At 36.8% G+C, this 115343-nt stretch carries 91 protein-coding genes and 1 tRNA gene (2 of these 92 cut by a window edge); 51 read left to right on the top strand and 41 right to left on the bottom strand.

The features are described 5' to 3' along the window. On the bottom strand, positions 1 to 195 hold the 5' portion of the coding sequence (locus ACFILD_RS06350) for a transporter substrate-binding domain-containing protein (RefSeq protein ID WP_273790212.1). The gene continues 711 nt to the left of window position 1, outside the view; 195 of the gene's 906 nt are visible here — the first part of the coding sequence; the start codon lies at positions 193 to 195; its stop codon lies beyond the left edge, outside the window. A gap of 1304 nt (positions 196 to 1499) precedes the next feature. Between ACFILD_RS06350 and gyrB the strand changes: the two genes are divergently transcribed. The 4 genes from gyrB (at position 1500) to coaBC (ending at position 7912) form a co-directional block, all read left to right on the top strand. Further along, complete coding sequence (gene gyrB, locus ACFILD_RS06345) at positions 1500 to 3932, top strand: DNA topoisomerase (ATP-hydrolyzing) subunit B (RefSeq protein WP_273790211.1); 2433 nt, start codon at positions 1500 to 1502, stop codon at positions 3930 to 3932. A 118-nt stretch (positions 3933 to 4050) separates the two neighbouring features. Next, complete coding sequence (gene ubiE, locus ACFILD_RS06340; protein ID WP_273790210.1) at positions 4051 to 4833, top strand: bifunctional demethylmenaquinone methyltransferase/2-methoxy-6-polyprenyl-1,4-benzoquinol methylase UbiE; 783 nt, start codon at positions 4051 to 4053, stop codon at positions 4831 to 4833. Between the two features lie 2 nt (positions 4834 to 4835). Further along, positions 4836 to 6422, top strand: a complete 1587-nt coding sequence (gene ubiB / locus ACFILD_RS06335; RefSeq protein ID WP_273790209.1) for a 2-polyprenylphenol 6-hydroxylase — start codon at positions 4836 to 4838, stop codon at positions 6420 to 6422. Positions 6423 to 6490: 68 nt separating this feature from the next. Beyond that, positions 6491 to 7912 (top strand): bifunctional phosphopantothenoylcysteine decarboxylase/phosphopantothenate--cysteine ligase CoaBC, encoded by a 1422-nt coding sequence (gene coaBC / locus ACFILD_RS06330; protein WP_375630590.1) that lies wholly within the window; start codon positions 6491 to 6493, stop codon positions 7910 to 7912. A 1860-nt stretch (positions 7913 to 9772) separates the two neighbouring features. Here coaBC and ACFILD_RS06325 read toward each other — a convergent pair. Further along, positions 9773 to 10492 carry a sulfate transporter family protein gene (locus ACFILD_RS06325; protein WP_375630592.1) on the bottom strand — a complete coding sequence of 240 codons (720 nt, stop codon included), beginning with the start codon at positions 10490 to 10492 and terminating at the stop codon, positions 9773 to 9775. Between the two features lie 974 nt (positions 10493 to 11466). Between ACFILD_RS06325 and accD the strand changes: the two genes are divergently transcribed. The 6 genes from accD (at position 11467) to tsaE (ending at position 19886) form a co-directional block, all read left to right on the top strand. Continuing rightward, a complete protein-coding gene (gene accD, locus ACFILD_RS06320) occupies positions 11467 to 12387 on the top strand; it encodes an acetyl-CoA carboxylase, carboxyltransferase subunit beta (RefSeq protein WP_375664907.1) in 921 nt (306 codons plus the stop codon). A 4-nt stretch (positions 12388 to 12391) separates the two neighbouring features. Then, a complete protein-coding gene (locus ACFILD_RS06315) occupies positions 12392 to 13711 on the top strand; it encodes a folylpolyglutamate synthase/dihydrofolate synthase family protein (RefSeq protein WP_273790205.1) in 1320 nt (439 codons plus the stop codon). 43 nt (positions 13712 to 13754) lie between these two features. After that, positions 13755 to 14753, top strand: a complete 999-nt coding sequence (locus ACFILD_RS06310) for a complex I NDUFA9 subunit family protein (protein ID WP_273790204.1) — start codon at positions 13755 to 13757, stop codon at positions 14751 to 14753. Between the two features lie 713 nt (positions 14754 to 15466). Continuing rightward, the gene (ahcY, locus tag ACFILD_RS06305) at positions 15467 to 16864 is read left to right on the top strand and encodes an adenosylhomocysteinase (protein ID WP_375664906.1); all 1398 of its coding nucleotides are present in this window, start codon (positions 15467 to 15469) and stop codon (positions 16862 to 16864) included. A 34-nt stretch (positions 16865 to 16898) separates the two neighbouring features. After that, complete coding sequence (locus ACFILD_RS06300) at positions 16899 to 19364, top strand: PAS-domain containing protein (RefSeq protein ID WP_375664905.1); 2466 nt, start codon at positions 16899 to 16901, stop codon at positions 19362 to 19364. 51 nt (positions 19365 to 19415) lie between these two features. Then, positions 19416 to 19886 carry a tRNA (adenosine(37)-N6)-threonylcarbamoyltransferase complex ATPase subunit type 1 TsaE gene (tsaE, locus tag ACFILD_RS06295; RefSeq protein ID WP_273790201.1) on the top strand — a complete coding sequence of 157 codons (471 nt, stop codon included), beginning with the start codon at positions 19416 to 19418 and terminating at the stop codon, positions 19884 to 19886. Positions 19887 to 20576: 690 nt separating this feature from the next. Here the strand turns inward: tsaE and trxA are convergent. The 3 genes from trxA to addB all read right to left on the bottom strand — a co-directional run bounded on the left by trxA (position 20577) and on the right by addB (position 27676). Further along, positions 20577 to 20900 carry a thioredoxin gene (trxA, locus tag ACFILD_RS06290; RefSeq protein ID WP_273790200.1) on the bottom strand — a complete coding sequence of 108 codons (324 nt, stop codon included), beginning with the start codon at positions 20898 to 20900 and terminating at the stop codon, positions 20577 to 20579. Positions 20901 to 21077: 177 nt separating this feature from the next. Beyond that, a complete protein-coding gene (gene addA / locus ACFILD_RS06285; protein WP_375664904.1) occupies positions 21078 to 24554 on the bottom strand; it encodes a double-strand break repair helicase AddA in 3477 nt (1158 codons plus the stop codon). Positions 24555 to 24556: 2 nt separating this feature from the next. After that, a complete protein-coding gene (gene addB, locus ACFILD_RS06280; protein ID WP_375664903.1) occupies positions 24557 to 27676 on the bottom strand; it encodes a double-strand break repair protein AddB in 3120 nt (1039 codons plus the stop codon). Positions 27677 to 27994: 318 nt separating this feature from the next. Here addB and ACFILD_RS06275 point away from each other — a divergent pair, with 318 nt between their 5' ends. Continuing rightward, positions 27995 to 28111, top strand: a complete 117-nt coding sequence (locus ACFILD_RS06275; RefSeq protein ID WP_375645451.1) for a type II toxin-antitoxin system RelE/ParE family toxin — start codon at positions 27995 to 27997, stop codon at positions 28109 to 28111. Positions 28112 to 28658: 547 nt separating this feature from the next. On the opposite strand, the gene ACFILD_RS06270 is transcribed toward ACFILD_RS06275, so the two are convergent. The 3 genes from ACFILD_RS06270 to ACFILD_RS06260 form a co-directional block, all read right to left on the bottom strand. Further along, positions 28659 to 30233: a peptide chain release factor 3 gene (locus ACFILD_RS06270; protein ID WP_375643015.1), complete on the bottom strand. Its 1575-nt coding sequence runs from the start codon at positions 30231 to 30233 to the stop codon at positions 28659 to 28661. Continuing rightward, positions 30233 to 31894, bottom strand: coding sequence for a lysine--tRNA ligase (locus ACFILD_RS06265; protein ID WP_375664902.1), 1662 nt, complete (start codon positions 31892 to 31894; stop codon positions 30233 to 30235). The genes ACFILD_RS06270 and ACFILD_RS06265 overlap by 1 nt, the downstream gene beginning before the upstream one ends. Before the next feature lie 373 nt (positions 31895 to 32267). Next, positions 32268 to 33503: an argininosuccinate synthase gene (locus tag ACFILD_RS06260; protein WP_375630607.1), complete on the bottom strand. Its 1236-nt coding sequence runs from the start codon at positions 33501 to 33503 to the stop codon at positions 32268 to 32270. A 171-nt stretch (positions 33504 to 33674) separates the two neighbouring features. On the opposite strand from ACFILD_RS06260, the gene ACFILD_RS06255 reads away from it, so the two are divergent. After that, positions 33675 to 34316 carry a LysE family translocator gene (locus ACFILD_RS06255; RefSeq protein WP_375630609.1) on the top strand — a complete coding sequence of 214 codons (642 nt, stop codon included), beginning with the start codon at positions 33675 to 33677 and terminating at the stop codon, positions 34314 to 34316. Positions 34317 to 35095: 779 nt separating this feature from the next. On the opposite strand, the gene rlmN is transcribed toward ACFILD_RS06255, so the two are convergent. From rlmN to lptC, 6 genes are all read right to left on the bottom strand, one after another. Then, positions 35096 to 36322, bottom strand: coding sequence for a 23S rRNA (adenine(2503)-C(2))-methyltransferase RlmN (gene rlmN / locus ACFILD_RS06250; protein WP_375654291.1), 1227 nt, complete (start codon positions 36320 to 36322; stop codon positions 35096 to 35098). Between the two features lie 42 nt (positions 36323 to 36364). Next, entirely contained in the window at positions 36365 to 36868 is a 504-nt protein-coding gene (locus ACFILD_RS06245; RefSeq protein WP_273790192.1) for an invasion associated locus B family protein, read from the bottom strand. 1840 nt (positions 36869 to 38708) lie between these two features. Further along, entirely contained in the window at positions 38709 to 39173 is a 465-nt protein-coding gene (gene ptsN, locus ACFILD_RS06240) for a PTS IIA-like nitrogen regulatory protein PtsN (RefSeq protein ID WP_273790191.1), read from the bottom strand. Positions 39174 to 40064: 891 nt separating this feature from the next. Continuing rightward, positions 40065 to 40859, bottom strand: coding sequence for an LPS export ABC transporter ATP-binding protein (lptB, locus tag ACFILD_RS06235; RefSeq protein ID WP_273790190.1), 795 nt, complete (start codon positions 40857 to 40859; stop codon positions 40065 to 40067). A 6-nt stretch (positions 40860 to 40865) separates the two neighbouring features. Continuing rightward, positions 40866 to 41465, bottom strand: a complete 600-nt coding sequence (locus tag ACFILD_RS06230; protein WP_375630614.1) for an LptA/OstA family protein — start codon at positions 41463 to 41465, stop codon at positions 40866 to 40868. A 76-nt stretch (positions 41466 to 41541) separates the two neighbouring features. Continuing rightward, positions 41542 to 42186: an LPS export ABC transporter periplasmic protein LptC gene (gene lptC / locus ACFILD_RS06225; protein ID WP_273790187.1), complete on the bottom strand. Its 645-nt coding sequence runs from the start codon at positions 42184 to 42186 to the stop codon at positions 41542 to 41544. A 183-nt stretch (positions 42187 to 42369) separates the two neighbouring features. On the opposite strand from lptC, the gene ihfB reads away from it, so the two are divergent. The 7 genes from ihfB to ACFILD_RS06190 all read left to right on the top strand — a co-directional run bounded on the left by ihfB (position 42370) and on the right by ACFILD_RS06190 (position 48277). Continuing rightward, entirely contained in the window at positions 42370 to 42648 is a 279-nt protein-coding gene (ihfB, locus tag ACFILD_RS06220) for an integration host factor subunit beta (RefSeq protein WP_273790186.1), read from the top strand. 7 nt (positions 42649 to 42655) lie between these two features. Further along, positions 42656 to 42952, top strand: a complete 297-nt coding sequence (locus ACFILD_RS06215) for a lipopolysaccharide assembly protein LapA domain-containing protein (protein ID WP_273790185.1) — start codon at positions 42656 to 42658, stop codon at positions 42950 to 42952. A 173-nt stretch (positions 42953 to 43125) separates the two neighbouring features. After that, on the top strand, positions 43126 to 44058 hold the full coding sequence (locus ACFILD_RS06210) for a class I SAM-dependent methyltransferase (RefSeq protein ID WP_375630616.1): 933 nt from the start codon (positions 43126 to 43128) through the stop codon (positions 44056 to 44058). Between the two features lie 2 nt (positions 44059 to 44060). Beyond that, positions 44061 to 44915, top strand: a complete 855-nt coding sequence (locus ACFILD_RS06205; RefSeq protein WP_375630618.1) for a TrmH family RNA methyltransferase — start codon at positions 44061 to 44063, stop codon at positions 44913 to 44915. Further along, positions 44905 to 45408, top strand: a complete 504-nt coding sequence (lspA, locus tag ACFILD_RS06200) for a signal peptidase II (protein ID WP_375630620.1) — start codon at positions 44905 to 44907, stop codon at positions 45406 to 45408. The genes ACFILD_RS06205 and lspA overlap by 11 nt, the downstream gene beginning before the upstream one ends. A gap of 1119 nt (positions 45409 to 46527) precedes the next feature. Further along, on the top strand, positions 46528 to 47301 hold the full coding sequence (locus ACFILD_RS06195) for a Bax inhibitor-1/YccA family protein (protein ID WP_273790181.1): 774 nt from the start codon (positions 46528 to 46530) through the stop codon (positions 47299 to 47301). 112 nt (positions 47302 to 47413) lie between these two features. After that, positions 47414 to 48277: an endonuclease/exonuclease/phosphatase family protein gene (locus tag ACFILD_RS06190; RefSeq protein ID WP_375664901.1), complete on the top strand. Its 864-nt coding sequence runs from the start codon at positions 47414 to 47416 to the stop codon at positions 48275 to 48277. A 5-nt stretch (positions 48278 to 48282) separates the two neighbouring features. Here the strand turns inward: ACFILD_RS06190 and polA are convergent, their stop codons facing one another. From polA to ACFILD_RS06160, 6 genes are all read right to left on the bottom strand, one after another. Beyond that, positions 48283 to 51192, bottom strand: coding sequence for a DNA polymerase I (gene polA, locus ACFILD_RS06185; RefSeq protein WP_375664900.1), 2910 nt, complete (start codon positions 51190 to 51192; stop codon positions 48283 to 48285). Between the two features lie 299 nt (positions 51193 to 51491). Continuing rightward, a complete protein-coding gene (gene dnaQ / locus ACFILD_RS06180; RefSeq protein ID WP_273790178.1) occupies positions 51492 to 52199 on the bottom strand; it encodes a DNA polymerase III subunit epsilon in 708 nt (235 codons plus the stop codon). 4 nt (positions 52200 to 52203) lie between these two features. Next, the gene (gene coaE, locus ACFILD_RS06175; RefSeq protein ID WP_273790177.1) at positions 52204 to 52788 is read right to left on the bottom strand and encodes a dephospho-CoA kinase; all 585 of its coding nucleotides are present in this window, start codon (positions 52786 to 52788) and stop codon (positions 52204 to 52206) included. Further along, the gene (locus ACFILD_RS06170; RefSeq protein WP_375664899.1) at positions 52785 to 53657 is read right to left on the bottom strand and encodes a shikimate dehydrogenase; all 873 of its coding nucleotides are present in this window, start codon (positions 53655 to 53657) and stop codon (positions 52785 to 52787) included. Before ACFILD_RS06170 ends, coaE begins: the two co-directional genes overlap by 4 nt. Then, positions 53650 to 54246, bottom strand: coding sequence for a Maf family nucleotide pyrophosphatase (locus tag ACFILD_RS06165; RefSeq protein ID WP_375664898.1), 597 nt, complete (start codon positions 54244 to 54246; stop codon positions 53650 to 53652). The genes ACFILD_RS06170 and ACFILD_RS06165 overlap by 8 nt, the downstream gene beginning before the upstream one ends. Next, positions 54243 to 55082, bottom strand: a complete 840-nt coding sequence (locus tag ACFILD_RS06160) for a pyruvate, water dikinase regulatory protein (RefSeq protein WP_273790174.1) — start codon at positions 55080 to 55082, stop codon at positions 54243 to 54245. The genes ACFILD_RS06165 and ACFILD_RS06160 overlap by 4 nt, the downstream gene beginning before the upstream one ends. Before the next feature lie 549 nt (positions 55083 to 55631). On the opposite strand from ACFILD_RS06160, the gene rho reads away from it, so the two are divergent. The 6 genes from rho (at position 55632) to ACFILD_RS06130 (ending at position 62599) form a co-directional block, all read left to right on the top strand. Continuing rightward, on the top strand, positions 55632 to 56897 hold the full coding sequence (gene rho / locus ACFILD_RS06155; protein ID WP_015857121.1) for a transcription termination factor Rho: 1266 nt from the start codon (positions 55632 to 55634) through the stop codon (positions 56895 to 56897). Positions 56898 to 56928: 31 nt separating this feature from the next. Beyond that, positions 56929 to 58236, top strand: coding sequence for a tRNA uridine-5-carboxymethylaminomethyl(34) synthesis GTPase MnmE (gene mnmE / locus ACFILD_RS06150; RefSeq protein WP_375643028.1), 1308 nt, complete (start codon positions 56929 to 56931; stop codon positions 58234 to 58236). Between the two features lie 106 nt (positions 58237 to 58342). Next, complete coding sequence (gene mnmG / locus ACFILD_RS06145; RefSeq protein WP_375664897.1) at positions 58343 to 60211, top strand: tRNA uridine-5-carboxymethylaminomethyl(34) synthesis enzyme MnmG; 1869 nt, start codon at positions 58343 to 58345, stop codon at positions 60209 to 60211. Further along, positions 60211 to 60858, top strand: coding sequence for a 16S rRNA (guanine(527)-N(7))-methyltransferase RsmG (rsmG, locus tag ACFILD_RS06140; RefSeq protein ID WP_375630633.1), 648 nt, complete (start codon positions 60211 to 60213; stop codon positions 60856 to 60858). Before mnmG ends, rsmG begins: the two co-directional genes overlap by 1 nt. A 6-nt stretch (positions 60859 to 60864) precedes the next feature. Continuing rightward, positions 60865 to 61662 (top strand): ParA family protein, encoded by a 798-nt coding sequence (locus tag ACFILD_RS06135; protein WP_273790170.1) that lies wholly within the window; start codon positions 60865 to 60867, stop codon positions 61660 to 61662. Positions 61663 to 61702: 40 nt separating this feature from the next. Continuing rightward, positions 61703 to 62599: a ParB/RepB/Spo0J family partition protein gene (locus tag ACFILD_RS06130; protein ID WP_375664896.1), complete on the top strand. Its 897-nt coding sequence runs from the start codon at positions 61703 to 61705 to the stop codon at positions 62597 to 62599. Between the two features lie 21 nt (positions 62600 to 62620). Here the strand turns inward: ACFILD_RS06130 and ACFILD_RS06125 are convergent, their stop codons facing one another. The 7 genes from ACFILD_RS06125 to dapF form a co-directional block, all read right to left on the bottom strand. Next, the gene (locus tag ACFILD_RS06125) at positions 62621 to 63088 is read right to left on the bottom strand and encodes a hypothetical protein (RefSeq protein ID WP_375664895.1); all 468 of its coding nucleotides are present in this window, start codon (positions 63086 to 63088) and stop codon (positions 62621 to 62623) included. Positions 63089 to 63284: 196 nt separating this feature from the next. After that, complete coding sequence (locus tag ACFILD_RS06120; RefSeq protein WP_375662911.1) at positions 63285 to 63740, bottom strand: hypothetical protein; 456 nt, start codon at positions 63738 to 63740, stop codon at positions 63285 to 63287. A gap of 44 nt (positions 63741 to 63784) precedes the next feature. Next, positions 63785 to 64546, bottom strand: a complete 762-nt coding sequence (gene gloB / locus ACFILD_RS06115; RefSeq protein ID WP_375630639.1) for a hydroxyacylglutathione hydrolase — start codon at positions 64544 to 64546, stop codon at positions 63785 to 63787. A 62-nt stretch (positions 64547 to 64608) separates the two neighbouring features. Beyond that, a complete protein-coding gene (locus tag ACFILD_RS06110; protein WP_273790165.1) occupies positions 64609 to 65295 on the bottom strand; it encodes a septation protein A in 687 nt (228 codons plus the stop codon). Next, positions 65292 to 66545 (bottom strand): signal recognition particle-docking protein FtsY, encoded by a 1254-nt coding sequence (gene ftsY, locus ACFILD_RS06105; protein WP_273790164.1) that lies wholly within the window; start codon positions 66543 to 66545, stop codon positions 65292 to 65294. Before ftsY ends, ACFILD_RS06110 begins: the two co-directional genes overlap by 4 nt. A gap of 14 nt (positions 66546 to 66559) precedes the next feature. Continuing rightward, positions 66560 to 67843, bottom strand: coding sequence for a tRNA (N(6)-L-threonylcarbamoyladenosine(37)-C(2))-methylthiotransferase MtaB (gene mtaB, locus ACFILD_RS06100; protein WP_375664894.1), 1284 nt, complete (start codon positions 67841 to 67843; stop codon positions 66560 to 66562). Further along, complete coding sequence (gene dapF / locus ACFILD_RS06095) at positions 67843 to 68694, bottom strand: diaminopimelate epimerase (protein ID WP_375664893.1); 852 nt, start codon at positions 68692 to 68694, stop codon at positions 67843 to 67845. Before dapF ends, mtaB begins: the two co-directional genes overlap by 1 nt. 226 nt (positions 68695 to 68920) lie before the next feature. On the opposite strand from dapF, the gene ACFILD_RS06090 reads away from it, so the two are divergent. From ACFILD_RS06090 to lpdA, 8 genes are all read left to right on the top strand, one after another. After that, on the top strand, positions 68921 to 69466 hold the full coding sequence (locus tag ACFILD_RS06090; RefSeq protein WP_375664892.1) for an AprI/Inh family metalloprotease inhibitor: 546 nt from the start codon (positions 68921 to 68923) through the stop codon (positions 69464 to 69466). A gap of 98 nt (positions 69467 to 69564) precedes the next feature. Further along, positions 69565 to 70764, top strand: a complete 1200-nt coding sequence (gene zapE / locus ACFILD_RS06085) for a cell division protein ZapE (protein ID WP_375637355.1) — start codon at positions 69565 to 69567, stop codon at positions 70762 to 70764. A gap of 288 nt (positions 70765 to 71052) precedes the next feature. Then, complete coding sequence (gene mdh / locus ACFILD_RS06080) at positions 71053 to 72015, top strand: malate dehydrogenase (RefSeq protein WP_273790160.1); 963 nt, start codon at positions 71053 to 71055, stop codon at positions 72013 to 72015. A 95-nt stretch (positions 72016 to 72110) separates the two neighbouring features. Beyond that, positions 72111 to 73307, top strand: a complete 1197-nt coding sequence (gene sucC / locus ACFILD_RS06075) for an ADP-forming succinate--CoA ligase subunit beta (protein WP_273790159.1) — start codon at positions 72111 to 72113, stop codon at positions 73305 to 73307. Positions 73308 to 73310: 3 nt separating this feature from the next. Continuing rightward, on the top strand, positions 73311 to 74213 hold the full coding sequence (sucD, locus tag ACFILD_RS06070; protein ID WP_273790158.1) for a succinate--CoA ligase subunit alpha: 903 nt from the start codon (positions 73311 to 73313) through the stop codon (positions 74211 to 74213). A 162-nt stretch (positions 74214 to 74375) separates the two neighbouring features. Continuing rightward, entirely contained in the window at positions 74376 to 77375 is a 3000-nt protein-coding gene (locus ACFILD_RS06065; protein WP_375664891.1) for a 2-oxoglutarate dehydrogenase E1 component, read from the top strand. 32 nt (positions 77376 to 77407) lie between these two features. Continuing rightward, positions 77408 to 78619: a 2-oxoglutarate dehydrogenase complex dihydrolipoyllysine-residue succinyltransferase gene (odhB, locus tag ACFILD_RS06060; protein ID WP_375660487.1), complete on the top strand. Its 1212-nt coding sequence runs from the start codon at positions 77408 to 77410 to the stop codon at positions 78617 to 78619. A 31-nt stretch (positions 78620 to 78650) separates the two neighbouring features. After that, positions 78651 to 80057, top strand: a complete 1407-nt coding sequence (gene lpdA, locus ACFILD_RS06055) for a dihydrolipoyl dehydrogenase (protein ID WP_375662908.1) — start codon at positions 78651 to 78653, stop codon at positions 80055 to 80057. Positions 80058 to 81211: 1154 nt separating this feature from the next. On the opposite strand, the gene ACFILD_RS06050 is transcribed toward lpdA, so the two are convergent. Both ACFILD_RS06050 and ACFILD_RS06045 read right to left on the bottom strand, forming a co-directional pair. Beyond that, complete coding sequence (locus ACFILD_RS06050) at positions 81212 to 82450, bottom strand: saccharopine dehydrogenase family protein (protein ID WP_273790154.1); 1239 nt, start codon at positions 82448 to 82450, stop codon at positions 81212 to 81214. Positions 82451 to 82504: 54 nt separating this feature from the next. Then, positions 82505 to 83602, bottom strand: coding sequence for a carboxynorspermidine decarboxylase (locus tag ACFILD_RS06045; protein ID WP_273790153.1), 1098 nt, complete (start codon positions 83600 to 83602; stop codon positions 82505 to 82507). A 167-nt stretch (positions 83603 to 83769) separates the two neighbouring features. Here ACFILD_RS06045 and ACFILD_RS06040 point away from each other — a divergent pair, with 167 nt between their 5' ends. From ACFILD_RS06040 to mnhG, 7 genes are all read left to right on the top strand, one after another. Continuing rightward, positions 83770 to 84267 (top strand): BA14K family protein, encoded by a 498-nt coding sequence (locus ACFILD_RS06040; protein WP_273790152.1) that lies wholly within the window; start codon positions 83770 to 83772, stop codon positions 84265 to 84267. Between the two features lie 227 nt (positions 84268 to 84494). Further along, positions 84495 to 87416: a monovalent cation/H+ antiporter subunit A gene (locus ACFILD_RS06035; protein ID WP_273790151.1), complete on the top strand. Its 2922-nt coding sequence runs from the start codon at positions 84495 to 84497 to the stop codon at positions 87414 to 87416. Next, positions 87416 to 87757 (top strand): Na+/H+ antiporter subunit C, encoded by a 342-nt coding sequence (locus ACFILD_RS06030; protein ID WP_273790150.1) that lies wholly within the window; start codon positions 87416 to 87418, stop codon positions 87755 to 87757. The genes ACFILD_RS06035 and ACFILD_RS06030 overlap by 1 nt, the downstream gene beginning before the upstream one ends. Further along, complete coding sequence (locus tag ACFILD_RS06025) at positions 87757 to 89379, top strand: monovalent cation/H+ antiporter subunit D (RefSeq protein WP_375664890.1); 1623 nt, start codon at positions 87757 to 87759, stop codon at positions 89377 to 89379. The genes ACFILD_RS06030 and ACFILD_RS06025 overlap by 1 nt, the downstream gene beginning before the upstream one ends. Then, on the top strand, positions 89376 to 89861 hold the full coding sequence (locus ACFILD_RS06020) for a Na+/H+ antiporter subunit E (protein WP_273790148.1): 486 nt from the start codon (positions 89376 to 89378) through the stop codon (positions 89859 to 89861). Before ACFILD_RS06025 ends, ACFILD_RS06020 begins: the two co-directional genes overlap by 4 nt. After that, positions 89858 to 90139 (top strand): K+/H+ antiporter subunit F, encoded by a 282-nt coding sequence (locus tag ACFILD_RS06015; protein WP_273790147.1) that lies wholly within the window; start codon positions 89858 to 89860, stop codon positions 90137 to 90139. The genes ACFILD_RS06020 and ACFILD_RS06015 overlap by 4 nt, the downstream gene beginning before the upstream one ends. Beyond that, positions 90136 to 90546: a monovalent cation/H(+) antiporter subunit G gene (gene mnhG / locus ACFILD_RS06010; RefSeq protein ID WP_273790146.1), complete on the top strand. Its 411-nt coding sequence runs from the start codon at positions 90136 to 90138 to the stop codon at positions 90544 to 90546. The genes ACFILD_RS06015 and mnhG overlap by 4 nt, the downstream gene beginning before the upstream one ends. A gap of 16 nt (positions 90547 to 90562) precedes the next feature. Here mnhG and ACFILD_RS06005 read toward each other — a convergent pair whose 3' ends face one another. The 4 genes from ACFILD_RS06005 to ACFILD_RS05990 form a co-directional block, all read right to left on the bottom strand. Beyond that, on the bottom strand, positions 90563 to 90955 hold the full coding sequence (locus ACFILD_RS06005; protein ID WP_273790145.1) for an MliC family protein: 393 nt from the start codon (positions 90953 to 90955) through the stop codon (positions 90563 to 90565). A gap of 17 nt (positions 90956 to 90972) precedes the next feature. Continuing rightward, positions 90973 to 91368 carry an MliC family protein gene (locus ACFILD_RS06000; protein ID WP_273790144.1) on the bottom strand — a complete coding sequence of 132 codons (396 nt, stop codon included), beginning with the start codon at positions 91366 to 91368 and terminating at the stop codon, positions 90973 to 90975. A gap of 416 nt (positions 91369 to 91784) precedes the next feature. Then, positions 91785 to 92918: a 3-dehydroquinate synthase gene (gene aroB, locus ACFILD_RS05995; protein WP_273790143.1), complete on the bottom strand. Its 1134-nt coding sequence runs from the start codon at positions 92916 to 92918 to the stop codon at positions 91785 to 91787. Beyond that, positions 92893 to 93525: a shikimate kinase gene (locus ACFILD_RS05990; RefSeq protein WP_375630735.1), complete on the bottom strand. Its 633-nt coding sequence runs from the start codon at positions 93523 to 93525 to the stop codon at positions 92893 to 92895. Before ACFILD_RS05990 ends, aroB begins: the two co-directional genes overlap by 26 nt. Before the next feature lie 260 nt (positions 93526 to 93785). Between ACFILD_RS05990 and ACFILD_RS05985 the strand changes: the two genes are divergently transcribed. The 3 genes from ACFILD_RS05985 to ACFILD_RS05975 all read left to right on the top strand — a co-directional run bounded on the left by ACFILD_RS05985 (position 93786) and on the right by ACFILD_RS05975 (position 96548). Then, positions 93786 to 94724, top strand: coding sequence for a site-specific tyrosine recombinase XerD (locus ACFILD_RS05985; RefSeq protein ID WP_273790142.1), 939 nt, complete (start codon positions 93786 to 93788; stop codon positions 94722 to 94724). Between the two features lie 78 nt (positions 94725 to 94802). Continuing rightward, positions 94803 to 95759, top strand: a complete 957-nt coding sequence (locus ACFILD_RS05980; RefSeq protein WP_375664889.1) for an acetyl-CoA carboxylase carboxyltransferase subunit alpha — start codon at positions 94803 to 94805, stop codon at positions 95757 to 95759. Between the two features lie 39 nt (positions 95760 to 95798). Beyond that, positions 95799 to 96548: a murein L,D-transpeptidase family protein gene (locus ACFILD_RS05975; protein ID WP_273790140.1), complete on the top strand. Its 750-nt coding sequence runs from the start codon at positions 95799 to 95801 to the stop codon at positions 96546 to 96548. 1579 nt (positions 96549 to 98127) lie between these two features. Here the strand turns inward: ACFILD_RS05975 and ACFILD_RS05970 are convergent. The 3 genes from ACFILD_RS05970 to ACFILD_RS05960 form a co-directional block, all read right to left on the bottom strand. After that, complete coding sequence (locus tag ACFILD_RS05970; protein WP_375659807.1) at positions 98128 to 99189, bottom strand: CobW family GTP-binding protein; 1062 nt, start codon at positions 99187 to 99189, stop codon at positions 98128 to 98130. A 406-nt stretch (positions 99190 to 99595) separates the two neighbouring features. Beyond that, entirely contained in the window at positions 99596 to 100693 is a 1098-nt protein-coding gene (locus tag ACFILD_RS05965) for a D-alanyl-D-alanine carboxypeptidase family protein (RefSeq protein ID WP_375664887.1), read from the bottom strand. Positions 100694 to 101386: 693 nt separating this feature from the next. Next, entirely contained in the window at positions 101387 to 102193 is an 807-nt protein-coding gene (locus ACFILD_RS05960; RefSeq protein ID WP_273790137.1) for a 1-acyl-sn-glycerol-3-phosphate acyltransferase, read from the bottom strand. Positions 102194 to 102321: 128 nt separating this feature from the next. Between ACFILD_RS05960 and thiD the strand changes: the two genes are divergently transcribed. Beyond that, a complete protein-coding gene (thiD, locus tag ACFILD_RS05955) occupies positions 102322 to 103176 on the top strand; it encodes a bifunctional hydroxymethylpyrimidine kinase/phosphomethylpyrimidine kinase (RefSeq protein WP_375630667.1) in 855 nt (284 codons plus the stop codon). A gap of 1982 nt (positions 103177 to 105158) precedes the next feature. Here the strand turns inward: thiD and ACFILD_RS05950 are convergent. From ACFILD_RS05950 to ACFILD_RS05935, 4 genes are all read right to left on the bottom strand, one after another. Beyond that, positions 105159 to 105311: a GNAT family N-acetyltransferase gene (locus tag ACFILD_RS05950; RefSeq protein ID WP_375664886.1), complete on the bottom strand. Its 153-nt coding sequence runs from the start codon at positions 105309 to 105311 to the stop codon at positions 105159 to 105161. Positions 105312 to 105327: 16 nt separating this feature from the next. Beyond that, positions 105328 to 105510 (bottom strand): hypothetical protein, encoded by a 183-nt coding sequence (locus tag ACFILD_RS05945; protein WP_375630671.1) that lies wholly within the window; start codon positions 105508 to 105510, stop codon positions 105328 to 105330. Positions 105511 to 105619: 109 nt separating this feature from the next. Continuing rightward, positions 105620 to 105844 carry a hypothetical protein gene (locus ACFILD_RS05940; protein WP_375664885.1) on the bottom strand — a complete coding sequence of 75 codons (225 nt, stop codon included), beginning with the start codon at positions 105842 to 105844 and terminating at the stop codon, positions 105620 to 105622. A gap of 276 nt (positions 105845 to 106120) precedes the next feature. Next, positions 106121 to 106195: transfer RNA gene (locus ACFILD_RS05935), tRNA-Gly, on the bottom strand. 186 nt (positions 106196 to 106381) lie between these two features. Here ACFILD_RS05935 and ACFILD_RS05930 point away from each other — a divergent pair. The 7 genes from ACFILD_RS05930 (at position 106382) to ACFILD_RS05900 (ending at position 114809) form a co-directional block, all read left to right on the top strand. Beyond that, positions 106382 to 107359, top strand: coding sequence for an ABC transporter substrate-binding protein (locus ACFILD_RS05930; protein WP_273790096.1), 978 nt, complete (start codon positions 106382 to 106384; stop codon positions 107357 to 107359). A gap of 64 nt (positions 107360 to 107423) precedes the next feature. After that, positions 107424 to 108320, top strand: a complete 897-nt coding sequence (locus ACFILD_RS05925; protein ID WP_273790095.1) for an ABC transporter permease — start codon at positions 107424 to 107426, stop codon at positions 108318 to 108320. Then, positions 108313 to 109107: an ABC transporter ATP-binding protein gene (locus tag ACFILD_RS05920; RefSeq protein ID WP_375628574.1), complete on the top strand. Its 795-nt coding sequence runs from the start codon at positions 108313 to 108315 to the stop codon at positions 109105 to 109107. The genes ACFILD_RS05925 and ACFILD_RS05920 overlap by 8 nt, the downstream gene beginning before the upstream one ends. Before the next feature lie 4 nt (positions 109108 to 109111). Continuing rightward, positions 109112 to 110152: a DNA polymerase III subunit delta gene (gene holA / locus ACFILD_RS05915; protein WP_375664884.1), complete on the top strand. Its 1041-nt coding sequence runs from the start codon at positions 109112 to 109114 to the stop codon at positions 110150 to 110152. A 1955-nt stretch (positions 110153 to 112107) separates the two neighbouring features. Continuing rightward, positions 112108 to 113037 carry a prephenate/arogenate dehydrogenase family protein gene (locus tag ACFILD_RS05910; RefSeq protein ID WP_375618338.1) on the top strand — a complete coding sequence of 310 codons (930 nt, stop codon included), beginning with the start codon at positions 112108 to 112110 and terminating at the stop codon, positions 113035 to 113037. 410 nt (positions 113038 to 113447) lie between these two features. Further along, positions 113448 to 114302, top strand: a complete 855-nt coding sequence (locus ACFILD_RS05905; protein ID WP_375664883.1) for a YihY/virulence factor BrkB family protein — start codon at positions 113448 to 113450, stop codon at positions 114300 to 114302. A 30-nt stretch (positions 114303 to 114332) separates the two neighbouring features. Beyond that, complete coding sequence (locus tag ACFILD_RS05900; RefSeq protein WP_375664924.1) at positions 114333 to 114809, top strand: YaiI/YqxD family protein; 477 nt, start codon at positions 114333 to 114335, stop codon at positions 114807 to 114809. 2 nt (positions 114810 to 114811) lie between these two features. Here the strand turns inward: ACFILD_RS05900 and ACFILD_RS05895 are convergent, their stop codons facing one another. Next, on the bottom strand, positions 114812 to 115343 hold the 3' portion of the coding sequence (locus ACFILD_RS05895; RefSeq protein WP_273790090.1) for a TlpA disulfide reductase family protein. Its footprint extends 164 nt past the window's final position; only the last 532 of its 696 coding nucleotides appear in the window; the start codon falls outside the window, past its right edge; the stop codon is at positions 114812 to 114814.

Here is a 115343-nt window from a genome sequence, read left to right as displayed (position 1 = left end):
CGTTGTATCAGGTTGTACCAAGTGTTCATGCGAATCAAAAAAAGAAGGCAGCCTTTCAGCTTCTGCGTAAGAGGAAAATAGAACCCCCCCTGCTACAAATAAAATACGAATAAAAATATTGTATGGATTATTGAATAAAAGATACCGTAAACGCAATTGAAGATGTTTTACATATATAGATTTTTTTATTTTCAAAATCTCTCCCCCATTTTTCAAAACTAAGATGCAACTCTTCTTAACTATTATCTAACGCACTTCACCAAAATATCTGGCGTTTAATAAATAAAATTCTTGCTATTTTTTAAAACTGTTAAAAAATTTAACAGTTTTCATATATTTTTTTTGAAACCATTGAAAATGCTTAGATTTCTGATGTTAATTTTCCAAAATAAATATATAAAAGGTAATTTTAGAGAAAGGTGATTTAATTTTTTAAATATAAGAAATAAGCTGTATATACTTTAGTGGCACACTTTATTTTATCAAAATATCTCGCGTATCTTAAAATATTAAGACCATTTCCTTGCGTATCACAACTAGGGAAGTATATAGATACTATTGAAGAAAAGAGTAAAAATACCCCTCAAATGCCGAGGTTTTTCTCAACATTAAGGTTGCATCAACATTTAAGAGTTGAAAAATAAAATGATGATTCTGGTTTGTGCTTTATTGTCAAGATGGGAAAGGTGGGAGACATGAATCTTGTAGTATTCACAGGGTATTTTGCGCTATATTATTCAAACATCGTTGTAAAATGAGTTTGGAAACATTGAGAGATGTTCCTTAAAAAAGCGCGAGAATATCAGCGCAATGGTGCTTTGTTTTAAATGAGGGACGTAACCTCCATTACAGGAATGAGAAAAACATAAAGCGTAAGATAATGCGTCATCACCCTCATTATTCAAAAACATCACCGTAGACGTTTTTTAAAATTGTAAAGTTGAATATAAAAGATGATCGTGGAAACGTATTTTTATATTTACGCGTTTATATTTTCCTCAAATGAGGCTTTTTTCACATTTTAAAGATGACACAAACCAATATACACAATATTTTCGCCTCAATCTAACATACAAAAGTTTGAACTGCTTAGAGAGCTCGTAACCTTTGTTTTAAATATATGGTAGAATTAGGATTGAAAATTGATTTATGGATAAAACAAGTAAGACCTCTGTTAGAGTAACACAAAAATGCATAACTAATTTTAAAACATTACGCATATGCAAAAATAAACAAAGTAAATAGCATCGTTTTATGAAACAACTTTTTGTATAAGTCAAAAGTGTTTATTCGCCTTATATCACCGCCCTCGTGTTTTACAGCATAACAGTACACTATCATTTCATCATTCTCTCCATTATATATCGACAGATATTGAATCTAGATCTGATATACGGTAAATATTTAATGTGGTTATTCCATAAATAACTGATCAGAACATTGAGCTTTGAAAAAAGCGGATAAAATATTGTAAATTGAACACAGGAATGGACTAACTTATGAGTGATGAAATAACCTCACCAGTACAAAGCAATAACTATGATGCCGCTTCTATCAAAGTTCTCAAAGGTCTTGATGCTGTACGCAAACGTCCTGGTATGTATATCGGTGATACTGATGATGGATCGGGTTTACACCATATGGTCTATGAAGTTGTAGACAATGCTATTGATGAAACTCTAGCCGGTCATGCTACTCTTGTAAACGTCACGCTCCATGCTGATGGTTCTTGTTCTGTTCGTGATAATGGACGTGGAATTCCGACAGATATCCATCCAACAGAAGGTATTTCTGCAGCTGAAGTTATTATGACACAGCTTCATGCCGGCGGAAAGTTTGATCAAAACTCTTATAAAGTTTCAGGCGGATTACACGGTGTTGGTGTCTCTGTTGTGAATGCATTATCCGTTTGGCTTAAATTGCAAATCAAACGCAATGGTAAAATTCATGAAATATCATTTACCCACGGGGTAGCTGATGCTCCATTAAAAGTTATTGGCGATTGCGATAGAGAAAGTGGAACAGAAATCAGATTTTTACCAAGTTCTGAAACTTTTACTATGGTTGAGTTTGATTTTGAAACTTTGGAGCGCCGCTTACGGGAATTAGCCTTTCTAAATTCTGGGGTTTATATTCTTCTTGTTGACGAGCGTCATGCTGATATTAAATCAGTTGAATTGCATTATGAAGGTGGATTAACGGAGTTTGTCAAATATATTGACCAATCAAAAAAAGCCCTGCTTGATAATCCTATTTATATTGCAAGTGAAAAGGATGGTATGAGCGTTGATGTTGCCCTATGGTGGAATGATTCCTATCATGAGAAGGTCTTGTGTTTTACCAATAATATTCCTCAGCGTGACGGTGGAACTCATTTGATAGGTTTTAGAAGTGCCCTTACGCGCCAAATTAATGGCTATGCTGAATCTTCAGGTATTGCTAAAAAAGAAAAAGTGAACTTAACCGGTGATGACTGCCGTGAAGGATTAACAGCTATTCTTTCTGTCAAAGTTCCTGATCCAAAGTTTTCTTCACAAACAAAGGATAAGTTAGTCTCTTCTGAAGTGCGCCCTATTGTTGAAAATTTGGTCAATGAAGGTCTTTCAGTATGGCTGGAAGAACATCCTCATGAAGCAAAACTTCTCATTAGTAAAGTGGTAGAAGCTGCAACAGCACGTGAAGCAGCGCGCAAAGCACGTGAACTCACAAGACGAAAAGGGGCACTTGATATCACTTCTCTGCCAGGAAAGCTTGCCGATTGCCAAGAACGTGATCCTGCAAAATCAGAAATCTTTATTGTCGAGGGGGATTCGGCTGGCGGTTCAGCAAAAAGTGGGCGCTCACGTCAAAATCAAGCAATTTTACCCCTTCGTGGTAAAATCCTCAATGTTGAACGAGCACGTTTCGACCGCATGCTCTCATCTGATATGATTGGAACACTTATTACAGCTCTTGGAACGTCTATCGGTAAAGATGAATTTTCACCGGATAAATTACGTTATCATAAGATTATTATCATGACGGATGCGGACGTTGATGGAGCCCATATTCGAACTTTGCTGCTTACTTTCTTTTTTAGACAAATGCCTGAATTGATTGAACGTGGTCATCTTTATATTGCTCAGCCTCCTCTTTATAAAGTATCGCGTGGAAAATCTTCCCAATATATTAAAAATGAAGCAGCGTTTGAAGAATTCTTGATCGATACTGGATTAGAAGAAACAACGCTTGAGCTTTCAACGGGAGAAGTTCGTGCAGGGGCTGATTTGTATCAACTCGCTAAAGATGCTCGTATATTACGTCAACTTTTAAATGGTCTTCATACCCGTTATGATCGTAATATTGTTGAACAAGCAGCAATTGTTGGCGCTTTTAATCTTGAAGTCTTTGCATCACAAGAAAAAGCGCAAAAAATAGCAGATACTATAGCACACCGCCTTAATCTGATTGCTGATGATATGGAACAAGGTTGGAGTGGACAATATACAGCAGATGGAAGTTTATGTTTTGAGCGTATTTTGCGTGGTGTTAAAGATGTTGTTACGCTTGATGTGGGACTTATAAATTCAACTGATGCACGTCAAATTGATCGCATTTCCCAAAATTTTATCGACATATATCATCCTCCTGTTCTTTTACGTCGCAAAGATAAAACAGAGCGTATTTTTGGTCCTATGAGCCTCTTAGAAAGCATTTTTACAAACGGTAAAAAAGGTGTTACTCTTCAACGTTATAAAGGTCTTGGGGAAATGAATGCTGAACAACTTTGGGAAACAACGCTTGATCCCAATGCACGTTCTCTTTTACAAGTAAAAATTAATGATGCAACCGATGCAGATTCACTTTTTTCTCGTCTCATGGGTGATGAAGTTGAACCTAGACGTATTTTTATTCAAGACAATGCCTTAAACGTTGCCAATCTTGATATCTAAAGGTACTCTTCTGTTTTTGGCTGTGTAAATGTCGTAGTTTTATACGTTGTTTTTTCGTAGTTGAACATTCCCTCTCTATTTCATTTACGATAAAAGAAAAATAAGGAAGATCATATACATGGCAATTGAAACAGAACGTGTAGGAACCAAGGGTGGCATGGAGCACTCTTTTGGTTTTACAAGAGTAGATGAAACGCAAAAACAATCCATGGTGGATGGTGTGTTTCATTCTGTCGCTGAAAATTATGACAAGATGAATGATATCTTATCCTTAGGGCTACACCGTGTGTGGAAAAATTCCATGGTTGCTTGGCTTTCCCCACCAGCACTTTCTCATTGGAAAGTTCTTGATGTCGCTGGCGGTACAGGTGATATTGCTTTTCGTATTCTTAATGCTTCACGCCAAAAAGCCCATGCTACAGTACTTGATATTAATGGCTCAATGCTCAGCGTTGGCAAAAAACGCGCACAAAAAAATGGTCTTGCCCCTCTGATTGATTTTGTTGAAGCCAATGCAGAAAATCTACCTTTTGAAGATCAAAGCTTTGACGCTTACACGATTGCTTTTGGAATTCGCAATGTTCCTCATATTGATCAAGCTCTTAGAGAAGCTTTTCGTGTTTTAAAGCCCGGTGGACGTTTCTTATGTTTAGAATTTTCAAATGTCGAGATGCCTTGGCTCGATAAAATTTATGATCTTTGGTCTTTCCATGCTATCCCTACGCTGGGTCAATTTATCGCAAATGATGGCGATGCTTATCGTTATTTGGTTGAATCTATCCGCAAATTTCCTAAGCAAGATGATTTTGCCCATATGATCAAGCATGCGGGGTTTTCGCGGGTATCGTACCGCAATCTCACCGGTGCGATTGCAGCGCTGCATTCAGGTTGGAAAATTTAAAAATGGTGCAAATTTCCCCTTACTTTCAATTGATGCGTGCAGGATGGGTTTTAACACGTGAAGGTGTTTTAAGTGCTCTTCCTCATGATGATCTTCAAGGATTTCCAGCGCTATGTCATCGTATAGCGGGCGCATTAGCAAGACGCAAAACAAAAAAGAAACAGCGATCTGAAAATATTTCGTATGCCATTAATAAGCTTGGACCCTCTTACATAAAACTTGGTCAATTTCTTGCAACAAGGCCTGATATTGTCGGCCATGATATTGCGAAAGATTTGTCACAACTACAAGATCGCGTCCAAACATTTTCTTGTACCGCCGCTATTGCTCAAATTGAAAGTTCTCTTGGTCGCTCTATTGATGATTTATTCGTAAATTTTTATCCCCCCATTGCCGCCGCTTCTATTGCTCAAGTTCATCCAGCTGAATACAGTGATGAAACTGGCCATACGACAAAATGTGCTGTAAAAGTTATTCGTCCCAATATCAGAGCACGTTTTTCTAAAGATCTTAGAGGATTCTATCTCATTGCTCATTTACAAGAGCGCTATATCCCTGCCTCTCGAAGGCTTCGTCCTGTTTGTGTAGTGGATACTTTAGCACAAACAACACGGCTTGAAATGGATTTACGCCTAGAAGCAGCAGCTATATCTGAAATGGCTGAAAATATTCAACATGATACAGGCTTTCGGGTTCCACGTATTGACTGGGAACGGACAGGACGTAATGTCCTTACAATGGAATGGATTGATGGTATAAGAATATCCGAAACTTCCAAACTTAAAGAAGCAGGTTTTGATTTGAAGGCGCTCGCTATTACGCTTATTCAATCTTTTCTTCGCCATACATTGCGTGATGGTTTTTTTCACGCCGATATGCATCCTGGTAATTTATTTGTAGATGAAAAAGGATGTATTGTTGCTGTTGACCTAGGCATTACAGGAAGGCTTGGTAAAAAAGAAAAGCATTTCCTTGCTGAAATCCTTTATGGCTTTATTACCCGCGATTACCATCGGGTTGCACGCGCCCATTTTGAGGCAGGTTATGTTCCTTCACACCATAATATTGAAAGCTTTGCGCAAGCCAACCGCGCTATTGGCGAACCAATTCACGGACAATCAGCACAAAGCATTTCCATGGCTAAATTGCTCACTTTATTGTTTGAAGTCACTGAATTATTTGACATGCAAACGCGACCTGAACTTTTATTGTTGCAAAAAACGATGGTTGTTGTGGAAGGCGTTGCCCGCACATTAGACCCCACTTTTAATATGTGGAAAGCTTCTGAACCCGTTGTCAAAGAATGGATTAGTAAAAATTTAGGACCCGTAGGCGTTGCAAAAGACTTTAGTGAAGGAGCACAAGCTCTCCTTTCGCTGGCACGCAAAACACCACAATTGGTTCAAAATTTCCAACGGATAGAAGAAGATTTTAATCAAATGAGAAAAACAGGTTTTAATCTTTCTCCTACTACCCTCAAACAACTTGCTGTGGAACAAAGTCATCGAAACCGTTATGGTCGTTATAGCCTTTTCATCATTGCACTTTGTTGCACTTTTCTTACTTTTTACTTTTTTCATCTTTTCTAATCTCCTTAATATGCTAAAAATATCAACAATGAAATCATTGCAATCATTTTATTTCTTGGAGGTATTTTATGGCCAGTATTACCATTCGTAACCTGTCTCCTGAAACCAAAGAAGCTTTGCGCATACGCGCCGCGCAAAATGGTATTTCTATGGAAGAAGAAGTCCGACGCCTTTTAAGCAATCCCACTCCTCTCACCACACAACCCCTTCATGCTAGTGCTGTTGAAGTGAAATCATTGAAATCAAAATCTCTTCTTCTTATTATTGGTGGAAGTATTGCATCCTATAAAGCACTTGATTTGATTCGCCGTTTACAAGAACGTGGAGCACACTTAAAAGTTGTAATGACAAAAGCAGCGCAAAAATTTATTACGCCTTTAGCCGCTGAAGCTTTAAGCGGTGGTACTGTATATACTGATTTATTTTCACGCGAAGAAGAACATGATATTGGACATATCCGATTAGCACGTAATGCTGACCTTATTATTTTAGCCCCTGCTACAGCCAATCGCATTGCAAAAATAGCCAATGGCATAGGAGATGATCTGACTGATTGCATTCTTTTAGCGGCACGCTGTCCACTCTTAATTGCACCCGCCATGAATCCGTCCATGTGGGCGCATCCTGCCACTATTCGCAATGTTGCACAACTGCGCGCAGATGGCGTTCATATCATCGGACCAGAAATCGGAAATATGGCTGAACGTGACGAGATAGGATATGGGCGCATGAGCGAACCTTTAACTATTGTTGCTACCATAGAGGCTCTTTTGAATGGGCATGAAAAACCTCTCTCTGACCGCCATTTCATCGTTACCTCTGGCCCTACCCATGAACCAATTGATCCAGTACGTTATCTTGCTAATCGGTCTTCAGGTAAACAAGGTCATGCCATCGCAACCGCTCTTGCGCATTTGGGTGCAAAAGTAACACTTATTTGTGGACCTGTTAATCTTGCAGACCCACAAGAAGTAAAAACCATTCATGTTGAAACAGCACAACAGATGTTACAAGCCGTTCAAACCGCATTGCCTGCTGATGGCGCCATCTTTGTTGCCGCTGTTTGTGACTGGCGCAGTCAAACGCAGTCTTTACACAAAATTAAAAAGAATGCTCATAAAATACCACCATCCCTTCATATGGTCGAAAATCCTGACATTTTAGCAACGATTGGACACGCTCCAAACCGCCCCTCACTGGTCATTGGTTTTGCTGCAGAAACATGTGATATCATTGCCAATGCGCAAAAAAAATGTGTTGAAAAAGGAGCTGATTTCATTCTTGCTAATGATATTTCTCTTCAACTAGATGGTACAGGTGTCATGGGTGCTGATACAAATCAAGTTTATCTCGTAAGTAGAAAAAAAGTTGAACAATGGCCCCATATGAGTAAACAACACGTAGCGCAAAAATTAGCAAACGTGATTGTATCATTTTTTGCCCCCAAAACACCTACTCCTCATGAGGAAAATATACCCCTTTGCAAATAATAACTCTTCAAACGCGTTGATATTAAAAAAACCTATAAAATAGAACTGACAATAGGTGTCTATCCATCTCGATTGTTATACAATATTTTTGATTTATAATGATAATCTCGCATTGTTCATATTAAATTAGAACCCAAATATCGTAAGATTCTCTCATTTCCAATCTCTCTCATGTTAAAGCAATAAAAATCATTTTCTTGTACATTGCAAACAAGGATAGCTGTATGAATACAAAACGTTTAAGAAAGAACTAAAAACGCTTATAATGGGCCGTCTCGGGCAACACTGAGGATGATGGCGCCAGCGTGCTCTTTTTATTAAGCGTAAAGATAGTGATGCCCTATAAGTTTTATATTATTCACGAGAACTTTGCCCTTATACCATTCACAAGCGCTGTCGCGAAATGGGTGTGACGAGCGTTGGGAAATATTTTTTTTAAAATCCCGTATCACCTTAGCCTTCATAAAAGTAGGATCTCTTGCACCACTGTCTCCCCAGCTTATAAAAAACAAGCTATCATTTACTTTGGCTACCATCAATTTTGACAAAGCTCTTGCACTGGATAAAATTTATAAAAAGCATTTTCTTTCTTCAATGTTTTTATCCCCATATTGGTCATATTTATGATATGCAAATAAATGATTTTGATTGTTTCATGATGAGAGCAGTTAATGAGAAAATATGACAACTTTATTTGGAGCTCTTATTCACTATGAAAAATAATATATAAATCAATATATTATAATATCTCAATGCAATTTAAAGCATATCTCACATTAACGCTTATAAAGAGTATAGACAAAATTCACTGCACCACTGTCTAAACTGACGCCTTTATTATTTTCCTCAGTGATCGGTCTTTAAGATTAAATGTGTGTGTCCTCTCTCCAGAATACCAAGACCACAAAGATTAGAATTTTATCCATGATATCCTCACATTGTAATGATTCATGAAAAGCATTTTTATTCCTCTATCGAAAGCCTTGTATCCATACATTGGTCTCGTCTATAATGTGCAAGTAAATAATTTTTTGATGTTGAATAGAGACTTTGAAATTAAAGAATATTTCTATATTTTGGATTCTTATTCAAGTTGAAAATGATCAATTCTCTTCATAAATTAATGGTGTTATTATCTAAAAATTATTTGATACAGTGCACCACTTGTACGAAAAGTGCTTCAATGAATTCTTATTTCATTGCACTTATAGCTTTTAAAATCTCATCATTTTTAATCATCAGTGGTGTCTCTCATTCTTTGCTTCCTCTTAAGAAAGAGCTCTTCCATGGGATCGGACGGTCAATCGCCTAAGCTTATTTTTTCCACTTTTATCATATTAATCATTTTCTATCTGTTGCCCAAAATCAGAATATCTACGGCGCTACTACGTTACTCCTATATAACTACGTGCTTATTTTACACAGATATCTTTCAATAATTGCCAAAACACTCTTATGAAGAGTATACACTCTCCATGAATGGTATAAAATACTTTATGCTATCCATTGTTACTGAAATATAAGGTACAAAGCGGCACCATCATACTCTTTTTCAGTTTTCAATGCGACGATAATGTTTGCATTAAGAGGATTCATAAAAGATATTTCACGCCTTTTTGAAAGTACTTTTATCTGCACACCACCTCCGTTTATGACATATTAACAAACGATTTCAATTGATCTAATATGAATAGGACTAAAATAAGAAATCCTCATGATATTTAGGTTTTTCATTCATGTTGTGAAACAATAAATTATCATTATAAATCAATATATTGCTTTAATAAAAGATAAAGCATAAAATTTTATATTATGCTTTCTTTGGCTAGCAAGTTTTATTAACCTTAAAGTCAAGGAACACTATTTTTGTGTAATGCGTGCCATGGTCTTTTGGGAAAGCATTTTGTGTAAATATGTCATAAAGGCGGCTGCAAAAAGCGGTGTTGCTAAATTAAGAATTGGAATTGAAACAAAAAGCGCTATCAATAATCCTGCACCAAAAACCGTTGTGTAATGAGTATGTAAAAAAGCACGTGCATCTTGCTCTGTTCGAAAACGATAAGCAGCAAACAAGAAATATTCATGACCGAGCAAATAACCATTAATAAGATAAAAAGCAATTAAATTAATACCTGGTATGAAGAATAAAATAAAAGCAATTCCATTACCAAGAAGGCTTAAAATAACAAATTTAAAGGAAATGATAAGAGAACGCCGAAACGGCAAAGCTTGTCCAATAGGCTCGTTTGGGTAATCCTCTTTTTCAATAATTTCAGCAGCAGAGTCAATGAAAAAACCACCAATCATAGCTGCGATTGGTGCAATCAAAAAAGCCAACAAAAGAGCCAAACCAAGATTAAAAATGATAAGCATGCTAAAACCAATCCATCCTGCCCAACTAGGGAGTCCAGGAAGAAATTGTGCAATCCAGGGCCAAAAGTAAGACACAAAAAGTTGGTGCACACATAACCATAAAATGGTGAGAGTGAAAAAAGTAACCCCCAATGCTTTCAGTATCATAATACGATATTGCGAGGTCAAAAGACGTTGTAAAGCACGATAAGCAGCAGTAAAAATCATAGATTAATAAACTAAGGAAAGACGCAAAAAAAACAAGAAATATATTTAAAGAATGTACTGTATAATTTTTTCTTTCTTTGAACTACAAGATTTTTTTCAAGAACATTATAAAAAACGGCTAGGGCTTCTTTGTTTAAAATAAAGTTTTAATGAATAGAAATTTTGAATTTTAAAAACCAAGAAGAATTTAAAAAGCAGCTGTTGTAGAAGAAATTTTTAATATTTTTGTACAGAGTGTAGATTATTGCATTTGTATGATATATCTAAAAAATTAAGGAATAATAACTATTTGGGAGGAAAGTTGTTTACTTTTATTTATTCAGTAGAGTTGTTTAACTTCGTTTAGCTACGTGCTTAATTGTTTTGCACAATTCCTAATACTCTGTACTTTTCTACTATTTGGCGGCATGCTTTTTCCTCTTGTTTTTATTCAAAACAATATTGAGTTCAATGGAATAGGAGTATTTTGAGCGTATTCAATTTTAATTGTAAAAAGCATACGCTTTAAAGAAACCTTTTGAAAAAAACCTTGCTCTGATGTTAGCGTTTCGCTAATATAGCGTTGTCGTATTCATTATCTTTAATGGATTATTTTAGCCTTGTTAGCGCCTTATACTATAAGGTTTCTTTTCTTCAAAACTGTTGATACGAATGATTAATTGGATATTCATTTTTATTAAAAAATAAGGCGTTTGTTAACCACACAAGGAGTGAATTTTAATACCAAAGTAAAAAATAAAAAAATGTAAGTTCTTAAAACTTATGAGAAATTTATTATAGGAAATACTCTTCATGATGCATATGATTGTTATGATATGGGAAAAATTAGAAATTAAAAAACAAGCTATACGTACACTGATAAAAGTATTAAATAGACTCCTTTGTTCAACCGGTAAAGCAAATGTGACTGCTTAAGTTCTATATTCTTTCAAATCATGCAAAAGATGCACAATATTTAAAGGAAGGTTATAAAGATGAACTGGATTACAAATTATGTTCGTCCTAAAATTAACTCTATATTGGGGCGCCGTGAAATTCCAGAAAATCTATGGATTAAAGATCCTACCAGTGGTGAAATGATCTTCCATAAAGATCTGGAAGCTAATCAATTTGTAGCTCCCAATTCTGGCCATCATATGCGTATCAGTGCTAAAAATCGTCTCATGCATTTTTTTGATGATGGTGTTTATACAACTCTTGAAAATCCAAAAGTTGTAACAGATCCTTTAAAATTTCGTGACGAAAAACGCTATATTGACCGGTTAAAAGATTATCGTTCTAAACTTGGTGTTGATGACAATATTTTAAGTGCACGTGGTACGATTGAAGGCTTACCAATTATTGCAATCGTTCAAGATTTTGCCTTTATGGGTGGATCACTCGGTATGGCTTCAGGAGAAGCTATTATCAAAGCTTTTGATACTGCTATTGCTGAAAGGCGCCCGCTGGTTCTTTTTGCTGCTTCTGGTGGTGCACGCATGCAAGAAGGAACACTCTCGTTGATGCAAATGCCTCGTACAACAGTAGCGATTGAAATGTTGAAAGAAGAAAAACTTCCCTATATTGTTGTGCTGACCAATCCAACCACCGGTGGTGTTACTGCTTCTTACGCCATGCTTGGTGATATTCACATTGCCGAACCTGGCGCTATGATTGGTTTTGCTGGTCCACGTGTAATTCAACAAACTATACGCGAAACCCTACCAGAAGGTTTTCAAAGTAGTGAGTATCTGCTTGAACATGGTATGATTGATATGGTTGTATCGCGTTTAGACATGAAAACAACCATTGCACGTCTTTTACGCTTGATGATGAAACGCCCTGCTGTTTTTAACCCTTCCGATCCATCCCCAACAGACACTCAAACATCGCTTTCTACAACAAAAGCAGCTTAAATTTATGCAACAAAGCCAAATACAAAGGGTGGTGGATGATTTACTAAAAAATTATCCGAAAAAATTTGATCTTTCTTTAGAGCGTATTGTTCACCTTTTAGAGCGTCTTGGTAATCCACATTTAAAACTTGCACCTGTTATTCACATCGCTGGAACAAATGGCAAAGGATCTGCCTCAGCAATTTGCCGTGCTCTTTTGGAAAGTGCAGGCTACCGCGTTCATGTCTATAGCTCACCTCATCTCGTCAACTGGAATGAACGCTGCCGGTTAGGTCAAAAAGGAGGTGGTCAACTTGTTACAGAAAACCAATTAGCTGAGACAATCCATGAAATTATAAAAGTAAATCGTCAAGAGCCGATTACTATTTTTGAAATTTTTACAGCCGCTGCCTTTATGCTGTTTAGTATACATCCAGCTGATGTTGTCATTTTAGAAGTTGGATTGGGAGGACATTTTGATGCTACCAATGTCGTTAACAAACCAGCTGTATCACTTATTATGCCCATTGATTATGATCATGAGATCTTTCTTGGAAAGACAATTGCTCAAATCGCTTTTCAAAAAGGAGGGATTATCAAACCAAACGTTCCTGTAGTCATTGGAAAGCAAAATTATGAAGAAACTCTTGCTACTCTAATACCCCTTGCTAATAAAAATAAAGCATCTTATTCTCTATTTGATCAAGATTATCAAAGTTATAAAGAACATGGACGTATGGTTTTTCAAAACAATCAAGGTCTCATGGATCTTCCCCTTCCTAACCTTATTGGAGACCACCAAGTTGCTAATGCTGGCGCGTCTCTTGAAGCAGTCTTTCAAGCAGGTTTTCAACTTTCAGAACAAGCCATAAATGATGCTTTGAAAAATATTTATTGGCCCGCACGAATGCAACATCTTACCCAAGGACATTTGGTTGATCAACTGTCTCCTAATATCGATTTATGGTTAGATGGTGGTCATAATCCTGCTGCTGGAAAAGTTATTGGAGCAGAACTTGCACAATGGAGAAAAAAAACAGATCGTCCTATTATTATGATTGCTGGCATGCTCAATACCAAAGATGCTGTCGGTTATTTTCGTTCCTTAGCAAACCTTGTCGATAAAGTATATACGATACCGCTGATTAACAATAATGCAAGTATCTCTCCAATAAACTTAGCTGAATCAGCGCAAAAAGCAGGAATCCTTGCTACTCCACAAGCTCATCTACAAGATGCTTTGCATAAGATTAAGGTGGAATATAAAGAGGCAATTGTCCTTATTGGTGGTTCCCTTTATCTTGCGGGCGATATTTTGCGTGACAATAAAACACCTCCGTGCTAAAAATTAGCCATTTTTAAAACTTTGAAAGATAGACTTTTTCATCATGCAACTTGATTGTGCACTTTATCAACATCCTAAACTTATTACTGTTTTTGGCGGATCTGGTTTTGTAGGACGACATGTCGTTGAAACTTTGACTAAGCGGGGGTATCGCGTTCGTATCGCTGTTCGTTGTCCACAAAAAGCTTATTACATGCTTCAAATAGGAGAAGTAGGACAAACCCAAATGCTTAAAACAGATATCAAGCATCGTGCTTCTGTTGCACGCGCATTGCTTGGAGCTGATGCAGCAGTGTTTTTGCCTGGTAGCTTAAAACAAGCAAATCAATCGAATTTTAAAAAAACACAAATTGATGGTGTTTACAATGTTGCTGAATTAACAGCAGAAACTGGTATTCCGCTAATCTATATGTCAACACTTGTGGCTAACGAGAATGCTTCATGTCTTTATGCACGTGTTAAGTTTATGGGTGAACAAATCATTCATAACAAGCATCCTCAAGCAATTATTATCCGTCCATCCGTTATCTTTGGACCAGAGGACTGTTTCTTTAACACCTTGGCAGATTTGTCACGTTTTTTACCAATTATGCCTCTTTTTGGAGGTGGGCAAAGCAAATTGCAACCCGTGTATGTTGGTGATGTTGCTGAGTTTATCGCGCGCGCTTTAGATGGACAAGTTGCTTGGGGAAAAAATTATGATCTTGGTGGTCCCCAGATTATCACCTTCCAAAATACTCTTGAAAATATACTCAAAATTATTCACCGTAAAAAAACAATCCTATCCATGCCCCTTTCTGCTGGTCTATTGATTGGAGGAATTTTGGGAACAGTCGGTAAATTGCCTTTTGTACCAACACTCGTAACAGCCAATCAGATACGTTTTTTGCAAATGGATAACATTGTTTCTAAAGAAGCTATAGAGAATGGATATACTCTAGAAGGTGTGGGAATTACCCCCAGAGCAATGGCAGCATTCTTGCCAAGTTATCTTTGGCGATTTCGTCCACATGGTCAATTTTCCCAAAACCTATTCGTTTAGAATAAATTCTTCTAAAACTGAGTTAATTATTTGATTTATAATTCATCGCTCGTTGTTAGCAGTTTTAAAATCAGAGTGTTCAATAGAGTGATGTTTTTACATTTTAAAGACTCTATTCAGTATCACAAAAAATGTTTAATCGTATATCTATAGTCTTTTGATAAAAATCTTTGAAAACAGGAGAAAAGCACTTCTTATAAACTGTCTTTATCCAAGAGCAGATGCAATATTGGAATCCTAAAGAACCGATTCTGAATTGCCTATTCATAAACATGATAGCCTATGGCTTTGCATTATATTATTTTGCTAAAAAGCTTAATAATGAGATTAAAGTAATACTTCCTTTTTCAACAACCGCATAAGTGAGTAGAATATGGGTATACTACTTTCGATATTATCCCATAAAAAATCGATATAAAAACTGTGAAGCAATGCACCATTTTTATTATTTAAAAGGTATTCCCTCTAGAGATTTTTAAAAGCTTTAAAGTTACGTGAAAAGGATAGAGTTTTGTTTATATAATAAGACTTATCATGAAGATCTCTTATTCTGTTAGTAACATCACTACTCAGATCCGTAAATGCATATTTGTTGCACAAATTTATGGAGATTTTAAAAGAGCTTTTTCACATAGAGAAGTCCTCTTCTTGTCTTGCATTTTTTTTTAATTTCTCCTACCGTCTTGGAAAAACTTATTTTAAAGGAATGAAGAATGGCAGCTCAAGATTTTGTTGTCAAAGATATTGCACTTGCCGCTTATGGTCGTAAAGAACTTAATATTGCTGAAACTGAAATGCCTGGTTTGATGGCTTGTCGTAAGGAGTTTTCTTCCAGCCAACCTTTGCGCGGAGCGCGTATTTCTGGCTCATTGCACATGACAATTCAAACAGCTGTTTTAATTGAAACATTAAAAGCGATTGGCGCCGATATACGGTGGAGCTCTAGCAATATTTTTTCTACGCAAGACCATGCAGCAGCAGCTATCGCCGCAACTGGCATTCCTGTATTTGCCGTTAAGGGTGAAACATTGGAAGAATATTGGACTTATATAGATGCAATCTTCCAATGGCCAGATGGTAATCCTTCCAATCTTATTTTAGATGATGGAGCTGACGCCACAAACTATATTTTAATGGGAAGTCGTGCAGAACAAAATAAAGATATTTTATCGCATCCCAAAACAGAAGAAGAAGAAATTTTTTTCAAACAAATACAAAAGCGTATGTATGCAACGCCAGGTTTTTTTACACGACAGCGTGCAGCAATTAAAGGTGTAAGCGAAGAAACCACAACAGGTGTAAACCGTCTTTATCAGTTACAAAAAGAAGGACTTCTACCTTTTCCTGCTATTAATGTTAATGATAGCGTCACTAAATCAAAGTTTGATAATAAATATGGATGTAAAGAATCATTGGTCGATGGTATTCGACGTGGAACAGACGTGATGATCGCCGGTAAAATTGCCATTGTCTGTGGTTATGGTGATGTAGGTAAAGGTTCAGCAGCATCTCTTTCTGGTGCTGGGGCTCGTGTTAAAGTAACAGAAATTGATCCCATTTGCGCTCTTCAAGCCGCTATGGATGGCTATGAAGTTGTTAATTTGGATGATGCTGCTTCCAGTGCTGATATTATCATCACGACAACAGGCAATAAAGATGTTGTTCGTTTAGACCATATGCGACAAGTAAAGGATATGTGTATTCTTGGAAATATTGGTCATTTTGATAACGAAATCCAAGTCGCTGCCCTTAGAAATTTGCCATGGACAAATATAAAACCACAAGTTGATATGATCACCTTTCCCGATGGAAAACGCATCATTTTGCTCTCTGAAGGGCGTTTGTTAAACCTCGGGAATGCGACTGGGCATCCTTCTTTTGTCATGTCAGCCTCGTTTACTAATCAAGTTTTAGCGCAAATTGAACTTTTTACCCGTGCAGAACACTATACAAATGAAGTCACTGTTTTGCCTAAACATCTTGATGAAAAAGTTGCACGTCTACATCTTGATCGGTTAGGAATAAAATTAAGTGTTTTATCAGAAGAACAAGCCGCCTATATTGGAGTCTCACCACAAGGACCTTATAAACCAAACCATTACCGTTACTAATACGTTTCCTTGGGTTAAAAAAGGGAAAGATGCCGTGCCTAGCTTTGGTGACTATAACCCCAAAGAAAAAGCTCAAAAAGTGATCCGAATCTATACGTATATATTTTGCCTTTTTTTCTTTTTTTCTCCAACATGCGCTGTTGCTCAGTCATTGGAAGGTTATTTACCATTTTTCTTCACTTTTCCAAATAGTCCATGGCTGCTTTTAGCGCTGTGTGGAGGAATTTCTTGTGCTTCACTTCTCTCGTGCATAGCTGTTACCGTGCGTGCAAAAAAAACTGCACAGAAGCCTTTGAAGATACTTCAGGCAAATTTTTCTGAAAAACTTAAATATTATGAATGGCTTCTGAAAGAAACCGAGCAATTCCTTCTTATTTGGGAAAATCCAACAACCTTACCCCGTGTTGTTGGTGCTCTTTCTGCATTGCAAAAAATAGGAATCGATCAGAAAGATTTTCAGCGTTTTGAGCTCTGGGTTGAAGAAAATTCTCTGCGAGAACTTGATTATGCATTGACTCAACTACGTTGTAAATGTCACCCTTTTGATCTTTCTATCACCACCACAAACAATGTACTGCTACAAGTTACAGGAGTCATCGCAGGAACAGTCGCTATTGCTCGTTTTCAAGATATCTCAAAACAACAGAGTGAAAATGCTCGTTTAGAGAAAGATATAGCCCGCCTTCTTACTGAACTGAGAATGCAGCGTAATCTTCTTGATCTTATTCAAGAGCCCGTATGGATAAAAGATTGTGAAGGAAAAGTTTGTTTTATCAATCGCGCCTTTAGAGAAATGACAGACTTTCCTGAAGACAGTGATGACGTGGGGGATCTTTTCAATGAAAATACACAACGCAAAACAGATGAAACAGAAACAATTTTTCAAGAACATGTTCATACGGTTATTGGTGGAGAACGGCACCGTTTTCATCTCACACGTATTACAACAGCTGAAGGAATGGCAGCTTTTGCACGTGATGACAGCGCATATGAAAATCTTGCTCATGAATTAAGATATGTTCTTCAAAGCCATTGTGAAACACTTGACCAAATTTCAACAGCTGTAGCCATTTTTGATACAAACCAAAAATTAAAATTCTGTAATCATGCTTTCAAAATTTTATGGCCGTTGGAGAGTTCTTTTTTAGAAAGTGAACCAAGCCATACATTGTTTCTTGAACGTTTACGTGAAAAGGGGCTCATTGCTGAACACCCTGATTGGCGCGCATGGAAAGAAGAACTTTTAAAAGCCTATTGGCAAACAGAATCAAACCAACAAATTTGGAATCTTCCAGATGGGCGTACGGTGCGTGTTGTCTCGAACCCTCATCCACAAGGAGGTGTCACTTGGCTGTACGAAAACCTTACAGAAAAAATTGATCTTGAGCGCCGTTATAATACACTTATTAAAATACAAGGTGAAACACTTGATAAACTTTCTGAAGGCGTGGTCGTTTTTGGTACTGATGGACGCCTTCGCTTATCGAATCCTGCCTTGTCGAAATTGTGGTCTCTTCCTTATAATTTACTGGTAGAAGGAACCCATATTACACAGTTACAAAGCCATTGTTCAGCCTTAACCTTGGGGACAGAATGGGATCAGTTTACCAAGTTCATTACCGGTTTTGCTGAAAAACGTGAAACATTTTCAGGTCGTATAGATCTTAAAAATGATATGATTATTGACTATACTCTGGTCCCTCTTCCTAATGGACAAACGATGCTTACTTTTGTGAATGTTACGGATACTGTCCATGTTGCTCGTGCTCTTCAAGAAAAAAATGAAGCATTAGAAAGTGCTGATCGTTTGCGTAATGAATTTGTCCAACATGTTTCTTATGAATTGCGCACACCTCTCACAAATATTATTGGATTTTCCGATATTTTACGTGATCAAATTTTCGGCTCTATCAATGAACGTCAACAAGAATATCTTGAACACATTCATTCAGAATCAGGAACTCTTTTAAATATTGTTAACGATATTCTTGATCTTGCTACCCTTGATGCAGGCATTATGGAGTTGGACATAAAATCGGTTAACATTGCCGATGCTATGATACAAGCAGTAGCACGCGTAGAAGATCGCCTTAATGGACGTCATATTACGCTTTTACAACAAATTTCCCCTTCCTTAAATTCTATTTCTGCTGATGAAAAACGCTTGCATCAAATTTTTGTGAATGTACTGAGCAATGCTATTAATTTTGCAACGGAGGCGAGTACTATTGAATTTTGCGTCGATGAACAAGATGATAACATTGTCTTTAGCGTTCACAATCAGGGCTCTGACATCCCAGAAGACGTCCTTGATCGTATTTTTAAACGTTTTTCTTCCCATTCACACCATGGTGGGCGTGCGGGAGCAGGTCTTGGCCTTTCCCTTGTGAAAAGTTTCGTTGAACTACACGGTGGACATGTTGAAATTCTTACCGGTTCTGGAAAAGGAACAACAGTTAAATGTTTTTTCCCACTCTCCAAAGGAGATAAGATTTTTTAATTTTAACTTTTATGATAACAAAAAATTTTCATCCATTTCATGGAACTTTTAATGAATTTTAGTTTTTTTCTTGAAAATGAAGAGGCAACAAAGCTTTTTGCACAAAATTTAGCTCTTTCTTTAAAGCCAGGAGATCTTGTAACGCTGCAAGGGGATCTTGGAACTGGAAAGTCAACCATTGCACGTACAATCATCCAAACACTTGCAAACGATAACACTATGGATGTTCCAAGCCCTACTTTTACTCTTGTGCAAAGCTATCAACTTCCAAAGTTTGAAATTATTCATGCTGATCTTTATCGCCTTTCTATGGCAGAAGAAATTGATGAATTAGGGCTTCATGAAGCTCGTGAGAAAAATATTTTACTTGTTGAATGGCCAGAAAGAAATACAGCTCTTTTAGAGCTTGCCACTTTTGCACTCACCTTACACTATAAAGAACATGGGCGTCATGTAACAGTTAAATCAGCACAACATTCCATTGAATGTTTGCAACAGTCTTTTACAATTCGTACATTTTAAAAAACATAGATATAATCATGGGCATCATCATTTTTTTAGTTGGTAATATCTCAGGATATACCTATGAAATTTGAGATGATGAACAACATAAATAAGGCTTCATGGAGGCACCGACCATGGAAGATGAAACGAAGTGCTGACTCTTTCATATAACAATGACATAAATTGCAAAGGACAGCCGTTAATTTATAGGAATTCATCAATTTATTTTAGAGAATCTGATACCTACAATTTTGATTCTAGAGAATAGTATAAGAGAATTTTAAATTGAAGTGGTAACCCTTTAGAAGAGCATTCTATAACCTGTAGTGAATTGCTTGTTTCTTTCTGCTTAAAAATTGTGAGCTTCAGAAAAGTAATTTGCAAAGTTTTTGCTTAAAATCTCCTTTTATGTGTTGAAAGCACTATCTATCTCAATAGTCTTATCTAAGAAAAAATACCTTTATGAAATTATCATTCACCCAATATTTTTTAACACGCATATAAGGAAAGAATTGCCTATATTCTTCATACAAAGCAATTTTTTATAAAAATGGTCAATTGAATCATGCATAAAAGCACGAATTCTTAAATTCATTTAAAATTTTGATTTTTATTGTCTTTTCATTATAATATAATGCAAAAAAGAATATTTTAAAAAGTCAAAAGGAGAGACAAAACTTCTCTCCTTTATAGTGATTATATGTGGAATTAACTAAGCCCATCTTTTATCCATTCAGAAAGACGTCCTTTAGAGGTAGCGCCAACCATATTCGATGAAATATTTCCATTTTTAAACATTAATAATGTAGGGATAGAACGTACTCCGTATTGGGTAGCCAGTTCCGGATTTTCATCAATATTTACCTTAGCAATTTTAACTTGATTTTGCATTTCTATTGAAATCTCATCCAACATTGGAGCAATCACTTTGCAAGGGCCACACCATTCTGCCCAAAAATCAACCACAACAGGGGTGGAAGAGGTTAGAACTTCACTTTCGAAATTGTCCTTATCAACTTTTATACACGTCATTGATTTATCCTTTATATTCACTTTTTATAGATTGGTATAATAACAATTCATATCAAGTTATTGCAAAGATAAATTATTAAAGGACTTTTTTACACTAGAGATTGTGCATTGTGTTTGTTTGGGCGATTTTATGAAAGTAAATAAAGTGTAAAGATGATTTGCAAGGAAAAGAGTAGCTTATAAAGCAACTTCACTAAGAAATGCCTCAAGTTTTTCTGGAGGAAGTTTAAAAATTTTGGCTTCTTTACTGTAGATAAGCAGAGCCTGGATATCTTTATCGGGATGAATAGCTTGCAACAATTTTCGGTAAAGAGCCATTTGCAACCAGTGATGGGAAGCAATAGCAGCTTCATTTTCTGGTGGGGTTCCTGTTTTAAAATCGGCAAAGATAATGCTGTTTTGCGTGATGTAAAGACGGTCAATTTGACCAGAAATTGCTTGTTCTTTTCCACGAATTTTCACAATACCCATTAAGGAGACCTCAGCACGTGAATGCTCAGAGAAAAGGGGCTTGAGGTAAACATGATCTAATATTTTCCAAACATGGCGAAGAGCATCTTCTCTTTGGCTTTCATCCCAATGAGAGGCTTTGATATTGAGATAGTTTCGAGCATAATCTCGACGTTTTTGTGGGGGACAATCGGGTAAGTATTGTAACAATCGGTGAACGAGATTACCATATTCAATGGAAAAAGCCCTGTTGGTATTTTTTTCTCCCAAAACAGGCGAGACGCTATGATATTTTGAATTAGAAGAAATATCGGTATCAGCCTCAATGGAAAGACTAGCAACAGAGGGTCTCAACGGTTTTGGTAGCACTGGTTCTTCTGGTATTTTATGGGAGAAAAAAGCAGGTAACGGTGGTAAGGTTTGGCATTCAGCACAAGGGACTTTTGAGTTTATAGAAGCAGAAGAAGCAGGTGTAATGCAATAACGCAAAGCTGCAATATCTTCCGAAGAATCTTTTATAGCAAGGGCATGCGGTTCGAGGGCTTTTTTTACGAGTTGTAACCATGTATGAGATGGCGTTTTCGGGCCTTTATATCCACAAATAAACAAGCGATCTTCAGCACGTGTCATTCCTACATAAAGAAGACGCCTATATTCTTCTTCTGCACGCTCTTTTAAATATGAAATTGCTTGTTTAGAGAGTTTTGTATCAAACTTTTCATTGGGATGCCAAATAAAGGCTTGTTTTCCATTCCATTGTGCATTGTTTAAAGGAACTTTAAGCAAGTGAGGCGCATGCTGAGGATGCCAAATCGCACTACCTGGATCGACTAAAAACACAACAGCAGCCTCTAGTCCTTTTGCAGCATGAACAGTCATAATGCGAATTTCTTCATTACTTTGTTCAAATTCACGTTTAATTTCTGGTTCGCTTGCACTTAATGTTTCTAAAAAAGCTTGTAATCCTGGTAATCCTGTTTTTTGAATAGTGAGCGTATAATCCATAAAAGCATCGAGCACATCATTTGCTTCAGATCCTAAACGAGACAGAATTTTTTGTCTTCCCTTATCATTATTCAAAATATGGCTATAAAACTCGAAAACCGGTATTTTATCCACTAAAGCGCGATAATGGTTTAGCCTTTCAAAAGCATCTTTAAAAGATGCCTGCGATGATGCGTGCGTAAATAAGCTTTGCCAAAGAGAGCCGGTGCGGTGTGCAGCAAGCTGATAGAGTTCCTCTTCACTAAGAGCAAAAAGTGGGCTTTTTAAAACACAAGCAAGAGAAAGATCATCTTGTGGCTGTAAAACAAAACGCGCAAGCGCCATTAAATCACGGATACTAATATGTTTGGTAAGCTGTAAACGATCAGCTCCTGCTACGGGAATATTACGGTGTTTAAGAGCACGGGAAAGAGCTGAGACAAATTGATCACGTTTACGGACCAAGATCATAATATCACTTGCACGTATTAAGCGTCCTTTTGCTGGAAGCATTTCGCCTTTTTGTAACCAGTCGGCAATCGTTTCAGCAATTTTTTCTGCTAAACGCACTTCAGGTGTATCTAAATGATTAACAGTTGCATGCCAATCTTGAGGAAAGTCACTCGTTTCTTTGGAAATGGCATCCCATATAACAACTTCACCGGGACTGTGAACACGAATAGCTTCATGCACCGTTTTTGTATTTTCTGCCGAAAGTCCTTTATAGTTTTCTGGTGTTTCAAAAACAAGATCAACACTTTTAAGAACATCTGCTGTAGAGCGAAAAGAATAATGCAGTTGTATTTTTTCAAATTGCTGATTTGTTTGCTGCACTTTTTTTTGAATAATTCGTCCATTTGCAGCAAAATTTTCTGGAGCAGCGCCTTGAAAAGAATAAATAGATTGCTTTTCATCTCCAACAGCAAAAAGAGTGCGTATGTTTGTTCGTTGGCTATACCCTGAAAAAAATTCCTGTGCCAACAGTTGAATAATTTGCCATTGCTCAGGGTTGGTGTCTTGTGCTTCATCAAGTAGAATATGATCAAGTCCCTGATCAAGTTTATAGTGCACCCATTGGCTTGCACCTTTGCGCTGTAACAAATGAAGTGTACGCTCAATAAGATCATCAAAGTCTAAGAAGCCATTGGACTTTTTTAGATTCTTATAAATTTTGAGATAAATAGCACAGAGCTGAAAAGCAGCCATATTGAGAGTGGCAACCTTTGCGCATTGATATTTTTCTAAAAGAACAGAAAGCTTGTTTTGTTTATCTTCAAGCATTTGTTGAATAAAAGGCCAAATTTCGTCTGATTTTTTACGAGATAAATTTGAAAAATTACGCGGCTCACCTTTGATTGTAAAATAAATATCAGAAATAATATTGAGAATATTTTTCTCATCATGCACCTTTTCTAATTGGGAAAGTTTTTCCACCATATCCTTAAAGCTTTGACTACCATTGATTTCACAATGCTTAAGAGCATAAAGAGGAAGGCGCGCTGTTTGTTTAATTTGTTCCAGCAGATATTGATTTGTTTCATTGGGCGCTAAGTTAAAAAGCGCGCGCAATTTTTCTTCTCCATTTTCAGATAAAAGAGAAGATAAAAAATCAGACAATTTATGTTGCTTTTCAACTGCTTCATAGAGCAATTGGTTAAAAGTATGTTCGCTAATAACTTGAAGTAACTGTTGCAAAGCAGGTTGTACATCACGACGGGCTAAAAGTTGACGACGGGATTCTTGTCGTAATTTTTTTCGACCGATATCATCGGGAAGTTCAAAATGCCCTGCAATATTGGCTTCTAACATAAATTGATGTAAGAGAGCTTCACAAAAAGCATGAATCGTTTGAATTTTTAAGCCACCAGGCGTTTCGAGAGCACGCGCGAAGAGTTGTCGTGCATAAGTTAGTTTTTGCGCATTAACAGGCTTTTTTTCAAACCGTGTTAAGGTTTCTTGCAGCTGTGCATCATCGAGCTCATTCCAACTGGAAAGCGTGCGAAAAATTCGTGATTGCATAACAGCAGCAGCAGCTCTTGTATAAGTAAGGCATAAAATACGTGCTGGAGGCGTACCGTTTAAAAGCAAACGGATAACACGTTCGCTTAAAACGTGGGTTTTTCCAGATCCAGCATTTGCAGAAACCCACACGTTTTTTTGGGGATGTGTTGCTGTTGCTTGTGCATCAAGAGCGGCTTCAGGAATAGAAAAAAACGTCATGATTACTCTTCTTTATGAAAACCACTTGACCATTCCCACAACCGAGCCAAATGGTCGTAGTCACCTTCATATCGTTTTGACATGGGGACAGCATGTGAGAGATAACCTTGTTGTGGATTTTGATAATAAGTTATGAGTGCGATAAGATTTTCCCATGCATTGTCAGCAAGATCAACAGCACTTAGATGAGTTTTTCCGTCTTTTTTCTTTAAAAGAATTGATTGGGATTTAATTTCACCTTTTTTGTTAAGAGGAATGTAAAATAAATTTGAGGGGGTAAAATCTTGAAAATCTGGGAAGCCCCCTTGTATGAGTAAAGCTGTTTCTAACGCCAATTGCGGAAATAATAATTCACGAACTTGTTTTGATGAAGGAGGGGTTCCGGTTTTGAAATCTAGAATTTCAACCGTTTTATCTGGCAAAACATCAAGACGATCAGCACGTCCTGAAAGGGTTACTCCTGTTGTTCCTATAGGAATTTTTTGTGATACCACTTCCGAATATCGCTCTCGCAGTCCTAAACTTTGTTCCCATTGAATAAAGCGTGGAGCAAGGTTTTCAAAACTATTCCACCAAATTACTTCAATATCGGGTGGAAAATTGAATTTATCAAACTCTTTACGCCCAATAGCAAGCAGTACATTGAGTGCATTTGCAGCATTTGGATTTTTCATTTGTGTGCAAAAAGCTGCAAGAATAGCGTGATAAAGTGTTCCTCGTTCTGAAGCGCTAGGATCATGAATAAGTTCTTTAAGTGGTTTGAGCCTTAAGATTTTTTTAGCATAAATAGCATAGGGATCATATCGCAATGTTTCTATTTCAGTAACTGAAAAATGACGCGGGCGTATATCAAGAGGCGGAGCAGGGCAAGGACGTTCCACCTCAGAAGTTATGCTTGTATGATCAAGCATCTTTGCCCAATGGCGTAGTATTTCACCTCGTTCACGGATTTGTTCCCAAACCTGTTTTCCTACAACTGTTTCCATGCGTTGTAGCCAGCGTGAAGGAATGGAAGGCGTATGATTAACGCGCAATGCGCGACTCATCACCACTTTTTCCATTCCCATCGCCCATTGAAAATCATGCGCAGAAATACCAATACGCTGCTCTGGTGGTTCCAGAGTTAACATCATTTTCATCGGTCGCGATAAAAAAGCATCATTTCGGGTTGATATCGGCCATGACCCTTCATTAAGACCGCCGATGACCACTGTATCAACCGTTTGCAAACGCGATTCCAAAGTACCCCAGATGAATAAACGTGGATGTCCTCCAGGCGAAGGTGCGACGGAACGGGTTGCTATTATGGCAGAAAACATAGCGGGCCATTCACAAAGATGAAATGTTAATCCTGATTGATCACTGACCAATTCACGCAAAAAATTTGATAGGGCTTGTCCTGCTTCGTGTTGATAAAGATGTGCAAGAGAATTATCCTCATTGCGACCAAAATTTTCAAAAACCTCAACAGTTGCTATTGCAGCCTCATTGATGGTGCATTCTTTCTCTTGTTTCATAAGAGATGTTAAAGGTTCAACAGCTTTTTTCAAAAGATGACAAAGGAGACGTGCTTCTTCACATTTCTGCTGATCAAGGGTGTTGACTTCAGAACTATTATGAAAGGATGTATCAATCCATTTTTCGAGAAATTGATCACACTCGCAAAGATTGATGCGCCCTGTATTCCCTCGAAGAACAAAAAGTTCAAAATTTTCTGCCATTTCCCGTAAACGATGACGGTTTTGTTGGAGTGTTGTAAGGGGATGTTTAAGAAGAGAAAGAAAAGCAATGGGATCATCAGCTTGCAATACATTTTCTAAAATAAGTCGTAAGAGAGTTACAGGCAATGTTTGTGCAAGTGGTATTCCGCCTGAATCATTTGCTTCAATTCCAAATCGCTGTAATTCCACAGCAACACGGCGTGCTAAATTACGGTCATTTGTAATAAGGGCTGCAGTTTTTTGAGGTTCTTCAATAGCTTTGCGTAAGGTAACAGCAATCGCAAGAGCTTCTTCACGTTCATTTATAGCTTCAATAAATGACCAATCTGCACAAAGATTTTCATAATCATCACGGACAATTTGTACCCATTTATCTGTTGTAGAAGCTGGTCGGAGTGCTTCTGATAAAAGAGCCATTCGTTTTTTCTTTATGCTACTCTGTTGGCCAATTTCGCAAACATGATGACGTTGACACTCCATGAGAGTTAGAAGTTTTTTTAAATGATATTGAGGATGGCTAAAAACATTTTCTGCAGGATCAAAAAAATCACAAACTGTTTTTTCTTTATTGCTTGTGCTTAGTGCATTCCATTGTTCTTCATCCATATGAAGATCAAGACCAGGAAGAACAACAGCCCCTTTGGGCAGAGAAGATATAACCTTTAAAAGATGAGAAACTGCGGGCATAGAACCTGACACACCAGCTGCAATGATCGGTTTATCAGGCTGCATGCATCGTAAAGTCTCTGCATGCATTGTGAGTACTTGATTACGCCATTCAGCGGGATTACTTCGTTGTTTTTCTTTCAAGATTTTTGGCCAATTTTGCGTAACAATAGTCAAGAAATCGAGCGTTATTTGCCACCATTCAGCGACCATATCAGGTGCAATATTTTTAAGTTCTGACCAATCTGCTCCTTCTGCTTCAATTTCGTCCATCAAATGTGCTAAATCTTGCGCAAGCCAAATCGCATCAGCACTATGAGCCGGAATAAGTACATCTTCTGTACCAAACATGGCACGCAGATGCGCAGGCAAATTTTCACGCCATGGACGGATAAGGCGCGCTAAAAGTAAAAGACGTTCGCTTTCTCCAATAGGTGGATCTAGAGCACTGGTATGATTTTCAACAAAAAGAAAACTGTCTTCATCGACATCTCCTAGAGCACGAATGGTTGGCAAAAATGTTGATTGTGTATCACTTCTTTCAACAAAGGCTAAACGCAAAGCGCGAGCAGCACGACGTGTCGGAACATAAATAAGGCTATCGGCAAGGGCAGTTTGAATGTCTCCACTTGAAGCGAAATTATCAATAAGGCTACCAGAAAGTAGTGCATCAACAAAGTGAGGCAAAAAAGCAGTTCCCGGAGAAATAGAAAAGACATGCGGTTTATAGGTCATATGATCTCATATTTGGGATAACAAATTTCAGCTTATTGATTATTTGTATTATTTTGACTGTATACAATATTTATACAAGGAAAAACTGAAAAGCTATGTTTATAAAGCAGATTTTTTAGTTTAGATTTAAAAAATATCGAAATAAATTATATGTCTTAAGTCATCGCGAAAAAATATATAAAATTTTTCTGATATTTTTCAACGTAGAATTGGCTACAGTTTATTCTCTAACTCAAATAGGTAATATAAAAATAAATATTAAAGTTTTAAAAGGTTCTAGAGGTACCAGTGCGCTGTAACTCTTTTAATAATAAATAAATTTACCGTATTTTTTATACAGTTCAATCTAAAAATATCCTTTACATACTCCATCACTTTCAGAAAAAAATAGATATCATGATATTGCAAAACTTAAAAAATCAGTTTCATAAATAATATTTTAGAATCCCATAAAAAGCTTGGAAAAAAATAATAATATTTCCACATTTCACAGCGAAAACAGATTACTTTGAGGGAGAGAGTTTTGCGAAATTTTATCGTGCAAGCCTCTATCTTGCTAGAATTACATCCCTTATGCAAAATAGAATGCCCAAAAATATCATTATGTTGCAATTTTATATGTTTGTTTTTAAAGGGACATTTTTCATTGTACTTGATCTTACCTCGTCATGTCATCCCGTAAATAATATAAATGAATAGTATAACGTAAACTTCCGTGAATGGGATAAGATACATCACACACCACCATCATTACATCATAACGCTATAACCACCATCATCATTTTTACCCTCACCCAATATTTTGAAAGCTCTTGGCTATAGAGAAGATCTATAAGAGGTATTGTATTTCTTGCTTCAAGTGTTTTACGCACACACCAATCCTACTTATGATTTTTAAACAAATGATTTTGATTGTTCCCATATAAAAAACGATAAATTATCATTATAAATCAAATTATTGTAGAAAATATTTTTCTTTATTTTAAGAGCGTACTTGATAATCTTTAAAAGCAGAAAATTTTATTTTAGGAGCTCTTTCTGCCTCATAATTCAATGAAAAATGGTTCTCCGCTAAAAAAACTGGATCACCTTCTAAATCATACGCAATAGCAGAGCGGTGATTGCTGAGAAACTTTTGCAACTCATCTTTGCTCTGCGCTGAAATCCAACGGCATAAATTAAAGCGCGCAGACTCAAAATTCACTGGCAAAGAATATTCTATTTTTAATCGTTCTTTTAAGACATCAATTTGCAAAGCACCAATAACACCAATGAGAGAAGGCGACCCATCATCAGGAATAAACAATTGTACAACCCCTTCTTCAGCCATTTGTTGCAAAGCTTCTTTGAGCTTTTTTGCTTTCATTGGATCGCCTAAACAAACACGACGCAAAATCTCTGGTGCAAAATTCGGTACTCCCTTAAAGAGGATATCTTCTCCTTCAGTCAAAGTATCGCCGATACGCAATGTTCCATGATTAGGGATCCCTACGATATCACCAGCATAGGCTTGATCAGCAATTTGGCGCGAACGCGCAAAGAAAAATTGTGGAGCCGAAAGTGTCATCGGTTTTCCTGTTCGAACCAACTTTGTTTTCATACCACGTTCAAGCGTTCCCGAACATACCCGAAAAAATGCAATACGATCACGATGATTAGGGTCCATATTCGCTTGAATTTTAAAAACAAATCCCGTCATTTTAGGTTCAGTTGCTATGACATTGCGCTGATCTGCACTTTGATCACGAGGACTTTGACCAAAATCTATAAGCGCATTGATCAAATCACGAACACCAAAATTTCGCAAAGCTGAACCAAAATAAACCGGTGTCATATGACCTTCACGGAAAGCTTGCAGATCAAAATTCTTGCAAACACTTTGAGCAAGTTCTACCCCTTCAATAAAAGTTGAACGTTGATATTCAGGGAGTAAATGGACAACCTCTCTGGGATTTGAAACTATCTGCTGTATTATCTCATCATCTTTTTGACGAAAACGATTATGATGAAGGTCATAGGTACCAACAAAATCTTTACCCGACCCAATTGGCCATGTTATAGGCGCGGTATCAAGAGCAAGCTTTTCTTCAATTTCATCTAAAAGCTCTATAGGATCACGTGCCTCACGATCCATTTTATTGATAAACGTAACAATAGGAATATCCCGCATCCGACACACTTCAAACAATTTTAATGTTCTAGGCTCAATCCCGCGGGCCCCATCCAACACCATGATAGCACTATCAACAGCTGTGAGAGTGCGATACGTATCATCCGCAAAGTCCTCATGTCCTGGGGTATCTAGGAGATTAAAAATATGATTTTCATATTCAAACGTCATCACCGAAGTCACAACGGAAATACCACGATCACGCTCAATATTCATCCAATCAGAACGGGTTTGAATACGATCTTTTTTGGCTTTTACTTCTCCTGCAAGTTGAATAGCACCACCAAACAATAAAAGCTTTTCTGTTAATGTTGTTTTCCCCGCATCTGGGTGAGCAATAATTGCAAATGTACGGCGTCGCTTTACTTCCTGCACTCTTCGTTCCATTATTCCTCCGTCGGCCGTGCAAGTGTTTCAGCAATCAGTGCACGCATTTCATTAATCCCATAAAGCGCTATAAATGATCCCCATCGTGGACCTCGCTCTTGTCCAAGAAGGACTTCATACAACATTTGAAAAAAAACATTAGAAACACCAGGCCCACCTTCAGGGCTTTTTTTGCTATGATCTTGATAACGTTCCGTTAATCGTGCAACATCAAGAAGCATATTTTGTAATATGTTGCCATCAACAGTTTCAGGTAAATGAGCTAATTTTTCATCAATTTGTGCTAATGTTTCTCGTTCGCTATCATCTGGTATACGAAATTTCTTGTTTGGTTTAACAAAAACATCAAAATATTTAATAGCAAACTTCACCAATTGATCAAGTTCTGGATAAGTTTGTGCATTTGCTCCTTTAGCGTAACGAGAAATAAAACCCCAAAGAACTTCTGCATTCTCCGCATTTGAAGCACTTACCAAATTTAGGAGCATCGCAAAGGATACAGGCAAATCAACCTGCGGCGGACAACCATTATGAATATGCCATACAGGATTATTCAGACGCTCTTTCCATTCTTGGCGACCATAGGCTGAAAGATGCGCATAGTATTCATCAACCGCTTTAGGAATGACATCAAAATAAAGCCTTTTTGCTGTTTTAGGCTTTGAAAACATATAAAGCCCTAAACTCTCTGTTGGAGCATAAGTAAGCCATTCATCAATGGTTAAGCCATTTCCCTTGGATTTGGAAATTTTCTGCCCTTTCTCATCTAAAAAGAGCTCATAGTTGAATCCTTCTGGGGGGTTTCCACCTAATACTTTACAAATTTTAGAAGAAAGATTTGTGGAATCGATAAGGTCTTTTCCGGCCATTTCATAATCAATGCTAAGTGCTGTCCAACGCATTGCCCAATCTACCTTCCACTGACACTTAACTTTGCCCCCCGTAACCTCTGTTTCTATGGTTTCTCCTGTTTCTGGCTCAATATAAGTGACTGTACCTTTTTCAACATTACGCGCAATCATCGGTACCTGTAATACTTTTCCAGAAAAGGGAGAAATCGGTAGAAAGAGTGAATAGGTCGCTTGCCGTTCTTCACCTAATGTTGGTAAAATAATTGCCATAACCTTGTCATAACAGGCAAGGATTTTCAAAAGTGTTTCATCAAAACGACCAGAATTGTAATAATCCGTAGCACTTGCAAATTCATAATCAAAACCAAAACGATCAAGGAAAGCCCGTAACCGCGCATTATTCGCTGCCCCAAAAGAAGGATAATCATCTCCAAAAGGGTCGGGTACACGACTCAACGGTTGACCAAGATAATGTTCCATCCTTTCGCGATCAGGCACATTCTCAGGAACCTTGCGCAAACCATCCATATCATCAGAAAAACAAAGTAATTTTGTTTTTACTTTATTCTCCGTGAGAATATGAAATGCATGACGCACCATGGTTGTACGTGCAACTTCCCCAAAAGTTCCAATATGCGGTAAACCAGAAGGGCCATAACCTGTTTCAAATATCACATTGTCTGGATAACCCGTTTTTTCATACCGTTTGATAATCTTACGTGCTTCTTCAAATGGCCAAGTTCTCGATTGAGAAGCTGCATCTTTTAATTCAGGCGTAAGGTTGAAGGTATCACACTGATCACGCATCATTATTTATCCTAAAAATTACACTCTTTCAAAATAGGGTGTATGGTTCTTGAATTTATTCGTCAATAATAGCAAGCAAAAAGATGAAAATTTCTTTATACTCTTAAGTCACAATACAAAAACCGCCCTCGTTATAAACATGTTTTGTTCTGATAAAAATCAAAAACATTCAATATTATAAAGCAAAATTGACTTGTTTTGATTATCGAAGCCTTCATTGCTATTATTATCATGGGTTTTGCTTATTATATTTATTAGCGCAGAAGATAAGCTTCTAGTATTGAACGAAAGAACGGTAAAAACCAACAGAAAAATGCTTAAACTAGGCATTTCATACAAAAGCACTAATCCATATTACACTTGTCACCGTAATTTTCTATTTCTTTTCTTTATCACCTTGATGACGCATTGCTAATGTACGCAAACGTAGAGCATTTAATTTAATAAAACCAGTTGCATCTCTTTGATCATAAACACCTTGATCATCCTCGAAAGTTACCAACTCACTAGAATAAAGTGATTTTTTACTTTGGCGCCCTTCAATAATTACATTCCCCTTATAAAGCTTTAACGTGACTTCACCTTCAACATGTTCTTGAGATAAATCAATAGCTGCCTGCAACATCTTACGTTCCGGCGAAAACCAAAATCCATAATAAATGAGTTCTGCATAACGTGGCATCAATTCATCTTTCAAATGAGCTGCGCCACGATCTAACGTTAAAGATTCTATCGCTCTGTGAGCCGTCAAAAGAATGGTTCCACCTGGTGTTTCATAAATACCCCGCGATTTCATACCCACAAAGCGATTTTCTACCAAATCTAACCGACCAATACCATTATCGCGCCCATAATGATTTAATTCTGCAAGTAAAGTTGCAGGAGATAAATTTTTTCCATTGATTGAAACAGCATCGCCTTTTTTAAAGCCAAGAGTAATTCTGGTTGCTTGATCTGGAGCATCTTCCGGCGAAAGAGTACGCATATGGACATATTCAGGAGCAGGAAGTGCTGGATCTTCTAAAATCTTTCCTTCTGATGAAGAATGCAATAAATTTGCATCCACTGAAAAAGGCGCTTCGCCTTGCTTATCCTTTTCTACAGGAATTTGATGTATACGAGCAAATTCAAAGAGATCTGTCCGACTCTTAAAATCCCAATCACGCCATGGAGCAATAATCTTTATATCAGGATTAAGCGCATAAGCGGAAAGCTCAAAGCGTACCTGATCATTGCCTTTTCCTGTTGCTCCATGAGCAATCGCATCAGCCCCTGTTTCCTTAGCAATTTCAATAAGGCGTTTTGAAATAAGTGGACGTGCAATTGATGTTCCTAAAAGATAAGTCCCCTCATAAATGGTATTGGCTCGAAACATCGGAAAAACAAAATCACGCACAAATTCTTCACGCAAATCTTCAATATAAATTTCTTTAACACCTAGCATTTCAGCTTTACGACGAGCAAGTTCCAGCTCTTCCCCCTGCCCCAAATCTGCTGTAAAAGTTACAACTTCAACGCCTAGCGTACTTTGCAACCATTTAAGAATAATTGACGTATCCAATCCACCTGAATAAGCCAAAACAACTTTTCTAATATTTTGCCACTTTTTCATTTTAACGTTCTATATGAGCTACTTTTTTTATTTCTACCCAAAAATCAAAACGATACAAGAAATATAAAAATAAATTCTTTTTAAGCAACATTAAAAAGACGTAAAAAGCGTAAATAAAGGTGCCTCAAAGTATAAATAGTGAACACTGCTTAAAAATAAAAGGAGATTTACGTGTCATTTCTACCGGAGTGGTCTATTGTTGTACAATTTGCTTTAGCATCGTTGATTTTAGCACTTATTCCAGGACCAGATATGATGCTTTCTGTAGGACGAACCATTACACAAAGCAAAAAAGCTGGAATTATGTGCGCCTTGGGTAGTGCAACAGGGTTTGCCATTCAGGTTACCGCTGTAGCACTTGGCTTATCAGCGCTTATTTTTGCTGCACCACATACTTTTGTTCTTCTGAAAATTGTTGGCGCCTTTTATCTTTTATGGTTTTCCTTTCAAGCGTTACGGAGAAACCCCACTTTTTCCTTTGAACAGACATCTTCTAAATCTCAAAGCGCTAAACGTAACTATCTTGCTGGTATTGGAATTAATCTTCTCAATCCTAAAGTTATACTCTTTAACGCGACATTCTTACCACAATTTATCAATGCGAATGATCCTATGGCAACACAAAAATTGCTCTTTTTAGGACTCTCTTATATTCCTATTTCTTTCCCCATTACAATTGCAATCGTTTTTACAGCGCATAAACTTACCAAAACTCTCAAAAAGAACCCTCTTTATATTCGCTTTCTCGACTGGCTTATTGCTGGTACTTTTACCAGCTTTGCCCTCCATCTCCTTATCGTTACAAAACATTGATTTATATGTGTAATGTATCGCTTTTAATTTAAATAAAAAAACAAATATTATAAGATTTTTTCATTTCAAACCCGTTTATGTTGAATAAAATAATACCTTTCCTTTGTACATCACAAGCGAAGCTGGAGTTTTCGTATGGATAAAAACTGTCTAAGAAAAGAATAAAAATACCTCTTATGAACCATCTTAAGTGCCAAAAGCTGTTTACAACATTGGGAGCTAAAAAATAGAATGGTGGTATCAACTTACACCTTTATTAAACATAAAGGTGTAGGAGTATAGTACATTTCACAGAGCCTTTTTGTTATACTCTTCACAGGCATTGTCGTGATATAAAGAGTGCACTCAGAGATACCTAAAAAACATATCAATGGACAACACAATGGTATTTATATTTTAGATCCTCTGTTGTGCTTGTGAAGCGTGATCTTATTAAAGAACGTAATAAACAAAAGCATGAGGCAGTGCACCATCTCCACTTTTTAAAAGATATTACCGTAGATGCTTTTAAAAGACATAAAACCGAATTAAAGAGTATGATAATAAGGTAGAAATTAGTTACAATCCTTAAGACCTCATATTCCCTCTAAATTAGGCTTCCTTCTTATTTCAGAGATTATGCAAACAGACTATAGACAATATCTTACCCCTTTTAGCATATAAAAGCTGAGACTGTTCGTCTAGCACTTATCTATCTTAATCTCTGTCTCACACATGCTATTATATGATGATTTACTGAAAAAAAGCATAGGCCTCGATATCGCTGAAAATTGCGTTAACTAATGACCAATGGCATTTTCAAGTCGTAACCGTTCAGATTTACGTAAGCGCTCTGAAGCTGATTTAAGCTGTCCACATGCAGCTAAAATATCGCGTCCACGCGGTATCCGAATAGGAGAAGCATAGCCCGCTTGATTAACGACATCAGCAAAACGCTCGATTTGCTCCCAATCAGAACACTGATAATTACTCCCTGGCCACGGATTAAAAGGGATTAAATTAATCTTAGCAGGAATCCCTTTCAATAACTGAATCAATCGCTTAGCATCATCTAAACTATCATTGATATCTTTCAACATAACATATTCAAATGTGATTCGTTTTGCATTGGAAAGACCAGGATAATTACGGCAAGCCTCCATTAGTAAAGCAAGCGGATATTTTTTATTAATGGGAACAAGCATATCCCTTAGTGTATCGTGTACTGCGTGGAGTGAAATTGCTAACATAACACCAATTTCTTCTCCGGTTCGGATAATTCCAGGAACAACCCCACTAGTTGAAAGCGTAATTCGACGTTTTGATAAAGAAAGGCCATCGCCATCAGAGGCAATCAATAAAGCTTTTTTAACAGCTTCAAAATTATAAAGAGGTTCTCCCATTCCCATCATAACAATATTGGTAATTTTTCGTCCTTCAATGGGAACAATTGCTCCATCAGGGGTATTCTTATCAGGAAAATCACCCAAACAATCACGTGCAACCAATAGTTGTGCCAAAATCTCTTCTGCGGTCAGATTACGAACAAGCATCTGCGTTCCCGTATGGCAAAAAGAGCAGGTTAACGTACACCCTACTTGCGATGAAAGACATAAAGTACCGCGTCCTTCTTCAGGGATATAAACCGTTTCAATTTCAACAGGTCTTCCAGCTCCACGTGCAGGAAAACGTAAAAGCCATTTACGTGTACCGTCTTTTGATATTTGTTCTCCAACAATTTCTGGACGCATAATGGAAAAATGACACTTAAGTGTTTCTTGCATTGCTTTAGAAATATTCAGCATCTCATCAAAATTTGAAACACCACGCACATAAAGCCAATGCCAAAGCTGACGCATACGCATACGCGTTTGATGCTCTGGTACACCAACTGTCTTTAAAGCTTGTATCATTTCATCTTGCGACAAACCAATTAAAGAGAGCTTAGAACTCTCCTTCACGACCACATTATCTGTTTTTCGTGCAAAACATGAACCAACTGGTCTAAGGTCATAGGAAATGGCCATTGCTTTCCAATTCACATCACTATTTTAGAAGTTATCGAAACCTTAATGGCACTTTTGAGCTGCGTTTAATGCAGCAGTGACCCCTTTTAAGGAATAAGTATAGGTGGTATGCGTTCCTCTTTTTGATATCGCTTGCACTGTCATATTGTTTCCAGCACGTATAGCAGAAACAAGCTGCTTTTCTAGCTCTGATGACGCCAACCAAGCTGAGGAATCCTTCGTGAAAAAATTAAAGTCCTTATTTCCAATGGTCACTGTCACTCTCGATCCTTCTTGAAGCGTATAACCAGCCATAAACTGCGGTTCGAACGAAACAGGTGAATGAGAACGCTTGGTAATTAAGAAAAAATTATCACCATGATTAACCGTCGTTGGAAGAGCCTTCAAAGGTACCGATAACACATAGCAAATCGTATTTTGGGGCGATTTATAAGAATAGACCCCCCATGCTTCAAATTGATTTAAACGATTTGGCGTTTGTGCACATGCTGCCCCAGCTGTAACCAGAACCATTACAGACGCAGCAATAACAGTCTTTTCAAACATCTTTATTTAGCTCACTTCTTTAGTCTCTAACAAAATTCTCTTCATTGGAAAAATTCAAAAAAACCTCGATACTCATGTATCACTGTCCTAATTCTTCCAATAAGCAAAATATTTTCACACCAATCAAAATAGATCTCTACATTTCATTGTGACCTTTTAGGTGTTACCAAAATATAAACTTCTTATTCAATAACCACATTAAAAAATAACATTTTTATTTTATGCTACTCATTTCGTTTTTGTATAAAAAACGCTTTCTTTAAGCAATAGAACTTCAAAACGAAATGAAAATACACCACCACTCTGTTAAGAAATAAACTATACTCTTTAATATCACAAGAAATCTGCTGCAAAATTTTGCAAACATACCCTGAGCTCCCCAAAAATTTCACAGCCTTGCGAATATCACTTCTCGACTTCACACATTCAATACATTTATGTTCGTAAATACCTCACCTTTTATCCATTATAGTGCATTCATACTTCGTATTCAACATCGTTCCCATATCGCCTTTTCATAATCTTCAAAATATCTTAAAAAAGTAATAGACTATTATCACTACATTGGTCATGAAACATAAAGTACTAGATTTTGTCTCAACAACTACATGTAACTTTGTTTCTTTTGCTCCTATTAACTCTTCCTATATATTTCATCTCCAATTTTTAAGTTCTAAAGTGATTCTAGTAGCTTATAATAGCTTAAACATATTATTTTAAATGTATTAGACAATTCCTTTCTTCCTGTTACCAAAAACGTTTTAAGAATTTTTTGACAAGTTCTCTTATCTTATTTCTAAGTAATTTATAACAAGAAATATAAAACTTTTTTCTATAGAAGTTCTAACATTACCGTTTTTAAACAACATTTTAATCAATTAAAGACACTTGAATAAATCTTCTTATGCATAAAAACTCTTTCACCCAACCTAAAGGTATAGTTTTCATTCTTACCGTACAAAATTATTTTTTAGTATGAGCTCTATACAACAGCTGACATCTAAATCATACTTAATCACACTTTGCCAGCTTCCAATATTGCTACAGCCCTTGGCACTTGAGACGGTTCATAAGAAGCATTTTTACTCCTTGTCTCATACAATCTTATTCACACGGCTTTCCCTGATTGTAATCGTGTAAGTGAATGGTTTTGATTGATTCAACATAAATAGGTTCGGCATGAGGGAATCTTATGATATTCGGATCTCTCATTCAACATGTAAAACAGTAAATTATCTTTATAAATCAATATATTGACACACACGGGATACAATATCCCCTATTTTCTACTTGAATCTTAATAATATTATCCCTAAGTACCAAAATTTAATTTACAAAAAAATTCAATGCACGAATAAACTTTTCTATTGATTACTGCCCCACCCTCAGAGGGTGAAGATTTTTAACCCAATTTGGTGTATAAGAAGTTTGGATTCTTGTTGAGTCGAGTTCCCCTTGCCTTTCCACTCATGTGATTCACTTAACTAAAGGCTCTACAGACAAATCCTGCTTAAAAATATTTACCACGCACTCTAAAAGCACTTAATATATCAAGAAGATTTCCAGAATTTATCTCACCACACCTCAAATGATAGTGTTTTTATAGTATAATAGGATAAAAGAATCCATGAACATAATAATTAGGTGCTTTAATATACGAGAACAAGAAAGGACAACTCCTTCGTTTTTGTTGCTTGCTCTTTAAAAAGAAGGTTCACTTAGAAATGATTTTTTTTAAATCTCATGACATAACCTTTTGTTATTAGTCTTAAGATGCAAATTATATTATTTCCTACGCTCTGTGGTGCATACCTCGCAATTTATACGCTCATAATACCTTTTAAGCTGCATTTGATTCTGAAGTTTGAATCAATAAAGCATAAAGCGCATTGGCATTATGCGTATTGCGCAACTTTTGCACAACATCAGCATGGCGCAAAACACGTGCAATCTGAGATAAAGCTTTTAAGTGATCTGCACCAGCATTTTCAGGTGCCAAAAGGAGAAAAACGAGATCTATAGGTTCGTCATCGAGAGCTTCAAAATCAACAGGACTTTCAAGACGTGCAAATATACCAACAATCCGATCAATATCAGGTAATTTCCCATGAGGAATCGCAATACCACCACCCAAACCCGTTGAACCAAGCTTCTCGCGTTGCAAAACAACATCAAAAATTACATGCTCACTAAGACCTGTCAGCTTAGAAGCCTTTTCGGCTAAAATTTGTAGAACTTGTTTTTTCGAATTAGCCTTAAGAGCCGGAATGATCGCTTCCGGTGCTATTAACTCACTCAAATTCATACTTTAATTTTCCTCTTACACGCTCAAATGCTCATCAATAAACCTATAAACGGTATAGATACTTAATGTTCTTTCACTTTTCGCAACATCGCATGTGTTTTTATTTTTCAATTTATAACGGATGATAACTCAATACATGTCATATCACTTTTAACACAACAATAAATAGTATTTAGCTCCTCATTAATGGCATGAGAAAACAAAGAAATGAAGTTGTTCATAAAGTTAATTTCCTTACGACTCTAGAAAAGGTCATTATTCATAAATTTATTAAACTTGTCATAAGAATTGATGTATAATTCGCTATCAGAGTTTTTCTTTTCTTAAAAATGATCCCTTAAATTAAAATGAAAAGCATACTGAGCAAAATGGACCTTTACTTTGAAAATTACTGTATAGCTTGAACACCGCCTTATAACAAGAATATAAAGGTTTTTAGAGATTTAATGGTTATTTTAAAAGATTTATAGATTTAGCCTGATATCTGTAGTCAAGCTCCTATTTTTTAATAGGGCCATATAAACCAATAAAATACGACAACTCCTATTGAATAACCGGCGCTCCTATTAAAATACCTAAACCAGCATCATCGATATATTACAGAGAAAAATATGATAAACATCTCTTACCTTTCAATAACACACGCATTTATTGAGAGTTTCATTTATCACTCATTATCACGTTAATCTAGTGATATCTTTTCTATGATACAATCATGAGTAAGCTAAACTTATAAAAAAACAAACTAACTCTTTAATGATGAAGCTTTTTTCACCACTCAATAAAAACATTCTAAGGTTATAGTCATAAAAGAAGTTTTGGCATAAATAAGGAGATTTTCAGTAATAATGTTTGGTTAAACTTAAATGGAAACTCGTGAAAGCTGTAAAATCAAAGAGAAAACTGATTTCCTAAATAAATTCTGCGTACATCAACGTTGTTGATAATATCGTTAGGACAACCGTGAACTAACACCCGCCCTGTATGAATAATATAAGCGCGATCGACAAGCCCTAATGTCTCACGCACATTATGATCCGTTATTAAAACACCAATGCCACGCTTCGTTAAATGACGAATAAGTTGTTGAATATCGAAAATAGCGATAGGATCAATTCCTGCAAATGGTTCATCAAGTAACATAAAATGGGGACGAGAAGCTAAAGCGCGCGCAATTTCAAGTCGCCGACGTTCACCTCCAGATAACGAAAGTGCAGACATTTTACGTAAATGATCAATTTTAAATTCATGTAAAAGGCTATCTAACTCTTCACGCTGTTTAAGGCGATCTTTTTCAACGACCTCTAAAACAGCTTTAATGTTATTTTCTACTGAAAGACCACGAAAAATAGACGCTTCCTGTGGAAGATATCCAATACCTAAACGCGCACGTCGATACATCGGAAGATGCGTAATATCAAATCCATCAATTTTAATGGATCCTCCATCAGATTTTATAAGCCCCGTAACCATATAAAAACAAGTTGTTTTACCTGCCCCATTGGGCCCTAAAATGCCAACGGCTTCTCCCGTACGAATGCCAAAAGAAACACCATTAACAGTTCGCCTTCCTCGATAAACTTTAATCAAATTACTGGCAATCAAGGTCCCTTTTAAGGGGTTTTTTGAAGCTTCACTTTCAAGATTATACCTATCGGTCTGTTTTTTTATTTTGATTCCAAACATGAAATCTTAATGACCATTCTTTTGATTTTGTTTTAAAATAATAGAAACACGACCTTTTTTCTTAGGTGTTTCACAACCTTCTAAAAAAGCCTTTCCGCTTTCCATATTTGCCGTTAGTTTGCACCCCGTTGCCACATTGTCACCATCAGTTAACACAACATGATTCCCTGTCAAACTCATCATTTTTGACTTTCCATCAAAAACGCCTTTATCACCCGTAGCAACTTGCGTAGCAATTTTTATATAAACTTTTCCTAAAGCTTCCATTTTTTGTATACTCGACGAACCAAATAAAGAAACAGATGATGCCTTTTTATTTTCCTGATTTTTATCAATTTCTTTATATGCTTTATCGTAGTAAACAACTAATTCTGCCGTTCTTAAAAGACGTTCACCTTGCACCACTGAAACATCACCCTTAAAAAGCGCTATCCCTTCTTTATCACGTATTTCCAAAGAATCTGCATGAAGTTCTACCGGTTCTTTATCGCTTGATAGACTTATTCCAAAATGGGCCACTTCAGCATATCCTAAAACTGCTCCTCCTCCTAACATTCCCATGCTAAAAGCCAACATCACACCTATCCATCTTTTGTACGATTTCATTATTTCAATTCTTTTGTTTGTATATACACATACTTCTCTTTATAAATATCCTTTAAAGATTTGTATTGATATTGCGTTATTGCTTTTGAAGCACTAAATGCACTCCACCATGGAAATACATGTTTTTTCCTTTTTCTCGAATTTGTAAGGCGTTTGCGGCAAGATGAAAACCGGCTTGCTGAATATTAACACGTTGATCTGTTTTTAACTGTCCCTCGGATAAGTTAATACTAGCTGACATAAATTGTACCATCATCCCATCATTCGTCGTAATGGTGAATGGCTTGTCCAACTGTAAAAAACCATTAATGTTATCGTAAACCCCCCCTTGTGCTGCGAGAAAAATCTGTCTTTGTTGGCCCATAAATGCTCTAGCTGTAATGTTTTGCAACCCAATCATTCCAGCGTGTGTATGGTCTTGAAATGCCTTTTCTGCTTTAAGCCAATAAGGTTCATGAGCACGCGTATACCCTTCTAATTTTGGATTGAGCATCGTCAAATTCATCACGCCACTTTCTCCATTGTTCAAAGGCATAGAATCAGAAGTAATGGGAACCAAGAAAAACGTAAACCAGCAAAAAACCAGCGCTGAAATCAACGCTAAGAGAGGTAAAAAGATTTTTAATATGCTAATGCGACGCGAATGACGGGATGCTTTTTTTAAAACATCTCCACAAGATGATTGCGTTGAAAAGGCTTCATAATGATTGTGTACGGACATACTCTCCTGATCTCTTAAATACTCCGCATTTTTAATCTGTATAACCTTTATAGAAGGTATTTTCAAATTTTGTTTCTTGCAATTTGTTTTTTCTTGATTTTATTTTGCTTTTATCCGTTTATATATTGTAATATGCATGGAGTGCACAATTACAAAATTTTTTTGTGTGAAAGTGAGGCTATTGTGGTAAAATCAGAGCTTGTGCAAATTATCGCTCGTCATAACCCGCATCTTTTTCAACGGGATGTGGAGAATATTGTAAACGCTATTTTTGAGGAAATTGCAACAGCACTTGCAAATGGCAATCGCGTTGAACTTCGTGGATTTGGAGCTTTTTCTGTAAAAAGCCGTTCAGCCCGTAATGGACGTAATCCACGAACAGGTGAAGCTGTTTCTGTTGAAGAAAAGTGGATTCCTTTTTTTAAAACTGGCAAGGATTTACGCGACCGTCTTAATCAGTGAGAAACTTATGATAATTAAACGTATTCTTCTAACAAGTATCGGTGTGATTCTCGCAGCGGTTTTGATTGTTTTTATCGTGGCTAATCGTCAAATGGTTCCGTTAACCCTTGATCCTTTTCGAGCAAATCCTGAAAGTTTTACTTATCATGCTCCCCTCTTTATATGGCTCTTTATTTTCTTTGGTTTTGGTATTTTATTAGGAAATCTGATAAGTTGGTTTTCCTATCACAAATACAAAAAAGCTCTCAAAAAAAGTAAAGCCGAGATTGAAAAATTGAAAACATCTATCACAAATCTGGTGTAATGGTATTTAAATGAAATCTTTTCTCTTTAGTATTTTATATTCAGTACAGAGTTAAAAGTGCTCTTTTTCTTTTTTTATACATGTTTTAATTGACTTTAGCTTTTTTGCACTTTTACGAAACATTTAAGAGCTTTATAATATCTTTTTATACCTCATATACCGTGATACAAAACATGCCCGCACAATACTTTCAATCCTCCCATAACAATAGATATCCGCAGGAAAAGTTGCCCCTTATTTTAGAAACGGGTATAAGCGAAAACTATGCTCTCATTGATTCTGGTCATGGACAAAAATTAGAACGTTATGGAGCTTACCGCATTATTCGACCAGAAGGTCAAGCACTATGGAAACCCGCTTTACCTCAACAACAATGGGCTGATGTTGATGCTATTTTCACAGGAAACCTTGATGAAGAAGGGGTTGGGCGTTGGCATTTTCCTAAAAAGCCACTTGATGAAACATGGGCTCTTGCTTGGAATGGATTGTCTTTTCTAGGCCGTTTTACTTCCTTTCGTCATGTGGGGGTTTTTCCTGAACAAGATGCCCATTGGCGCTCTATGGAAGAACAAATTGTTCAAGCCAAACGCCCTATAAAATTGTTGAATCTTTTTGGCTATACAGGTATTGCCTCTTTGATTGGAGCACGAGCGGGTGCGAATGTTACCCATGTTGATGCTTCTAAAAAAGCCATTGCGTGGGCAAAAGCTAATCAAGAAAGAGCAAGATTACCAGATCATTCTATTCGCTGGATTTGCGATGATGCTATGAAATTTGTCGAGCGTGAACTGCGTCGTAAAAAAAGCTATGATATGATTCTTCTTGATCCCCCTGCTTATGGGCGTGGACCCCATGGTGAAATTTGGCAACTGTTTGATCATTTACCCGCCATGATCACAAATTGTCGTAAACTTCTCTCTGATAAACCGCTCTCTGTTGTCCTTACAGCTTATTCTATTCGTGCTTCCTTCTTTGCACTTCATGCTTTAATGCGTGATGCATTTGTAAATCTTGGTGGTACGGTCGAATCAGGAGAACTCATTTTGCGTGAAGAAGTTGCAGGACGTGCTCTTTCTACTTCTCTTTTTAGCCGTTGGATTGCTTGAATATGTGTAGACCCAAAACTGGTAGAGTGAAAGAAATTACCTCTCTTAGCAACCCCATCATAAAAGATCTTAAAGCACTTAGCCAAAAGAAAAACCGTAATAGAGAAGGTCTTTTCATGGCAGAAGGATTGAAATTGGTCATTGATGCTCTCAATCTTGGCTGGACAATACAGACGCTTATTTTTTCTAAAAGTAAAATCGGTAATGCTACTATCGAAAATACTGCCGCACGTGCTGTAGCCAACGGTGGTTTTGTTATTAAAGCCTCACAAAAAGTTATGGAATCACTTACCCGACGCGATAACCCACAAACAGTTATTGGTATTTTCAAGCAAAAATGGCACTCTTTTGAAATGATAAAAGGACAGATTAAAGATGTTTACATCGCGCTTGATCGTGTGCGTGATCCTGGAAACCTTGGTACCATTATTCGAACCGCTGATGCTGTAGGTGCTAAAGGTGTTATTTTAATTGGTGAAACAACAGACCCTTTCTCGCCTGAAACGGTCCGTGCAACCATGGGATCTATTTTCTCTGTACCACTTTATCGTTTTGATGAAAGCGCCTTTTTAAACTGGTCTTCTCACTTTAAAGGTATGATCGTTGGAACACACCTCAAAGGATCTCTGGATTATCGCACACTTGACTTCAAAAATGGCCCTATTATCCTTTTAATGGGGAATGAAAAACAGGGATTATCAGATCTTCTTACGAATCGGTGTGATAAACTTACGCGTATTCCACAAAGCGGACGAGCAGACTCGCTTAATCTAGCTGTAGCAACAGCTGTTATGCTTTATGAAATCCGTCGCCCCTATTTAATACTGGAACCATGTGAGGAAAAACATGATTCGTAAATCACTCCCTTTTCTTCTCTTGGGCTTGGCTTTTACAGTAGTACTTGATCAAGCTGTCAAATACTGGGTTATGCACAATATGCCTTTAGGAACAGAAATTTCGCTTATTCCTTTTCTTTCCCTTTATCATGTGCGCAATTCTGGCATCGCATTTTCGTTTTTTTCTTCCTTTTCTCAGTGGGGAATCATCGCCATCACGATCATTGTGATTATCTTCCTTCTATGGTTATGGAAAAATACTGAATATAATAAGTATTTAATGCGCTTTGGCCTTATTTTTATTATTGGAGGAGCCATCGGCAATCTCATTGATCGTATTCGCTTTCATCATGTCACTGATTATATACTTTTTCATATTGATGATATTTTTTATTTTGCTATTTTCAACCTTGCAGATAGTTTTATCACTCTCGGTGTTATTGCCATCCTTATTGAAGAATTGCGTACTTGGATGAAAGGAAGGCGTCATTCCAATAGTACATCTCCTCATTGATATGTTCATTGCCTTAGAAAACAGAGAGCTTTGATCATCACAAGTCTGATTACGCATTGATTTCTCTTAATCAATTCTTGTTGCTCGTCATTTCACGTGTTTCTCTTCATGGGACGATAAGATCTTACTTTCTTTTCAACTTCACATTTCTACACTTAGTTAGTGCAAAAGAAATGAACTCAAATAGAAATCAATATTTTTTATCCATGTGTCCTACATCATAATTTTTGAGGAGATATTTCACAGCATTTAAAGTTCCATTTATTTAATTAGAACAATTGCTTTTCGTATGTTTTTTAGTTTTTACAGATATCGCTTTTACAGAGCCTTTCTTAAGTGCTTCGTTTAAAAACTCTCCTTTTTTATTTTATATATTGTTTAATAAAAAACATTTTTTCAACTATTTTCAATGGTACCTTGTTAAAGCAACATATTGATTATAAATATAAATTACCTTTTTTCATATTGAATAAAAGCCCTTAATAGCCTAAATCTCTTTTATTTGGAATCTGTTCATGTTGAATCCATAAAAACCCTGTCTCTTGCAAGACACAAGCAAGTTAATAATCTTGATTAATATAAACAGATTTGAAACCAGAGAAGCTTGCGATATTTAGAGTATCATTTAGCATTCAAAAAGACAATTTATCATTATACATCAATATATTATATAAAAATCCAATTCAATAGCTCTTATAACCGTGCAAAACAGATGCAATATTGGAGGTTGAAAATAGTGTGATGATACTTGCCGCTCTTCTCATAAACGCAAAAATAGTGAATATTTTATAAGGGATTGTATTACATAGTTTCTGTGAAAATAGAAAAGTTTTTAAGTATAGTCTTTTTATCTTGCAAAAATATGGCAAAAAATGGAAATATTTTTTATTAAAATGAACTATTTCCTTACCAATTTGTAAGGTTCCTTCTTCATATAAATCTCTTGTAATTTTTAAATAAATCTCCATAATAAGAGCATATATGCTGGAATTCTGTCAGTGATTCTTAAGGGTTTTTGTATTTGCCCAATTAAGGCTTATACCAAGCTTATCTGTGTAATGACAGAGACACTTTTAAAGCCCTATACCTGACAGAACATATGCTAAAGGATTTTATATTATGGCTAATTTTAAAGATTTACGTTCGGCACCTGCTTCTCATGCCGATGCATCAATTGATCAGGGATTACGCGACTATATGTTGGGTGTCTACAATGCAATGGCCATTGGTTTGCTTATTACAGCTGCTGCCGCTTATGCAATTGTATCATTAGCAACGACAACAGATATGAGCCAAGCAGCAGCTCAAATCAATAGCAGTGTTTATCTAACACCACTTGGAGTAACATTTTATACATCGCCATTCTCTTATATTGTTATGTTTGCACCACTCATAGCAGTCTTATTCCTCAGTTTTAAAATTAATACATTGAGCACAAATGCTGCTCGTAGTCTCTTTTTTGGTTATGCTGCTCTGGTTGGTCTTTCACTGTCTTCAATCGTTTTGCGCTATACGACAGAAAGTGTTGTGCAAACCTTTGTCATTTCCGCCGCAACTTTTGGAGCTCTTTCACTTTATGGATACACAACAAAGCGTGATCTCACAGCAATCGGTTCCTTCTTATTCATCGGATTGATCGGCTTGTTTCTTTCCATGATTGTGAACATTTTTCTTGGATCAAGCGCTTTGCAGTTTGCTATCTCTGTGATTGGTGTTTTTATCTTTGCTGGTTTAACAGCCTACGATACCCAGAGCATTAAGTTGATGTATTATGAAGGAGATGAAAGCGATACCAGAGGACGTAAAGTTATTATGGGCGCGTTGAATCTTTATCTTGATTTCATTAATATGTTTGTCTTCTTGCTACAGTTTCTTGGCTCAAACCGTGATTGATTGCAAAAATCATAACTTAATTAAAGAACCTTGTTTCTAAAAGAGACAAGGTTCTTTTGTTTTTAGTGTAAGCCTTTACCCTTGGCCTCTTAGGGACTATTCTTTTCGTAAAATGACAAAAATACCTTATAAGCAAAAATTCCCTTGGTTTACCGGTTTTATCCAACAAAAACTCCACAGCTCCCTTTTTAATGCAATTCACAGCCGCTCTCATCATCAATCAAACATCATCAATCAAAATAGTAATTATGATCTGACCGTTGCTTCCTATAATGTGCATAAATGTGTAGGTGTTGATAAAATTTTTAATCCTACAAGAATTGTCCGTGTTATTACTGAATTACAAGTTGATATCCTTGCTCTTCAAGAAGCAGATAAACGTTTTGGAGAACGTATCGGTTTAATTAATCTTCAGCTATTAAAAGCTGAAACCGGTTTGATTCCTGTACCTCTTAATACTATGTCACCTCATGGCCATGGTTGGCATGGGAATGCTCTTTTTTTGCGAAAGGGATATGTACGTGATACTTTACAAGTCACTCTTCCTAGTATTGAACCACGTGGGGCTGTAGTTGTAGAGTTGGAAATGGAAGCAGGCCCTATTCGTATTATTGCGGCTCATTTTGGCTTATTACGTTACTCTCGTAAACAACAAACAAAAATGCTCCTTGAAATTTTCCAAAAACGCCCCCTTATGCCTACACTCCTTATAGGAGATTTTAATGAATGGCGGATGGGAAAAGGCTCATCTTTAAATCATTTTTCTCCCTATTTTGATGGCACTTTTGAAGTTGTACCAAGCTTTCCCTCTCGCTTTCCTTTTTTAGCCCTTGATAGAGTTTTTTCTTTTCCCCACCAATTGGTAACAAGTATTGAAAATCATCTTTCACCGCTTGCACGCATTGCTTCAGATCATTTGCCTATCAAAGCCTATCTTAATCTTTCTAACGCAATCAACATTCTTAAAAATAAATAAAAAAATTAATGTGCCTCATCCCAATTTTGAGCCGTCATGACTTTTACTTCAAGCGGTACAGATAAAGATAGAACCGGTATTGTAGCATTTTCCATAACATTTTTAACAACAGTCATGGTTTTTTTACTTTCTTCTTCTGGTACTTCAAAAATCAGTTCATCATGCACTTGCAGCAACATTTTTGCTGATAGTTTTTCTTCTTTTAAAGCATCTTCCATATGTATCATAGCGCGGCGAATAATATCGGCCGCAGAACCTTGAATTGGAGCATTGATAGCTGCTCGCTCATTAAGAGAACGAATTTTTACATTCTTTGCTTTTATTTCTGGATAATGGATACGACGTCCAAAGATTGTTTCTACATAACCATTTTCACGTGCAAAGATTTTAGTTTTCTCCATATAATCTTTAATTCCTGGAAATCTTTCAAAATACAGTTGAATATAACGACCCGCTTCTTGGCGTGAAATTCCCAATTGATTAGCTAATCCAAAAGCTGAAATACCATAAATAATACCAAAATTAATCGCTTTTGCACGCCGTCGTATATCTGAATGCATTCCTTCTATCGCAACACCAAACATTTGTGATGCCGTTATAGCGTGAATATCATGCCCTTTAGCAAAAGCTTCTTTTAATGCTTTTATATCCGCAATATGTGCAAGAATGCGCAACTCAATCTGACTATAATCAGCAGAAAGTAACACACGTCCTTTGGGAGCAATAAAAGCTGTTCGGATTTTACGCCCTTCAGCAGTTCGCACTGGAATATTTTGCAAATTTGGCTCTGATGATGATAACCGACCTGTTGATGTTATTGCCAAAGAATAATTCGTGTGAACTCGCCCTGTTTTTGAAAAAATATAAGAAGGCAAGGCATCTGTATAGGTAGATTTTAGCTTTGCAAGTTGACGCCACTCAATAATTTTACGCGGTAAAATATGACCTTCAGCAGCCAACTCTTCTAAAGTCTGTGCAGAAGTTGACCATTGTCCACCCTTAGTTTTGGCGCCTCCAGGCAATCCCATTTTGCCAAAAAGGATATCCCCTAATTGCTTTGGCGAAGCAATATTAAACTTTTCATCAGCTTGTTTGTAAATTTCCTCTTCTAGAATCAAAGCAGCTTGTGCCAACTCTCCGGAAAGACGCAATAAAATCTGCCTATCAATAAGAATCCCCCGTTCTTCCATTCTTGCAAGAACTTTTACAAGGGGTCGATCAAGACGCTCATAAATTTTTGTCATCCCACGAGCAACAAGTTGTGGTTTCAATACTTGCCAAAGGCGTAGCTTTATATCAGCATCTTCCGCCGCATAAAGGGTTGCTTGTTTTAAATCTACTTGTGCAAAAGAAGTAATTTTTTTTCCGTTATGCGTTAAATCTTTATAGGCAATTGGTTTATGCTCAAGCCAACGTTCAGACAAATCATCCATATTATGGGTTAAAGTTCCAGCATCAAAAGCATATGATAAAAGCATGGTGTCGTCAAAAGAGCTTATCATAATGTCGTATTGCTTCATCACCAACCAATCATATTTTATATTATGACCAATTTTTAACACCGCTGAATCTTCTAATATCGGTTTTAAAAGTGCTAAAGCTTTTCGGGCCTCAATCTGTGAGGCAATGCGCCCGCCCCTCAAAAGGTCCTCTTCTCCTTCATCAAAATGTTCAAGAGGTATATAAGCTGCTTTTTCCGGCTGTAATGCAAGTGAAAAACCAACAAGCTTTGCTTGCATCGGATCAAGAGATGTTGTTTTAGTATCAAAAGCGAAAAAACCCTGCTCTTGTGCTTGTGATAACCACTCTTTTAAAATTTTCTCATCAAGAATTGTTGTATAAGCAGCTCTTGTAATTTTTTGAGTCAGCGCTTGATCTTTACGTTTTTGTGCAAAAACTTGTGGAGAATTTTCAGAAAAACTATGAAGAGATGCGTGCTCAGTATTCTTGATCTCAAAATCATGCCTGGGGCTTAGTTTTTCCCATTCAACATCTATATCAAGTGCGTCAATAACAGCTGCATCGCATGACGTTGCCTCTGCCACGCGACGCGTTAATGTTGAAAACTCCATCGCTTTCAAAAAAGCAATTAAACGTGGACCATCTTGTGGCTCCAAAACAAAATCATCTAAATCATTATCTATAGGAACATCTGTTTTAAGCCTGACAAGTTCACGAGACATTTTAACTTGTTCTCTATAAGCTTGAATGTTTTCACGCCGTTTTGTTTGTTTAATTTCTGTTACGCGTTGCAATAAAAGATCAAGAGAACCAAATTCATTTAATAACTGAGCTGCAGTTTTTGGACCAATGCCTGGAATACCCGGTACATTATCTGTTGAATCTCCAATTAATGCTTGTAAATCAATCATTTTTTCAGGCGCAACACCCCATTTTTCTATAACTTCTGAGATACCTATATGCTTATCTTTCATTCCATCATACAAAGATACATGCGTATTTACGAGTTGCATAAGATCCTTATCAGAAGAAATAATGGTTGTTTTTGCCCCAACCTTTGTTGCAAATTTTGCATAGGTAGCAATTAAATCATCCGCTTCAAAGCCTTCCTTTTCAATACAAGGCAAATTAAAAGCCTTCGTTGCTTGGCGTATTAGCGCGAATTGAGGAATTAGATCTTCAGGAGGTTCAGCGCGATTCGCTTTATATTCAGGATAAATTTGTTTCCGAAAAGTATCAGATGAATAATCAAAAATAACAGCAAAATGTGTTGGAACAACACCCGTAGCTGTATTACGAGCATCACATAGTAATTTCCATAACATATTGCAAAAACCAGCTACTGCTCCTACAGGAAGTCCATCCTTTTTACGTTTTAAAGGCGGCAAAGCATAATAAGCACGAAAAACATAGCCTGATCCGTCAACCAAAAAAAGATGATCTGTTGCTTTCATTACAATTTTTTCTCCATTTCAGCTAAAAAAACAATTTGTCCTTATATATTTTTTCACTTTGCCTCTAAAAAGCCATTTTTTCTTTTCATAAGACATGAAGTCGTTGCACTTTATATTAAGTACCTAGAGCTTTTCTTTGCTGTTACAGGATTAATAGCTTTCATTTTGCTCCTCCTATGATAGCTGAGGTACGATGTAGCGACAGGGTCGTTGTGGTGTTCCCCTCCCCACAACGACCGTTTTTTTTGACATCGATATTCTTTAATTTCAATCGTGACTTTTTTAGAGAAAAGATGATGTTATTCATGAATTTTGAAATTATTCCACAGAGCTTTTTCACCCATTTTGTAGATAAAATCAGCGTGTAACTTTTTTTCTTGCGTACTCAATCTTGAAGGTAAAGCCTGTGGGCGAATTTTAACGGCATAAGATGTATCTTTATCATTCTGGATATGTTCATCAACACCCCTTCTGTTATCAAAACCCAATACACCTTGTTTTCCACCGATAAGCTCAATATAAACATCGGCTAGAATCTCTGCATCAAGCAAAGCACCATGAAGAACACGATGGCTGTTATCAATTCCAAAACGTTTGCATAAAATATCAAGAGAATTAGGACCCATAGGAAATTTACGCCGCGCCATAGCCAGTGTATCAAGAATATTATCAACACTGATAAGCGGTTTGTTGACACGTTTTAATTCTGCATTAATAAAACCAATATCAAAACTCGCATTATGCGCAATCATTGTCGCGTCTTTGATAAATTCTAAAAACTCATCAACAATATCACTAAAACTTTTCTCGTTTTTTAGGCGTTCATTGGTTAATCCGTGAATTGCTACAACTTCATCAGGAATAATAACGCCTTCAGGGTTTAAATAAACATGAAATTGGCGTCCTGTGAGATAACGATCAACCATTTCTACACAACCAATTTCGATTATGCGATCTTTTTCTTTATCTAAACCTGTTGTTTCTGTATCAAAAATAATTTCCCGCATAACTTCAATTCTTTAGTTTTTTTATTACATCAAAAACCTGTTGACGTGTATTCTCTAAATCTTTCCCTGTATCAATAATAAAATCAGCACGTTCTCGTTTTTTTTCATCTGGCATTTGTTGAGCATTGATAAAGGCAAATTTTTTCTCATTCATACCTTGGCGAATCATGACACGTTCTTTTTGTATTTCTGGTGGAGCAGAAACAACAATAACGCTATCCACACGACTTTCACCATTTTTTTCAAACAAAAGTGGAATATCAAGAATAACGAATTTTTTCCCTTGTTCACGCGCTATATCAATAAATTCCCTTTCTTTTTCTTGCACCAAAGGATGAATTATTTTTTCTAATGTTTGTAATTTTTCTTTATCATCAATCAAAATTTCAGAAAGTTTCAAACGGTTAACTTCACCGTTTTCAACAACACCAGGAAAAATACGCTCTATGAATGACAAAGCTGGCTCACTTTTATAAAGCTGTTTTACTGCTTCATCAGCACTAAAAACAGAAATACCCGCTTGCTTGAAAAAATCAGCAACTGTTGATTTTCCCATAGCAATTGATCCCGTTAATCCTATGATCTTCATTCTCTTTTTTCACTCATATCCTCTAAAATAGCTGTCCGTAAAGCTTTTGTTACCTGTGGTCTTATTCCAAACCACTGTTCAAACCCTATAACAGCCTGATGTAGAAGCATCCCAAGCCCATCAACCGTCTTGAGATCACAAGCCTTTGCCTGTTGTAAAAAAGGAGTTATCAATGGTGTATAAATAATATCTGTTACTAACGCCGTTTTTTTTGCTTTATGAAAATCGCAAAAAAAAGAATCACTTTTTTCTTCTGGACTTTTTATACCAATAGAGGTTGTATTAACAATCAAATCAGCTTGATGAAGTATTTCATGGATTTTATGCCAATCGTAAACTTTAATGATTTTTCCAAAATGCTGAGCTAAATTATCAGCGCGTTGTTTTGTACGGTTAATCAGATAAATCTGTTCAAATCCGCGTTTTTTTAAGGCATATATGATAGCGCGTGCGGCACCACCTGCTCCAAAAACAAGAGCTATTTCCCCTCCCCAATCAGATGTAAAATCATCAAGATTAGCGCTAAAACCATAGGCATCGCTATTCGTGGCACAAAGCTTATCTCCTTCATACCAAAGTGTATTAACAGCACCAATCATTGTTGCTCTCTCATCTTTATAATCTGCTAAACGAAAAGCTTCTTGTTTATAAGGTAAAGTAACATTTCCTCCACAAAAGCCTATTTTTTGTAAAGACGCAATAAAATGACTGAATTCTTCAGATGTTACTTCTTGTGCAAGATATTCTCCTTGTAAACAATATTGTTTAAGCCAAAAATTGTGAATTTTTGGCGATTTTGAATGATTAATTGGAGAACCAACAACAAAAGCACGCGGATAATTTGTTTTTTTTATTGTTAAGTCAACCATCAATAATTCCTAAGTGGCGCAGTTTTATGAGTAGAGGCAGTAAAGGTAAACCAACAATGGTAAAAAAATCTCCTTCAATTTTTTCAAAGAGATGAATTCCTTCTCCTTCAATTTGATATACTCCCACGCTGTTTAAAACATCTTTTCCTACGCGTGCTAAATAACGTTCAATAAATTCTGATGAGAGTAAACGGACGGACATATGTGCACTAAAAGCTTCAACCCAAATTTTTTGACCATTTTTAAATAAAGCTACCGCACTATGAAGAGAATGGGTTTTTCCTGATAATTCACATAAACGTTGATGTGCTTCTTTAATATTTGTTGCTTTGTGAAAAACTTGACCTTCAAAATCAAGAACTTGATCACAACCAATAACGAAAGCATCAGGAAAACGATCTGAAACATTTTTTGCTTTTGCGCTCGCAAGAAAACAGCTGAGTTCTTTAGGTGTTTTTTCTTTTGCTTTTTTTTCTACTTCTCTTTCATCAAAAGAAGCTCCTTCAATGGAAAAATTTAAGCCTGCTTTTTTTAATAATTTTGCACGATAAAAACTAAGAGATGCTAATATTAACGTATCTGTGTTCATGAGAATTTTCTCTCATTTCCTTCACGAAATCGTGATAACAGTTCAAATATTGCAGCAGCAGTTTCTTCAATAGAACGTCTTGTGACATCAATAATAGGCCAACCAAAACGTTCGCAAATGCGTTTTGCATAGATTAATTCTTCAGCTATGTTGATACGATTTGTATAATTATCAAGAGCAAAACTTTCTCCCAAATCTCGATTTTGGCGGATATGTGAGATTCTTTCAGCTGAAGCAATTAAACCAATAATTAAAGAATTTTTTGCCTCTAAAAGGGATTCTGGCAAATCAATATTAGGAATAAGAGGAATATTAGCCGTTTTTATTCCGCGATTTGCTAAATAGATACTTGTTGGCGTTTTAGAGGTTCTTGAAATTCCCACAAGAATCACATCTGCTTCGGATAAGCTACTGGAAGACTGTCCATCATCATGCTCTATTGTAAAATCCAGTGCCTCAATACGGCGAAAATAATCCGCATTAAGATCATGTTGTGCGCTCGCACGTAAATGTGTTGGCATTCCAAGGTAAGACTGAAAAGCATTTAAAACAGGATGTAATATATCAATACAGGGAACTTTTATTTTTTTACACATTTTTTGAAGGAGAAGTTTAAATTCTTCATCAATCATTGTGTAAAGAACAATACCTGGTTCTTGTTGTATTTCATCAAGAGCTTTTTGTAACTGTATTCTATTACGAATCATAGGATAGATATGCTCTGTTGCCTGACTCATTGCATATTGCGATGCTACAGCTCTTCCAACAGAGATTAATGTTTCTCCCGTTGCATCAGAAAGCATGTGTAAATGAAAGAATTTTTTTTCTTTTGTCACAAAAATTTTAACTCCTTGTTAAGACATGTGTATATATCTTCACCGTTTTTTATAAAACTAAAATTTAGGAAAAATTCTCCTTTTTTATGCACAAATTAAATGCTTGTGATAATTTAATCCCTCTTATAAAAAAAGAGGGGATAATATCTTTAAGATAGTGTTATTTTTATTCTTTTTTAACTTCCTTTTGTGGATAAAATTGAGGATAAATAATAATCCACACTAAACACAGTTATAAATAAGAATAATCCTTTCTTTAATATAAATTTATTAATATAAATTTCTGTAAAAATACTTTTGAATAGCATTTCATTAATGCTATAAATTTAACTTACATTTTTGTTATTAAAATAATTAAATACTATTTGGATTTTATATTTTTTCAAGTTTTTCATATAATTACTTAATATTACAGGAATAAATTTCATATAAATGGTACTTGCAGATTAAAAAAATTGAGTGTAGAATATTTTTTTCTTAATAATATTTCACTCATAAATTTCCATAAATTATTTAGAACAATCTTCTCCATTACAAAGAGCATATTTCATGCAAAAAATGAAACTACAAGAACTTAAAAGCAAAAATCCCGTTGAGCTTGTTTCTTTTGCTGAAACATTAGAAGTTGAAAATGCCTCCCTTATGCGCAAACAAGAATTAATGTTTGCTATCTTGAAAAAACTTGCTCTACAAGATGTAGAAATTATAGGAGAGGGTGTTGTTGAAGTTTTACAAGACGGATTTGGATTCTTGAGATCTGCTGATGCTAATTATCTTCCTGGTCCTGATGATATTTATCTTTCACCTGCACAAATACAGTCGTTTTCTTTAAAGACAGGTGATACAATTGAGGGTCCTATACGCAGTCCAAAAGAGGGAGAACGTTATTTTGCTCTCCTTAAAATTAATACAATTAATTTTGAAAAACCTGAAAAGATTCGTTATAAAATTCACTTTGATAATCTTACTCCTCTTTATTCAAATGAACGTTTCCAAATGGAAATACAAGATCCTACAGAGAAAGATATGTCATCACGCGTGATTGATTTGATATCTCCATTGGGAAAAGGACAAAGAGGGTTAATTGTAGCTCCTCCTCGGACGGGAAAAACAGTTTTACTTCAAAATATTGCTCATTCTATTACCACTAATCATCCTGAATGTTATCTCATTGTTCTTTTAATAGATGAACGACCAGAAGAAGTTACTGATATGCAGCGTTCAGTGAAAGGAGAAGTGGTTTCTTCTACTTTTGATGAACCAGCAATACGTCACGTACAAGTGGCAGAAATGGTCATTGAAAAAGCCAAACGTCTCGTTGAATATGGGCGTGATGTTGTTATTCTTCTCGATTCTATTACACGTCTTGGGCGTGCATATAATACAGTTGTTCCTTCTTCGGGTAAAGTTTTAACAGGTGGTGTGGATGCAAATGCTCTCCAGCGTCCAAAACGTTTTTTTGGTGCAGCACGTAATATTGAAGAAGGCGGATCTTTAACCATTATTGCAACGGCTTTGATTGATACAGGAAGTCGTATGGATGAGGTTATTTTTGAAGAATTTAAAGGAACAGGTAATTCGGAAATTGTTCTTGATCGAAAAGTTGCTGATAAGCGTATTTTCCCTGCTATGGATATTTTAAAGTCAGGAACGCGTAAGGAAGAACTTCTGGTAGAACGACAAGATTTACACAAAATTTTTGTTCTTCGTCGTATTTTAGCATCTATGAATGTAACAGATGCAATTGAATTTTTGATTGATAAATTAAAGCAAACAAAAAACAATAGTGAATTTTTTGATTCAATGAATACGTAGAGTCATTAAAGTTTTTATTAGGATAAAACCTGTGGATACAATCTTTGCTGTTTCGAGTGGATTGTTACCTTCAGGGGTTGCAGTCATTCGGCTTTCTGGTCCTCATGTTGTAGATATAGTTAAAACGCTTTGTGGTCGTTTACCTAAAGCACGTTTTATGCATTACGGAAATCTTACTGCTCGTGATGGTAGTTTTTTAGATTCTGGTTTAACTGTTTTTTTTCCTGCTCCTCATAGTTTTACGGGGGAAGATTGTGCAGAATTCCATTTACATGGAGGAAAAGCCGTCGTTAATCGTTTTCTCGATGAATTATCGACATTTTCTGGATGCCGTATTGCAGAGGCAGGTGAATTTTCACGTCGTGCTTTTATGGAAGGAAAATTAGATCTTGTTCAAGCAGAAGGTCTTGCTGATTTAATAGAAGCAGAAACGGAAAGCCAACGGCGTTTAGCTGTTATGGGTACAAGTGGACATTTAACGACGCTTTATCGTGATTGGCGTCATAAGCTTATGAAGGCGCGTGCTTTTATTGAGGCAGAACTTGATTTTGTTGATGAAGCAGATATTCCCAACGCAATATCTGATAAAGTTTGGAAAGATATTGAAGATCTTTGTACCTCTCTTCGAGAATATATTACTGAAGGAGAGCGTGCGAGTATTTTACGTGATGGATTAAAAATTGTTATTGCTGGTGCTCCTAATTCTGGAAAATCAAGCATTATGAATCGTCTTTCAGGAAGATCTGTTGCTATTGTAACGGAAGAAGCAGGAACAACCCGTGATGCTTTAGAAATGAGAATTATTCTTGGTGGTTTACCTATTTTTTTAACGGATACTGCTGGTTTTAGAAAAACAGAAAATAAAATAGAACAGATGGGAATAGAAGTTGCTAAACAGCATGTTATGGAAGCTGATTTGGTTATTTTGGTTTATGATATAGGAAATCCTAAGCAAGTTGATTTACCAGAAACATCGGCTGAAATATGGTGTGTTGGCAATAAGCTTGATCTTTATGAAAAAAATGATCAGCGTTGGTCTATACAATTTTCCGCATTAACTGGTTTAAATTTTGATTATTTTATAAAAGAACTTGAATCATTTTGTCATCATCGTGCTTCTGAAATTGGAAATATTGTTCCAGCACGTAAAAGACAACTTCAATTGTTAAAGGAGGCTGTTAAAGAGATTGAATTTTCTCTTAATTATCATTCTCTTGATCTCAGTTTACGTGCAGAACATCTCCGTTGTGCAAGTGATTTTCTTGGTAAAATTACAGGAGATATTGATGTTGAAGATTTGCTTGATATTATTTTTTCAGAATTTTGTGTTGGTAAATAATGATTCACGTGAAACATTGATTATTTCATAGACAGATTATAAAGATTATGTAATTTATATATTGTTTCACGTGAAACCTTAGAATATTTTCTACGGAATGAATTAAATGCAATCATATGATGTTGTTATTGTTGGTGGTGGTCATGCTGGCTGTGAAGCAGCTTCAGCTTCAGCACGTGTAGGAGCCAAAACAGCGCTTGTTACACATAAAATATCAGCATTGGGAACAATGTCGTGTAATCCTGCTATTGGTGGACTTGGAAAAGGGCATCTAGTTCGGGAAATAGATGCATTAGATGGTCTCATGGGAAGAGCAGCAGATGCTGCTGGAATTCAGTTTAGACTACTTAATAGACGTAAAGGACCGGCAGTAAGAGGACCACGAACACAGGCAGATAGACAACTTTATAAAAAAGAAATTCAAAAATTATTAAAAGAACAAGAAAATCTTACTCTTATTGAGGATGAAGTTATTGATCTGGTTGTTAAAGATAATTGTGTATCAGGTGTTATTTTAAAAAAACAAGGAATAATTTTATCTGGTGCTGTTGTTTTAACAACAGGGACATTTTTAAATGGCTTTATTCATATTGGTGATAAAACATGGGCTGCTGGACGTATGGGGGATCAGTCAAGTGTAAAACTTGCTAAACGTTTAAAAAATTATCATATAAAACTTGGTCGATTAAAAACAGGAACCCCTGCTCGTTTGAGTAAAAAAACAATTGCTTGGGAAGCTCTCCAAAAACAACAAGCAGATGAAAATCCCATACCCTTTTCTCTTTTAACAGAGAAAATTGAACAACCACAAATTGAATGTGCAATAACACGTACAAATGAGAAAACACATCAAATTATTCGCGAGAATATTTATCGTTCTGCTTTATATTCTGGAAATATTGAAGGGTTAGGACCACGTTATTGTCCTTCTGTTGAAGATAAAATTGTTAAATTTGGAGAACGTGATGGACATCAGATTTTTCTAGAACCAGAAGGATTAAATGATGATACCGTTTATCCAAATGGTCTTTCTACTTCTCTTCCTGAAGATGTGCAAATTTCTCTATTGAAAACCATTGAAGGATTGGAAAATGCTATAGTTTTGCAACCTGGTTATGCTATTGAATATGATTTTGTTAATCCACAACAATTAACGAGAAACTTAGAATTACGCTCTTTACCAGGTTTATTTTTAGCAGGACAAATTAATGGTACAACAGGATATGAGGAAGCAGCAGCACAAGGACTTTTAGCTGGATTAAATGCTGCACGTAAAGTAGGTAAATTAGATGAAATACTTATAAGTCGATCTACGGCTTATATTGGTGTTATGGTTGATGATTTGGTTTCACGTGGTGTTTGTGAACCTTATAGGATGTTTACATCACGTGCTGAATTTCGTTTATCTTTACGATCTGATAATGCTGATACGCGTTTAACACCTTTGGCACAAAAATGGGGTATTGTGAGTAAAATACGTTGGGAATGTTATCAGAAAAAACAACAACGGCTTGATCAAGCACGATCAATATGTCAAAATATTTTTTTAACACCTAATGAAGCTTCTGCTCATGGATTACATGTTAATCATGATGGAATTCGGCGTTCGGCTTATGATTTTCTTGCTTATCCTCATATGACCTTAGAGCGTCTTTCAGATTTTTGGCCACAATTACAAAAAATTGATTCTAAAACAGCAGAATCTTTAGAAATTGAAGCACAATATGCGGTTTATTTAGATAAACAAGCACAAGATATTGCTTCTCTTCAGAGAGATGAGCGTTTAGAAATTCCTTCTTCTCTTGATATTCAGGTAATTTCAGGTCTTTCAAATGAACTTAAATCAAAAATTAAAGAAGTATCGCCGCGTTCAATTGCTGATGCACAAAAAATTGATGGCATGACACCCGCTGCTTTATCTCTTATTATTACATATATTCAACGTCAACGACGTGAAAAGGCTAAAACAGCTTAATGGATTTTTCTATAGAAAAAAAATATCAACAATTATTAAATATTGTTCCTTCTGTTTCACGTGAAACAATGGAAAATTTAATTCAGTTTGAGTCTTTAATACTTCAATGGAATGCGCATATTAATTTGATATCTGCTACAACAATACCAGATCTATGGACACGACATATTCTAGATTCAGCACAAATTTTTCCTTTGTATGCTCATTCTTTACATTGGTGTGATTTAGGATCAGGAGGAGGTTTTCCTGCAATTGTGATTGCTATCTTTTTGAAAGAAAAAAAAGAAGGACATATTAATCTTGTTGAAAGTAATGGCAAAAAAGTTGCTTTTTTGCGAACAGTTATTGCTCAACTTAATCTTCCAGCAACGGTTTATCACGCTAGGATTGAAGATATATATCAAAAAATTCCCATGTCTGATATTATAACGGCACGGGGATTAGCGCCGCTTAATACTCTTTTACAACTTATTTTTCCTTTATTAACAGAAAAAACTATAGCTCTTTTGCAAAAAGGTCGGGATTACGCTACAGAAATAAAAAATGCCTCTGCCAATTGGCACTTTGATCTGTTAAAACATAAAAGTAAAGTTGATGAAAATTCTGTTATTTTGGAAATTTCTCATATTCGATCATATAGAGGGTAGAGCAAAATGAGCGAAACACGAATTATCGCTATTGCAAACCAAAAGGGTGGAGTCGGAAAAACAACCACAGCAATTAATCTTGCAACAGCTTTAGCAGCCATTGGTGAAAATGTTCTTATTATGGATGTTGATCCACAAGGTAATGCAAGTACTGGTTTGGGGATTGATCGTAATAGCCGTCCTTTATCGTCTTATGATGTTTTGGTTTCGGGCGTTTCAATTACACAGGCGGCTTTAAAGACAGCTGTACCCAATCTTTATATAGTTCCCTCTACACTTGATCTCTTAGGTGTGGAAATGGAAATTTCTTCATCAAAAGATCGCATACAACGCTTACGTAAAGCTCTCTATGATGATCCGGAAATGGAAAAAAAATTCAATTATATTTTAATTGATTGTCCTCCCTCCCTTAATCTTTTAACACTTAATGCTATGGGGGCCGCGGATTCTGTTTTGGTACCTATGCAGTGTGAATTTTTAGCACTTGAAGGTTTAAGTCAATTACTTGAAACAGTAAAACAAGTGCGATCCGTACTTAATCCATCTTTAGAAATCCAAGGTATTGTTCTAACAATGTATGATGGACGTAATAACCTTTCAAATCAAGTTGTTGAAGATGTACGTTCTTTTATGGGAGATAAAGTTTATCGTACTGTTATTCCACGAAATGTAAGAGTATCAGAAGCACCTTCTTTTGGAAAACCTGTATTGCTTTATGATCTCAAATGTGCTGGAAGCCAAGCTTATTTGCGTCTAGCATCAGAAATGATACAACGTGAAAAACAAGCACGCGCTGCTGCTTAAAAATATAAAAAAATAATCTAAAAATTCAAAGAGAAAAATTATGAATGATGATCTCTCAAAAAAAAGACTAGGACGTGGATTAGCTGCATTGATTGGAGATATCAATTTAAACAACAATATTGCACGTTCATCAAGCTTTGATAAATTAAATGAATCCGGTAGTATTTCTGAGCGATTTATTTCTATTGAATCTATTTCATGTAATCCTCACAATCCTCGGCGTCATTTTACTGAAACAGAGCTTGATAATTTGGCACAATCAATTCGTCAACACGGTGTGGTTCAACCGGTTATTGTAAGGCCTTTAAGAGATCATCCTCATCGGTTTGAATTGATTGCGGGTGAACGGCGCTGGCGTGCAGCACAACGTGCAAATTTAAGTCAATTACCCGTTATTATTCGTGATGTGGACGATAAAACCGCTTTGGAATTGGCTATTATTGAAAATATTCAGCGGGCAGATCTTAATCCTATCGAAGAAGCAAAAGGATATGAGATGCTTTTGAATGAGCATGATTATACACAAGTAGATTTAGCACAAGTTATTGGAAAAAGTCGTAGTCATGTTGCAAATACGCTTCGTTTATTAAAACTTCCAGAAAGAGTACAACAATTCTTAACGGATGGACAACTTTCTGCTGGTCATGCACGTTGTCTTATAACCGTTGATGATCCACAAAATTTAGCTGAGAAAATTATTCGTGAAGGGCTTTCAGTACGTCAAACAGAAATACTTGCATATGAGAAAGCCAATCCTAAAACTAAAAAGCGTACCAATACGGAAAAAGATGCTGAAACAAAATCTTTAGAAAAATTACTTGCAGATGTGATAGGAATGAAAGTTATTATTCGACATGGTAAAAAAGGTGGCGATTTAAAAATACATTACTCTTCATTAGAACAATTAGATGAAATTTGTCGGCGTTTACAAAGTTAATCAATTGTTCTAAAAAGATTTTTAACAGTTATCTCTTAAAATTTGGATTATTCTATACATATGTTCTTTAACAAATTCTAGATTTCTTGAAGGTAAAGAGTTTTTTTCATAAGTATAATTTTCCTCATCAGTAAGTACATATAATGTCGCTTTAAGTGCTAGGTGAGCAACAACAAAATCTTTTGGTGTGATATTATTTTCTTTTAAAATATTCACAAGTTTTGGATTATTAGAAATATAGGCAGCATATTTTTCAATATGATCATCATAAGTATTGATATCACTTTTTGTATTTGTTTGTTCTGGTTCTGAAGATAAATTTCTACATTCTGCTTTGATTTTTTCCAGCTTTAAAAGAATATCTTCTGTTAAGGGATAATTTGCAATGAAAGTCGGTATAAAAGAAGGATCATCTATTTCTTGTTTTTTTTCTTGAGCGTATGATACAAAAGGAAAAATGAAGAAAAAATACAATAGAAGTTTAAACATGACTAAAAATTATCCTTTCTTTTTTGAATTTCAATAAATACTTTTCCGTCTGTTATTCTTTATTTTTAGAAAAACATTTGTAAATATAATCGAAATAAAAACAATTATTAGGAATGATAAAAATACGGTGATTTTTTAATGCACGGACTTCTTTATTAGATTAAAGGGGTGATATTTTCTAACATTTAATAACTGATTAGTTGCTCAAAATGAGTTTTTCACAGCTATCTAAAAGAATTGTTGCTTTGTAAAAATGTTTTTTAACAAATTCAAGATTGTTTAGAAATATAGTATTTTTCTCAGTAGAATATTCCTTTTCAGGTGCAAATATGAGAAGCGCGGATATTTCTTTAAGTACTAAGGTTCCAGCAGCAAAATCTTCTGGTTTGATATTATTTTTTTTTAAAATATTCATAAGTTTTGGTTTACTAGAAATATAGGTAGTGTAGTTTTCAATATTAGAGTGGATACTAGAATCATAAGTGATAAGATCATTTTTTGTTTCTGGAAGTAAATTTTCACATTCTTTTTCAATTTTTTCCAGTTTTAAAAAAAAATCTTCTGTTAAGGGATAATTTGCAATGAGAGGGGATATAAGAGAAGAATTATCTGTTTCCTTTTCCTCTGCTCTTGTTAGTTGAATATGTATCACGAAAAGAAAAAGGAGAAACAAACGTAATACGAACTTAAGCATGGTTAAAAATTATCCTTTCTTCTTCGAATTTCAGCAAAAACTTCTTCATCTGTTTCTTCTTCCATTACAAGGTTCCTTCGCAACACACTATCATCCCAGCGGAGAAAAGGATTGGTGGCTTTTTCTTGCCCTAAAGTGACAGGTAAAGTCATAGCGTTTTTTGCACGTAGCAAAAAAACTTCCTCTATTCTTTGGTGGAGCTTTTTATTATGTGGGTCAATTGTTAGTGCGAAAAGAGCGTTATTTTTTGTATATTCATGTCCACAATAGAGAAGTGTTTCATCAGGAAGTTTACGAAGTTTCTTTAAAGAATTTAACATTTGTGCAGGTGTTCCTTCGAAAAGACGTCCACAGCCCAATGAAAAAAGTGTATCTCCAGCAAAGAGTAAACTCTTCTCAGGAAAATAGTAAGATAATGCGCCTAAAGTATGACCAGGTGTTGAAAGAGCTAAAAGCAGGTGTGTGCCAAAAGAAAAACTTTCATCAGGTTGAAGTGTTTGATCAAGATAATTGATTTTTTCTTTTTCTGCTTCTGGCCCGATAACCATAGCGTTGTAAACTTGTTTTAATTCTGATAGGGCTTCTACATGGTCGTGATGATGATGAGTTACAAAAATAGTGTTAAGTGTCCAATTGTAGCGCTTTAAAGCATTGTGAATCGCTTTGCTTTCAGGAGCATCTATTGCAGCTGTCATACCACTTTTTTCATCATGAATGAGTATACCAAAATTGTCTTCTCGACAAATAAACTGTTCAATCAACATATTTTTTCTCCCGAACAGTGTTTGGCGATGAATCTATAAAATAATCGGTAGTGGTGATTTTTTTAAGAATCAGATTTGTCCTCTTCTGTAAAAAGTCCTTTTGAATGTTTTATAATTATAGGCATTTGGGTAAGCATGAAAAGGACTGTTATAGGCATGACGCCAAATACTTTGAAACTTGTCCAGAAATTATCGCTAAAATTACGCCAAATTATTTCATTCAAAAGGGCAAGAAAAATGAAAAAAAACGCCCAACGATAGGTAAGTTTTTGCCAACCTAAATCATCAAGTTTTAAGGTAGAATCAAGAGCATAACGTAAAAGTGGTTTTTTAAAAAACATCCCACCAAAAAGTATAAAAGCAAATAAGCTATTAATGATTGTCGGTTTCATTTTTATGAAAGTTTCATTATGAAGCCAGAGAGTTAGAAAACCAAAAACTAAAACAAATATTCCCGAAATAAGAGGCATAATAGGAATTTGTCTTGCAAGGATCCATGATAAGCTTAGGGAAATAATTATCGCTACCATGAAAATAGCTGTTGCAGGGAAAATAGATTTGTTAAAATTTTGAAAAAATCCAATGTTTTTTATCAGCCATTCTCCCTTATAATTGGCAAAAAAGAAGGCAACCAATGGACCCATTTCCAAAAGAAACTTAAGTGTTGGTGAGAGAGATTTTTTTTTATTGTTATTCATTTTTTTTTCAGAATTATTGTGTAAATTAGGATTAGATAAAGGCTGTTTCATGCATGTTTTCCTGCGATAGTTTCGGCAAAGTCAGAAGCAGAAAAGGGTTGAAGGTCTTCAATATCTTCTCCTATACCGATAAAATAAACGGGTAATTTATATTTTGCTGCGATAGCGACAAGAATTCCTCCTCGTGCAGTCCCATCTAGCTTTGTCATGACTAAACCATTAACACCAGCAATATCGCGGAAAATATCTACTTGGTTGAGTGCATTTTGTCCGGTTGTTGCATCAAGCGTTTGAAGGATTGTATGGGGTGCTTGGGGGGTATGTTTTTTTAAAACACGAATAATTTTTGCTAATTCATCCATCAATTCAGATTTATTTTGTAAACGCCCTGCTGTATCAATAATTAATACATCACTGTTTGTTTTTTTTGCTTTTTCATAAGCATCAAATGCTAAGCTGGCGGCATCTGCACCCAATTTTGTTGAAATAACAGGAGAATTGGTACGTTCACCCCAGATGTGTAGTTGCTCAATAGCTGCGGCTCGGAAAGTATCACCAGCTGCCAGCATAACTTTTAATCCCCCTTCTGTTAATTTTGCTGAAAGTTTTCCAATAGTTGTCGTTTTTCCAGTGCCATTTACACCTACCAGCAAAATAACATGCGGTTTATGGCTGAGATCAAGTTCCAATGGTATTGCAACAGGTTCCAGAACTTTTTTGACCTCATCCGCTACAATAGTATGAATATCATCTGGGGAGAGGTCTTTTCCGTAACGACTGGAAGCTAAAGTATTTGTGATGCGTGTTGCCGTCTCTACACCTATGTCAGCTTGGATAAGAATATCTTCGAGCTCTTGCAATGTGTCTTCATCAAGTTTTCTTTTAACAAAGAGATCGCTAATTGATCCGCTTAAGCGTTGTGAAGAAAGGGATAGACCTTTTTTAAGGCGCCCAAACCACGCTGTCTTTTTTTGTTCAACAGAAGGTTCAGATAAAATTTCTTCATTCTTTTTTTCACGGATGTTGTCTGTGACAATAATTTTACCAGAAAAAGGAATTTTATCAGAACGGGATTCTAGAAATGGAGATTTTTCATCATATTTTGTAAGTATTGACTCTGGATTTTTTGTTTGTTCTTCTTTTTCTGTGTCTATAGAAACTTGGTTATTTTTTGTCTTTTCATTTTTGTCTTTATTTTCTTCTATTATATCGCTTTTATCAGGAATAGAAATCTGTTGTTCAATTTCTTGCTCTTGAGATTTGTTAAAAGAGAATATTTTTTTAATAAAAGATTTCGTCATAAGAATTTTCCTGCTCAAGCAGCGTTTAATTTTGGAAGGACAGCAATCAATTTATCGCCATCATGATCAACGATAAGGGCTTGAACAATTGTTCCTGCTTTTGCACCTTTAACCTGTACAAGGGTATAATCTTCTGTTCGTCCGATTTCATCTTTTTCAACGAGAATTGTTTGTAGACTGTTTTGTAAATGAGCAAGATGCTTTTGGTAAGCCATCTCACCTGCTTTACGCAATTTTTCAGCACGCATCTTAACTATTTTACGGTTGATTTGTGGCATACGTGCGGCAGGTGTTCCTTCTCTTGGACTAAAGGGGAAGACATGGAGATGGGTTAAATTACAATCTTTGATTAAAACAAGACTGTTTTGAAACATCTCTTCTGTTTCTGTAGGAAAACCAGCAATTAAGTCAGCGCCATACACCATTGTAGGACGTTTGGCACGCAACTCTTGGCAAAATTGAATGGCATGTTCGCGCAGATGACGCCGTTTCATCCGTTTTAAAATCATATTATCACCTGCTTGCAAAGATAAATGCAAATGGGGCATGATTCTTGTTTCATAAGCTAAAAGATTGATGAGTTCTTCGTCTGCTTCAATAGAGTCAATAGATGAGAGGCGTAATCGCGTTAAGTCAGGAACATGATGCAAAATTGCTGAAGTTAATTTTCCTAGAGTAGCTTTTCCAGGAAGGTCGTGGCCATAACTTGTAAGGTCAACACCTGTAAGGACCACCTCTTGGATACCCCCACCTATCAGCTTTTTAATTTGTTCTATGACAGCACCCATGGGAACTGAACGAGATGGTCCTCGTCCATAAGGAATAATGCAAAATGTACAGCGATGATCACATCCGTTTTGTACCTGTACAAAAGCGCGGGTGCGCTCTTGCATTGCACTGACCATATGTGGGGCAATTTTTTGTACTTCCATAATGTCATTGATACGCACCTTTTCAGAATGATTAATACCAAAATCAGGAAGTTGACGATAAGAATGGGCGTGAAGTTTATCTTCGTTTCCTAAAACGAGATCCACTTCTGTCATTGAGGTAAAATTTTGTGCTTCTGTTTGGGCTGCACACCCTGTTACAATGATACGCGCATGAGGATTTTCACGTCGTGCTTTGCGGATAGCTTGTTTTGCTTGTCGTACGGCTTCGGCAGTGACAGCACAAGTATTAAAGATAATAGCACCATCTTTAAGTTGATCTAGCCCTGAAGAAGTACTTTCTTTGCGAATGATTTCCGATTCGTAGCTGTTAAGTCGACAACCAAAAGTTACAATTTCTATTGCCATCAGGAGAGATCCTTTTTGTAGGACCCTGTTAAAGGGCTTAAAAAACCACTAAATTGATATTTTATTGGTCCTGTCATAATAATGTGATCGTCTTCTCGGTAAAAAATATTAAGTGTTCCCTTTGGTAAGTTTACATCAATATGACGTTGTGTAAGACCACGACGATAAGCAGCCACTGCACTTGCACAAGCAGCACTCCCACATGCTTGTGTTAATCCTGCTCCTCGCTCCCATGTACGTAAATTTAGACTTTTCTTTGACGTTATGCAAGCAATGGAAATATTGCACTGTTCGGGAAACAGGGGATCATGTTCAAGTTTTGGTCCATATTTTTCTAATGGAATATGTTGAATATCATTTTCAACAAAAAAGATAGCATGGAGATTGCCAATGGATATGAGACAAGCGTCTTTTAGGGGACCAGCCGTAATTTCTACGTGATTGGTATCAACTATTTCACGTGAAACAGGCATCTCTTTTGCATTGAAATTTGGGCATCCCATATCAACAGAAATGAGATTGTCGGTTTGGTATTTCCCTTCAATAATTCCAGCGGGAGTTTCTAAATGAAATTTTTCACCAAAATTGTGATCTTTAAGCCATGCGATGACACAGCGGGTACCATTGCCACAAGCTTTAGCCATTGATCCGTCGGCATTCCATATTTCGATGCGGAAGTTGGCTTTTTTCTGGGTTGGTGTGTGGATAGCCATGATTTGATCAAAATGCATTTCAGGATCTGCTGACAAAGCAAGGATTGCTTTTGGTGTAAGAGCATGAGTGCTTTCACGCATATCAACAACAATAATTTGATTTCCAAGACCGTCCATTTTGCTAAATGGCGTTTTCATGAAACTTCTCTATTTCTAATGATTACTTATAAAAGAGATATATGGCTGAAAATCTTATAAATTTCCAGTGTTTAATAAATATAAAATTTGGTACATAAGTTATTTCGTTTAAAATAAGTGATTTTAACCTGTTTTTTTTAATTTGTTAATTTATCTTTGTAACTATAACAAATATTCGCTTAATTTTTTTGTGAACTTATTTATTGTCGTGGGAGAGAGTACAGACATGGCGTTTTCAAGAGTTTCGTTTTTCGTTGCACTATCAACTGTAATGTTTTTAGGGGGATGTTCAACAACACGGTTTGATGGTAATGACGATAATAACGCATTAGAAGTTTTTTATCCATCTCAACAAATGACAATATTGGAAGCGTCTGATCTGTCGTCTCCTTCTTCGTCGATATCTGAAGACGCAAACGCTTCGGTGTATGAAAAAGGAGATTCTCAGAGCGATGGACGAATGGCTAGTCTCGAATTGCCAAGCAATGCCACTGATTTATTTCCTGCAAGTATTGCTGGGGTATGGAATCTTTCTATGGGAGGAAAAGTTTGCCGGATTGCAACTCCACAAACAAAGTTTGGAAAAGGGTACCGTGCTGGTCCTTTACACTGTCCAGGAATTGCTTCTCAAGTGAGATCGTGGGACGTTAAAGGAAAAAGATTATATTTTTATAATAACTCTGGACGTGTTATCCTCGTTCTTTATTCTTCAAATGTTGATCGTTTTGAGGGACGTACACTTGATGATCATCCCGTTGTTTTAAGTCGTTAAATCATTTTTGACCGTTTATGACAAGCTAAGCTAGACGGACAGATTCGTGAAAAGTATTTGTATTTTTCATTGAGATCGGTTTGAAAAAGGTTTTTTGGATGATTCTCGTTTCAACACGTTATAAGGAGCTTGTCGCTAAAGGAGAGGTTTGTTTTGATCCCGCTCAATTAGCTATAACAGAATATTTTGATCATTTATTAAAAAAAATTACGGAACAAAATATCTCTCGTCCTTGGACTTGGATATTTTGCTCTTTCTTTAATAGAATATTTAAAAGGAAAAAACAAAATATTTCTTGTGTTGTAAAACAAGGAGATGAAACAGGTTTTTTTCAGGGACTGTATATTTATGGTGAAGTAGGACGGGGCAAAACCATGCTGATGGATTTGTTCTTTTCTTGTTTGCCTAAAGGTCATAAAAAGCGTGCCCATTTTAATGATTTTATGGCTGATGTACATGAGCGTATTAATTTTTATCGTCAAGCATCTGGGTGTGCAAAATTTAAACAAGATAATCCTATTTTAGCCGTTGCTGAGGATCTTGCACGAGAAGCAAAAATACTTTGTTTTGATGAGTTTAGTGTAACAGATATTGCTGATGCTATGGTATTGGGACGGCTTATTTCTGCTTTGTTTGATAAAGGAATTTTCTTTATTGCAACCTCAAATGTGGCGCCGGATAACCTTTATTGTAACGGTTTAAATCGTGAACTCTTTTTGCCTTTTATTCAAGTTTTGAAAGCATATGTTCGCGTTGTTAATCTTGATGCAAAAACAGATTATCGCCTTGAAAAATCAAATCTACAACAGGTGTATGTGTCGCCGTTGGGGGTCCCGGCAAATGAATATATGGATCAAGCATGGGCACTTGTATTGCAAGGACATAAGGAGACATCTGATGAGCTTTCTATAAAAGGGCGCCTTATTTCTATTCCGCGCTTTGGTGCAGGATGTGCTCGTTTTGATTATGGGGATTTATGTGCAAAGCCTTTGGCCGCGGCTGAATATTTGTTATTAGGAGAGCGTTATCATACGATTTTTATTGATAATGTACCGGTCATGGATGATACATGTCGCAATGAAACAAAACGGTTTATTTTGCTTATTGATATTCTTTATGAACGCCACATACGGTTGTTTATGTCGGCTGCGGCAGGGGTAGGGGATTTGTATAAAGGGCATGCGCAGATTACGGAAACATTTGAATTTAAAAGAACACAATCACGTCTTTTCGAAATGCAAAGCTACGATTATTTAAAACTTTGGGAAGAACATTTTCTTTTGAAGAAGAAGCATTGATTATACTTTTACCTTTACGTAAACTGTAAAAACAATAACTTTTTGAAATTAAAGAAATATAATAATTCTGTTGTATTTTTTTTAAATTCACTTTATCGATACATCGTGATAATTTTCTAATAGTTGTTTCAGCGGAGGGTTGTTGTTTCTGTAAAGAGAGAAATTTGTAAATTTCATTTCTTTACTCCTTTTTATGATATTGTTTGAATATGGTTGAAGTCAAAAATATTCAGTATACGGACGCTGATGGGTGTGCGCTGAATTATCTAAAAGTTAGGAAAAAATAAAATGGCACGGAAAAAAATAGCTCTCATTGGTTCAGGTATGATTGGTGGTACTTTAGCACATATTATTGGGCTTAAAGAGCTTGCTGATGTGGTCTTATTTGATATTGCAGAAGGTGTGCCACAAGGTAAGGCTCTAGATATCGCCGAATCTTCTCCTGTTGATGGTTTTGATATCAGTCTAAAAGGTGCTAATGCTTATGAAACAATTGAAGGTGCTGATGTTGTTATTGTAACAGCAGGCGTTGCGCGAAAACCTGGTATGAGCCGTGATGAACTTTTGGGCATTAATTTAAAGGTTATGGAACAAGTTGGAGCTGGAATTAAAAAATACGCTTCTTCGGCGTTTGTTATTTGTATTACTAATCCCCTTGATGCGATGGTGTGGGCTTTGCAGAAATTTTCAGGTCTCCCTACACATAAAGTGGTTGGTATGGCAGGTGTTCTTGATTCAGCGCGTTTTCGTCATTTCTTATCTGAGGAATTTAAGGTCTCTATTAAAGATGTGACAGCGTTTGTTTTAGGGGGCCACGGTGATACAATGGTTCCTCTCGTGCGTTATTCAACGGTTGGTGGTATTTCTTTGCCTGATCTTGTAAAGATGGGCTGGACAACACAGGAAAGAATTGATCAAATTATCCAGCGTACCCGCGATGGTGGTGCAGAAATTATTGGTTTGTTAAAAACAGGTTCTGCTTATTATGCACCAGCAGCTTCTGCTGTTTCTATGGCTGAGGCTTATCTAAAGGACACTAAGCGTGTTGTGCCTGTTGCAGCTTATCTTTCAGGAGAATATGGGGTTAATGATACTTACGTTGGTGTTCCTGTTGTACTTGGTGCAGGTGGTGTTGAACGAGTCATTGAAATTGATCTTGATAAAGAAGAAAGAGGTGCTTTTGATCATTCAGTAAATGCGGTTAAAAAGCTTTGTGAAGCTTGTATTGCTCTTGTACCTAGTCTCAAGTAAATTGAACAAGGTTTAATTCATTAAAATAAGTATTTAGAATATTAAAACTTTAGGATTAATAAGATCCATGATCCATAAAAGAAAAGGACAAATGCATGAATATCCATGAGTATCAGGCCAAACGTCTGCTTCATGAATATGGAGCACCAATTGCAAATGGTGTCGCTGTTTATTCTGTAGAGCAAGCGGAAAAATGGGCGGAAAAATTGCCCGGACCTCTCTATGTGGTTAAAAGTCAGATACACGCTGGTGGTCGTGGTAAGGGTAAGTTTAAAGAACTTGATCCTGATGCAAAGGGTGGTGTTCGGCTTGCACAATCTGTTGAAGAAGTTGTTGCAAATGTTCAAGAAATGCTTGGAAAAACTTTGGTAACCAAACAAACTGGTCCAGAGGGTAAGCAGGTCAACCGCCTTTATATTGAAGACGGTGCCGATATTGAACGGGAGCTTTATCTTTCACTTTTGGTTGATCGTAGCATTGGTCGAATTGCTTTTGTTGTTTCAACAGAAGGTGGAATGGATATTGAAACGGTTGCTGAAGAGACACCAGAAAAAATATTCACGCTTCCCATTGATGCTGGAGAGGGTGTTACTTCTGCTGATTGTGCAAGACTTTGTGATGCGTTGAAACTACAAAGTAGTGCGCGAGAAGATGGTGAAAAGCTTTTTCCGATTCTCTATAAGGCATTTTGTGAAAAAGATATGAGCCTTTTAGAAATCAATCCACTTATTGTGATGAAAGATGGTCGTTTGCGTGTTCTTGATGCGAAAGTTTCTTTTGATAATAATGCTCTGTTTCGTCATCCAGATATTTTAGAATTACGCGATCTTTCAGAGGAAGATCCAAAGGAAATAGAAGCATCAAAGCATGATCTTGCTTATGTTGCTCTTGAGGGTACGATTGGTTGCATGGTTAATGGTGCTGGGCTTGCTATGGCAACAATGGATATCATTAAGCTTTATGGAGCAGAGCCAGCGAATTTTTTGGATGTTGGTGGTGGAGCATCAAAAGAAAAGGTGACAGCTGCTTTTAAGATTATTACGGCCGATCCAAATGTTAAGGGCATTTTGGTTAACATTTTTGGTGGTATTATGCGTTGTGATGTCATTGCTGAAGGTGTGGTTGCTGCTGTTCGTGAGGTTGGTTTGAAAGTTCCCTTGGTTGTTCGTCTTGAAGGCACTAATGTTGAGCAGGGTAAAGCAATTATTAATGAGAGTGGTTTGAATGTTATTCCTGCTGATGATTTAGATGATGCTGCCCAAAAAATTGTTGCAGCCGTGAAGGGAGCTTAAGCTATGTCGATTCTTGTGAATAAAGAGACAAAAGTTCTAGTTCAAGGGCTTACAGGAAAAACAGGAACATTTCATACAGAACAGGCGCTTGCTTATCATGGTACGCAAATGGTTGGTGGCGTTAATCCTAAAAAGGGTGGAGAAACATGGGAAGGTTCAAAAGGTGAAACTCTTCCTATCTTTGCTAATGTTGCAGAAGCAAAAGAAAAAACAGGTGCGGATGCTTCCGTTATTTATGTTCCTCCTGCAGGGGCTGCGGCAGCTATTATAGAGGCTATTGAAGCTGAAATTCGTTTAATTATCTGTATTACGGAAGGTATTCCCGTTATGGATATGGTTAAAGTGAAGGCGCGATTAGAAAACTCAAAGTCTCGTCTTATTGGTCCTAATTGTCCCGGTATTCTTACACCAAATGAATGTAAAATTGGTATTATGCCTGGTTCTATTTTTAGAAAAGGTTCTGTTGGGGTTGTCTCGAGGTCGGGAACTTTAACTTATGAAGCCGTTTTTCAGACGAGTCAGGAAGGTCTCGGACAAACAACTGCTATAGGGATTGGTGGTGATCCTGTTAAGGGTACTGAATTTATTGATGTGTTGGAAATGTTTTTAGCAGATGATGAAACTCAGTCTATTGTTATGATTGGTGAGATTGGTGGTTCTGCTGAAGAAGAAGCAGCACAGTTTCTGCAAGATGAAGCAAGAAAAGGTCGAAAAAAGCCAGTTGTTGGCTTTATTGCTGGCCGTACGGCTCCTCCAGGACGGACAATGGGACATGCCGGTGCTGTTATTTCTGGTGGTAAGGGTGGAGCAGAAGATAAAATTGCAGCAATGGAATCAGCAGGGATTCGTGTGTCTTCTTCACCATCACAGATAGGTAAGACTTTGATGTCAGTTTTGAAAGGCTAAAAGAAAGTTTCACCTGAATAAGCAAAGGTTCTTAGATTCAGGTGAAAAAACTTGAGTATAAAAAGGTAAAGATTTTTTGAATGTTCAAATCACTGCTTGTTTGTAAGCATTTAAAGGTCAAAAGAGATATAAGGAGACGGAATAGATGTTCCGGAGAGGTATATGGCAAGGCAGGACGAAATAAATAGCCTTTTTGCACAGACATCATTTCTTTATGGTGGGAATGCGGATTATATAGATCAACTTTATGCTCAATATGAAAAAGATCCTACCAGTGTTGATTCACAGTGGCGTGCTTTTTTTGAAGGACTTCATGATAATAAAGAAGATGTTCTTAAAAATGCTGAAGGAGCAACATGGCAGCGTGATCATTGGCCATTAAAAGCAGAGGGTGAATTGGTTTCTGCTCTTGATGGTGATTGGTCTTCTCTTGAAAAATATCTTGGCGATAAATTAAAGGAAAAAGCAATAACAGGTGCTGCACAAAAGGGAAAAACTTCCAGTAAACAAGATATTATTCGTGCAACACGTGATTCCGTTCATGCAATTATGATGATTCGTGCGTTTCGAGAACGGGGACATCTTCATGCGCAGCTTGACCCTCTTCAATTGGCCGAAAAACAAGAAGATTATAAGGAACTTTCTCCAGAAGCTTATGGTTTTACTACAGCTGATTACGAGCGTCCCATTTTTATTGATAATGTTTTAGGATTGGAATATGCAACTATTCCGCAAATGCTTGAGATTCTCAATCGGACCTATTGTTCAACAATCGGTGTGGAATATATGCATGTTTCTGATCCAGTTCAGAAAGCATGGCTTCAAGAACGCATTGAAGGGCGAGATAAAAAAAATTCTTTCACACAACAAGACAAGAAAGCTATTCTGAATAAGCTTATTCAGGCAGAGGGATTCGAACAGTTTTTAGACACTAAATATAAAGGTACAAAGCGTTTTGGACTCGATGGTGGTGAGGCGCTGATTCCCGCTCTTGAACAAATTATCAAATGTGGTAGTGCTTTGGGGGTGCAGGAAGTTATTTTAGGAATGGCACATCGTGGTCGTTTAAATGTTCTTTCACAAGTTCTTGCCAAACCGCATAGGGCTATCTTTCATGAATTCAAAGGGGGATCTTATAAGCCTGATGATGTGGAGGGATCCGGTGATGTCAAATATCATTTGGGAACTACCGCTGATCTGGACTTTGATGGTAAAAAAGTTCACTTATCGCTGTTGGCTAATCCATCTCATCTTGAGATTGTTGATCCGGTTGTTATGGGGAAAGCACGTGCTAAACAAGATCAACTTATGGGACCTGCGCATACTGATTTACTCCCATTAAGTGAGCGTTCAAAAGTGATGCCATTGCTTATTCATGGTGATGCTGCTTTTGCAGGACAAGGCGTTATCCAAGAAACTTTTGGTCTTTCAGGTCTTAAAGGTTATCGTGTTGCAGGCTCACTTCATGTTATTATCAATAACCAGATTGGTTTTACAACATCTCCACGTTTTTCACGTTCTTCGCCTTATCCATCAGATGTCGCAAAAATGATTGATGCACCAATTTTCCATGTGAATGGTGATGATCCTGAGGCGGTTGTTTTTGTTGCCAAAATAGCAACAGAGTTTCGCCAAATTTTCCATAAACCAGTGGTTATTGATATGTTTTGTTATCGCCGTTATGGGCATAATGAAGGTGATGAACCTTCCTTTACGCAGCCGCTTATGTATAAAGCAATTCGTAATCATAAAACAACACTTCAACTTTATAGTGACCAATTGGTAGCAGAAGGAATGATTTCTTCAGAAGAGATTGAGCAACAAAAAAAATTATGGCGCGATAAGCTTGAAGGTGAACTTGAAGCGAGTGCTTCTTATAAGCCTAATAAGGCTGATTGGCTTGATGGAAGCTGGACGGGACTCAAAGCTTTTAGTAGTTCTGATGAGCAGCATTCTAGAGCAACCGGTGTTGAATTAAAAACTTTAAAGGAAATTGGTCAGAAAATTGTTGAAGTTCCGGCGAATTTTCATGTTCACAAAACCATTCAACGTTTTTTAAATAATCGTGCTAAAATTTTTGAAACCGGTGAGGGTGTTGACTGGGCAACCGCTGAAGCTTTAGCTTTTGGTTCACTTTGTTTGGAAGGTGCACCGGTTCGTCTTTCCGGTGAAGATGTTGAGCGGGGAACTTTTTCACAACGTCATTCCGTTCTTTATGACCAAGAAAATGAGGCGCGTTATATTCCTTTGAATCATTTACAAAAGGGGCAAGCGCTTTATGACGTTGTTAATTCTATGCTTTCTGAAGAAGCTGTTCTTGGTTTTGAATATGGATATTCTCTTGCTGAACCACGAGGATTAACACTTTGGGAAGCACAATTTGGTGATTTCTCTAATGGTGCACAGGTCATTTTTGATCAATTTATTTCATCTGCAGAGCGTAAGTGGCTTCGTATGTCTGGTCTTGTGTGTTTATTGCCTCATGGTTTTGAAGGGCAAGGGCCGGAGCATTCTTCTGCACGTTTAGAACGATTTCTTCAACTTTGTGCGGAAGATAATATGCAGGTTGCTAATTGTACAACCCCTGCAAATTATTTTCATATTTTGCGTCGACAAATTAAGCGTGATTTCCGTAAGCCATTGATTTTGATGACACCGAAATCACTCTTACGTCATAAGCGAGCGGTTTCTCTTCTCAATGAAATGGGGCCAGAAACAAGTTTCTGTCGTGTGTTGCTTGATGATGCAGAATGTCTCAAAGATTCTGTCATTAAGTTGCAAAAAGATAATAAAATTCGCCGTGTCGTTCTTTGTACTGGTAAGGTCTATTACGACCTTTATGAAGAACGTGAAAAAAAGGGTATTGATGATGTTTATCTCCTTCGTATTGAACAGCTTTATCCTTTCCCTGCAAAAGTTTTGGTAAATGTGTTATCGCGCTTTTTGCAGGCGGAAGTTTTTTGGTGCCAAGAGGAACCAAAAAACATGGGGGCTTGGTCATTTATTGAGCCTTATTTGGAATGGGTTTTGACGCATATTAATGCGCAATATTCACGTGCTCGTTATGCAGGACGTCCTGCGAGTGCGTCACCGGCCTCTGGGTTAATGGTGAAACACCTTGAACAACTGGCTGCGTTTCTTAAAGACGCGTTAGGTTCTTAATTTATTACTACTCTGATGTATGGAAAAATATTATGACTACTGAAATTCGTGTTCCTACTTTGGGCGAATCGGTTACCGAAGCAACGGTTGGCAAATGGTTTAAAAAACTTGGCGAAGCTGTCGCTATGGATGAGCCTTTGGTTGAATTAGAAACTGATAAGGTAACCGTTGAAGTTCCTTCTCCTGTTGCTGGGAAATTATCTGAAATCATTGCAAAAGAAGGCGATACGGTTGAAGTAAATGCTCTTTTAGGAGTGGTGAAAGCTGGAGAAGCTGGTGTCTCCCAATCATTTTCACCTTCTGCTACACTTGTTCCAGCGGCTTCATCTGAATCGGAGAAGTCTGCTTTGAGCAGTGCAATGCCTCCTTCTCCTTCAGCAGCAAAATTGATGGCTGAAAATAATGTTGCAAAAAGCGATATTTCAGGTTCTGGAAAACGTGGACAAATTCTTAAAGAAGATGTTCTTGGTGGATTAAAACAAAGTACAAATGCCCCTACACCCTCTTCTTCTGCGACGAGTTCTTCGGCAATTCCTGTCCAAGAAACACGTGAAGAGCGGGTTCGTATGACGAAATTGCGTCAAACAATTGCTCGCCGTCTTAAAGATGCACAAAATGTAGCAGCGATGTTAACCACATTTAATGAGGTTGATATGTCAGCTGTGATGGATTTGCGCAAGCGTTATAAGGATCTTTTTGAAAAGAAACATAGTGTTAAACTTGGTTTTATGGGGTTTTTTACCAAGGCTGTTTGTCATGCATTAAAAGAACTTCCTGCTGTTAATGCCGAGATTGATGGGACAGATATTGTTTACAAAAACTATGTCAATGTTGGAATTGCTGTTGGAACGGATAAAGGGCTTGTTGTTCCAGTAGTGCGAGATGCAGATCAAATGTCATTGGCAGAGATTGAAAAAGAGATTGGTCGTTTGGGACGTCTTGCGCGTGATGGAAAATTAGCCGTTTCTGATATGCAGGGCGGAACTTTTACCATTACCAATGGTGGTGTGTATGGATCGTTGATGTCAACACCGATTTTGAATGCACCACAATCTGGTATTTTGGGAATGCATGCGATTAAAGAGCGAGCAATGGTTGTTGAGGGCCAAGTTGTGATTCGTCCCATGATGTATTTAGCGCTTTCTTATGATCACCGTATTGTGGATGGGCAAGAAGCTGTGACTTTCCTTGTGCGTGTTAAGGAAAGCTTAGAAGATCCGGAACGCCTTGTTCTTGATTTGTAAAATACAGTTTTCAGGATGAAAGGAGAAACGGATGTCTTATGATGTGGCTGTGATCGGAGCGGGTCCAGGTGGTTATGTAGCAGCAATAAAGGCGGCACAACTGGGACTTAAAGTAGCGATTATTGAAAAGCGTACAACATTAGGAGGAACATGTCTCAACGTTGGTTGTATTCCTTCTAAAGCGTTGTTGCATGCTTCAGAAGTGTTTTCTGAAACCCAGCATGGTTTTGAAACGCTTGGTATTTCTATTGGTAAATCTAAGCTTAACCTTGAACAAATGATGGTTCATAAGAAAGCTGTGGTAACAGCCAATACGAGTGGTGTTTCTTTTTTGATGAAAAAAAATAAAGTTGATACTTTTTTTGGGACAGCCAAAATTTTGAGTGCGGGTCATGTGGAAGTTGTTACCAGAGATGGTAATAAACAAACAATTGAAACAAAAAATATTATTATTGCTACCGGTTCAGAGAGTTCAGGCATTCCAGGGGTGAATGTTGAAATTGATGAAAAGACTATTGTTTCTTCTACGGGAGCTCTTTCACTTGAAAAAGTACCAGCGCATATGATTGTAGTGGGTGCTGGTGTCATTGGTTCAGAACTTGGATCAGTTTGGAGCCGTTTAGGTGCTAAGGTGACCATTATTGAGTATCTTAATAAAGTTTTGGGCTCAATGGATGGTGAAGTTTCACGGCAATTTCAGAAATTAATGGAAAAACAGGGGATTGAATATAAGACGGGTGCAAAGGTGACAGCTGTTACACAATCTGGCTCAACTGCTCAGGTGAGCTTTGAATCTGTCAAAGGTGGTGAATCTGAAACTTTAGAGGCTGATGTTGTGCTTATTGCTACTGGACGTTCTCCCTATACAGAGGGGCTTGGCTTACAAGAGGCTGGTGTTCAGTTAGATGAACGCGGATTTATTGCAATTGATGCTCATTGGCAGACGAATGTTCCAGGAATTTATGCAATTGGTGATGTCGTAAAAGGACCAATGTTAGCACATAAAGCAGAGGAAGAAGGCGTTGCTGTGGCAGAAATTTTGGCAGGTCAAAAAGGACATGTTAATTTTGATGTTATTCCTAGTGTTGTTTATACACAGCCGGAAATTGCGAGTGTAGGAAGGACAGAAGAAGAGCTAAAAACTGCTGGTATTGAATATAATGTTGGCAAATTTCCTTTTATGGCTAATGGTCGTGCACGTGCAATGCAAAAGAGTGATGGGTTCGTTAAAATCCTTTCTGATAAAAAAACAGATCGGGTATTAGGGGGGCATATTCTTGGATTTGGTGCTGGTGAAATGATCCATGAAATTGCAGTTTTAATGGAATTTGGTGGTTCATCAGAAGATCTGGGACGTTGTTGCCATGCACATCCTACCTTATCAGAAGCCGTGCGTGAGGCAGCTTTGGCAACATTTGCTAAACCACTTCATATTTAAAAAGCTTTTAAAAAGTACATTTAAAAAGGCACATGAGGCGGAAAATATTAGTGAAGCATGCAACAGCATTTTAAAACTTTAAAAAGGAATATAACCAATTGTATTAAAATGTTCCATTTGTTGTATGCTTTTCGATAATTACTGTTTTAGATATCTGTTGTGCAGTTTTGATTGATTATTCTGTTGTGCACTATCGTTTAGAGCGGTGGTGTTTAGTCTATGTAAAGTTTTATATATGGGGTAGTTTTTATACTGTTATAAATATTTAAGATAGGATTCTGAGCCTATCTGCGTGCTTTGTGTTAAGAAAACATCTCTCAAAATGCCCAAATCTACTTCGCAATGGTGCTCGTGAATGGTATAGCTGTAAAGTTTCTCTTGAAATATATGAAATTCATTCAAACTGTTATAAGACCTATTGTGCACCATCATCTTTATGTTTAGTAAAAGTACACGCTGACATTGATAATACACTTTTTCAGTTCTCAATATTTCTAAAGCTCTTTATTATTTGAGAGTTTTCATAAGAGAATTTTTATTCTGTTCTTTTATCATTTTACCTCACACGCTCGCTTTGTTTGTGATGTGCAGACAAAAGATTTTAATTGCTTCAATGTGAGAAAGTTTGTGATAAGAAAATCTTACAGTATTCAGCGTTATGAATCAAGTTGAAAATGATATTTTATTGTTATAAATCAATGTGTTATATATGATGATGAATCATATGAAGAGAGAAGCCAAGAGGAATTCACCCAAAGAAATTGAATTGTTTAATGATTGGTGTGGGTTAAGGATCTTTGTCATTTAAGATGAAGAGGGGAGGGATTGGATATTCTACAAAATACCGCTCTTCTTTAAAAAAGCGGTATTTTTATATCTTTTGTTTATGACACTATCTTTTTGATGATAATGACAAGTCATACAGTGTGATTAAGTTAGTTTTTTCTTCTCTGCTTTTCTTGATCATTGCTTGCTATGTCTTAAAAAGATGATATGTCTCTTCTTTAAGGTTGTTAAGAAATCGTAATGTTGCCAAAATATAACGAATAGCTAAAATTTTTTTGAAAACCATAATTACACGAGAATATTAAGTTTGTTTTCATTGGGCAGTTTTGTGATAACTTAAAAAATCAAGCATATGCTTTCTATAGGTATTAAAATTGTAATTTTTTATCCTCTTGTTGTTCTCTTATAAAAGTGGGAAGCCCCATATGATCAAGATATTTAAGGAAAGGGTGGGGTGGTAATTCTTCTACATTGACCATAGTTTTAACATCCCATTCGCCTGTGGCAATAAGAAGAGCTGTTGCGGCTGCTGGTACGCCAGCTGTATAGGAAATGCCTTGTGCCCCAGTTTCATGAAAAGCTTGTTTGTGATCGGCTATATTATAGATAAAAATTTCTCTCGAGTTTCCATCTTTTTCGCCTTTAATAAGATCTCCGATACAGGTTTTTCCTGTGTAGTCTGGGGCGAGAGAGGAAGGGTCGGGTAAGACGGCCTTCACGACTTTCAAGGGCACGACTTCTTGACCTTCTGCCGTTTTAATTGGTTGTTCGGATAAGAGTCCGAGGTTTTTTAGAACCGTAAAAACAGTGATATAACGATCACTAAATCCCATCCAGAAACGGACATTCTCTACATCAAGATTTTTGGAAAGTGAATGAATTTCATCATGTCCTGTCATATAGGCTTTTTGTTTTCCCACAACGGGAAGATCCCATTCATGGCTGATTTCAAACATTTTATTGGAAGTCCATTTTTTATTTTGCCATGACCATACTTGTCCTGTAAATTCACGGAAGTTAATTTCTGGATCAAAATTTGTAGCAAACCAACGCCCATGATTTCCGGCATTAATATCAATAATATCAATATCTGTGATTTTATCAAAATAATCATCGCGCGCTAATGCAGCATAAGCGTTCACTACACCTGGGTCAAAACCTGCTCCTAAAATAGCGGTTATACCAGCTTTTTCACATTCTTGACGTCGAGGCCATTCATAATTGCCATACCAAGGAGGTGTTTCACAAATTTTCAATGGGTCTTCATGAATTGCGGTATCGATATAAGCGCATTTGGTTTCAATACAAGCTGAAAGAACAGACATATTAAGAAAGGCAGAACCAACATTAATGACAATTTCGCATTTGGTCTTTTGGATGAGCTTTATAGTTTCTTCTACATTCATGGCATTGAGCGAATGGCTTTTGAGAACACCCTGTTCTTTCATTGTGTTTTTTTCTTTAATAGAAGCAATGATGGCCTCACATTTTTTGAGTGTTCGTGAAGCAATATGAATTTCACCAAGAATATCGTTGTTTTGAGCGCATTTATGCGCAACAACTTGTGCAACACCTCCGGCACCAATAATGAGAACATTTTTTTTCATTGTAGGTCCATCTCCTTTTTAATACTGTTGTATGACGTTTTTTATGGTTTATCTTTATGAAAGGCTTTCCTGATAGTCGTTATAGCTGAATTGGCGTTGAAGTGTTAATGTACCATCGCACTCTTTGAGAACAATAGCAGGCATTGTAACGCCATTAAACCAGTTTTTTTTGACCATTGTATAACCTGCTGCATCCTGAAAAGACAGTCTATCGCCTATTTTAAGAGGTTTTTGAAATTGAAATGTTCCAAAAATATCGCCGGCAAGACAAGACTTTCCACAAATCATAATTTCGTGTGGACCTTGATTGGGTTCTAATTTGGCATTCTCACGATAAATTAAAAGATCAAGCATATGAGCTTCAATGGAGCTATCAACGATGGCAAGTTTTTTTTCATTATACAATGTGTCAAGAACGCTTACTTCCAGTGTGGTGCTTTTGGTAATAGCAGCTTCTCCTGGTTCTAGAAAAAGAGTGACACCATGAGTTTTAGAAAATTGTTTTAAGCGTTTTGCGAAAGCTTCTAGAGGATAATTTTCAGCCGTAAAATGGATTCCGCCGCCAAGGCTTATCCAGTCAACAGCAGAAAAAAGTTCTGCAAATTTTTCTTCCATATACCCAAGCATTTGGTTAAAAAGATTAAAGTCAGCATTTTCACAATTGTTATGGATCATCAATCCGTTGATAAGAGGTAGAACTTCTTTGATAGCGCTTTGGTTTGTTTCTCCTAAGCGGCTAAAAGGGCGAGAGGGGTTGGCAAGATCAAAATTTGATGCGCTCATTCCTGGGTTTAACCTTAAACCTCTTTGAATGGTTTTTGTTGCATCAGAAAAGCGTTGAAGCTGTTGGATGGAATTAAAGATGATTTTATCTGCATAACCACAGGCTTCATCAATTTCATCATCTGCCCAAGCCACTGAATAAGCATGGGTTTCTTTGCCAAATTTTTCTCTTCCTAAACGCAGTTCATAAAGGGATGATGATGTGGTTCCATCCATGAACTCAGACATTAAATCAAAAACACTCCATGTGGCAAAACATTTCAAAGCAAGTAAAATTTTAGCTCCGGACATTTCCCGTAAACGAGAAATTGTTTGCATGTTTTTGATGAGTTTCGATTTGTCTATAAGATAGTAGGGGGTTTTTATCATTATTTATTCATTCTTTTTTGTAGGATCTTATTGCCAAGATCAACGTTTAGTACAAAGAGTAACAGAATGTCTCAAGAAAAAAGAATCTTAAGAAAAGAATCTGTTTCTGTCCAGCAAGAGAAAGGCTTTCTGTAATTACTGTTGTTTATTATGTTGAGTTTTTTGTTATGAGTATGAAAAAAAAATTATATTATGCTTTAGCTTTTGTATTTGTTAGCAGTTTTTTCATTATAATAACCACTCTTGTTAATTGGGGGCAAAATAGGAGTGATGCTAAAGCCAAACTGGTTACTCAGACCTCTCTCCAAGATAGTTCGGTGCCTTTGATTTTTACGGGGCGTAGAGAACTTAATGGTTTTAAAGGTTATCGTCATTATCGGCGTGGTTATCGTAAATACAGTGATAATTGGTGGTATCCTGAAGTGGCATTTATTACATCACCGCACTTAAGCACAAAAGGCGCATCATTAAAAGTTGTACCAGATGCTAAAAAAGTGTTTTTAACTTCTTCTTCGGAAAAATTAGAAAAAAAAGAGCCATGGATGCTTAAACAACATATTGAATCTTGCCTTGCGCGTTATCGCTCTTATAATAAAAATGATAATAGTTTTCAGCCTTTTCATGGGGGGCGTAAGCAGTGTTTATCACGCTTTTTTAAAGGATAGAAATTATTAAATAAAATTTTAATTGCTTCTTGTCGTGGGCGTTATTGTTCTTAAAATAAAGAGAAGACTTGTGTGGTGCGCAGTATTTTCATGCCAGCATTGTTTTTTTTAAAATTTTAAATGCTTTTAAGTTTTATTAAATCTTATTATCATTAAGTGTGGAATGGGGGGTGAGAATATAAGTTTTTGTCGATGACAAAATATTAAGGCAAAATGGAGTTTAAAGAATGACAACACGGGAAGCAATGTTGGTATTGCTCGTTTTGCTTCCCTTTGGTGGAAGTGCTGTCATTGGCTTTTTTCGTTCGACAGCAAAAAATAATGAAGCCTGGTTTGCTGGGATTGTCGCGCTTTTCTGTCTTATTTTTACAATAATGCTTTATCCGGAAGTTCGCGGAAACCACATAGTGCGTTTAGATATTTCTTGGCTTCCAGAATGGGGAAGCGATTTGATTCTTCGTATAGATGGTTTATCGTGGCTTTTTTGCTTGCTCATTACAGGGATTGGGCTGCTTGTTGTCATTTATTCACGTTATTACATGGATCCAGCGGATTCTGTACCTCGTTTTTTTTCCTTTTTTTTGGCTTTTATGGGATCAATGATAGGAATAGTTTTATCAGGTAATCTCGTCTTTTTGGTTGTTTTCTGGGAACTCACTAGTATTTTTTCTTTTTTGTTGATCGGCTATTGGTACCATAATGCAAGTGCGCGTGAGGGTGCGCGTATGGCTCTAACGATCACAGGTTTTGGCGGCTTTGCCCTTTTTATTGGAGTTTTATTGATTGGGTATACTGTTGGCAGTTTTGATTTGGATAAGGTGCTACAGTCTGGAGATATGATCCGGTCAAGTTCTCTTTATAGTCCTATCCTTATTTGTATTTTATTGGGAGGGTTAACAAAAAGCGCGCAATTTCCCTTTCATTTTTGGCTACCCAACGCGATGGCTGCTCCAACCCCCGTATCGGCTTATTTGCATTCGGCAACAATGGTAAAAGCGGGATTGTTTTTGCTTGTTCGTTTATGGCCTGTGCTCTCTGGAACAGAATCTTGGTTTTGGCTGGTTGGCTTTTCAGGACTCTCGACATTGCTGCTAGGTGCCTATTTTTCCATGTTTCAGCAAGACTTAAAAGGACTGCTTGCTTACTCGACTATTAGTCATCTTGGATTAATTACAACGCTTTTAAGTCTTGGTAGTCCACTTGCATGTGTTGCGGCGATCTTTCATATGGCCAATCATGCTACTTTTAAGGCTTCTTTATTTATGGCTGCTGGCATTATTGATCATGAGACAGGAACACGTGATATGCGTAAACTGTCAGGGCTTTATCGTTCTATGCCTATTACAGCAACTCTTGCTTTAGTTGCGAGTGCAGCGATGGCTGGGGTTCCTTTGTTGAATGGTTTTTTATCGAAAGAGATGTTTTTTGCTGAAGCTGTTGAAACGCATATGGAATCATGGCTCGATTGGATTGCGCCTTATGTGGCAACGCTAGCTAGTCTGTTTAGTGTGACTTATTCTATACGCTTTATTCACGGTGTTTTTTTAGGACCAAAGCCTGACAATTTACCCAAGACTCCCCATGAACCACCGCATTTTATGCGTTTACCAATGGAGCTTTTGGTGTTTATTTGTTTAGCGGTTGGTATTTTCCCTAATTTAACAATAGGGCCTATTTTAGATAATGCGGTCGTGTCTGTTTTAGGACCAATGACAATTCCTTATAGTTTGGCTGTTTGGCATGGGTTTAACACTCCATTAGTGATGAGTTTTGTTGCATTATTAGGGGGCGGATTGCTCTATGCTGTCGGGCATCGTTATTTTTTATCCTGTGATGATGGGGCTCCTTTTTTCCGTCACTTAAAAGGACCGCGTATTTTTGAACGCATTCTCGTAATTATTTCTTGGAAATGGGCCCGTGCGGTGGAATCTGCTTTGTCAACACGCCGTTTGCAGATCCAGTTGCATTGGATTTTTTGGGTCTGTTTTGCATTTGTTGGTCTTTTACTTTGGTGCGATGGTTTCATTCCAGTGGGGACATTACCGCTTTTTCCACTTGATATTCCTTTTCTCGCTCTTTGGCTGGTTGGCGGATTATGTGCGCTTTTAGTTGCTTGGCGAGCAAAGTTTCATCGTCTTGCTTCACTTATGCTTTTAGGGGGAGCTGGCTTGATGACTTGTGCAACCTTTTTATGGCTTTCTGCTCCTGATTTAGCAATAACACAATTGGTTGTTGAGGTTGTTACAGTCGTTTTATTATTGCTTGGTTTACGGTGGTTGCCTAAACGTTTGCATGATCCTGGGCCAGCTGCTGTTCATTTTTGGATTCGTTTGCGTCGTTTCCGTGATTTCATCATATCCCTTGTAGGAGGTGCTGGTGTAGCATGGCTTTCTTTTGCAGTGATGACACGTCCTCAAGGTACAACGATTTCTGATTTTTTTCTAACGCATGCTTACTCAGATGCTGGTGGTCGCAATGTTGTGAATGTGTTGTTGGTTGATTTCCGTGGTTTTGATACCATGGGAGAAATTGTGGTTTTGGGTGTTGTTTCCCTTACTGTTTTTGCCCTCTTACGACGTTTTCGTCCTGCGCCTGAGAGTATTGATGCGCCTTTTCAACAACGTATCCAGAAAGCCTTTGATATAGCACAGCCTAATCGAAATGTGGGAGATACAGTATTAAATTATTTAGCTGTTCCTGCTGTTATTATGGGTTGGCTCTTTCCGATTATTATTGCTTTTGCTATTTATTTATTCATGCGAGGGCATGATCTGCCAGGAGGTGGATTTGTCGGTGGTATTACTTTGGCGATAGGGTTTATTTTACAATATCTTGCACGCGATATTCGGTGGGTGGAAACGCATTTGAGAGTTTTACCTTTGCGTTGGATAGGCTTTGGCTTATTGTTGTCAGTTGTAACGGGGATGGGCTCTTGGTTTTTTGGATATCCTTTTTTAACATCCTTTTTTCGATATATTCATCTTCCGTTAATTGGGAAAGTTCCCATGACATCTGCTTTTTTGTTTGATTTTGGTGTACTTTCTCTTGTGTTGGGAGCAACTGTTCTCATTTTAATTGCACTTGCACACCAGTCAATTCGGAGTTACCGAATCGGTAAGAAACCTATTTTAAAAGAGAAGGAAAATTAATGGAAATTGTTCTTTCTTTGGGTATTGGTGTTTTTGTCGGATCAGGTATTTGGCTTGTTTTGCGTCCACGTACTTTTCAAGTCATTCTTGGTTTGTCCTTGATCTCCTATGGTGTTAATCTTTTTATATTTTCAATGAGTAGACCGCGTAGTAATGCTGCTCCAATTGTTGATCCTACCACTGTTATTAATCCAGCTAATTATGTCGATCCTCTCCCACAAGCCTTGGTGTTAACTGCGATTGTGATTGGTTTTGCAACAACAGCTTTATTTTTAGTTATCTTGTTGGTTTCACGTGGTTTAACGGGTTCTGATCACGTTGATGGACGTGAGGTGCAATAATGGAAGTAGGGGTGCATCATCTCCTTATTTTGCCTATTCTTTTGCCGTTAATCACTGGAGCACTTCTTCTTTTTTATGATGAACGTCGTGCAAAACTTAAATCATTCATCAGTCTTTCTTCTGCGGGACTGTTGGTCGTTACTGCCATTTTATTGATTATACGTACTCTTGAAATAGCACCGGCTTGCGATGTTTATCGACTTGGTAATTGGCCGTCTTCTTTTGGAATTGTTTTAGTCCTTGATCGCTTAAGCGCTATGATGCTTTTACTTTCCAGCTTGTTGGTGACTAGCGTGTTGGTTTTTGCGCGGGCTCATTGGTACAAAGCTGGTTCTCATTTTCAGTCACTAATGCAATTTTTTATGGTGGGAATAAATGGTGCTTTTTTGACCGGCGATTTATTTAATTTATTTGTGTTTTTTGAAGTTATGTTAACGGCTTCCTATGGGCTTGCTTTGCATGGTTCTGGTCAGACACGCGTGCGCGCAGGGTTGCATTATGTCGTGGTTAATCTTGTTGCTTCATTATTTTTTTTAGTGGGTATAGCGCTCATTTATGGAGTCGTTGGTACTCTTAATATGGCCGATTTGGCTGTTAAAATAAAATATATATCTTCTACAGATATTGTTTTGTTCGAAATAGGTGTTGCACTTTTAGGTATTGCTTTTTTGCTTAAAGCGGGTATGTGGCCGCTTAATTTTTGGTTGGTGCTAACTTACAGTGCAGCAGCAGCACCCGTTGGAGCTTCTTTTGCACTTTTGAGCAAGGTGGGTATTTATATTATTTTACGTTTAACGTTGCTATGGTTTAGTCCTGAAAGTGAATATTTTAACCATTTTGGTCATACGGTTTTGTTTTATGGTGGGCTTGCCACTATGATTGTTGGTTTTATTGGGGTATTGGCGAGTCAAGTTTTGGTGCGTTTGGCAGCTTATAGTGTCCTTGTCTCTTCTGGTACATTGTTGGCTGCGATCGGCATCGGCAATGCAGCACTGACAGCAGGTGCACTTTTTTATATTGTTTCTTCAACTTTAGCACTGGGAGCTTTTTTTCTTTTGGTAGAGTTGGTTGAACGCTGTCAAGATGTGGCTGCTAATGTTCTTGCTGTCACAATGGAGGTTTATGGTGACGATGAAGAGGAGGAAGAAGATGAAGTTGGCACATATTTCCCTGTAACCTTGGCAATTCTTGGGGCTTGTTTTGGTATCTGTGCCATTTTGATTATTGGATTGCCACCTTTTTCTGGTTTTGTTGCTAAACTTATGATGTTCATGGCAATTTTAAACCATAGTAGAGAGGATTTTTTTGCCTCTCTTCCGGTTTACCAAGATTGGCTTTTTGTAGTTTTTGTCACCCTCTCTGGCTTTGCAGCTTTGATTGCACTGACACGAACGGGTATCCGAACTTTTTGGATTTCTCTTGAAGGTCGCGTTCCTCGTGTGCAGGTGATAGAATTTGCACCTATTGCCGTTCTTCTTGCCTTGTGTTTTTTTATAACAATTGTAGCCAGTCCTGTTAGTCATTATATGTCTGAAACCGCTAAGACTTTGTATGAACCTCAAAACTATATTGGGAGCGTTTTAACGGATTTTTCTCTCGAAAATAGGGAGATGAGTAAATGAATCGTTTTTATACTTCCCCTTTTTTCAGTGGTGGCATTGTCCTTATGTGGCTTATTTTAAATGGTTTTAGTTTAGGGCAATTGCTTTTAGGAATTTTAACCGCTTTGTTTTGTGGTTGGATGATACGGCTTCTGGAGCCAGAGAAGGCTGTTATTAAAAGCTGGAGTGCGGTTTTTCGTCTCGTTTTTCGAGTATTTATAGATTCTATATTCTCAAATGTTTCGGTGGCTTGGTTTGTTTTAACAAAAAGGTCTCGAGAGCAGAAGTCTGGTTTTATTGTAGTACCTCTTCTGCTTCATAATCGCACTGCTTTGGCTATTTTAGCGTGCATCCTTTCGGCAACCCCTGGAACTGCTTGGGTTGCCTATAATAGTAAAAAGGGTGAACTTTTGCTTCATGTCTTAAATTTAAAAAATGGATATGATTACAAACAGTTGATCAAACAACGGTATGAGCAATTGCTTTTGGAGATTTTTTTATGAGTATGGTGATTCTTTATTGGGGGCTTTTCTTTTCACAGTTTTTTTTAAGTTTAGCGGTGATTTTCGCGCTGTTTCGGTTGATTCGTGGTCCACGGGCACAGGATAGAATTGTTGGTTTGGATGCCCTTTATATAACCACTATTCTTTTGTTTCTTACATTCGATATTCGTTCTGGAACAACCATTTATTTTGTCGCAGCTCTCATTATTGGGTTGTTGGGTCCAGTCTCGAGTATTGCTTTGGCGAAATTTCTCATGCGAGGGGAGATTATTGAATGAAAGATGATGTATCGCTTGTGGTTGCTATTGCTATCACGATTTTCTTAATATTAGGGTCGGGACTGACATTGATCGCAACAATAGGTTTGGTGCGTTTTTCCAATTTTTATAAGCGTTTGCATATGCTTTCAGTATGTACGAGTTGGGGCGTTGGTAGTATTCTTATTTCTTCATTTCTTTATTCAATATTTGTGGACCATTATTTTGTTTTTCATGAAGCGTTGCTGATGTTTTTTTTGTTTTTAACAGCGCCGATAGCTTCTATGTTGCTTTCACATACAGCAGCTTATCGACATCATTCAGAAGAACAGTCAGAAAAACCGCTGGCTCTTTTATTACACCAGACGGAGGAAAAGTTACCCACATCAGAAGGAACATCAAGAGATGAGAGCCAGCGCGGTTCTTGAAATGTAAGAACCTTCCTTATTCTGTGCTTTTTTCTTCTACACAGTGGATGGGCTTTTCTTCTTTTGGATCATTAATAAGATCGTAAAATATGGCTTCATTTTTAGTTATCCACCAAATGTATTGACCACCCACATATTTTCCTCCAGAAGCGGCAATTACATTAGAACCAACGATGCGCTTACCGTTCCATTTTAAATCAACAAGCGCAATATTGCCAGCATTATGATAAGTTGCTTCAACATGCTCTTTGCTTGTTCCCATATCGCATTGATAGGAGACGGTCTCTGTTGTTGGTTCTGGATCATCTGGTACTTTAATGACTAAAGAACTTGCTAATGCATTAATTGAACCGAGGAGGAACACACTTAAAGTAATGAAAAATTGTTTAGTAAAAGAAATTTTTTTCATAATATTTCCCGTGTTATTTAAAATAATAATGTTGACTCATCTTTACAGAGGATAGGTTTTTTTTCTTCTGGATCCTGAGCAAGGTCATAAAGCGTGACTTCTTTGTTCTTCTCCCACCAGATATACTGAGCTCCTGCAAATTTTGCTCCTGTCGCAGCGATGACATTAGCAGCAATGACACGATCACCGTTCCATTTGAAATCAACCAACGAAATATTATCAGCATTAAGATAGACTGCCTCAACGCGCTCTTTACCTGTTTCAGTATCACACTGATAGGTAATGATCTCTGTTTTGGGCTCTGGATTGTCTGGTACTTCAATGATTAAAGAACCAGCTAAGCTATTGTTTGAGCTGAAGAGTGATAAACTTAAAGCGGTGAAAAATCCTAAAATGTGCAAAGTTTTTTTCATGATGCTTCCCTATATTCCTAATATTGTGCACAAAGAATAATTTGACTGATACGATGGTGTCTACGGCAGGATTCGAACCTGCGACCCCAGGATTCATACCACTTCGATTTTCACCGCCAGCCTTATCGGCTGTTTGTGGTCTGGACTGTCTCTTCACCTTGAAGCTTTTGCTCTTTAGGTGCTGCCCGTTCAGTCTCTACACCTTTCTCTCATTTGAAGAGAGACTTGGCTCGGGATTGGCATATAGTCGCCCATGAAGCTTTCCCCGAATTTGAGCAGATTCACTTTGAGGATTTCTCCTCAAAGTGCCCAATTTCTTTAGGAATCCTGTGCTCTATCCTACTGAGCTACGCAGACATCATCATATTTAATCTTTAATAGAAGTATAAAAACGAATCAATTATATTCAATATGAATTAACGAATTTCTGTTAATTTTTGTTCCAAAAAAGATAAAACTGCATCTGGTGAAACATTTTTTGCAATAAATGATTGGCCAAGTCCGCGCGTTAAGATGAAGGTCAAATTATTTTGTAAAACTTTTTTATCTTGGGCAATGAGAGTCATTAAAGTTTCAGCATCTGGTAGACACCCTGGGATATCCTTTAATTGTGTAGGTAATCCTATTGCTTTAAGGTGTGCTTCAACGCGTTGTGTAAGCGTGGGGCTTATTAAATTTAATTGAGCAGAAAATTGATGCGCTAGAATCATTCCAATTGCTACAGCTTCACCGTGAATTAAACGCTTTGAGTCATAAGCGGTTGCTGTTTCAAGCATGTGTCCAAATGTATGGCCGAGATTTAAGAGTGCGCGCTCTCCTGTTTCGTGTTCGTCACGTGCTACAATGGCAGCTTTAAATTGGCATGAGCGGACAATGGCTTCTGTTCGCATAGGGCCATTAGAAAAGACTTCTTGTCCATTTTTTTCAAGCCATTCAAAAAAATCAGGCTGGTTAATGAGTCCATATTTGACCATTTCCGCGTAACCAGCACGAAATTCACGCAGTGATAGGGTATCAAGGACACAGGTGTCAGCAATAACGCATTGCGGTTGAAAAAAAGCACCAATAAGATTTTTGCCATATCGGCTGTTGATGCCCGTTTTTCCACCAACAGAGGAATCAATTTGTGCAAGAAGCGTTGTGGGCATTTGAATGAAGTTCATACCACGGCGGATTATACTTGCCGCAAATCCTGCTAGATCGCCAATGACACCACCGCCAAAAGCAATAACACAGTCGCCTCTTTCTAAACGCGCAGCAAGAATTTGATCGATGACAACTTGCAGGGTTGAAAATGATTTTGATTGTTCTCCCGCTTCTACAATAATAGGGACAGTATGAATTTTATTTTTTGTTAATTCTGCTTGCAATATCTCCAAATGAAGGGAAGCAACATTTGTATCTGTAACAAGTGCAAAGCGCGTTGGATAAGGATCTTTTTTGTTAAGAGCATGTTTAATCTGTGAAGCAGCTTGTGTAATCAGACCCGGACCAATGATGATATCGTAACAGTGTTTGTCCAGTTTAACAGTGACGGTTTTGGTTTGCATGCTGGTTATCCCTATTGTTAATTTCTGTGTATAGGTAGTGCTGTACGGATCGTATAACATTTTGTGCTACGGTATGACGGCTTTCTTTATGACTGTTAATTGTTAAGTTTGCCTTTTCATAGATAGGATAACGCTGTTCCATGAGTTTTTGCATGGTTTCTTTAGGATTGGCTGTTTTAAGCAGGGGACGTGTCGGGTGCTTTGAGACACGTTGCATGAGGATATCAAGATCGACTTTTAGCCATATAGATATACCATTTTTTTGAATGGCTTTTCGGATATTTTCATTTATGTAGGCACCACCACCTGTTGCTAAAATAAGGGGACTTTTTTTCATGAGGTTTAGAATAACACGCTGTTCAAGAGCACGAAATTCGGATTCACCATAAATTTCAAAGAGTTCCGTGATTGTCATTTGTGCAGCTTTTTCAATTTCTTGGTCAGAATCATAAAAGGGTAAACGAAGCATGGTGGCGACGCGTTTTCCGATCACTGATTTGCCTGCCCCCATAAGGCCAACAAGGACAAGTGCTCTTTTATCAAGGGACGATAAGAGCTGATTCTTTATTTGTGTTATGGGGATTCGTTTTGGTCGATTGCTTTTCATAACTTTATTTCGGCATTTATCCATCTTAAAGTCAATTCCTGTTAATCTTTGTGAGGCATTATACGAGATAGAATATTTTTGGGTAGGTTATTGTCTTATGCCAACATTGACTAGATTTTTGATGATTCTTTTCATTTTGTTTTCTGTTCTTTTCATTATAATGGGTGCTCTTGTGGTTTGGGTTGAACCAGTAACTGTGGATATGTACATTGATGTTCCCTTGGATTCATGGAATCTTTCTACGGAAGTGAATCAATGAAATGAAAAGTGGTGCTGTGATAGATCATTTTCTTGAGATGATGAGCGCGGAGAGAGGGGCTTCACCTCATACACTTGCGGCTTATCAGCATGATTTGCAGTGGGCACAAGACGAATTGTCTTCACACTCTGTTTCGCTTTTTTCAGCACAAAAAGAAGATTTAATTACCCTTTTGTCGCTTATGCATACTTTTGGTTTTGCGGCATCATCGCAAGCGCGCCGTTTATCGACTTTGCGTCAGTTTTATCAATTTCTTTATGCTGAAGGGTTGAGAGCAGATGATCCCTCTCATGATATTGATGCACCTCGTCAGGGGCGTCCTTTGCCCAAAATCATGAGTGAAGATGCAGTGATAAAATTGCTTGATTTGGCACAGTTAGAAGTCAATCAAGCAGATTATGGGTCCAAAGAGTATTTCCGTGCACTGCGTCTTCAGCTATTGATTGAAATGCTGTATGCAACGGGATTACGCATCAGTGAGTTGGTGAGTCTGCCGGTTCAGTCTGTTCGAAGGAAGGAGTACAGCGTTTTGGTTCGTGGTAAGGGCAAAAAAGAACGAATGGTGCTGTTATCAAAAAAAGCATGCCAAGTTCTTTCACAGTGGTTAAACTTGCGTGATCAGGGAAAGGGTGCTACGAGTTCTTATCTTTTTCCCGCGCATTCCGAGACAGGATATATTGCTCGTCAAGTCGTTGCGCGGGAGTTGAAAAATCTCGCTAGAAGAGCAGGAATAGAAAGTGATAGCTTTTCTCCCCATGTGTTGCGTCATGCTTTTGCTAGTCATCTTTTGCAAAATGGTGCTGATTTGCGTGCCGTTCAACATTTGTTAGGTCACTCTGATATTGCTACTACTCAGATTTATACCCATGTGTTGGAAGAGGGACTTTATCGTTTAGTCAATGAGCATCATCCACTTGCCGATGAGCAAAAGGCTCGTTAAAGAAAAGGTGATGTTTTTGAAAAAGACTTTATAAAGCAAATTATAAGTGTATAAGTGACACTGAATGAGTTGACACAAATGTATAATTATCTTGATTTTGAAAAACCAGTTGCTGATCTTGATGGGAAAATTCTTGAATTAAAAAAAATTTCTCAGGAAAAAGGCAGTCTTAATATGAGCGATGAGATTGCTCGCCTTGAAACGCGTTCCCAAACAGCGTTGCGCGATATTTATAAAAAATTATCGCCGTGGCAAAAAACACAAGTCGCTCGTCATCCTGATCGTCCCCATTTTATGGACTATTCTAAACGCCTATTGAGTGACGTTACGCCTTTGGCCGGAGATCGCAAGTTTGCTGAAGATGAGGCTATTCAAGCGGGGTTTGCACGCTTTAAAGGTGAGGCCGTTGCTTATATCGGTCAAGAGAAAGGTTATGACACGCAAACACGTTTGCGCTATAATTTTGGTTCTGCACGTCCAGAAGGCTATCGTAAAGCTGTACGTATTATGGAAATGGCTGATCGTTTTGGTTTGCCACTTCTCACTTTTGTTGATACGGCAGGCGCTTATCCTGGTGTGAGTGCTGAAGAACGGGGGCAGGCAGAAGCAATTGCCCAATCAACAGCTACAACTTTGCGTTTGAAAATTCCTGTAGTTTCCGTTGTTATTGGAGAAGGCGGTTCTGGAGGGGCGATAGCAATCGCGGCTGCCAATAAAGTTTATATGTTGGAGCACGCAATTTATTCTGTTATTTCACCAGAAGGAGCAGCTTCTATTTTATGGCGTGATCCAGCTCGTGCGAAAGATGCTGCAATGAATATGCGTATTACCGCTCAAGATTTGTATCGCTTAAAGATTATTGATGGCATTATTTCGGAACCTTTAGGGGGAGCACATCGTGGCAAAGAGATTGCCATTGATGCAACGGGTGATGTTATTTCAGAGGCTTTAAAAGCTATGGCTGGAAAAGATGGGGAAGCCCTTAAACAAGAGCGAAGGGAAAAATATCTTCAAATTGGTCGATCTCTAACATAGGTTATTTTTGTGAGGGGTGTTGGATTGGAGTTTTATTCGATGACATTTAGCAGATTCCTTGCTGTGTGCATGTTGTTTGTAATGGGAATATTGACGGCATGTGAAGGAAGATTACCAGCTTCTATTCGTGCTAAGGTTGAGCAGCCGTTGCCGCAAGAAATCCAGAATAGAATGGCTTTGTACGATATTGATCCTTATGCACCAATTGTAATGCGATTTTTCAAGGAAGAAAATCTTGCTGAAGTTTGGAAGCAATCTCGTTCAGGACCTTTTATCTTGGTTGCTCGCTATGGTATTTGCAAATGGTCTGGTAAGCTTGGACCTAAATATAAAGAAGGGGATCTTCAGACACCAGAGGGTTTTTATACTATTAGCGCAAACCAAATGAATCCTTATTCAAAATATTATCTTTCTTTTAATATAGGATTTCCTAACCTTTATGATCAAGAAAATGGTCGCACAGGAAGCAATCTTATGGTGCATGGTTCTTGCTTTTCCGCAGGTTGTTATTCTATGAGTGATAAGAACATGGCTCAGATTTATGCGTTTGCACGGGATGCTTTTAAAGGAGGACAAAGAGAGTTTCAGTTACAGGCTTTTCCTTTCCGCATGACCGAGGATAATATGTCACGTCATAGCAAGGATCCTCATTATCAATTCTGGGTTATGCTTAAGAAAGGTTATGATTTTTTTGAAAAAAATCGTCAACCTCCAACTGTTGAGGTTTATGGAAAACGTTACGTTTTTAATCGCGATATTGATAAAACTTCAGTTTCTCGAATGCCGTGAGTGTTATTGTATTCTATTGCACTGTAACACTATCACTTAATAATGGCGATACAGGATATGCAAAAACTTTGCACATAAGGTGTTTAAGTGAGTAGTCAATATTTTAAAGCGCAGAGTTTTTTCATAGAGCCTTATGTAAGTAAATCAGATGAGGTGGGAAGCCAAGAGGAATTTTCTCAAAGAAGTTGGATTGTTTGCACATCGGCACTGGTGTCAATCTTCGTTTTTAGTGAAGAGTAAGTTAACATAAAATGCACCTCTCTTTTTATTTCTTTCAAAGAGTTTTATTCTTTTATGCTGTAAAATATTGTCTTGTCGTGCTGTTATATAAGATACATTCACATATTTTAAAATGCGATATTGCCTCTGTCTGATTTTGGTTTTTTTCTTAACAGGGATTTTGATTTCAATTAGCTTGAATAAATATAGAGTTGAGCAGAATATTTTAGAACCAAGAATTTGGCCAATCTGTCTGTGAAATGAATCACATGAAGTGGTTTGCAGATGAAGCGCATTTAGAGAGAAAACAATCTGTTTACAGATTGATGGATATTGAAAATTTTTATCATAACAATTTGATTTATAATGATAGTTTATAATTTTTCAGTTTGAATTAGGGACTAAATATCATAAGATCCTTTTATCTTAAAATTTGTTTATGGTGAATCAATCGAAACCATTTTTTGCACGCCATAAAATTGGATTGGCATGTGAATAAAATTTTTAAAGAAAGGAGTACAGATAGTTCTCATGAGTACTCTAAAGTGCCAAGTTTTTTCAAAACATTTTTAACTGGCAAAAGTATGAGGCGATCAGTTTACATATTTATAGAGTAAAGATGGAGAATGGGCCTTATACATTTCATGGAGAATTTTGTATTATATTATTTATGGGTAGCGTCTTGAAATAGGAATAATGCGTATTGAGAGACGGTGTTTTTAAACGAGTGCGTGAATTCGTGATACAATGGTATTCTATTTTGTGTGAGGGCGACGATTTTACAGATAAGGGTAATATGTTAGCGCTGGAGTGTTTTAATAGATAGTCATTTTCCGGCATGTGATTTTGTAAGAGAGCTAAAAAGTTTCAATTGTGGTAGTCTATGGGGATTTTGCCGCTCAGTGAAAAGGTACGAATAATTTTATGAGAGGCATTATTGTGCAGAAAGCATTGTTAAAAATGTGTATTTTCTTATTTTTTATTCCATTATGTTAATAAACTTGAATAGAAATATTTATGAAAGTTTTTTATAAATTTATAACATATTGATTATAAAGATAATTTAGTGTTATTCAAGTTAAATTAGAACCCTGAATACCGTAAGATTCCACATTTCAAAGCTGTTGCATGTTGAATAAATTAAAACCATTTGCTTGCACATTACAAGCGAGGATTGCTGCGTGGGTGAAATTGTACAAGAAAGACTAAAATGCTTTTTACAAACCGTTTCAAGTGCCAAAAGCTATTTCAACATTGGGAATTAGCAAAGTGTGTAATGATGTGCCGGTTTGCTCCTTTAAAAACATAAAGATGGTGGTGTCAATGAATTTAATGCTATATCATTGAAGAGGAGAAAAAATTAAAATTTTATTCCTGGAATGACCAGAGGATTTTCTAAGAGAGCTGTTTTGTCTGCAGTATCTATTGCTGGTTTATTAAAAAAAGCATTGAGGAGTTTTTGTATAGCTTCTTTTTCAACACCATCGGCAATGATGACGAAACGTGTTTGTTTTATTCCTTTTGGCCATGCTGGCAATCTTATGGGAGGGTGAAAAAATGTTTGTACGCCATGTAATACGAGTGGGCGATAAGGGTCATCACGCAATGCGATAATTGCTTTAATACGTAATAATTTTGTACCATAACGCTCTTGTAGGAGATCTAAAAAGGCTTCAATTGTGGCGTAATCAACAGGACCCTCACAGTTTAGTGAAAAGGTACGAATGGTTTTATGGGGGGTATGATCATGCGGGGTAGTCGTAAGATTTTGTTTAAGTTTTGTATTTTCTACTTTTTCAGCCCATAATGTGTTATTTATTAATAGATTTGAACAGAAATCTTCAGAATGGGCGTCAATGATTTGTGCTGTAGGATTCATTGTTTTAAGTGTGCTAAGGAGTGTATCTGAAAGCGTTTGTGGGTCTCTAAGATCTGTTTTGGTGAGAATGATTTTATCAGCAAATATTAATTGTTTATATATTTCAGGATAGCGCTCACATATGGAAAGCGGGCTTAATGTATCAAATGTTGCAAGAACAGCATTTATGGACAATGTTTGAATAAACAACGGGTGGCTTAAAAGTATTTGTAAAATAGGGGCGGGATCAGCCATCCCTGTGGTTTCAATGATAATATGATGGAGTTGTTTGATCTGTCCTGTCTGAACGCGATTTATTAAATCAATTAATGTGTCGATGAGATCACTGCGTAAATTGCAGCATAAGCAGCCATTGGCAAGCTCAATAATTCCTTCTGTCGTTTTTTCAACCAGAAGGTGGTCAATACTGATTTCGCCGAATTCATTGATGATAACAGCACATTCTGTTAAAAGAGGGTCTTGTAGCATACGGTTGAGCAAAGTTGTTTTGCCAGAGCCTAAAAAACCTGTAATAAGCGTGAGGGGGATGCGCTTTATTTTCATGTTAATCATCAATCATAGTTTTGTTTTTAAAAAATATATCTCAGTATGTCTAACCAATTTATAATGGTGTCCGTGAGGGATATAATGGTTAATCCCCCATGAAATCCATTGTACCACTATCTTTACGCTTATAAAGGTAGGTGCACGTGGGTATATCATACACTTTTTAGCGTCAATGTTACGATAATTCTTAGTTCTTGAAAGGACTTATAGGAAGAATTTTTATTCTTTGTTTTAATTATTTTATCTACATGTTCATCCACCTTGTGGTGGCAAGAAACTGGTTTTTATTGCTTCAACAAATACAGATTTGAAATGAGAGAATCTTACAATACTTGTGGTTCTGACATAAGGTACAAAATAATTAATTATCATTATAAATCAAAGTATTATAATTAATTTTAGATTATGATTTATGACTTTTTATAGAATGGTTTGCGTGCCTTTTATACGGAATATAGGGTTTTCTTAGTGGTTTTACTGTCATTTTAGGTGTTTGTGGCGTACGAATGAGATGTACTAATAAAGGATGAGAAAAAGAAGGTGGAGCAGTGATAAAAGGTGAGGTGAGAATAATATTTCCTTGATCATCATATGAATTTGCATGCATTTTTATGGCTTCAGGTGTGCATGTTTGTTGTCTCATATTGTTGGCTTGTGTTATGTTGCTCCCATAAGGTTTTAATGTTGCTAGTGTTAATTGGGGGGTTCCTTGGTGCAAAAATCCTGTTTCAAGAAGTTGTGCAGCTTTTTCTTCTCTTTCACTTATGTTGTTAGCACCTAGAATGACAGCAATAATTGTACGTTTATTGCGGGTGGCTGAGGCAACAAGATTAAAACCAGAGGCACAAATAAAGCCTGTTTTCATACCGTCTATCCCATAAAAACGGCCAATGAGGTTGTTTGAGTTATGTTGGATTTTTCGATTATTACCAAAATCAATGGCTGGAATAGAAAAATAATGAGCATATTGTGGAAATTCTCGACGTATTTGAACGGCTAAAAGAGCAATATCGCGTGCCGTGGAGTAGTTTTGAGGATCTGGTAAACCACTTGCGTTCGCAAAATGGGTGCCAAACATGCCTAAACGTTTAGCTTCGCTATTCATTTTACGTACAAAATCTTTCTGTGAACCCGCAATAGCTTCACTCATGGCAATGGCTAAATCATTGGTAGATTTAACCATGGTAATACTTAAGGCTGTATCAAGTGTGAGTACAGAACCAGCTTTATAGCCTGAACGATATGAGGGAGCTTTTGCGGCGTATTCGCTGATGGTGATATGTTTGTTTGGTGAAACTTCCCCTCGGCTCATGGCACGAAAAATAACATAAGCAGTCATTAATTTTGTCAAGGAAGCAGGATACCAACGCTCAAAAGCTTGATTATGTTTTAAGATACGCTTCGTTGTAACATCAACAGAAATAAAAGGCTGCGCTAGAGCAACAGCGCTGGATAAACTCAAAATCACAGAAAAAAATAAATTATAGAAGAGACGTTGCATTAATTTAAATCTAGTTCCCTCTTATTCGTTATTTAGAATTGTTTTAATGTAGCACACAAAGCTTTTAAGTCTAGGATAGGAAGGAAAGATGGTTAATTGCTGTATCCGTTGTGTATGTGGGATAAAAAACAACACTCATTTTTATTTTCCCCTTGAATTTGGTTTGATGACTTAAGTATCTCAAGAAATACTTTTTAAATAATGAAGATTGTACAAGATTTCAGATTCTTGGGGGATTGATGTTTCTCAGGAAGGAACGAATCTGCATAATCATACATTTTTCTTGCTTTCCTATTAGGACAGCCCTTGGTATTTGAGATGGTTCGTAAAAAGTATTTTAATCTTTTCTTGTATCGTTTTATTCACACGAGGTATCCCCGTTTGTAATGTGCAAGAAAATAATTCTAATTGATTCAACCTAGAGTAGATTTGAAATGAGAAAATCTTACGGTATTCAGGGTTCTCATTCAAGTTGAATAACGCTAAAATATCCTTATAAATCAATGAGATGTATGTTATTTAAATGATTTTAAAGAGAGGAAGAATTCTTTTTCAAAAAAATTTACACATTGATTATTTCTTATCATGTACATGTGTTTTATAATTTTGAATTAGAAAGTTTGAAGTATCTTTCTTATATTTTTGTTCCCTATACTCCGCTCAATATACAAAGTGATGCATTATTCTTATCAATCAGTGCATTGTTTCATGATGATTTAGTTTTTGAAGTTTCTGAACAGCGTATGGTGGCATAGGAGGAGGGGTAGGATCTTGAGCTGCTAAGAGAAGCAGTTCATCACACGCTTTTTCAGTTTTTTGGACAAGTTGATCTAGAAAATCACGTTTGCTTAAACCAGCCTCTATCGGGGGAAGAATACGGACACGAATTGTTCCAGGATAGCGGCGAAAATTATTGCGTGGCCAATATAAACCCGCATTATGTGCAATAGGAACAACTTGAAGTCCTAATTCATTATAGAGCGCGACAATTCCTGACTTATAATCTGGTTCTTGACCGGGTTGTCGGCGTGTTCCTTCGGGAAAAATCAAGATTTGGCGCCCTTGTTTTACTTTCTCTTTTGCTTTTTGTATAATCATTTTTAAGGCTTTGATGGGTGTTGTGCGGTTAATGGGGATAATTTGCGTTTTTGCCATATACCAGCCAAACAATGGAATCCACATCAATTCACGTTTTAAAATGAGAGTGGGATCATCAAAATAGGGAACAAGACTGAAAGTTTCCCAAGCCGATTGATGCTTTGGAGCAATGATGTAGGGTCCTTTGGGAAGATTTTCTAAACCTTCAATCTCATAACTTGTGCCTGCGATGTATTTTTGCAAAAAGAGTGTAACGCGTGCCCATGTTTTAGGGACAATCCATGCCTTTTTGCGGGGCATTAAAAAATAAACGGGAGCGTAAAGAATCATTTGTATGAAAGTTGTTGTATAAAAAGCGAACGTAAAAAGAATAGAACGAAGGATAAGCACTACATTTTCCATTTTATATCTATAAGAAGACTTCATATATAATATAATTCACATGAGAAAACATCTTCTTTATATTTTTTCAAGCATCTATTTTTCGGTAACTCATTTTCCGATATTTAAAAACAGAAGGAAAGAGGTTGATGGAATTACAAAAAGATAAACTTTTTATTCCACGGATTTTATCTATTGCGGGAACAGATCCTTCTGGTGGCGCTGGAATGCAGGCGGATTTGAAGGTTTTTTCAGCTATGAAAACTTATGGTATGAGTGTGGTTACAGCTGTTGTTGCACAAAATACTCAGGGTGTGCGTTCTTTTCAGGCATTAGATGCTTCTTTTGTTGCAGATCAAATTGATTCTGTTTTTGAGGATATCCATGTTGATGCTGTTAAAATTGGTATGGTTGCAAATGCTCAGATTGCACAGGTTATTGGAGAACGTCTTGCTTATCATAAAGCGCGTTTCATTGTTTTTGATCCGGTTATGGTTGCAAAAAGTGGTGATGTTCTTTTAAAGTCTGATGCAATTGAAATTATGCGTGATGTTCTTGTGCCGATGTCAACTTTGATCACGCCAAATTTGCCTGAAGCTGCATTGTTATTGGGATGTGAAGTGCAATGGTCTTTAGAGACTATGTATCAATATGCTCCACGACTTTTGGCGCTAGGGTGTCGTGCAGTTTTGTTAAAAGGGGGACATTTGAATACGCTTACCAGAAATAGTACAGAAAATTACGATTGTTCTAGTCCAGATCTTTATTGTGATTGTGAAAACCTTGTTATACTTGAAGCCTCTCGTCTTTCAACCACTCATGATCATGGGACAGGGTGTACCATTTCTGCTGCCATTGCAGCTCTGTTACCTACCCAACCTTTGGATTGCGCTGTTAAACAAGCAAAAGATTATTTGCATGGCGCTTTAACTGCCTCAGATGCTTTAAAAGTAGGGAAAGGGCGAGGGCCGCTTCATCATTTTTATGCATTATGGAAAGATTAATACAACGATTGATAGTGAAAAATCTTCACTCTATGAATTTGTTTCGTCATTATATGCTGTTTTGGACTTATGACTGATAAGTGTTAGCGCATTGTAGCTTAACAGTTATTTTGTATTAAGAAGGATGAGAAAAAAATGTTATAATTTGTTTCTTTTATATATTTTTTACGATTAATCTATCCTGTTTCAGAGGCAATTTTGAGTATAAAAAAAGAGAGAAAAAGGAATTGTAAAATCAGGATTTGATAGAAAAAAGGATAGAGGGAAAGACCAATATTAAAGCTGGCTGATCCCACTATATTTGCTGTTTCTTATATTGGTGGCAAAACAGGATGAGCCAAAATCGTTATCAAAATTATTGAAGATATCTAACATTTACAGAGTTTTTTGTCGGTATGGATAGGGTTTTCTAAATAGAAATTGATACTTTCTGATGGAATTATTGGCGTTTCAGATGAGTAGCCATGAGGAGTTTCAACATTTAATACAGCAAGATCTAGAAACTTTCACGCACTTAGAGCGGGTTTTAAGGTTTTTATATTTATAGTGATTAAATTTTAGCGAGAAGATAGTCGATCGTACAATCGGAGTTTCAATAGACCTGTAGCGTATGGTTTAATCTTTTCAAAATTGAATTTTTATTCTGTTGTTTAGCAGATGTTACCATTAAACATTTAAAATGGTCTGATTTTATTGTGCGCTATGACGGTTTCAACACCTTATGTTACCTTATCTTGATTAAAGTTATGTTCCTCATGTAAAATAGAATGCACTTATATTGTTAATTCACATGTTTATTTTAAAGAGATTTCTCTCAAGGTGTGTAACATCCATTTTATAATAATGTTCGTGAATGGTCTAAAGCCTCTATGAAGTGTATAAAACTATTATGCTTCCCATTTTTACGTTTTCAAGGTGAAAGGGGTCCTCCCCCTATACTATTTTAGCTCCCAATGTTGCGATAATCTTTGGTATTTCAGAGCGTTCAGAAGAAGAGTTTTTATTCCTTTCTTCAAGTGAATTTTATCGATACGTCAATTTTGCCTGTTATGCGTGAGCAGATGATTGTGAGTGATTTTAATGTATAGAGATTTGAAATGAGATAGTCCTATGATATTTGAGACGCTTGCTCAATATGAATAATGATAAATTATCTTTATAAATCAAGTTATTAATTTATTTTTGTGTTGAAGATTATTCTGGATAAGAATTTGTTCAAGCAAGAGGATTACCAAATGATGTCCACGCTGTTTGCACAAGTACAAGGGAAAATTTCTTTTGTCTTTCAAATGATGTGCCAGAAATCCCAAAAACTTAATTCACTCTACATAATAGGTGAAAATAGTTTATTTCGTGTAAAAATAATACAATTAGCGTGAGAGATTTCTCATCATCAACTGTGATATAAAAAAGAAACAATACACATAAAGGACCTTTAAATGATCTTTGAAAGTTTTTTTAAGCTCCTTTGGTTATTTTATAAAGCGAAAATTTTTTCTATTAATTAACTAACAGACTAACCATCTAACAAACTATGATGCAACTGTCGTTCTAAATATTTGCTTTCGAGTTCTTCATAATTATCAGTAACAAACAGTAGATTATTGATCATATAAAAAATTTACACTTATTCAACTTAGATTTGTGATAGATATCTTTATTTAAGACAAAGTAAGAAAATAAGAAAATTTGAGTGAGTCATTTAAAACAATTATATTTGTAATGATTTTAGCTTTTCACTATCAGTAGTAAAGGGAATTGGCCAAGCTTCCTTGGTTGTATCGATTGCTTGATCATATTTGAGCTCTGCTGAAAATAATAAATTCTTTTAGTTGATGAGCAAAAAAGAATTCATCACTCAATGATCATGTGTTTATTGGAATAAATTTTAAATTCACCAAAGTTTGTAAAGCCCAATTTTTTATAAATGCCAATTCCCTCGTGAGAGGCTTGCATACCAATAACATGACATTTCTTTCTTTTTAAATGCTCAATACAATTTTTGTCATGAATGACCCAACACCTCTTTTCTGAAAATCTGGATTGGTGACAATATCATACACTCCACCAACTCCATCTGCTTTAATACAAAAACATATTGCTACAGGATTGTTATTTATATAACCAACGAACATCTCTACATCAGAGTCTTTATTTATAACAACGGCCTATTGTTTCATAAAATATAACTGCTTCTTCATCAAAAGGCTCGAAGACTGATGCCATAACATTTCCATAATCTCTAAAATCTTGAAGTGATTCAACTTCCTTGATTTTGAAGTTATCCGGCATAGAAGTAACATGTGAGTCTATATCTTGCGCTAAAGCTGCCATGCCTACCTCTGTTTCAACATGCTCTAAGCTAATAGATAAGAGAACTTCATCAACTTTATAATGAGACGAATGAGGTCCAACCCACCAAGCTAAAGGTAGTTTCTGCGCATTACAAGAAAGCGATTATAGATTTTGCCTGCTCTACAGGTATAGTTTCTTGTAAATTTTTAGCAGAGATAATATTGAATGTATCTGAAGCAAATGTTGAATTAATAGAAGAAACGCCATTTGAAAAATCAACAACCTTTATTTTAGGGCACAATTTTGGTAAAAGACGTACTTTTGAACAAAAATTATTCTCTAATGATAAGTCAATTTTTGATTTGTTTAACATTTGTTTTTCTTGTCATTGCTCATCATTTCTAATTAATCTTTTATACGGGGGCTGTAAAAAAATCCGTCTAAGTTAAAAATTATTATCTTAGATCTAAGCCCCCAATCCAATAGATGCTTCACAAGAAATTACGAATCTTAGAAAAACTTTGAAAAAAGTAAATTGATACAAAACCGAGTGGAAAAATATACAAAACCTGCTGGCAAGCTACATACAGCTACAACAACCGATGACAAGCTATAACTCCACACAAGAACGAATAAATACAAAATTCAATGGAGCGGGCGATGGGATTCGAACCCACGACCCCAACCTTGGCAAGGTTGTGCTCTACCCCTGAGCTACACCCGCTTACCGATTCGATATATGTCTTGTCTGTATGGCGTAGGCTTCTACGAATTGCAACAAAAAAATATCATTTTAGTTTGATTTATTTTGTCCATGTTTAAATAAAATGAAATAAAGATTGATTTTAGAAAATTCTTCAGTAATAAATTATTCCTTTTTTAATTTTTGCATGGAGAGGGGTGGAATATAATGTTGAAGAGAATAAATATATTAGGGATTATCATTGCAACTGTTTTTATGATGAACAGTGTTGCAAAGGCCGATGACCAAGTTAAACACGTTAAAGTTGCAATAACGCAAATTATGGTTCATCCTGCTGCGGATGCTGTTCGTAAAGGTGTAGAAGATGTGCTTGCAGCAAATGGTTATAAGCAAGGTGAAAATTTTCAACTTACCTTTTTATCAGCGCAGGGTAATATTTCAACAGCAACGCAAATTGCACGTAAATTTGTTGGTGATAAACCAGATGTTATTGTAGCAATTACCACGCCTTCAGCACAAACGATGCTTGCGGCAACAAAAACAATTCCTATCGTCTTTGCAGCGATTTCTGATCCTATCGGAGCTAAAATCGTTTCTTCACTTACCAAACCTGGCGGTAATATGACGGGGAGTTCTGATCGTATAGATGTTGCAGAAAGTGTTAGACTTTTACAAGAAGTAAAACCAGATTTGAAAAAAATTGGTTATCTTTATAATGCTTCTGAAGCAAATTCTGTTTCGACACTTAAAACGTTAAAGGATGTAGCAAAAAAAGCTGGAATTGAAATCATTCCCTCATCGGCACCAAAGCCTTCAGATGTGCAGGCAGCAACACGCGCTTTAATCGGTAAGGTCGATATTATTTTTGTTCCTGCTGATAATACGATTTTATCTGTTTTAGAAGGTGCAATAAAGGTCTCAGAGGAAGCCAATATGCCTGTATTTACTGTTGATGCTAATACTATCGGGCGCGGGCCTTTTATGACGCAAGGTGTGAATTTCTATGATGTAGGGGTTGATGCTGGAAAATTGGTCGTGCGTATTCTAAAGGGTGAAAAACCTGGTGATATTGATGTTGTACAGGCGGCTAATAATGACATTCGAATTGATTTGAAAGCAGCCCAAAAAGCAGGGATTGTTATTCCGCAGGCAGTTATTGACCGTGCAACAAAAGTGATTCAATAACTTTTATTGATCAAAGTGTTGATCCTATAAAAATACGTTAAGTTTTCATGGAGATTGTTTTTACATGAATATATTTGCGTTTTCTGGTGCTGTGGAATTAGGCCTTATTTATGCGTTTGTTGCTATAGGGGTTTATCTTTCATTTCGGGTTTTAGATTTTCCTGATTTAACAGTTGATGGATCGTTTCTTCTTGGTTCCTGTGTCTGTGGTGTTTTGATTCTCTTGGGTTTCAATGCATGGACAGCTATGGCATGTGCTTTTTGTGCAGGTATGGTGGCTGGTTTATTAACGGCTATGTTGAATTTGCGTTTTGGCATTTTGAATCTTTTAGCTTCTATTTTAACAATGTCGGCACTTTATACGGTTAATCTTCGTATTATGGGAATTATGGGAGGGTCTAATGTTAATTTAGCTCTTGCTGATACGGCGTTAACGCCCTTTTATAATCTGTTTGGTTTGTCTGATATTTTTGTGCGCCCTCTTTTCGTTGGTATTGTGTTGCTCGTTATGGCGTTTTTGATTTGGCGCTTTTTGGAAAGTGAAATTGGTCTTGCTATGCGTGCAATGGGAGCTAATCCACGCATGGCGACGGCGCAAGGTGTTCATACATCAGCATTGATATATTTTGGAATGGGGCTTTCCAATGCGTGTGTGGCACTTGGTGGTTCTCTTTATATTCAAACTGCGATTGCAACAGATATTACCGGTGGAATTGGAACAATTGTTTTTGGATTGGCAGCCGTGATTATCGGTGAAACTCTCTTTCGTACGCGCAATATTTTTTGGATTATAATCAGCTGTATTGTAGGGTCTGTGCTTTATCGTGTGGCGGTGCAATTTGCATTTGAAGCAAATGGAATTGGTATTGATACGTCGACAGATCTTCAGTTGATTACTTCACTGTTGGTTATTTTAACCCTTATTGTGCCACGCTATTGGAGGAGGCGTAAACGTGATTGAATTTTTTCATGTTGGGGTCACATTTAAACCGCAAACACCTTTGGAAAAACAGGCTTTAATTGATATTAACCTGAAAATTGATCAGGGTAGTTTTGTTACGGTTATTGGTTCAAATGGTGCTGGTAAATCAACTTTGCTCAGTGTTTTAGCGGGTGCAACGCTTCCTTCAACAGGGAAAGTGGTTATCAATGGACAAAATGTTTCTAGGCAATCAGTCAGTGAACGCGCTGGAAAAATTGCTTGTGTTTTTCAAGATTCGTTAGAGGGAAGTTGTGGTTCTTTAACAATTGAAGAAAATTTGGCTCTTGCTGCTCTTCGAGGAAGTCGTCGTGGTTTGCGTGCAGCTTTAAATTATGAGAAACGGCAATTTTTTCGAGAGAAAATTGCTCAATTAGGCATTGGTCTTGAAGCATATATTCATAATCCTATGGATAGTTTATCAGGTGGGCAACGCCAAGCAGTTTGTCTTGTGATGGCAACGTTAGCACATGCGGATGTTTTATTGCTTGATGAACATACCTCAGCGCTTGATCCTGGAATGGCTGATTTTGTGATGCGGTTGACTGAAAAAATCGTTGAAGAGAAAAAATTAACGACTATCATGGTGACTCATTCTATGCGTCAGGCTCTTGATTATGGCGATCGCACCTTGATGTTGCATGGTGGAAAAGTGATTTTGGATGTCTGTCATGAAGAGCGTAAGGGCTTGGATGTCAATGATTTAATTGGCATGTTTCAGAAAGTTCGCGGGGAAGTTCTTGATGATGATGAACTGTTAATGGATTAATAATGTGGCTCAGAAAAAAGCACATGAAGTTGATCAGTTTTTAACGCGTTTTTCACGTGCTTTTCCTATTGTTCTCATTTATGGGCCAGATCGTGGTCTTGTTTGTGAGCGTGCACAATGTTTTGCAAAACTTACACAGGTAGCAATAGAAGATCCATTTTCGACAATTCGTTTGGATGCTGCTGAAATTGATAAAGATCCTGCGCGTTTGGAAAATGAAGCGCGTACGTTATCGCTTTTTGGGGGAGATCGTTTGATATGGATCTCTAATGCGGCTAATCAAAAAGGTTTTCTTGCTGCCTTAAAACTTTTAATTGAGAAGCCACCAGAAGCTTGTTTTATACTCATTGAATCAGGGGATTTAAAAAAAGGAACAGGGTTGCGCAATGCTGTTGAAACGGCATCAAAAGCGATGGCTTTGCCCTGTTTTGCCGATGATATGCGTTCTCTTGACGGTTTGATTGATGAGGTTTTAAGGCAGTTTAAGAAGACTCTTTCTTTAGATGCACGTAGATGGTTGCATGAATGTTTAGGGGCGGATCGCCTTGTATCACGAGGTGAATTAGAAAAGCTTTGTCTTTACGCTGCAAATGTTCATATTACTCTTGAAGATGTGAAAGCTGTTGTAAGCGATGTCAGCGCTCTTTCTCAAGATGAAGTCATTGATGCTCTTTTATTGGGCAATATATCAGGCTTTGAAGTGCATTTTAACCGACATGCAGCAGTGCATGGGGCACTTTTTTTAATTTTGAGTACAGCTCAAAGGCATTTTCAGCAATTACAGCTATTGCGTTATCAGGTAGAGGTTGAAGGAAAATCGCCTTTTACGGTGGTTTCTGAAGCTCGTCCTCCCATTTTTTTTCAACGGAAAAAGATCGTTGAACAAGCTTTAAAATATTGGAAATTAGAACAAATTTCTTATGCAATGGAAAGAATTCAGAGTGCTGTTTTAGACAGTCGTAAAAATCCACTTTTGGGCGAAGCTATCATTCGTCAAGTTTTGTTAGGGCTTACAATTATTGCACGACGCCAGATGGCAGCTTAACAGCCTAGAAATATAATGATTTTTTATTTTTGGTATACCACAGAGGCATTTTCAGCAATTAAAACTGTTATGCTATCAAGTAGAGGTTGGTGGAACTTGTATTTTTGAGGATGCATTTTAGGAGCTTGAAAGCTTGATAGAAATTTTTCTTCAAAAGAAATAGTTTATTTTCAAAAGGCCATTTTGAAACAGTTTTATTATTTTGTTGTATCGTAAAGTACTGTTTTTTAGAGTAGTGATACGAGGCTCATATCAAATTTTATGTATTCGATGTTTTTTTGTGTGGGTATTTGGTGAATATTAGGTTGGTTCATAGAGTCTTAATGGAGTAACACCCCCATGTAAAACAGAGTATCTCAAACAACAGAAGACACTTGTATGGTAGATTCATACGCTTTCTTAGAAATATTTTTTAATGCGCGTCATATCTATTTCGAGGCGGTGTTTATGAATGGTGTAGAAGTAAAGTTCCTTGTGAAGAATATAAAACCCATAGAGCAACTCTATCTTTACGCTTAATAAAAGTGCAAGTCGACACTCATTATATACTTTGCTAGCCTCTAATGTTGCTACAGTTTTTAGCATTAGAAAGCGTTTTTCATCATTTTTTCTCACATGTCTTCTTGTGACGTGTAGAAAAGAGATTTTAATTGATAAGAGGGTTTGTGATGGAAGAATTTTACAGTATTCGAAGTTATGATTCAAATTGAAAAAAATTATTATTTTTATAAATCAATATACTATAGATTAATTGAATCACATAAAATAGTGAGCCAGAGGAATCTTTTAGACAAGAAAATGAACGGTGTGCAGATCTGTATGAATTAAGAATCTTCGTGGGATGAGGAGAAGGTCAAAATAGATTATGATGAAAACGACAGCACCTATGGGGAAACTTTTATGTTTGATACAGAGATGATTATCTTAGCAATGAATGTGTCTCATAAACAAAGCTAGCCATTGTTTATTATTAATAATTTATTATTTTTTATATTGAATCAATCAGAACAATGTCTTTTGCACGTTATAAGTGGGGGCGTGTGGATAAAAACTGTGCAAGAAAGCACTAAAAATGCCTCTTATGAATGCTCTCAAATTCCAAGGTTTTTTGCAACATTGGGGGTAGGAAAATATAATAATAGTGTTTTATTAAGTGTAAAGAGGGTCGTGCTTAATGGATTTATAGTTATAACATTTACGAACATTGTCGTGAGATAGGCTGGGGAGCGAGATGCCTTTTTAAAACAAACGCATGAATTTGTAATCCAAATCTATTCTATTTAGGGCGTTCTATTTTACGCGAGGGGTGTGATTCCATTAAAGGGATGTTCAGTGTTTTTGTTATCAAACTTTTTCTTTATTGAGAGGGCGTGTTTTTCTCATATTTATTTGATTTATGGTATCCGGAATCGGGAGAGGAAAATGTTTTTAATGGTATCTTTTGGTATGCGTTGTTTTACGGTGTTTTCAATATTCGCGAAACTTATGTTGATGTTGTAGGTGGAGTCGTAATACGTTTTTATATAGGTCTAATGTACAAATTAATGAACGTATCGGGATAATTGGAGAAGAGTTAGGGTCTACTTACGCTTTTGATGTGTTTTTTTGTGAGTAAATTAGTAAGATAAAGTAAACTGATGGGATTTTATGTAGAGTCGTTGTTATCCTAATTGAGAGTGCATTTTATTTTGTTTCGGTGATGCACTTTGATCAGTAATTAAGAGGGAGTTTTAGAGCGTGATGTTAGATTTCTCGTCATTCATTTTTTATGTGTTTTCTAGGTAAAGTGATCTGTTGTCAGCTTGCGCAGGTGATAATTGGTAAACTGCGTTATTCTTTATTCCCTAGTTGTCGTTTTTAATGTTTTACGCATAACTCTTGAACAAACAAACAAGAAAATTATGATTTTACAATTGTCTTTATTGCCATTTGCAAAGAATCTTAGAAGGTGAAAGATGCTCCATATTCAGTTTGAAAAAATAGCACTCATTGGGATCGGTCTGATTGGGTCTTCTTTAGCAAGAGTGATTAAAAAGAAAAATCTTGCGGCTCAGATTTCTATTGCAACACGTCGTCCAGAAACCCTGAAAAGAGCGCGTGAATTGGAGCTTGGGGATTTTTATACGACAGATAATGCAAAAGCTGTTGAAGGAGCAGATTTGGTTATTCTTTCTGTTCCTGTTGGAGCTAGTGCAGAAGTGGCAAAAACTATTCGTGATCATTTAAAACTTGGAGCGATTGTGAGTGATGTTGGTTCTACGAAAGCGTTGGTTATTGCGGAAATGGCACCTTTATTGCCAAAAACGGTTCATTTTATTCCAGGGCATCCAATTGCTGGAACGGAATATTCAGGACCGGATGCTGGTTTTGCTGATTTATTTATGAATCGTTGGTGTATTTTAACGCCTTTTGCGGATAGCGATGCTGCTGCTGTCGCACAATTAACAGCGTTTTGGGAAGCTTGTGGTGCGCGTGTCGAAAAGATGGAACCTAAGCATCATGATCTTGTTTTGGCTATTGTTTCACATTTACCCCATTTGATTGCGTATAATACTGTTGGGACAGCGAGTGATTTAGAAAAAGTAACAAATTCGGAAGTGATTGCTTATTCCGCTTCCGGTTTTCGTGATTTTACGCGTTTAGCATCTTCTGATCCCGTTATGTGGCGAGATATTTGTTTGCATAATAAGGATGCTATTTTAGAAATGTTGAGCCGTTTTAGTGAGGGGCTTGCTTTTTTAGAACGGGCAATTCATTTAGGAGATGGTGAGACACTGTTTAACTTTTTTACACGTACGCGTGCTGTACGTCGCAATATTATTGATGCTGGACAGGAAATTGATGCTCCTGATTTTGGACGTCAGAGTGTTTCTAAAAAAGGGTGAATAAAAGCAAGGGGGTTTTGTTGAATTTCGTTGGTTTTTTCTAGAAATCGATAAGAAGTTTTTTCTTTATTCAGTCATAGATTGCAATAAAAAGGAGGGGCGATTGCTCCGATACAGATAATCATGACTTCAAAAGGTTTTATGTGTGCACGATCATCTTGCTTAGCTCTCTATAGGGCATATGATGTACAGAAGAGGTTACTGATCTGTAGAAGTAACAAAAAAATGAGGTCGTTGTAGAACTTCATAGAGTGGGTTATTGTTTTTGTTTTGGTATAAAGTCGGGCTTGACCGTATTGATTATTGACCTTTATATTGCAGCATTGCAAAATGTTTATTTGCAGAGTTTTGATGATTTTTATAAAACTTGAAATAGACTGAGGAAGAGTTTTACCAGAAAGTATTGAGTTTTGTTAAAAAATATCTTTTGGTATAGCTATCGTATTTTGGGTGACGCAGTAAGTCATTATTGGCGTGATAATGGGAGTGCTTTTGCAAGCCATGTTGCGCTATCGGGGCTTTTAGCATTTTTCCCTTTTTTTATTTTTGGAACATCGTTTGCTCGTTTTCTAGGGGCTTTTACCTATACACCGCAAAAAATTAAAGCACTGGTGCAGTTATTGCCTGATGTTATTGCAGAGCCTTTATCTCAGGAAATTGTCAATGTTTTAACCATTCATCGAGGAGGTGTGTTGACGCTTTCTGTCATTGGAGCGGCTTATTTTGCTTCTAATGGGATAGAGGCTTTGCGTACGGCTTTAAATAAAGCTTACCGTGTTACTGATCGACGGAGTTTGTTATTTTGTCGTTTTCAAAGCCTGTTTTTTGTAATCCTTGGAGCTGTTGGTCTTGTTGTGATTAGTTTTTTATTGATTCTGGCGCCTTTGTTGATCAAAATTATGCAAAATCATTCTTTTTTTATGACTGAATATATTGCTGTTATTCGTGTATGGCGTTATACAGTTGCAATCGTTATTTTGTTTATCAGTCTTTTGATTGTTCATAAATGGCTTCCAGCAGGGCGGCGGAAAATTATAGATATTTTACCAGGAATAGTGGTGACAATGTTTATATGGTTTATGGCTTCTATCGCTTTTGCGCAATATTTAGCGATGTTTGATTATATTTCTACCTATGCAGGGTTGGCATCTATTATGGTTGCTATTATTTTTCTCTACATATTGAGTGCAATTTTTATTTTGGGAGGAGAAATAAACGCGGCGATAATGTTTTATCGCAAGGATTTGCAACATTCAGATGAATGAAAGAGCTTATTATTGCTTGAAAGCCAAGGTATGAATATCCCAATAAAGCCTGCTATCACTTTGTTGATTGATGCGGATGCTTGTCCTGTAAAAGATGAAGTTTATCGTGTGATGAATCGTTATCAGCTTAAGACATTTGTTGTGGCAAATCGTTCTTTGTCCCTTCCAGATGAAGCACTCATTGAAAGAGTGGTCGTTGCTGGTGAATTCAATGGTGCTGATGATTGGATTGTAGAACATGTGCATGAGGCAAGTATCGTTATTACCAGTGATATTCCTTTAGCAGCACGGGTTGTGCAAGCTGGGGGTTTTTGTCTTTCGCCAACGGGGCGTATTTTTGATGTAAATTCAATTGGTCAGGCTTTGGCGATGCGCAATTTGATGGAAGATTTGCGTGGACAGGGCAGTATAATAGGTGGTCCCCGTCCTTTTTCTCGTAAAAACCGTTCTGCTTTTTTGTCAGCACTGGATCTTGTTATACAACGTTTAAAAAGACGCGGTTATTAAAGTTATAGGGCTTCTTTAATGACTGCTTTTATAAGTGCTTTGGCATCGTCATTGGCCCATGGAGCTGCACCATTGAAAGAAGCAATGAGATATCCCTCTTTATCAATGAGCAATGTAATGGGGAGTCCTAAAGCGAGCCCCTGTTTTCTAACATTGTTGAAAATATCCATTGTTTCATCGCGATAGTAAAGCAAATTATCTGAATGAATATTCTGTAAAAATTGCTGAATTTTTTCAGGAGAAGCAGTTTTATCGATATTAATAGCTATGACATCAAAGTTTTCTCCACCTAATTCACGTTTTAATTGCGCAAGTTCAGGCATTTCTGTGCGGCAAGGTGCACACCAAATAGCCCATAGATTAACCAGCATTGGTTTTCCAGTAAATTCGCTGAGTGTGTGCTCTTTTCCTAGAATATCCTTGAAAGAGAGTTTATTCATATCTGAGGGCGTATCAGCAAATCGTATGTGGCTAAAAAAGCCTTTTGCTGCTTTTCGTATCGCCATCATTTTTTCTGCTCGTGCTTTATTAATG

This window comes from Bartonella sp. CL162QHHD (assembly GCF_042195435.1).
In the GTDB taxonomy this organism is placed as follows: domain Bacteria; phylum Pseudomonadota; class Alphaproteobacteria; order Rhizobiales; family Rhizobiaceae; genus Bartonella.
The sequence above is the reverse complement of the archived record's forward strand: the minus strand, read 5'-3'. Positions and strand labels throughout refer to the sequence as shown.

What these genes read in the sequence shown, in the direction of transcription:
- gyrB (WP_273790211.1), top strand. Translation starts at nt 1,500, where the DNA reads ATGAGTGATGAAATAACCTCACCAGTACAAAGCAATAACTATGATGCC.
- ubiE (WP_273790210.1), top strand. Translation starts at nt 4,051, where the DNA reads ATGGCAATTGAAACAGAACGTGTAGGAACCAAGGGTGGCATGGAGCAC.
- ubiB (WP_273790209.1), top strand. Translation starts at nt 4,836, where the DNA reads ATGGTGCAAATTTCCCCTTACTTTCAATTGATGCGTGCAGGATGGGTT.
- coaBC (WP_375630590.1), top strand. Translation starts at nt 6,491, where the DNA reads ATGGCCAGTATTACCATTCGTAACCTGTCTCCTGAAACCAAAGAAGCT.
- ACFILD_RS06325 (WP_375630592.1), bottom strand. Translation starts at nt 10,492, where the DNA reads ATGATTTTTACTGCTGCTTATCGTGCTTTACAACGTCTTTTGACCTCG.
- accD (WP_375664907.1), top strand. Translation starts at nt 11,467, where the DNA reads ATGAACTGGATTACAAATTATGTTCGTCCTAAAATTAACTCTATATTG.
- ACFILD_RS06315 (WP_273790205.1), top strand. Translation starts at nt 12,392, where the DNA reads ATGCAACAAAGCCAAATACAAAGGGTGGTGGATGATTTACTAAAAAAT.
- ACFILD_RS06310 (WP_273790204.1), top strand. Translation starts at nt 13,755, where the DNA reads ATGCAACTTGATTGTGCACTTTATCAACATCCTAAACTTATTACTGTT.
- ahcY (WP_375664906.1), top strand. Translation starts at nt 15,467, where the DNA reads ATGGCAGCTCAAGATTTTGTTGTCAAAGATATTGCACTTGCCGCTTAT.
- tsaE (WP_273790201.1), top strand. Translation starts at nt 19,416, where the DNA reads ATGAATTTTAGTTTTTTTCTTGAAAATGAAGAGGCAACAAAGCTTTTT.
- trxA (WP_273790200.1), bottom strand. Translation starts at nt 20,900, where the DNA reads ATGACGTGTATAAAAGTTGATAAGGACAATTTCGAAAGTGAAGTTCTA.
- addA (WP_375664904.1), bottom strand. Translation starts at nt 24,554, where the DNA reads ATGACGTTTTTTTCTATTCCTGAAGCCGCTCTTGATGCACAAGCAACA.
- addB (WP_375664903.1), bottom strand. Translation starts at nt 27,676, where the DNA reads ATGACCTATAAACCGCATGTCTTTTCTATTTCTCCGGGAACTGCTTTT.
- ACFILD_RS06270 (WP_375643015.1), bottom strand. Translation starts at nt 30,233, where the DNA reads ATGGAACGAAGAGTGCAGGAAGTAAAGCGACGCCGTACATTTGCAATT.
- ACFILD_RS06265 (WP_375664902.1), bottom strand. Translation starts at nt 31,894, where the DNA reads ATGATGCGTGATCAGTGTGATACCTTCAACCTTACGCCTGAATTAAAA.
- ACFILD_RS06260 (WP_375630607.1), bottom strand. Translation starts at nt 33,503, where the DNA reads ATGAAAAAGTGGCAAAATATTAGAAAAGTTGTTTTGGCTTATTCAGGT.
- rlmN (WP_375654291.1), bottom strand. Translation starts at nt 36,322, where the DNA reads ATGGCCATTTCCTATGACCTTAGACCAGTTGGTTCATGTTTTGCACGA.
- ACFILD_RS06245 (WP_273790192.1), bottom strand. Translation starts at nt 36,868, where the DNA reads ATGTTTGAAAAGACTGTTATTGCTGCGTCTGTAATGGTTCTGGTTACA.
- ptsN (WP_273790191.1), bottom strand. Translation starts at nt 39,173, where the DNA reads ATGAATTTGAGTGAGTTAATAGCACCGGAAGCGATCATTCCGGCTCTT.
- lptB (WP_273790190.1), bottom strand. Translation starts at nt 40,859, where the DNA reads ATGTTTGGAATCAAAATAAAAAAACAGACCGATAGGTATAATCTTGAA.
- ACFILD_RS06230 (WP_375630614.1), bottom strand. Translation starts at nt 41,465, where the DNA reads ATGAAATCGTACAAAAGATGGATAGGTGTGATGTTGGCTTTTAGCATG.
- lptC (WP_273790187.1), bottom strand. Translation starts at nt 42,186, where the DNA reads ATGTCCGTACACAATCATTATGAAGCCTTTTCAACGCAATCATCTTGT.
- ACFILD_RS06215 (WP_273790185.1), top strand. Translation starts at nt 42,656, where the DNA reads ATGATAATTAAACGTATTCTTCTAACAAGTATCGGTGTGATTCTCGCA.
- ACFILD_RS06210 (WP_375630616.1), top strand. Translation starts at nt 43,126, where the DNA reads ATGCCCGCACAATACTTTCAATCCTCCCATAACAATAGATATCCGCAG.
- ACFILD_RS06205 (WP_375630618.1), top strand. Translation starts at nt 44,061, where the DNA reads ATGTGTAGACCCAAAACTGGTAGAGTGAAAGAAATTACCTCTCTTAGC.
- lspA (WP_375630620.1), top strand. Translation starts at nt 44,905, where the DNA reads ATGATTCGTAAATCACTCCCTTTTCTTCTCTTGGGCTTGGCTTTTACA.
- ACFILD_RS06195 (WP_273790181.1), top strand. Translation starts at nt 46,528, where the DNA reads ATGGCTAATTTTAAAGATTTACGTTCGGCACCTGCTTCTCATGCCGAT.
- ACFILD_RS06190 (WP_375664901.1), top strand. Translation starts at nt 47,414, where the DNA reads ATGACAAAAATACCTTATAAGCAAAAATTCCCTTGGTTTACCGGTTTT.
- polA (WP_375664900.1), bottom strand. Translation starts at nt 51,192, where the DNA reads ATGAAAGCAACAGATCATCTTTTTTTGGTTGACGGATCAGGCTATGTT.
- dnaQ (WP_273790178.1), bottom strand. Translation starts at nt 52,199, where the DNA reads ATGCGGGAAATTATTTTTGATACAGAAACAACAGGTTTAGATAAAGAA.
- coaE (WP_273790177.1), bottom strand. Translation starts at nt 52,788, where the DNA reads ATGAAGATCATAGGATTAACGGGATCAATTGCTATGGGAAAATCAACA.
- ACFILD_RS06170 (WP_375664899.1), bottom strand. Translation starts at nt 53,657, where the DNA reads ATGGTTGACTTAACAATAAAAAAAACAAATTATCCGCGTGCTTTTGTT.
- ACFILD_RS06165 (WP_375664898.1), bottom strand. Translation starts at nt 54,246, where the DNA reads ATGAACACAGATACGTTAATATTAGCATCTCTTAGTTTTTATCGTGCA.
- rho (WP_015857121.1), top strand. Translation starts at nt 55,632, where the DNA reads ATGCAAAAAATGAAACTACAAGAACTTAAAAGCAAAAATCCCGTTGAG.
- mnmG (WP_375664897.1), top strand. Translation starts at nt 58,343, where the DNA reads ATGCAATCATATGATGTTGTTATTGTTGGTGGTGGTCATGCTGGCTGT.
- rsmG (WP_375630633.1), top strand. Translation starts at nt 60,211, where the DNA reads ATGGATTTTTCTATAGAAAAAAAATATCAACAATTATTAAATATTGTT.
- ACFILD_RS06135 (WP_273790170.1), top strand. Translation starts at nt 60,865, where the DNA reads ATGAGCGAAACACGAATTATCGCTATTGCAAACCAAAAGGGTGGAGTC.
- ACFILD_RS06130 (WP_375664896.1), top strand. Translation starts at nt 61,703, where the DNA reads ATGAATGATGATCTCTCAAAAAAAAGACTAGGACGTGGATTAGCTGCA.
- ACFILD_RS06125 (WP_375664895.1), bottom strand. Translation starts at nt 63,088, where the DNA reads ATGTTTAAACTTCTATTGTATTTTTTCTTCATTTTTCCTTTTGTATCA.
- gloB (WP_375630639.1), bottom strand. Translation starts at nt 64,546, where the DNA reads ATGTTGATTGAACAGTTTATTTGTCGAGAAGACAATTTTGGTATACTC.
- ACFILD_RS06110 (WP_273790165.1), bottom strand. Translation starts at nt 65,295, where the DNA reads ATGAAACAGCCTTTATCTAATCCTAATTTACACAATAATTCTGAAAAA.
- ftsY (WP_273790164.1), bottom strand. Translation starts at nt 66,545, where the DNA reads ATGACGAAATCTTTTATTAAAAAAATATTCTCTTTTAACAAATCTCAA.
- mtaB (WP_375664894.1), bottom strand. Translation starts at nt 67,843, where the DNA reads ATGGCAATAGAAATTGTAACTTTTGGTTGTCGACTTAACAGCTACGAA.
- dapF (WP_375664893.1), bottom strand. Translation starts at nt 68,694, where the DNA reads ATGAAAACGCCATTTAGCAAAATGGACGGTCTTGGAAATCAAATTATT.
- ACFILD_RS06090 (WP_375664892.1), top strand. Translation starts at nt 68,921, where the DNA reads ATGGCGTTTTCAAGAGTTTCGTTTTTCGTTGCACTATCAACTGTAATG.
- zapE (WP_375637355.1), top strand. Translation starts at nt 69,565, where the DNA reads ATGATTCTCGTTTCAACACGTTATAAGGAGCTTGTCGCTAAAGGAGAG.
- mdh (WP_273790160.1), top strand. Translation starts at nt 71,053, where the DNA reads ATGGCACGGAAAAAAATAGCTCTCATTGGTTCAGGTATGATTGGTGGT.
- sucC (WP_273790159.1), top strand. Translation starts at nt 72,111, where the DNA reads ATGAATATCCATGAGTATCAGGCCAAACGTCTGCTTCATGAATATGGA.
- sucD (WP_273790158.1), top strand. Translation starts at nt 73,311, where the DNA reads ATGTCGATTCTTGTGAATAAAGAGACAAAAGTTCTAGTTCAAGGGCTT.
- ACFILD_RS06065 (WP_375664891.1), top strand. Translation starts at nt 74,376, where the DNA reads ATGGCAAGGCAGGACGAAATAAATAGCCTTTTTGCACAGACATCATTT.
- odhB (WP_375660487.1), top strand. Translation starts at nt 77,408, where the DNA reads ATGACTACTGAAATTCGTGTTCCTACTTTGGGCGAATCGGTTACCGAA.
- lpdA (WP_375662908.1), top strand. Translation starts at nt 78,651, where the DNA reads ATGTCTTATGATGTGGCTGTGATCGGAGCGGGTCCAGGTGGTTATGTA.
- ACFILD_RS06050 (WP_273790154.1), bottom strand. Translation starts at nt 82,450, where the DNA reads ATGAAAAAAAATGTTCTCATTATTGGTGCCGGAGGTGTTGCACAAGTT.
- ACFILD_RS06045 (WP_273790153.1), bottom strand. Translation starts at nt 83,602, where the DNA reads ATGATAAAAACCCCCTACTATCTTATAGACAAATCGAAACTCATCAAA.
- ACFILD_RS06040 (WP_273790152.1), top strand. Translation starts at nt 83,770, where the DNA reads ATGAGTATGAAAAAAAAATTATATTATGCTTTAGCTTTTGTATTTGTT.
- ACFILD_RS06035 (WP_273790151.1), top strand. Translation starts at nt 84,495, where the DNA reads ATGACAACACGGGAAGCAATGTTGGTATTGCTCGTTTTGCTTCCCTTT.
- ACFILD_RS06030 (WP_273790150.1), top strand. Translation starts at nt 87,416, where the DNA reads ATGGAAATTGTTCTTTCTTTGGGTATTGGTGTTTTTGTCGGATCAGGT.
- ACFILD_RS06025 (WP_375664890.1), top strand. Translation starts at nt 87,757, where the DNA reads ATGGAAGTAGGGGTGCATCATCTCCTTATTTTGCCTATTCTTTTGCCG.
- ACFILD_RS06020 (WP_273790148.1), top strand. Translation starts at nt 89,376, where the DNA reads ATGAATCGTTTTTATACTTCCCCTTTTTTCAGTGGTGGCATTGTCCTT.
- ACFILD_RS06015 (WP_273790147.1), top strand. Translation starts at nt 89,858, where the DNA reads ATGAGTATGGTGATTCTTTATTGGGGGCTTTTCTTTTCACAGTTTTTT.
- mnhG (WP_273790146.1), top strand. Translation starts at nt 90,136, where the DNA reads ATGAAAGATGATGTATCGCTTGTGGTTGCTATTGCTATCACGATTTTC.
- ACFILD_RS06005 (WP_273790145.1), bottom strand. Translation starts at nt 90,955, where the DNA reads ATGAAAAAAATTTCTTTTACTAAACAATTTTTCATTACTTTAAGTGTG.
- ACFILD_RS06000 (WP_273790144.1), bottom strand. Translation starts at nt 91,368, where the DNA reads ATGAAAAAAACTTTGCACATTTTAGGATTTTTCACCGCTTTAAGTTTA.
- aroB (WP_273790143.1), bottom strand. Translation starts at nt 92,918, where the DNA reads ATGCAAACCAAAACCGTCACTGTTAAACTGGACAAACACTGTTACGAT.
- ACFILD_RS05990 (WP_375630735.1), bottom strand. Translation starts at nt 93,525, where the DNA reads ATGAAAAGCAATCGACCAAAACGAATCCCCATAACACAAATAAAGAAT.
- ACFILD_RS05985 (WP_273790142.1), top strand. Translation starts at nt 93,786, where the DNA reads ATGAAAAGTGGTGCTGTGATAGATCATTTTCTTGAGATGATGAGCGCG.
- ACFILD_RS05980 (WP_375664889.1), top strand. Translation starts at nt 94,803, where the DNA reads ATGTATAATTATCTTGATTTTGAAAAACCAGTTGCTGATCTTGATGGG.
- ACFILD_RS05975 (WP_273790140.1), top strand. Translation starts at nt 95,799, where the DNA reads ATGACATTTAGCAGATTCCTTGCTGTGTGCATGTTGTTTGTAATGGGA.
- ACFILD_RS05970 (WP_375659807.1), bottom strand. Translation starts at nt 99,189, where the DNA reads ATGAAAATAAAGCGCATCCCCCTCACGCTTATTACAGGTTTTTTAGGC.
- ACFILD_RS05965 (WP_375664887.1), bottom strand. Translation starts at nt 100,693, where the DNA reads ATGCAACGTCTCTTCTATAATTTATTTTTTTCTGTGATTTTGAGTTTA.
- ACFILD_RS05960 (WP_273790137.1), bottom strand. Translation starts at nt 102,193, where the DNA reads ATGGAAAATGTAGTGCTTATCCTTCGTTCTATTCTTTTTACGTTCGCT.
- thiD (WP_375630667.1), top strand. Translation starts at nt 102,322, where the DNA reads ATGGAATTACAAAAAGATAAACTTTTTATTCCACGGATTTTATCTATT.
- ACFILD_RS05950 (WP_375664886.1), bottom strand. Translation starts at nt 105,311, where the DNA reads ATGTTCGTTGGTTATATAAATAACAATCCTGTAGCAATATGTTTTTGT.
- ACFILD_RS05945 (WP_375630671.1), bottom strand. Translation starts at nt 105,510, where the DNA reads ATGGCAGCTTTAGCGCAAGATATAGACTCACATGTTACTTCTATGCCG.
- ACFILD_RS05940 (WP_375664885.1), bottom strand. Translation starts at nt 105,844, where the DNA reads ATGTTAAACAAATCAAAAATTGACTTATCATTAGAGAATAATTTTTGT.
- ACFILD_RS05930 (WP_273790096.1), top strand. Translation starts at nt 106,382, where the DNA reads ATGTTGAAGAGAATAAATATATTAGGGATTATCATTGCAACTGTTTTT.
- ACFILD_RS05925 (WP_273790095.1), top strand. Translation starts at nt 107,424, where the DNA reads ATGAATATATTTGCGTTTTCTGGTGCTGTGGAATTAGGCCTTATTTAT.
- ACFILD_RS05910 (WP_375618338.1), top strand. Translation starts at nt 112,108, where the DNA reads ATGCTCCATATTCAGTTTGAAAAAATAGCACTCATTGGGATCGGTCTG.
- ACFILD_RS05900 (WP_375664924.1), top strand. Translation starts at nt 114,333, where the DNA reads ATGAATATCCCAATAAAGCCTGCTATCACTTTGTTGATTGATGCGGAT.